The organism is Kocuria rosea subsp. polaris (genome assembly GCF_001483755.1).
In the GTDB taxonomy this organism is placed as follows: domain Bacteria; phylum Actinomycetota; class Actinomycetes; order Actinomycetales; family Micrococcaceae; genus Kocuria; species Kocuria cellulosilytica.
The window spans coordinates 113,304-228,646 of sequence record NZ_LQBK01000033.1 but is presented as its reverse complement, the minus strand read 5'-3'; the positions used below and the strand labels follow the sequence as shown (position 1 = coordinate 228,646).

100 protein-coding genes, 1 tRNA gene and 1 other RNA gene (2 of these 102 cut by a window edge) are annotated in these 115,343 nt (G+C 70.2%); 71 read left to right on the top strand and 31 right to left on the bottom strand.

Annotated features, from left to right (window positions below):
• Nucleotides 1-822: the 3' portion of a sensor histidine kinase gene (locus AVL61_RS13220; RefSeq protein ID WP_058874779.1), read on the top strand. 732 nt of this gene lie to the left of the window's left edge; only the last 822 of its 1,554 coding nucleotides appear in the window; its start codon lies off the left edge, out of view; it ends in the stop codon at nucleotides 820-822.
• A 67-nt stretch (nucleotides 823-889) separates the two neighbouring features.
• On the opposite strand, the gene AVL61_RS13215 is transcribed toward AVL61_RS13220, so the two are convergent.
• On the bottom strand, nucleotides 890-1,138 hold the full coding sequence (locus AVL61_RS13215; RefSeq protein ID WP_017833636.1) for a WhiB family transcriptional regulator: 249 nt from the start codon (nucleotides 1,136-1,138) through the stop codon (nucleotides 890-892).
• A gap of 318 nt (nucleotides 1,139-1,456) precedes the next feature.
• Here AVL61_RS13215 and AVL61_RS13210 point away from each other — a divergent pair, with 318 nt between their 5' ends.
• From AVL61_RS13210 to AVL61_RS13185, 6 genes are all read left to right on the top strand, one after another.
• Nucleotides 1,457-1,855 (top strand): hypothetical protein, encoded by a 399-nt coding sequence (locus AVL61_RS13210; RefSeq protein ID WP_058874778.1) that lies wholly within the window; start codon nucleotides 1,457-1,459, stop codon nucleotides 1,853-1,855.
• 147 nt (nucleotides 1,856-2,002) lie between these two features.
• Nucleotides 2,003-3,181 carry a glycosyltransferase family 4 protein gene (locus tag AVL61_RS13205; RefSeq protein ID WP_058874777.1) on the top strand — a complete coding sequence of 393 codons (1,179 nt, stop codon included), beginning with the start codon at nucleotides 2,003-2,005 and terminating at the stop codon, nucleotides 3,179-3,181.
• 105 nt (nucleotides 3,182-3,286) lie between these two features.
• The gene (gene glf / locus AVL61_RS13200; RefSeq protein WP_058874776.1) at nucleotides 3,287-4,474 is read left to right on the top strand and encodes a UDP-galactopyranose mutase; all 1,188 of its coding nucleotides are present in this window, start codon (nucleotides 3,287-3,289) and stop codon (nucleotides 4,472-4,474) included.
• Complete coding sequence (locus AVL61_RS13195; protein WP_058874775.1) at nucleotides 4,471-6,474, top strand: glycosyltransferase; 2,004 nt, start codon at nucleotides 4,471-4,473, stop codon at nucleotides 6,472-6,474. Before glf ends, AVL61_RS13195 begins: the two co-directional genes overlap by 4 nt.
• Nucleotides 6,474-7,334: an ABC transporter permease gene (locus AVL61_RS13190; RefSeq protein ID WP_058874774.1), complete on the top strand. Its 861-nt coding sequence runs from the start codon at nucleotides 6,474-6,476 to the stop codon at nucleotides 7,332-7,334. Before AVL61_RS13195 ends, AVL61_RS13190 begins: the two co-directional genes overlap by 1 nt.
• Before the next feature lie 2 nt (nucleotides 7,335-7,336).
• Nucleotides 7,337-8,098, top strand: a complete 762-nt coding sequence (locus tag AVL61_RS13185) for an ABC transporter ATP-binding protein (protein WP_058874773.1) — start codon at nucleotides 7,337-7,339, stop codon at nucleotides 8,096-8,098.
• 203 nt (nucleotides 8,099-8,301) lie between these two features.
• Here AVL61_RS13185 and AVL61_RS13180 read toward each other — a convergent pair whose 3' ends face one another.
• On the bottom strand, nucleotides 8,302-10,374 hold the full coding sequence (locus AVL61_RS13180; RefSeq protein ID WP_058874772.1) for a DUF6541 family protein: 2,073 nt from the start codon (nucleotides 10,372-10,374) through the stop codon (nucleotides 8,302-8,304).
• Between the two features lie 144 nt (nucleotides 10,375-10,518).
• On the opposite strand from AVL61_RS13180, the gene AVL61_RS13175 reads away from it, so the two are divergent.
• On the top strand, nucleotides 10,519-11,184 hold the full coding sequence (locus tag AVL61_RS13175; protein WP_231738411.1) for a glycosyltransferase family 2 protein: 666 nt from the start codon (nucleotides 10,519-10,521) through the stop codon (nucleotides 11,182-11,184).
• Nucleotides 11,185-11,234: 50 nt separating this feature from the next.
• On the top strand, nucleotides 11,235-11,651 hold the full coding sequence (locus AVL61_RS13170) for a DUF2304 domain-containing protein (RefSeq protein ID WP_058874770.1): 417 nt from the start codon (nucleotides 11,235-11,237) through the stop codon (nucleotides 11,649-11,651).
• A gap of 16 nt (nucleotides 11,652-11,667) precedes the next feature.
• Here the strand turns inward: AVL61_RS13170 and AVL61_RS13165 are convergent, their stop codons facing one another.
• Nucleotides 11,668-12,615 carry a glycerophosphodiester phosphodiesterase family protein gene (locus AVL61_RS13165; RefSeq protein ID WP_082697149.1) on the bottom strand — a complete coding sequence of 316 codons (948 nt, stop codon included), beginning with the start codon at nucleotides 12,613-12,615 and terminating at the stop codon, nucleotides 11,668-11,670.
• Nucleotides 12,616-12,991: 376 nt separating this feature from the next.
• Here AVL61_RS13165 and AVL61_RS13160 point away from each other — a divergent pair, with 376 nt between their 5' ends.
• The 7 genes from AVL61_RS13160 to AVL61_RS13130 all read left to right on the top strand — a co-directional run bounded on the left by AVL61_RS13160 (nucleotide 12,992) and on the right by AVL61_RS13130 (nucleotide 17,719).
• Nucleotides 12,992-14,254, top strand: coding sequence for a TadA family conjugal transfer-associated ATPase (locus AVL61_RS13160; protein ID WP_058874769.1), 1,263 nt, complete (start codon nucleotides 12,992-12,994; stop codon nucleotides 14,252-14,254).
• The gene (locus AVL61_RS13155) at nucleotides 14,251-15,108 is read left to right on the top strand and encodes a type II secretion system F family protein (protein WP_058874768.1); all 858 of its coding nucleotides are present in this window, start codon (nucleotides 14,251-14,253) and stop codon (nucleotides 15,106-15,108) included. Before AVL61_RS13160 ends, AVL61_RS13155 begins: the two co-directional genes overlap by 4 nt.
• On the top strand, nucleotides 15,105-16,049 hold the full coding sequence (locus tag AVL61_RS13150) for a type II secretion system F family protein (protein WP_058874767.1): 945 nt from the start codon (nucleotides 15,105-15,107) through the stop codon (nucleotides 16,047-16,049). Before AVL61_RS13155 ends, AVL61_RS13150 begins: the two co-directional genes overlap by 4 nt.
• A gap of 51 nt (nucleotides 16,050-16,100) precedes the next feature.
• Nucleotides 16,101-16,325, top strand: a complete 225-nt coding sequence (locus tag AVL61_RS13145; RefSeq protein ID WP_058874766.1) for a hypothetical protein — start codon at nucleotides 16,101-16,103, stop codon at nucleotides 16,323-16,325.
• A 2-nt stretch (nucleotides 16,326-16,327) separates the two neighbouring features.
• The gene (locus AVL61_RS13140; RefSeq protein WP_058874765.1) at nucleotides 16,328-16,735 is read left to right on the top strand and encodes a TadE family protein; all 408 of its coding nucleotides are present in this window, start codon (nucleotides 16,328-16,330) and stop codon (nucleotides 16,733-16,735) included.
• Nucleotides 16,736-16,868: 133 nt separating this feature from the next.
• Complete coding sequence (locus AVL61_RS13135; protein WP_058874764.1) at nucleotides 16,869-17,252, top strand: hypothetical protein; 384 nt, start codon at nucleotides 16,869-16,871, stop codon at nucleotides 17,250-17,252.
• Nucleotides 17,249-17,719, top strand: a complete 471-nt coding sequence (locus AVL61_RS13130; protein ID WP_058874763.1) for a pilus assembly protein TadG-related protein — start codon at nucleotides 17,249-17,251, stop codon at nucleotides 17,717-17,719. Before AVL61_RS13135 ends, AVL61_RS13130 begins: the two co-directional genes overlap by 4 nt.
• Nucleotides 17,720-17,827: 108 nt before the next feature.
• Here AVL61_RS13130 and AVL61_RS13125 read toward each other — a convergent pair whose 3' ends face one another.
• On the bottom strand, nucleotides 17,828-18,991 hold the full coding sequence (locus tag AVL61_RS13125) for a glucose-1-phosphate adenylyltransferase family protein (RefSeq protein ID WP_058874762.1): 1,164 nt from the start codon (nucleotides 18,989-18,991) through the stop codon (nucleotides 17,828-17,830).
• 88 nt (nucleotides 18,992-19,079) lie between these two features.
• Between AVL61_RS13125 and prfB the strand changes: the two genes are divergently transcribed.
• Nucleotides 19,080-20,201 (top strand): peptide chain release factor 2, encoded by a 1,122-nt coding sequence (gene prfB / locus AVL61_RS13120; RefSeq protein WP_058874761.1) that lies wholly within the window; start codon nucleotides 19,080-19,082, stop codon nucleotides 20,199-20,201.
• Between the two features lie 55 nt (nucleotides 20,202-20,256).
• Here the strand turns inward: prfB and AVL61_RS13115 are convergent, their stop codons facing one another.
• Nucleotides 20,257-21,492 (bottom strand): polysaccharide pyruvyl transferase family protein, encoded by a 1,236-nt coding sequence (locus tag AVL61_RS13115; protein WP_058874760.1) that lies wholly within the window; start codon nucleotides 21,490-21,492, stop codon nucleotides 20,257-20,259.
• A 181-nt stretch (nucleotides 21,493-21,673) separates the two neighbouring features.
• On the opposite strand from AVL61_RS13115, the gene smpB reads away from it, so the two are divergent.
• From smpB to AVL61_RS17980, 7 genes are all read left to right on the top strand, one after another.
• Nucleotides 21,674-22,150 (top strand): SsrA-binding protein SmpB, encoded by a 477-nt coding sequence (gene smpB, locus AVL61_RS13110; protein ID WP_058874759.1) that lies wholly within the window; start codon nucleotides 21,674-21,676, stop codon nucleotides 22,148-22,150.
• Between the two features lie 86 nt (nucleotides 22,151-22,236).
• Nucleotides 22,237-22,618: a transfer-messenger RNA gene (gene ssrA, locus AVL61_RS17550) on the top strand.
• A 117-nt stretch (nucleotides 22,619-22,735) separates the two neighbouring features.
• A complete protein-coding gene (locus tag AVL61_RS13105) occupies nucleotides 22,736-24,232 on the top strand; it encodes a tyrosine-type recombinase/integrase (protein ID WP_157571431.1) in 1,497 nt (498 codons plus the stop codon).
• Entirely contained in the window at nucleotides 24,229-25,908 is a 1,680-nt protein-coding gene (locus tag AVL61_RS13100; protein WP_157571430.1) for a hypothetical protein, read from the top strand. Before AVL61_RS13105 ends, AVL61_RS13100 begins: the two co-directional genes overlap by 4 nt.
• A gap of 202 nt (nucleotides 25,909-26,110) precedes the next feature.
• Nucleotides 26,111-27,952, top strand: a complete 1,842-nt coding sequence (locus AVL61_RS17985; RefSeq protein WP_157571429.1) for a hypothetical protein — start codon at nucleotides 26,111-26,113, stop codon at nucleotides 27,950-27,952.
• The gene (locus AVL61_RS13090) at nucleotides 27,952-28,389 is read left to right on the top strand and encodes a hypothetical protein (protein ID WP_157571428.1); all 438 of its coding nucleotides are present in this window, start codon (nucleotides 27,952-27,954) and stop codon (nucleotides 28,387-28,389) included. The genes AVL61_RS17985 and AVL61_RS13090 overlap by 1 nt, the downstream gene beginning before the upstream one ends.
• Before the next feature lie 152 nt (nucleotides 28,390-28,541).
• Nucleotides 28,542-28,847, top strand: a complete 306-nt coding sequence (locus AVL61_RS17980) for a hypothetical protein (protein ID WP_157571427.1) — start codon at nucleotides 28,542-28,544, stop codon at nucleotides 28,845-28,847.
• 51 nt (nucleotides 28,848-28,898) lie between these two features.
• Here the strand turns inward: AVL61_RS17980 and AVL61_RS13085 are convergent, their stop codons facing one another.
• The 8 genes from AVL61_RS13085 to AVL61_RS13055 form a co-directional block, all read right to left on the bottom strand.
• On the bottom strand, nucleotides 28,899-32,012 hold the full coding sequence (locus tag AVL61_RS13085; RefSeq protein WP_058874754.1) for a type I restriction endonuclease subunit R: 3,114 nt from the start codon (nucleotides 32,010-32,012) through the stop codon (nucleotides 28,899-28,901).
• A complete protein-coding gene (locus AVL61_RS17975) occupies nucleotides 31,999-33,360 on the bottom strand; it encodes a restriction endonuclease subunit S (RefSeq protein ID WP_157571426.1) in 1,362 nt (453 codons plus the stop codon). The genes AVL61_RS13085 and AVL61_RS17975 overlap by 14 nt, the downstream gene beginning before the upstream one ends.
• A complete protein-coding gene (locus AVL61_RS13080; RefSeq protein WP_058874753.1) occupies nucleotides 33,357-35,315 on the bottom strand; it encodes a type I restriction-modification system subunit M in 1,959 nt (652 codons plus the stop codon). Before AVL61_RS13080 ends, AVL61_RS17975 begins: the two co-directional genes overlap by 4 nt.
• Nucleotides 35,316-36,084: 769 nt before the next feature.
• Nucleotides 36,085-36,330: a hypothetical protein gene (locus AVL61_RS13075; protein ID WP_058874752.1), complete on the bottom strand. Its 246-nt coding sequence runs from the start codon at nucleotides 36,328-36,330 to the stop codon at nucleotides 36,085-36,087.
• A gap of 779 nt (nucleotides 36,331-37,109) precedes the next feature.
• Nucleotides 37,110-37,679, bottom strand: coding sequence for a hypothetical protein (locus AVL61_RS13070; RefSeq protein WP_058874751.1), 570 nt, complete (start codon nucleotides 37,677-37,679; stop codon nucleotides 37,110-37,112).
• A 16-nt stretch (nucleotides 37,680-37,695) separates the two neighbouring features.
• Nucleotides 37,696-38,154 carry a hypothetical protein gene (locus AVL61_RS13065; protein ID WP_058874750.1) on the bottom strand — a complete coding sequence of 153 codons (459 nt, stop codon included), beginning with the start codon at nucleotides 38,152-38,154 and terminating at the stop codon, nucleotides 37,696-37,698.
• An 88-nt stretch (nucleotides 38,155-38,242) separates the two neighbouring features.
• Nucleotides 38,243-40,357, bottom strand: coding sequence for a GmrSD restriction endonuclease domain-containing protein (locus AVL61_RS13060; RefSeq protein ID WP_058874749.1), 2,115 nt, complete (start codon nucleotides 40,355-40,357; stop codon nucleotides 38,243-38,245).
• The gene (locus tag AVL61_RS13055) at nucleotides 40,354-41,871 is read right to left on the bottom strand and encodes a DUF262 domain-containing protein (RefSeq protein WP_082697148.1); all 1,518 of its coding nucleotides are present in this window, start codon (nucleotides 41,869-41,871) and stop codon (nucleotides 40,354-40,356) included. Before AVL61_RS13055 ends, AVL61_RS13060 begins: the two co-directional genes overlap by 4 nt.
• Nucleotides 41,872-42,246: 375 nt before the next feature.
• Between AVL61_RS13055 and AVL61_RS13045 the strand changes: the two genes are divergently transcribed.
• Complete coding sequence (locus AVL61_RS13045) at nucleotides 42,247-42,789, top strand: hypothetical protein (protein WP_058874746.1); 543 nt, start codon at nucleotides 42,247-42,249, stop codon at nucleotides 42,787-42,789.
• 171 nt (nucleotides 42,790-42,960) lie between these two features.
• Nucleotides 42,961-43,461, top strand: a complete 501-nt coding sequence (locus AVL61_RS13040; RefSeq protein ID WP_058874745.1) for a hypothetical protein — start codon at nucleotides 42,961-42,963, stop codon at nucleotides 43,459-43,461.
• A 662-nt stretch (nucleotides 43,462-44,123) separates the two neighbouring features.
• Here AVL61_RS13040 and AVL61_RS13035 read toward each other — a convergent pair.
• Nucleotides 44,124-45,638 (bottom strand): toll/interleukin-1 receptor domain-containing protein, encoded by a 1,515-nt coding sequence (locus AVL61_RS13035; protein ID WP_082697147.1) that lies wholly within the window; start codon nucleotides 45,636-45,638, stop codon nucleotides 44,124-44,126.
• Between the two features lie 629 nt (nucleotides 45,639-46,267).
• Between AVL61_RS13035 and AVL61_RS17965 the strand changes: the two genes are divergently transcribed.
• Nucleotides 46,268-47,527, top strand: coding sequence for a hypothetical protein (locus AVL61_RS17965; protein WP_197412709.1), 1,260 nt, complete (start codon nucleotides 46,268-46,270; stop codon nucleotides 47,525-47,527).
• A gap of 322 nt (nucleotides 47,528-47,849) precedes the next feature.
• Here the strand turns inward: AVL61_RS17965 and AVL61_RS17960 are convergent, their stop codons facing one another.
• Nucleotides 47,850-48,653: a hypothetical protein gene (locus AVL61_RS17960; RefSeq protein ID WP_157571423.1), complete on the bottom strand. Its 804-nt coding sequence runs from the start codon at nucleotides 48,651-48,653 to the stop codon at nucleotides 47,850-47,852.
• Between the two features lie 373 nt (nucleotides 48,654-49,026).
• On the opposite strand from AVL61_RS17960, the gene AVL61_RS17955 reads away from it, so the two are divergent.
• Entirely contained in the window at nucleotides 49,027-50,004 is a 978-nt protein-coding gene (locus AVL61_RS17955) for a GIY-YIG nuclease family protein (RefSeq protein WP_157571422.1), read from the top strand.
• Between the two features lie 398 nt (nucleotides 50,005-50,402).
• Complete coding sequence (locus AVL61_RS13025; protein ID WP_157571421.1) at nucleotides 50,403-51,260, top strand: DUF4190 domain-containing protein; 858 nt, start codon at nucleotides 50,403-50,405, stop codon at nucleotides 51,258-51,260.
• A gap of 118 nt (nucleotides 51,261-51,378) precedes the next feature.
• Here AVL61_RS13025 and hisN read toward each other — a convergent pair whose 3' ends face one another.
• The 4 genes from hisN to AVL61_RS13005 form a co-directional block, all read right to left on the bottom strand.
• Nucleotides 51,379-52,176: a histidinol-phosphatase gene (hisN, locus tag AVL61_RS13020; RefSeq protein WP_058874741.1), complete on the bottom strand. Its 798-nt coding sequence runs from the start codon at nucleotides 52,174-52,176 to the stop codon at nucleotides 51,379-51,381.
• Between the two features lie 68 nt (nucleotides 52,177-52,244).
• Nucleotides 52,245-53,354 carry a ribosome small subunit-dependent GTPase A gene (gene rsgA, locus AVL61_RS13015; protein ID WP_058874740.1) on the bottom strand — a complete coding sequence of 370 codons (1,110 nt, stop codon included), beginning with the start codon at nucleotides 53,352-53,354 and terminating at the stop codon, nucleotides 52,245-52,247.
• Entirely contained in the window at nucleotides 53,344-54,726 is a 1,383-nt protein-coding gene (gene aroA / locus AVL61_RS13010) for a 3-phosphoshikimate 1-carboxyvinyltransferase (protein ID WP_082697146.1), read from the bottom strand. Before aroA ends, rsgA begins: the two co-directional genes overlap by 11 nt.
• An 18-nt stretch (nucleotides 54,727-54,744) precedes the next feature.
• Nucleotides 54,745-55,284 (bottom strand): DoxX family membrane protein, encoded by a 540-nt coding sequence (locus AVL61_RS13005; RefSeq protein ID WP_058874738.1) that lies wholly within the window; start codon nucleotides 55,282-55,284, stop codon nucleotides 54,745-54,747.
• Between the two features lie 311 nt (nucleotides 55,285-55,595).
• On the opposite strand from AVL61_RS13005, the gene AVL61_RS13000 reads away from it, so the two are divergent.
• A complete protein-coding gene (locus AVL61_RS13000; RefSeq protein WP_058874737.1) occupies nucleotides 55,596-56,264 on the top strand; it encodes a sigma-70 family RNA polymerase sigma factor in 669 nt (222 codons plus the stop codon).
• Nucleotides 56,265-56,266: 2 nt separating this feature from the next.
• Entirely contained in the window at nucleotides 56,267-56,533 is a 267-nt protein-coding gene (gene rsrA, locus AVL61_RS12995; RefSeq protein WP_058874736.1) for a mycothiol system anti-sigma-R factor, read from the top strand.
• 95 nt (nucleotides 56,534-56,628) lie between these two features.
• Here the strand turns inward: rsrA and AVL61_RS18740 are convergent, their stop codons facing one another.
• The 3 genes from AVL61_RS18740 to AVL61_RS12985 form a co-directional block, all read right to left on the bottom strand.
• Complete coding sequence (locus AVL61_RS18740; protein ID WP_095343185.1) at nucleotides 56,629-56,703, bottom strand: 50S ribosomal protein bL37; 75 nt, start codon at nucleotides 56,701-56,703, stop codon at nucleotides 56,629-56,631.
• A 136-nt stretch (nucleotides 56,704-56,839) separates the two neighbouring features.
• Nucleotides 56,840-57,439 carry a GDSL-type esterase/lipase family protein gene (locus tag AVL61_RS12990; protein WP_058874735.1) on the bottom strand — a complete coding sequence of 200 codons (600 nt, stop codon included), beginning with the start codon at nucleotides 57,437-57,439 and terminating at the stop codon, nucleotides 56,840-56,842.
• A gap of 133 nt (nucleotides 57,440-57,572) precedes the next feature.
• Nucleotides 57,573-61,484: a multifunctional oxoglutarate decarboxylase/oxoglutarate dehydrogenase thiamine pyrophosphate-binding subunit/dihydrolipoyllysine-residue succinyltransferase subunit gene (locus AVL61_RS12985; protein ID WP_058874734.1), complete on the bottom strand. Its 3,912-nt coding sequence runs from the start codon at nucleotides 61,482-61,484 to the stop codon at nucleotides 57,573-57,575.
• 270 nt (nucleotides 61,485-61,754) lie between these two features.
• Between AVL61_RS12985 and guaB1 the strand changes: the two genes are divergently transcribed.
• The 3 genes from guaB1 (at nucleotide 61,755) to AVL61_RS12970 (ending at nucleotide 65,845) form a co-directional block, all read left to right on the top strand.
• Complete coding sequence (gene guaB1 / locus AVL61_RS12980; RefSeq protein ID WP_058874733.1) at nucleotides 61,755-63,212, top strand: GMP reductase; 1,458 nt, start codon at nucleotides 61,755-61,757, stop codon at nucleotides 63,210-63,212.
• A gap of 192 nt (nucleotides 63,213-63,404) precedes the next feature.
• Nucleotides 63,405-64,766, top strand: a complete 1,362-nt coding sequence (locus AVL61_RS12975; protein ID WP_058874732.1) for a hemolysin family protein — start codon at nucleotides 63,405-63,407, stop codon at nucleotides 64,764-64,766.
• Complete coding sequence (locus tag AVL61_RS12970; protein WP_058874731.1) at nucleotides 64,763-65,845, top strand: hemolysin family protein; 1,083 nt, start codon at nucleotides 64,763-64,765, stop codon at nucleotides 65,843-65,845. The genes AVL61_RS12975 and AVL61_RS12970 overlap by 4 nt, the downstream gene beginning before the upstream one ends.
• A gap of 70 nt (nucleotides 65,846-65,915) precedes the next feature.
• Here the strand turns inward: AVL61_RS12970 and AVL61_RS12965 are convergent, their stop codons facing one another.
• Nucleotides 65,916-66,872 carry a diacylglycerol kinase family protein gene (locus AVL61_RS12965; RefSeq protein ID WP_058874730.1) on the bottom strand — a complete coding sequence of 319 codons (957 nt, stop codon included), beginning with the start codon at nucleotides 66,870-66,872 and terminating at the stop codon, nucleotides 65,916-65,918.
• Nucleotides 66,865-67,296 (bottom strand): Fur family transcriptional regulator, encoded by a 432-nt coding sequence (locus AVL61_RS12960; protein ID WP_058874729.1) that lies wholly within the window; start codon nucleotides 67,294-67,296, stop codon nucleotides 66,865-66,867. The genes AVL61_RS12965 and AVL61_RS12960 overlap by 8 nt, the downstream gene beginning before the upstream one ends.
• 112 nt (nucleotides 67,297-67,408) lie before the next feature.
• On the opposite strand from AVL61_RS12960, the gene AVL61_RS12955 reads away from it, so the two are divergent.
• Both AVL61_RS12955 and AVL61_RS12950 read left to right on the top strand, forming a co-directional pair.
• Nucleotides 67,409-68,071: an MBL fold metallo-hydrolase gene (locus AVL61_RS12955; protein ID WP_058874728.1), complete on the top strand. Its 663-nt coding sequence runs from the start codon at nucleotides 67,409-67,411 to the stop codon at nucleotides 68,069-68,071.
• A 64-nt stretch (nucleotides 68,072-68,135) separates the two neighbouring features.
• Complete coding sequence (locus AVL61_RS12950; RefSeq protein WP_058874727.1) at nucleotides 68,136-68,564, top strand: HIT family protein; 429 nt, start codon at nucleotides 68,136-68,138, stop codon at nucleotides 68,562-68,564.
• Between the two features lie 45 nt (nucleotides 68,565-68,609).
• Here the strand turns inward: AVL61_RS12950 and hrpA are convergent, their stop codons facing one another.
• On the bottom strand, nucleotides 68,610-72,641 hold the full coding sequence (hrpA, locus tag AVL61_RS12945) for an ATP-dependent RNA helicase HrpA (RefSeq protein WP_058874726.1): 4,032 nt from the start codon (nucleotides 72,639-72,641) through the stop codon (nucleotides 68,610-68,612).
• 174 nt (nucleotides 72,642-72,815) lie between these two features.
• On the opposite strand from hrpA, the gene AVL61_RS12940 reads away from it, so the two are divergent.
• From AVL61_RS12940 to AVL61_RS12920, 5 genes are all read left to right on the top strand, one after another.
• Nucleotides 72,816-73,823, top strand: coding sequence for an ABC transporter substrate-binding protein (locus AVL61_RS12940; RefSeq protein ID WP_058874725.1), 1,008 nt, complete (start codon nucleotides 72,816-72,818; stop codon nucleotides 73,821-73,823).
• A gap of 150 nt (nucleotides 73,824-73,973) precedes the next feature.
• Nucleotides 73,974-74,912: an ABC transporter permease gene (locus AVL61_RS12935; protein WP_058874724.1), complete on the top strand. Its 939-nt coding sequence runs from the start codon at nucleotides 73,974-73,976 to the stop codon at nucleotides 74,910-74,912.
• Nucleotides 74,913-74,915: 3 nt separating this feature from the next.
• Nucleotides 74,916-75,743 carry an ABC transporter ATP-binding protein gene (locus tag AVL61_RS12930; protein WP_058874723.1) on the top strand — a complete coding sequence of 276 codons (828 nt, stop codon included), beginning with the start codon at nucleotides 74,916-74,918 and terminating at the stop codon, nucleotides 75,741-75,743.
• A gap of 130 nt (nucleotides 75,744-75,873) precedes the next feature.
• Complete coding sequence (locus AVL61_RS12925) at nucleotides 75,874-76,248, top strand: hypothetical protein (RefSeq protein WP_058874722.1); 375 nt, start codon at nucleotides 75,874-75,876, stop codon at nucleotides 76,246-76,248.
• A gap of 42 nt (nucleotides 76,249-76,290) precedes the next feature.
• A complete protein-coding gene (locus AVL61_RS12920) occupies nucleotides 76,291-77,652 on the top strand; it encodes an APC family permease (RefSeq protein WP_058874721.1) in 1,362 nt (453 codons plus the stop codon).
• A 178-nt stretch (nucleotides 77,653-77,830) separates the two neighbouring features.
• Here the strand turns inward: AVL61_RS12920 and AVL61_RS12915 are convergent.
• Nucleotides 77,831-77,903, bottom strand: a tRNA-Arg gene (locus tag AVL61_RS12915).
• Between the two features lie 106 nt (nucleotides 77,904-78,009).
• Here AVL61_RS12915 and argS point away from each other — a divergent pair.
• From argS to AVL61_RS18695, 9 genes are all read left to right on the top strand, one after another.
• On the top strand, nucleotides 78,010-79,680 hold the full coding sequence (argS, locus tag AVL61_RS12910; protein WP_058874720.1) for an arginine--tRNA ligase: 1,671 nt from the start codon (nucleotides 78,010-78,012) through the stop codon (nucleotides 79,678-79,680).
• Between the two features lie 4 nt (nucleotides 79,681-79,684).
• Complete coding sequence (lysA, locus tag AVL61_RS12905) at nucleotides 79,685-81,133, top strand: diaminopimelate decarboxylase (RefSeq protein WP_058874719.1); 1,449 nt, start codon at nucleotides 79,685-79,687, stop codon at nucleotides 81,131-81,133.
• On the top strand, nucleotides 81,134-82,456 hold the full coding sequence (locus AVL61_RS12900) for a homoserine dehydrogenase (RefSeq protein WP_058874718.1): 1,323 nt from the start codon (nucleotides 81,134-81,136) through the stop codon (nucleotides 82,454-82,456).
• Nucleotides 82,457-82,594: 138 nt separating this feature from the next.
• On the top strand, nucleotides 82,595-83,704 hold the full coding sequence (gene thrC, locus AVL61_RS12895; protein WP_058874717.1) for a threonine synthase: 1,110 nt from the start codon (nucleotides 82,595-82,597) through the stop codon (nucleotides 83,702-83,704).
• A 6-nt stretch (nucleotides 83,705-83,710) separates the two neighbouring features.
• The gene (thrB, locus tag AVL61_RS12890; RefSeq protein ID WP_058874716.1) at nucleotides 83,711-84,667 is read left to right on the top strand and encodes a homoserine kinase; all 957 of its coding nucleotides are present in this window, start codon (nucleotides 83,711-83,713) and stop codon (nucleotides 84,665-84,667) included.
• 326 nt (nucleotides 84,668-84,993) lie between these two features.
• Nucleotides 84,994-87,240 carry a transcription termination factor Rho gene (gene rho / locus AVL61_RS12885; protein WP_058874715.1) on the top strand — a complete coding sequence of 749 codons (2,247 nt, stop codon included), beginning with the start codon at nucleotides 84,994-84,996 and terminating at the stop codon, nucleotides 87,238-87,240.
• A 150-nt stretch (nucleotides 87,241-87,390) separates the two neighbouring features.
• Nucleotides 87,391-88,473 (top strand): peptide chain release factor 1, encoded by a 1,083-nt coding sequence (prfA, locus tag AVL61_RS12880; RefSeq protein ID WP_058874714.1) that lies wholly within the window; start codon nucleotides 87,391-87,393, stop codon nucleotides 88,471-88,473.
• 12 nt (nucleotides 88,474-88,485) lie between these two features.
• Entirely contained in the window at nucleotides 88,486-89,379 is an 894-nt protein-coding gene (gene prmC / locus AVL61_RS12875; RefSeq protein ID WP_058874713.1) for a peptide chain release factor N(5)-glutamine methyltransferase, read from the top strand.
• Nucleotides 89,376-90,428: an L-threonylcarbamoyladenylate synthase gene (locus tag AVL61_RS18695; RefSeq protein WP_331457124.1), complete on the top strand. Its 1,053-nt coding sequence runs from the start codon at nucleotides 89,376-89,378 to the stop codon at nucleotides 90,426-90,428. Before prmC ends, AVL61_RS18695 begins: the two co-directional genes overlap by 4 nt.
• A 30-nt stretch (nucleotides 90,429-90,458) precedes the next feature.
• Here AVL61_RS18695 and AVL61_RS12865 read toward each other — a convergent pair whose 3' ends face one another.
• Nucleotides 90,459-91,430 (bottom strand): NAD-dependent epimerase/dehydratase family protein, encoded by a 972-nt coding sequence (locus AVL61_RS12865; protein WP_058874712.1) that lies wholly within the window; start codon nucleotides 91,428-91,430, stop codon nucleotides 90,459-90,461.
• 208 nt (nucleotides 91,431-91,638) lie between these two features.
• On the opposite strand from AVL61_RS12865, the gene AVL61_RS12860 reads away from it, so the two are divergent.
• From AVL61_RS12860 to murA, 15 genes are all read left to right on the top strand, one after another.
• Nucleotides 91,639-92,556, top strand: a complete 918-nt coding sequence (locus AVL61_RS12860) for a glycosyltransferase (protein WP_058874711.1) — start codon at nucleotides 91,639-91,641, stop codon at nucleotides 92,554-92,556.
• Nucleotides 92,557-92,560: 4 nt separating this feature from the next.
• Nucleotides 92,561-93,400 (top strand): glycosyltransferase, encoded by an 840-nt coding sequence (locus tag AVL61_RS12855; RefSeq protein ID WP_082697144.1) that lies wholly within the window; start codon nucleotides 92,561-92,563, stop codon nucleotides 93,398-93,400.
• A gap of 68 nt (nucleotides 93,401-93,468) precedes the next feature.
• Entirely contained in the window at nucleotides 93,469-95,397 is a 1,929-nt protein-coding gene (locus AVL61_RS12850; RefSeq protein WP_058874710.1) for a polysaccharide biosynthesis protein, read from the top strand.
• Nucleotides 95,394-96,512: an MraY family glycosyltransferase gene (locus AVL61_RS12845; RefSeq protein ID WP_082697143.1), complete on the top strand. Its 1,119-nt coding sequence runs from the start codon at nucleotides 95,394-95,396 to the stop codon at nucleotides 96,510-96,512. The genes AVL61_RS12850 and AVL61_RS12845 overlap by 4 nt, the downstream gene beginning before the upstream one ends.
• A complete protein-coding gene (locus AVL61_RS12840) occupies nucleotides 96,509-96,907 on the top strand; it encodes a hypothetical protein (protein ID WP_058874709.1) in 399 nt (132 codons plus the stop codon). Before AVL61_RS12845 ends, AVL61_RS12840 begins: the two co-directional genes overlap by 4 nt.
• On the top strand, nucleotides 96,894-97,271 hold the full coding sequence (locus tag AVL61_RS12835) for an AtpZ/AtpI family protein (protein ID WP_058874708.1): 378 nt from the start codon (nucleotides 96,894-96,896) through the stop codon (nucleotides 97,269-97,271). The genes AVL61_RS12840 and AVL61_RS12835 overlap by 14 nt, the downstream gene beginning before the upstream one ends.
• 33 nt (nucleotides 97,272-97,304) lie before the next feature.
• Nucleotides 97,305-98,099: a F0F1 ATP synthase subunit A gene (gene atpB, locus AVL61_RS12830; RefSeq protein WP_058874707.1), complete on the top strand. Its 795-nt coding sequence runs from the start codon at nucleotides 97,305-97,307 to the stop codon at nucleotides 98,097-98,099.
• Nucleotides 98,100-98,216: 117 nt separating this feature from the next.
• Nucleotides 98,217-98,420 (top strand): ATP synthase F0 subunit C, encoded by a 204-nt coding sequence (gene atpE, locus AVL61_RS12825; RefSeq protein WP_017833261.1) that lies wholly within the window; start codon nucleotides 98,217-98,219, stop codon nucleotides 98,418-98,420.
• 47 nt (nucleotides 98,421-98,467) lie between these two features.
• Nucleotides 98,468-99,019, top strand: a complete 552-nt coding sequence (locus AVL61_RS12820; RefSeq protein ID WP_058874706.1) for a F0F1 ATP synthase subunit B — start codon at nucleotides 98,468-98,470, stop codon at nucleotides 99,017-99,019.
• Nucleotides 99,019-99,831 (top strand): F0F1 ATP synthase subunit delta, encoded by an 813-nt coding sequence (locus AVL61_RS12815; protein WP_058874705.1) that lies wholly within the window; start codon nucleotides 99,019-99,021, stop codon nucleotides 99,829-99,831. Before AVL61_RS12820 ends, AVL61_RS12815 begins: the two co-directional genes overlap by 1 nt.
• Before the next feature lie 136 nt (nucleotides 99,832-99,967).
• Nucleotides 99,968-101,593, top strand: coding sequence for a F0F1 ATP synthase subunit alpha (gene atpA, locus AVL61_RS12810; protein ID WP_058874704.1), 1,626 nt, complete (start codon nucleotides 99,968-99,970; stop codon nucleotides 101,591-101,593).
• A gap of 60 nt (nucleotides 101,594-101,653) precedes the next feature.
• Nucleotides 101,654-102,565: a F0F1 ATP synthase subunit gamma gene (locus tag AVL61_RS12805; protein WP_058874703.1), complete on the top strand. Its 912-nt coding sequence runs from the start codon at nucleotides 101,654-101,656 to the stop codon at nucleotides 102,563-102,565.
• Nucleotides 102,566-102,620: 55 nt separating this feature from the next.
• Complete coding sequence (atpD, locus tag AVL61_RS12800) at nucleotides 102,621-104,087, top strand: F0F1 ATP synthase subunit beta (RefSeq protein WP_058874702.1); 1,467 nt, start codon at nucleotides 102,621-102,623, stop codon at nucleotides 104,085-104,087.
• Between the two features lie 2 nt (nucleotides 104,088-104,089).
• Entirely contained in the window at nucleotides 104,090-104,365 is a 276-nt protein-coding gene (locus AVL61_RS12795) for a F0F1 ATP synthase subunit epsilon (protein ID WP_058874701.1), read from the top strand.
• A 123-nt stretch (nucleotides 104,366-104,488) separates the two neighbouring features.
• The gene (gene murA / locus AVL61_RS12790; protein WP_058874700.1) at nucleotides 104,489-105,766 is read left to right on the top strand and encodes a UDP-N-acetylglucosamine 1-carboxyvinyltransferase; all 1,278 of its coding nucleotides are present in this window, start codon (nucleotides 104,489-104,491) and stop codon (nucleotides 105,764-105,766) included.
• Nucleotides 105,767-105,842: 76 nt separating this feature from the next.
• Here the strand turns inward: murA and AVL61_RS12785 are convergent, their stop codons facing one another.
• Nucleotides 105,843-106,046 (bottom strand): cold-shock protein, encoded by a 204-nt coding sequence (locus AVL61_RS12785; RefSeq protein ID WP_017833253.1) that lies wholly within the window; start codon nucleotides 106,044-106,046, stop codon nucleotides 105,843-105,845.
• 280 nt (nucleotides 106,047-106,326) lie between these two features.
• Nucleotides 106,327-107,022, bottom strand: a complete 696-nt coding sequence (gene nucS / locus AVL61_RS12780) for an endonuclease NucS (RefSeq protein WP_058874699.1) — start codon at nucleotides 107,020-107,022, stop codon at nucleotides 106,327-106,329.
• Between the two features lie 73 nt (nucleotides 107,023-107,095).
• Here nucS and AVL61_RS12775 point away from each other — a divergent pair, with 73 nt between their 5' ends.
• From AVL61_RS12775 to AVL61_RS12750, 6 genes are all read left to right on the top strand, one after another.
• A complete protein-coding gene (locus AVL61_RS12775) occupies nucleotides 107,096-107,437 on the top strand; it encodes a hypothetical protein (RefSeq protein WP_058874698.1) in 342 nt (113 codons plus the stop codon).
• Between the two features lie 363 nt (nucleotides 107,438-107,800).
• Nucleotides 107,801-108,760 carry a tetratricopeptide repeat protein gene (locus tag AVL61_RS12770; RefSeq protein WP_058874697.1) on the top strand — a complete coding sequence of 320 codons (960 nt, stop codon included), beginning with the start codon at nucleotides 107,801-107,803 and terminating at the stop codon, nucleotides 108,758-108,760.
• A 170-nt stretch (nucleotides 108,761-108,930) separates the two neighbouring features.
• On the top strand, nucleotides 108,931-109,782 hold the full coding sequence (locus AVL61_RS12765; protein WP_058874696.1) for an ABC transporter ATP-binding protein: 852 nt from the start codon (nucleotides 108,931-108,933) through the stop codon (nucleotides 109,780-109,782).
• The gene (locus tag AVL61_RS12760) at nucleotides 109,764-111,419 is read left to right on the top strand and encodes a hypothetical protein (protein ID WP_231738410.1); all 1,656 of its coding nucleotides are present in this window, start codon (nucleotides 109,764-109,766) and stop codon (nucleotides 111,417-111,419) included. The genes AVL61_RS12765 and AVL61_RS12760 overlap by 19 nt, the downstream gene beginning before the upstream one ends.
• Nucleotides 111,420-111,484: 65 nt before the next feature.
• Complete coding sequence (locus AVL61_RS12755) at nucleotides 111,485-111,820, top strand: DUF3039 domain-containing protein (protein WP_157571420.1); 336 nt, start codon at nucleotides 111,485-111,487, stop codon at nucleotides 111,818-111,820.
• A 122-nt stretch (nucleotides 111,821-111,942) separates the two neighbouring features.
• Entirely contained in the window at nucleotides 111,943-113,742 is a 1,800-nt protein-coding gene (locus AVL61_RS12750; protein ID WP_058874694.1) for a DEAD/DEAH box helicase, read from the top strand.
• Nucleotides 113,743-113,784: 42 nt separating this feature from the next.
• Here the strand turns inward: AVL61_RS12750 and AVL61_RS12745 are convergent, their stop codons facing one another.
• Both AVL61_RS12745 and AVL61_RS12740 read right to left on the bottom strand, forming a co-directional pair.
• Nucleotides 113,785-114,396, bottom strand: a complete 612-nt coding sequence (locus AVL61_RS12745; protein WP_058874693.1) for an isochorismatase family protein — start codon at nucleotides 114,394-114,396, stop codon at nucleotides 113,785-113,787.
• 95 nt (nucleotides 114,397-114,491) lie between these two features.
• Nucleotides 114,492-115,343, bottom strand: the 3' portion of a protein-coding gene (locus tag AVL61_RS12740; protein WP_408669423.1) for a nicotinate phosphoribosyltransferase. 498 nt of this gene lie beyond the right edge of the window; only the last 852 of its 1,350 coding nucleotides appear in the window; the start codon falls outside the window, past its right edge — the gene reads right to left on this strand; it ends in the stop codon at nucleotides 114,492-114,494.

The window sequence follows — 115,343 nt, the reverse complement described above, 5'->3', positions numbered from 1 at the left end:
CTGGCCCCCGTGCTCAGCGGACGGACGGCGTGGCGCACCGAGGTGGAGGGCGCCCGCGTGAGCGTGAACTTCCGCTCCGTCCCGCTGCGGGACCGCTCCGGCCGGCTCGGGGCGGTGCTGCTCTGCCGGGACGTCACCGAGCTGCGCCGCCGGGACCTGGAGCTCGTGTCGAAGGACGCGACCGTCCGGGAGATCCACCACCGCGTCAAGAACAACCTGCAGACGGTCTCCGCGCTGCTGCGGCTGCAGGCCCGGCGGATGACGACGGACGAGGCGCGGCACGGGCTCGAACAGGCCATGCGCCGCGTCGCGACCATCGCGATGGTGCACGAGACGCTCTCGCAGGGGTTCACGCAGAACGTGGACTTCGACGAGCTCGTCGCCCGGCAGTTCCGGCTCGCCGCGGAGGTGGCGTCCCCCGAGCAGACGGTGCACACCCGGATGATCGGAGAGTTCGGCGAGCTGCCGACCCGCCTGGCCACCCCGCTGGCGCTCGTGATCAACGAGCTCGTCACCAACGCCGTGGAGCACGGTCTCGCCGACCGGACCGGCACGGTGACCCTGGAGGTGTGCCGCGTGCAGGACGAGGACGGCGCCGGTCAGCTGCTGGAGGTCGTGGTGAGCGACGACGGCGCCGGGATGGGCGGCGTCGTCATCGAGGAGTCCGGGGCCGGCGCCCTCCGCAGGGCGGGCAGCGGCGAGGGACTGGGGATGCAGATCGTGCGCACCCTAGTGGCGGGCGAGCTGGGGGGCTGGATCCGCTGGGTCCCCCGGCAGGGCGGGGGCACCGAGGTCACGGTGTGCGCCCGGCTCGACGACTAGGCAGGTCCGGGAAGCGGCGAGGACCGGGACCCCGCGGGGTTCCCGGTCCTCGGTGCGGACGGAGCGCTCAGGAGGCGCGGCGGGCGCGCGCGGCGCGGCGCTTGAGGGCGCGGCGCTCGTCCTCGCTCATCCCGCCCCAGACGCCGGCGTCCTGGCCGGACTCGAGGGCCCACTGGAGACACGTGTCCATCACCGGGCAGCTGCGGCACACGGCCTTGGCCTCCTCGATCTGGAGGAGAGCAGGTCCGGTGTTGCCCACGGGGAAGAACAGCTCGGGATCCTTCTCCAGGCATGCTGCGCGGCTACGCCAATCCATGGTCAGCGATCGCTCCTTTCAAGGGCGGGTCCCGTCGGCGCAGGGCAGAACGATCCTGCGGCAGCGGCGTCCGGGACAAGAGAAAAGGCCCATTCGCACGGGCCTTGTGAAGAACTGACGTCCACTTTCCCACGCCGGAGGGGTGCGGACAAGGGTTTGCGGGCCGCGTCACACGTCGTTCGGTGAGTCGTTGCTCACAGCGCGCCCCGCACGGACGGCCCCGGGGCCCGGCCGGCGCCCCGCCCCGGCGGCCGGCGGACTAGGGTGGCGGGGGAGCGCCGCCGCCCGCGCCCGCCGCACCGCCGGAAGGAGAACCCCATGCCCGCCCCCTCCCAGGCGGCCCGGCCGCCCGCGGTCGCCGTCCTGACCGGCGTGGTCCTGCTCGAGGCCCTGGTCCTCGCGGGGGCCGGGCTGCGCCTCGTCTGGACGCTCCTGTTCGGGGACCCCCTCACCACGGGCGGGACGGTGTTCCTCACGGCGGTGTTCCTCGGGGGCGCCTTCTGGCTGCTGCGCGTCGGCCGGGGCCTCTGGCGCGGCTTCCGGTGGCCCCGCGCAGCAGCGCTCGTGGTCCAGCTCTTCCTCCTGGTGCTCGCCTACCCCCTGCTCCGGTCGGGGCAGTGGGGACCCGGGCTCGCGACGGCCGCCCCGGCCGTCGTCGTGCTCGTCCTGCTCTTCCGCCCGGACGTGCTCGCGTGGACGAGCCGCACCGTCCGGTAGCGGGCCCGCCGGATCCGTCCGCCGCCGCCCGGTGGCGCGCCCGGCCGGGACCGCCGGCCGGGACCAGTACAGTTGAACCGCCCGCGCCCGTCGACGTCGTGCCCGGCCCCGTCCCCTCCCGTCGAGCAGCTCCGAACAGGTGGTCCCGTGACTCCCCGTCGCATCGTCATCGTCAGCCGCATCTTCGCCCCCGAGCCCGCCGCCGCGTCCTTCCGGCTGCGGGCCCTGGCCCGAGGGCTGACCGAGGCCGGCGCCCAGGTCACGGTCCTCACCACGCGCCCGCCCGCCGGGTCCGTGATCGAGCCGGAGCCCTACCCGGTGCGCCGGTGGCCCGTGCTGCGCGACCGGTTCGACTACGTGCGCGGCATCGTCCAGTACCTCAGCTTCGACGTCCCCGTCCTCTTCCGGCTGCTCGCCACCCGCGCCGACCTCGTGGTCAGCGAGCCGCCGCCCACCACGGGCATGGCCGTGCTCGTGTCCTCGTTCCTGCGGGGCCGGCCCTACGTCTGGTACGCCCCCGACATCTGGACCACCGCCGCCGAGAAGATGGACGTCGCCGCCCCGGTGAAGCGAGCCATGCGCGTCATGGAGACCCTCGCGGCGCGCCGGGCCGCCGGCGTGCTCACCGTCTCCGAGGCCATGGGCCGTGAGCTGCAGTCCGTCACCGGCGTGGCCTGGGAGAAGGTGCTCGTGGCGGAGAACGGCATCGACACCGACGTCTTCCGCCCCGACGGGCCCGTGGCCGAGCCCGGCGCGCCCTACTTCGTCTACGCCGGGTCGATGTCCGAGTGGCAGGGCGCCGACGTGTTCGTCCGCGCCATGCCGCGGGTCCTCGAGGCCCACCCCGGCGCCCGGCTGCGCTTCTTCGGGCGCGGCTCCGACATCGACCGGGTGCAGGAGATCGCCGAGCGGCTCGCGCCGGGGAGCGTGCTCTTCGAGGGGCTGCGCCCCGCGGCCGAGACCGCGCAGTGGACGCGGGGCGCCGTCGCCGCCCTGGGCGCGGTGCTCCCGGGCATCGGCTACGACTTCACCAAGCCCACCAAGATCTACGCCGCCGCGGCGTGCGGGACGCCGGTCGTCTACGCGGGCGCGGGGGTCGCCGCCGAGCTCGTCGAGGACAACGGTCTGGGCGCGGCCGTCGACCACGACGCCGACGCGGTGGCCGAGGCCATGATCGCCGCCCTCGACCGCCGGCTCGACCCGGAGCGGGCCGAGGAGAACGACCGGGAGCGCCGCCGGCGCGCCGCGTGGGCGGCCGAGAACGCGTCCCTGGCGGCCTCCGGCCGCGTCGCCGCCGAGTGGCTGCTCCGGGGCTTCCCGGACTGATCAGGTACTTTGGTACGCAGCGCACGCCCGGCGCGCTCGTGCCGCCCCCCCCACCGGCCGGACGCCGTCCGGGCCCACCAGGACACCAACCTCAGGAGTTTGCCCGTGAACGCAGATCTCGTCGTCGTAGGCTCCGGCCTGTTCGGCCTGACCGTGGCCGAGAGGGCCGCCAACGAGCTGGGCCTCGACGTGGCCATCATCGACCGGCGGTCCCACATCGGGGGCAACGCCTACACGGAGAACGAGCCGCAGACCGGGATCGAGGTGCACCGCTACGGCGCCCACCTGTTCCACACCTCCAACGAGCGGGTCTGGGACTACGTGAACCGGTTCACCGACTTCACGGACTACGTGCACCGCGTGTACACGAGGCACCACGACGAGGTCTTCCCGATGCCGATCAACCTCGGCACCATCAACCAGTTCTTCCGCGCGGCGTACTCGCCCGCCGAGGCGCGGGCGCTGATCCAGGAGCAGGCGGGGGAGCTCGCCGGGACGGACCCGCAGAACCTCAACGACAAGGGCATCCAGCTCATCGGCCGGCCGCTCTACGAGGCGTTCATCAAGCACTACACGGGCAAGCAGTGGCAGACGGACCCCAAGGACCTGCCGGCCTCGATCATCAACCGGCTCCCCGTCCGCTACACCTACGACAACCGGTACTTCAACGACAAGTACGAGGGCCTGCCCGTGGACGGCTACACGGCGTGGCTCGAGCGCATGGCGGACCACCCCAGGATCGACGTCCGGCTGGACACCGACTTCTTCGACGACGGCCACGACTACTCCCGGTCCGCCGTCTCCGGGCAGGTCCCGGTCGTCTACACCGGGCCCGTGGACCGCTACTTCGACTACGCCGAGGGCGACCTCTCGTGGCGGACCATCGACCTCGAGCAGGAGGTCCTGCCGATCGAGGACTTCCAGGGCGCCCCGGTGATCAACTACCCGGATCCCGACGTCGCCTTCACCCGGATCCTGGAGTTCCGCCACTTCTACCCGCAGCGCGACTACACCACGGACGCCACGGTGATCATGCGCGAGTTCTCCCGGTTCGCGGAGAAGGGCGACGAGCCGTACTACCCGGTCAACACCGCGGTGGACCGCGAGAAGCTGCTGAAGTACCGCGATCTCGCCCGCGGCGAGGACAACGTCCTCTTCGGCGGCCGTCTCGGCACCTACAAGTACCTGGACATGCACATGGCCATCGGGGCCGCGCTGTCCATGGTCGACAACAAGCTCAAGCCCCACTTCACCGGCGGGGCCACCATCGAGAGCGGGGGAGTGGACGCGTGACCGCGACGACCCAGGACATCGACCGGACCGACACCGGGGGCACCGCCCACCGGGTGCTGCAGGAGCTCGTCTTCCCGACGGGCGAGCGCTTCTCCACCCAGCCGCTCTACCTGGACTCCCGGGCCGACACGGGCACCGCCGTCCAGCAGGAGGACACGAAGGAGCAGCGGCCCCAGATCGTGGTCAACGTGGCCTCCGACGCCGCCGCCGGCAACGGCGTGGCGATCCTCGGGCGCTCGTCCGTGCGCGTGCCGGCCCGCACCACGGTGTCCTTCGCCACCTACTTCAACGCGTTCCCGGCCAGCTACTGGCGGCACAACACCCACCTGCGGGAGGTCGTGCTGCGGGTGCGCACCACCGGGCGCGGCACGGTGAACGTGCACAGCTCCAACGCGCGCGGCGAGTCCGTGCCCGTGTCGGTGCACGAGGTCTCCGGCGCCGACCGGCTGACCGAGGTCGTGCTGCCCCTCAAGGCCTTCGCCGACGGCGGGTGGTACTGGTTCGACGCCGCCGCGGGGGACCAGGAGCTCGAGGTTCAGGGCGCGCAGTGGCTGGGCGACGGCACGGGCACCGCGGAGGGCTCCGTGACCCTCCAGATCACCACCATGAACAAGCCCTCCTACTGCCTCACCAACGCCCGTCTGCTCGACGAGCAGCGGGACAGCCTGCCACAGGTCGCCCAGGTCGTGATCGTGGACCAGGGCAACCAGAAGGTCGTCGACGAGCCCGGCTTCGACGAGGTCCGGGCGCGCTTCGGCGACCGCCTGCGGGTCATCGACCAGGGCAACCTGGGCGGCGCCGGCGGCTTCGCCCGCGGCATGTACGAGGCCGTGCGCGCCGACAGCACCTACGTGCTGCTCATGGACGACGACGTCGAGATCGAGCCGGAGGCCGTGCGCCGGATCAGCGTGTTCGCCGACTTCTGCAAGCGGCCCACCCTGGTCGGCGGGCACATGATCGACCTGCTCAACCCGACGAAGATCCACAACTTCGGCGAGGCCATGGACCCGTACAGCTTCCAGTACGGCCCCGCGGGGGAGGGCGTGGAGATCGGCCACGACTTCCGGCACAGCAACCTGCGGAGCACGGCCTGGATGCACCGCCGCATCGAGGTGGACTACAACGCCTGGTGGATGTGCTTGATCCCCACCCAGGTGGTGCGCGAGATCGGCCTGGCGCTGCCCGTCTTCATCAAGTGGGACGACGTCGAGTACGGCATCCGCGCCAAGGCGGCCGGCTACCGGACCGTGTCCCTGCCCGGCGTGGCCGTGTGGCACCTGGCCTGGGCGGACAAGGACGACACCATCAGCTGGCAGGCGTACTTTCACAAGCGCAACCAGCTCGTGGCCGCGCTGCTGCACTCCCCGTTCGACCGCGGCGGCGAGGTGCTCGGCCGCAACGGGATCAAGGACCTGCGGCACCTGCTGTCGATGCAGTACTTCGCGGAGGAGGCCCGGGTCCTGGCCCTGCGGGACGTCCTGGACGGGCCCGAGACCCTGCACGAGCTGCTGCCCCAGCGCATCCGCGACGTGCGCCGGATGATGACCCAGCACTCGGACGCCGTCTACCAGCCGGACCTCGACGCGTACCCGGCCGTGGCCTCGGCCAAGCCGCTGCGCACGCGGCGGCTCTCCGCCCCGCACGGGCTGAAGGTCCTCACCTCGGCGACGACGGCCGTGGTGCGCCACCTCGCCGTGCGCCCGCAGGAGCAGGCCGAGGAGCACCCGCAGGTGCACCTGCCCTACCAGGACGCACGGTGGTGGCGGCTCGCCCGCTACGACAGCGCCCTGGTCTCCGCCTCGGACGGCACCGGCTACACCTGGTACAAGCGCTCGCCCCGCGAGGCCCGCGCCCTGATGGCGGAGTCGCTGCGGCTGCACGCCCAGCTGGCCCTGCGCTGGCCGGAGCTCTCCCGCCGCTACCGCGCCGCCCTGCAGGAGGTCACCTCCATGGAGGCCTGGGAGGCGACCTTCCGCGAGCACTCGGAGATCGGCGCCTGATGCCGGCGGCCACGGTCGTCCGGCGGCCGTCCCCCGGGACGGGGCTGCCGGCGGTGTTCCGGCAGCGCTACCTGCTGAAGCTGCTGGTCGACAAGGAGCTGCAGATCCGCTACCGGGGCACCGTCCTCGGCCTGCTGTGGTCCTACGTCAAGCCGGGGATCCAGTTCGTGGTCTTCTACGTGGCCCTGGGCATCTTCCTGGGCCTGGAGCGGGGGATGGAGAACTACGCCGTGTACCTGTTTTCCGGGATCATCCTGATCAACTTCTTCTCGGAGTCCTTCGGCAACGCGGCGCGCTCGATCGTGGCCAACGCGAGCCTCATCAAGAAGATCTACCTGCCCCGGCAGATGTTCCCGGTCGCGTCCGTGTGGGTCGCCGCGGTGCACCTGATGCCCCAGCTGGTGGTCATGCTCGTCGCGGCCCTGATCGTCGGCTGGTCGCCCACGTGGATCTCCCTGCTGGCCGTGCCCGCGGCGCTGCTGATCGTGGGCCTGCTGGGGGCCGGGCTGGGCATGCTCTTCGGCGCGGCCAACGTGTTCTTCCGCGACGCCGAGAACTTCGTGGACCTGATCGTCATGGTCAGCACGTGGTCCGCCCCGGTGCTCTACGCCTGGACGATGGTCCGCGACGTGCTGGGCCCGGTGTGGTTCGCCGGGTTCATGCTCAACCCGCTGACCGTGGCCGTGGAGCTCTCGCACGCGGCGTTCTGGCTGCCGACCACCACCCCCGGCGCCCACGAGGTGCCGCCCCACCTGTTCTCCCTCTGGACGCCGGTGGCCCTGCTCGTGGTCACGGTGATCATGGTCCTGGGCGACCTGATGTTCCGCCGCCTCGAGGGCCGATTCGCGCAGGAGCTGTGACGATGAGCACCGATCCCACCGCGCCCGCGCCCGCCGTGGTCGCCCGGCACCTGGCCAAGGAGTTCTCCCTGCGCCACGCCCGCTCCCTCAAGGAGACGGTGATGTGGCTCGCACGGGGACGGCGCCAGGACATCTCCAACCGGTTCCGCGCCCTGGAGGACCTCAGCCTCAGCATCCGGCCGGGGGAGAGCGTGGCGCTCGTGGGGCTCAACGGCTCCGGGAAGTCCACGTTCCTCAAGCTGGTCTCCGGCGTGATGAGCCCCGACGGGGGATCGCTGGAGGTCAACGGGCGGGTGGCCGGGCTGATCGAGGTCGGCGCCGGCTTCCACCCCGACCTCACCGGCCGCGACAACGTCTACCTCAACGGCGCGATCCTCGGCATGAGCAAGGAGGACATCGACCGGAAGTTCGACCGGATCGTGGCGTTCTCCGAGATCGAGCAGTTCATCGACACCGAGGTGAAGTTCTACTCCTCCGGCATGTACCTGCGCCTGGCCTTCGCCGTGGCGGTGTTCACCGACCCGGACATCTTCATCATCGACGAGATCCTCTCCGTGGGGGACGAGCCCTTCCAGCGCAAGAGCCTGGGCCGGGTCAAGGAGCTCTCGGCGGAGGGCAAGACGCTGCTGGTCGTCAGCCACGACTTCGACGTGGTCCGCAAGGTCTGCGACCGCGGGGTGTGGATCGAGCACGGCCGGGTGCGCAGCGACGGGCCCATCGACGAGGTGATCGAGCAGTTCCGCGCCGCGGAGAACGCCGGCTGACGCCTCCCGCCCGCACGGACGACGGGCCGCCCCGCTCCTGCCGGAGCCGGGCGGCCCGTCGTCGTCCGTCACCGGAGCGGAGCCCGCGGCGGAATCGGCGCCCGCCGCGGGTGCGGTGCCTGCCGCGGAAGCAGTGCCCGCCGCGGGACCGGTGCCCGCCGCGGGAGCGGGGCGCGCCGGCAGACCGGGGACCGCGCGGGCGTTCAGGGGCCGTCGCAGCCGACGACCTCGTAGAGCGCCGCCTCGCCCTCCTGCCCGACCAGCGCGAGACCGGGCGCGGCCTGCGGGTCGACGGCGTTGATGCCCGAGTAGTCGCGGGCCTGCCGGGCCTCCGGGATGATGAACTGCGTGCCGAAGTCGAGGACCCACTGCACGTCCAGCTCCTCCGCGGCCGCGCAGGCCGGGCTGCCCGGGACGGCGCCCCCGATCCCCGACGCGATCGCGTGCAGGTCCGGGTCCAGCGCCCGCAGCTCGGTGCCGGGCTGCTCGACGTGGTACTGCGTCACGGACCGGTCCGCGACCGCGTAGGCCAGGGAGCCGCCGTTCCACGGGTTCACGGCGATGACGTCCCCCGGCTCGGTGAGCTCGTCCAGCTCCTGCAGCAGCTCGTACTCGTCCCGGTCCACGATGCTCTCCGGGCCCTCCCACGCGTAGTACTGCTTGCCCCACCGGGTCGCCTGGGTGAGGGAATCGACCTGGGAGTACGGCACCGCGAGAGCCAGCAGCACGAGCGCCGCGACGGGAAGGGCGGCGCGGCCGGCCCGGGGCCGGCCGGTGAACGAGGCCAGGGCCCGGAGCCCGGCGGCCAGGCCCTCGGCCACGTGGGCGGTGCCGAGGGCGATGAGCGGCACGGCCGTCAGCGGGAGCGTGGCGGCGAGCCGGTACGAGTCGGTGTACCACCCGCCCACGAGCCACTGCCGGGCCGGGCTCTCCTCGCCGGCGGCGGCCACGGCGTAGAGGTAGACGAGGACCAGGTGGGCGAGCACCAGCCAGCGCAGCCTCCGCCGGGCGACGGCCGCGTAGATCCCCGCGCCGGTGAGCAGCACGAGCACCCAGGGCACGTCCTCCCGGCCGTTGGCGCCGAAGAGCAGGGCCTCGCCGACGGCCCGGGCCAGGGTGGTGGACGGCTCCCACACGAACGACGTGGTCAGCACGTTCCACAGCAGCAGCCACGCGGCGACCGCGAGCGCGGCGACCACCACGAGCACGAGCGCGGGACCGCGGCGCCGGGCGCCGGCGGCGGCCCGCAGGCCGAGCCACCACGCCGTGGCCGCCACGGGCACCGCGACCACGAGCAGGGCCAGGAACGCGTTGGGCTGGGAGACGAAGAGCGCGCCCAGGGTGACCACGAGGCTCGCGGCCAGGCGCACCCGGCCGGCCGCGTCCGGGGTGGCCTCCGTCCGGTCCGCGGTCACCCCGGGGCCGAGCAGCCGCACGAGCAGGCCGAGGGACACGGGGGCGATGGCCAGGGCGAGGATGTTGGGGAAGAGCGGTCCCCAGGCCATCAGGCCCAGCGGGAAGACGCTGAAGCCGGCGGCGGCCGTGCCGGCGAGGACGGCCGCCACCGCCGACGGGCCGACGAGGCAGCGGGCCAGGAAGATGCACGAGGCCGGCCAGACGAGACCCGCCACCGCGAGCAGGGTCAGGTTGTGGGCCACGAGGACGCTGTCGCCGGTGAGGGGCACCACGAGGGACGCCAGCTGGTGCCACGCCGCGGGGTACAGGGCGATCGCGCTGTCCGGGCTCACCATCCGGTTCAGCGTCAGGGTCGAGCCGCTGCCGGTCTCCACGACGTAGCGGATGGCGTTGAGGTGGAAGATGTTGTCCCAGCGCTGGGCCATCGCCTCCGGGACGCCGATCACGGACGTCAGCCGGCGCAGCAGCAGGACCGCACCGACCGCCAGCCCGGCGGCCGCGCCGGCCGGGAACAGCCAGCGGCGCCCGCCGTCGTCGTGCGAGACCCGGCCGCCCGGCTCCGTGCCGGCGGCGTGCGAGGCGGGCACGTGCCCGCCCCGGGGGACCAGCCGCCCCACCAGCCAGGCCAGCGCCGCCAGCACCAGGGCGGCCAGCACCTGGGACAGGGCCCCGTAGGGGACGCCCACCAGGTCCAGGACCACGCCCGTGAGCCCGACGACGGCGACGCTGAACGCCGGTGCCGTCAGCAGGATCCTGCCCCCGCGCTGCCCGAAGGCCCACAGCAGGGCGAGCCCGGGCAGCCACAGGAACGCCAGCAGGACCAGGAACGCCGGCAGGTAGGGTCCCCAGTCCGTCAGCACGTCGGTCCTGCGGGGCTCGGCCTGGCAGCGGGCACGGTCTTGTCCTCACGACGGGGGGGAAAGGGTCGGGACGATCATAGCGGCCGGCCCCGGCCCGCCTCCGCCCTGACCGGCGCGTCCGGCCCGCTGTGCGAGAATGTCCGGGTGAGTCGTTCGTGGATCGTCATGCCCGTGTACAACGAGGCGGCCGTCGTGGGAGAGGTGCTGAAGGAGCTCCGCAGGACCTTCCCGCACGTCGTCTGCGTCGACGACGGATCCTCCGACGACTCCGCCCGGATCTGCGCCGAGGCCGGCGCCGTCGTCGTCCAGCACCCCATCAACCTGGGGCAGGGCGCGGCGCTGCAGACCGGGTTCGAGTACGCCCTGCAGGACCCCGGGATGGACTGCGTGGTCACGTTCGACTCCGACGGCCAGCACCGCGTGGTCGACGCGTGGGACATGGTCGAGCGGATCCGCTCGGGCGAGGCCGAGGTGGTGCTCGGCTCCCGCTTCCTCGACCGGCGCACCCGGATCTCCCCGCTCAAGCGGGTCGTGCTGCGCACCGCGGCGTTCTTCTCGAAGCTGTCCACGGGCATGGACCTCTCCGACGCCCACAACGGACTGCGCGCCATCGACCGGGGCACCCTGTCCCGGATCCGGCTGACCCAGAACCGGATGGCGCACGCCTCCGAGATCGTCAACCAGCTCGCCGACATCCGGCCCGCCTGGGTCGAGCACCCCGTCGAGATCATCTACACGGACTACTCGAAGTCCAAGGGGCAGTCGCTGCTCAACGGCGTGAACATCCTCGCCGAGCTGTTCGTCAAGTAGCCCGCACCCGTCCGCCACCAGTTCGCACGATCGAAGGGAAGAGCCGTCCGATGATCTATGCCGTCCAGATCCTGCTGGTCCTGGCCGTGGGCTACGGCGCGCTCGCCCTGATCCGCGGCGGGGCCAACGCCAAGCACCAGGCGATCCGCCGGGTGGTGGGTCTCGCCTTCTTCGTCTTCGCGGCGCTGTCCATCTTCTTCCCCGACCTGCTGACGGGCGTCGCCCAGTTCTTCGGGATCGGGCGCGGCACGGACCTCGTCCTGTACGGCTTCGTGGTGATCTTCATGATCACCCAGGCCACCTCCGCGCTGCGCAACCGGCAGCAGGAGGTCAACGTGACCCGGCTGGCCCGGCACATCGCCGTGACCGAGGCCGAGCGGCCGTGGGCGCCGGCCCCGGAGCACGCCCAGCGCGCCTCGGTGCGGACCTTCGCGGAGACCTCCCCGGCGGAGCGTCCCGCCGGCTGAGCGCTCCCGGCGCGGCTCAGGACTCCCGGAGCACCCGGGACAGCAGGTCCGGCCGGTCCGTCATCACGCCGTCCACGCCCCACGCCAGCAGCCGGCGCATGTCGTCCTCCCGGTCGATCGTCCACACGTCCACGCGCAGACCCGCCTGCTGGGCGGCCCGCAGCAGCCCGGGCGTCAGCACGCGCAGGCCCAGCAGCGTGTCGGGCGGCTGCAGGCCCTGGAACGGGAGGGCGGGAAGCCCGTGCCGGCCCAGCAGGCACAGCAGCCGGAAGACCGCGAACTCCGTGACGGCGGCCGCCGTGGGGACCGCCCCGCCCGAGACCTGCCGGAAGCGGCGGATCGAGGCCGTGCGGTTCGTCGCGACGAGCGTGCGCCCCTGGGCGCCCGCCGCCCGGATGGTCCGCCAGACGATCTCCTCGGCGCCGGGACGGTTGCCCTTGAGCTCGATCGCCACCCGGTGCTCGGGGAACTCCTCGTAGACCTCCGCGAGCGTGGGCACGTGCACCCCGCGCCCCCACCACGGGAAGGTCGTGCCGTCGGGGGTGAACTCGTGCCCGGCGTCCAGGCGCCGCAGCTGCGCGGTGGACAGCAGCGCGACGGCACCGGTCCCGTCCGTCGTGCGGTCCACCGTGAGGTCGTGCATCAGCACGGCCGTGCCGTCGGCGGAGGCCTGCACGTCGAGCTCCAGCACCACGTCCCCGAGGGCCGCGGCCGCCCGGAACGCCTCGAGGGTGTTCTCCGGTGCCACCTCGGCGCCGCCCCGGTGGGCGAAGGCGGTCGGCCAGTCCCGGGGCGCGGGAGCCGCCGGACCCGGGGACGGGGCCGCCAGGTGCCGGCCCAGGGCCGCGCCGACCCCGCTGGTGAGCAGGTTGCCGGTGAACGGGACGGCCGCGCGCAGCAGCGCCCGCGCCCGGACGGCGACGTCGGGGCGGGTGCCGTCCTGCTGGGGGGTCAGATGGGTCACGGCGGTCCTCGCGATCGGCGGCGGTGCCCGCGGCACGGGCCCCGCCGGGGCAGCGGACACCGGGGGCGGAGGCGTCCTCGCCCGCCCACACTACGGCCCGCGGTCACCCCGTGCACGCCGCCACCACGGGTGCCCCGGCACGAGCGACCCGGACGCGCGAGCGCGGTGCCGCGCGGCAGATTTCATGCACGTGCATCCTGTGACGGACCGTGTGTTTCCGGACGGGAACAACGTCGCAGGTCAGCGGAGGCTGTCCACAGGCCACCGGAACGGGGTTGTGGGGACGACGGCGGCCCGGCCTATGTTCCTGTGCATGCGCTCCGTGGGGGAGCGCGGCCGGCGCGGATCCCGCGGCGGGCGACGTGCAGGGGGACCGATGACGGCACTGCTCTCCGAGGACGCGCTCGGGCTGGTCGAGGCCGAGGTGCGCGAGCTCATCCGGCGCCGGGGTCTGGACCCGGTGCTGGAGCTGGAGCGGACCCGGGAGCTGGTGGACGCCGCGGTGCGGGACTACGACCAGCGGTCGGCACGCGGGGTGCTGCCGGCCCTGGCCGACCTGGACGCCGCGCGCCGGGTGCTGCTGGATCTGGTGGCCGGGTTCGGCCCGCTGCAGCCGCTGCTCGACGACCCGCGGATCGAGGAGATCTGGATCAACGGCCCCGCGGAGGTCTACGCGGCCCGCGGCGGGGAGTCCGAGCTGACGAGCCTGGTGCTGACCGAGGCGCAGATCCGCAGTCTCGTGGAGCGCATGCTCAAGTCCTCCGGCCGCCGCCTGGACCTGTCCTCCCCGTTCGTGGACGCCGCACTGCCGGACGGGTCCCGGCTGCACGTGGTCATCCCCGACGTGACGCGCCGGCACTGGGCCGTGAACATCAGGAAGTTCGTGGCGCGGGCACGGCGGCTGGACGACCTCGTGGAGCTGGGCTCGCTGCCGCCGCGCGCGGCGCGGTTCCTCGACGCGGCCGTGGCCAGCGGGCTCAACATCCTGGTCTCGGGCGCCACGCAGGCCGGCAAGACCACGCTGCTCAACTGCCTGTGCGCCTCGATCGGACCGCGGGAGCGGGTGGTGACGGTCGAGGAGATCTTCGAGCTGCAGGTCCCGCTGCGCGACGTCGTGGGCATGCAGTGCCGCCAGCCCAACCTGGAGGGCACGGGCGAGATCCCGCTGCGCCGGCTCGTGAAGGAGGCGCTGCGGATGCGCCCGGACCGGCTCGTGGTCGGCGAGGTGCGCGAGGCCGAGAGCCTGGACATGCTCATCGCGCTCAACAGCGGTCTGCCGGGGATGTGCAGCCTGCACGCGAACTCGGCCCGGGACGCCGTGACGAAGATCTGCACCCTGCCGCTGCTGGCGGGGGAGAACATCAGCACCGGCTTCGTGGTGCCCACGGTGGCCTCGTGCTTCGACCTCGTGGTGCACTGCCACCGCGACCGGCACGGCCGGCGCCGGGTGAGCGAGATCCTCGCGATCGGCAACCGGGTCGAGAACGGTGTGATCGAGACCTACCCCGTCTTCGCCGAGGCCGACGGCGCCCTGCTGGCGGTGGCCGCCGAGGCGCCCGCCGCGTGGAAGTTCGAGCGGGCCGGGCACCGGGTGAGCGAGCTGCTGGCGGACGACGGCCCGGACGGGGCGGCGCGGTGAGCGCGGCGCTGGGAGTGCTGCTGGGGGCGGGCGTCTTCCTGCTCTGGTGGTCCTGCTGGGCCGAGGACGCGCCGCGCCCGGCCCGTGCGCGCCGCCCCGGCCGGACGCAGGAGCTGCTGCTGCGCGCGGACCTGGCCCGGGTCGGCCCGGCGGTTCTGCTGGCCGCCTGCGCCGCGGCTGGGACGCTGGGCGGCCTGCTCGTCGCCGCGGTCACCGGCGCGGCCGTCCTCGGCCTGTGCGCCGCCCTCCTGGGGGCCTGGCTCCCCGTGGCGGTGGTCCAGCACCGGGCCCGGAGCCGTGCGGCCGCCCTGCGGGAGGTGTGGCCCGACGTCGTCGACCACCTGCGCTCGGCGATCCGGGCGGGGATGTCCCTGCCCGAGGCACTGATCCAGCTGCAGTACCGCGGGCCGGAGCCGGTGCGCCCGGCCTTCGCCCGGTTCGCCGCCGACTACCGCGCGTCCGGCCAGCTGCAGGGTGCGCTCACCCTGCTCAAGGACCGGCTGGCCGACCCGGTGGCCGACAACATCGTCGAGGCCCTGCGGGTGACCCGGGAGGTCGGCGGGACCGACCTCGGCCGCCTCCTCGGGACGCTGTCGGAGTTCCTCCGGGAGAACGCCCGCACCCGCGGCGAGCTGGAGGCCCGCCAGTCCTGGACGGTCAACGCCGCCCGCCTCGCGGTGGCCGCGCCGTGGATCGTCCTGGCGCTGATGGCCACCCAGCCGGCCGCCATCCGGGCCTACGACACCCCGGCCGGCGCCCTCGTGCTGCTCAGCGGGCTGGTCGTGTCCGTGACCGCCTATCGCCTCATGCTGCGGATCGGGGCCCTGCCCGAGCCCGCCCGGGTGCTGCGGTGAGTGTCTCCCCCGCCCTGCTGGTGCTCCTCGGCCTGGTGCACGCCGCCGGCCTGTGGCTGGTGCTCACCGGGGCCCGGGTGACCGGCGGGCCGTCCTTCGCGACCCGCATCTCCCCGCAGCTGCGCTCGGTGGAGGTCGAGTCGGCGCTGCTCGCCCGCCCCGGGGACCGCGCGGTCCGGGCCCCGGGCCGGGCCGCGGCGGGACTGGATCCGCTCGTGCGGGCTCTGGCCCGGCGCGTGTTCCGGCACGCCGGCCCGTCGGCGGCCCTGGAGAGCCGGCTGGTGCGTGCGGGGTCCACCACCACGGTGGCGGACTTCCGCGCCGAGCAGCTCCTGTTCGCGACCGGGGGCCTGCTGGTCGGCGTCCTGCTCGGCGTGGCCGGTGCGGCCCGCTGGGGCACGGGCCCCGGCGGGGTGCTGCTGGCCGTCGGGGCCGCGGCGGCCGCCGGCCACCTGCTGCGCGGACACCTGCTGAGCCGGCGGATCCGCGTCCGTGAGACCCGGATGCTGGCCGAGTTCCCCGCCGTGGCCGAGCTGATGGCGCTGTCGGTGGGGGCGGGGGAGAGCGCCGTGGGTTCGCTGGAGCGGGTGTGCCGGGTGGCCGAGGGGGAGCTCACCGCCGAGTTCCGCGCGGTGCTCGCGCAGACCCGGTCCGGCGCCGGGCTCGTGCACGCCCTCCAGGACTTCTCCGCACGCACCCCGGTGGCACCGATCGGGCGGTTCGTGGACGGCATCGTCGTGGCCATCGAGCGCGGCACGCCCCTGGCGGACGTGCTGCGCGCCCAGGCCCAGGACGTGCGGGACAACGACAAGCGGGAACTGATGGAGGCGGCCGGGCGCAAGGAGATCGCCATGATGGTCCCCCTGGTGTTCTTCGTGCTCCCGCTGACGGTCGTCTTCGCCGTGTATCCCGGTCTCGCCGTTCTCGAGCTCGGCTTCTGAGCTCTCAGCCGGGCGGCCGGAGAGCGGCCGCCCCCCAGGAAAGGACACCCCATGACCCACCTCCACCGGCTCGCCGCCCTGCTCGGCGTCCTCGCCCCGGCACTGTCCGCGCTGCGCGAGCGGCTCTCCGCCGACGACCCGGACCGCGGCGACGTCCCCGGCTGGGTGATGCTGACCCTCATGTCGGCGGTGCTCGTGGCGGGCCTGCTGCTCGTGGCGCAGCCGGCCCTGGAGGGACTCTTCCAGGACGCGATGGCCCGCGTGAGCCAGAACTGAGCATGGGCGGGATCCGTGCCCGGGCGGACACCGGGCCCCCGGAGACGGACCGGGGCAGCGCGGTGGTCGAGTACGTGATGGTGGCCGGCCTCGTCGCGATGATCTTCGCGGCCACGCTGCAGCTCGCGCTGGCCCTGCACGTGCGCAACACGCTGGTCGACGCCGCCGCGGCCGGCGCCCGGTACGGCACCCTGGCCGACCGCTCGCCCGAGGACGGGGTCGAGCGGACCCGCCGGATCGTCTCCGGCGCCCTGGGTCCCCGGTACGCCCAGGACGTCGCGGCCGCCCCCGTGACGACCGGCGAGCTGCGGACCCTGGAGATCACGGTGGTCTCCCCGCTGCCGGTGATCGCGCTGTTCGGCCCGCCCGACTCCCTGGAGGTGCGCGGCCATGCCGTCCTCGGGGACTGAGGCGGTCGGGAGGACCGCGGCCGCCGGGACTGCTGCGGCGCCCGCGACGGGACGGACCACGGCGCCGGCCCGTGCGCCCGGCGCGGCGGACGGGGCGGGGAGCCCCGGGGGGAGCGACGAGGGCAGCGCAGTCGTGGAGTTCGTCGCGCTGGGCACGCTGCTGCTCGTGCCCGTGATCTACTTCGTGCTCGCCGTGGCCCAGGTCCAGGCCGGGGCCTTCGCGGTCGTGGCCGCCGCGCAGCAGGCCTCCCAGGTGCTGGCCCGGGCCGAGCCCGGGGAGCTCTCGGACGCCGGGCTGACGGCGGCGGCGCAGCTGGCGGCCACGGACCAGGGCTTCGCGCCCGAGCGGCTGGGGATCCGGCTCGAGTGCTCCGACGGCGCCTGCGGGACGCCGGGGGCGGTGGCCACCGTGCACGCCACCCTGGAGGTCCCGCTGCCGCTCGTGCCCGGGTTCACGGACCTGGACGTCGCCGTGCTGACGTCCTCGGCCACCGTCGTGCTGGGGCGCTACGGATGAGCGGGCGGGCGGCGCACCCGGGCGGGAACCGGGACGACGAGGACGACGGCCAGGTCACGATCCTGGTCATCGGCTTCGCGGTCGTGCTGCTCCTGCTGACGGTCGTGGTCATGGGCGTCACCGCGGTCTACGTGGGGGAACGCAAGCTCCAGGTGCTGGCCGACAACGCCGCGCTCGCCGCGGCCGACACGTTCGTGGCCCTGCGCCCGGGGGAGGGCGGGGCCCCGCCGGCGACGGTCCTGGACGACGACGCCGTGGCGGGGGCCGCGGCGGCCTACCTGGACACGGTCCGGGCCGGTGCGGACACCCCGGGCCTGGTCCTGGCCGCACCCACCGGGAGCCCCGACGGGCGGACCGCGGAGGTGTCGCTGTCCGCCGTCGTGCACCCGCCGGTCGTCAACCTGCTGGTGCCCGACGGCATCCCGATCACCGCCACGAGCGAGGCCCGCGCCCAGCTGGGGCGGTAGCAGCGTCCCCCGGCGCCGAACTCACCGGTTCCGCCCGAGAGGCCCGCAGGAACGGCCAGGTCTCGGGCGGAACCGGTGCGTTCGGCGGCACGGGGGCGGGTGGGCGGGTCAGTAGCCGGCCGGGAGCACGGCGGAGCGGTCGAACTCCTCCGTGCCGCGCACCGTCCCGTCCTCGCCGATCAGCGTCACGCCCTTCTCGGAACCGCGGCGGCCGGCGCCGGAGATGTCGGCGCCCACGTCGGCCACCACGTTCTCGAGGGTCACCCCGGCACCCACCCGGACGCCGTCCAGCAGCACCGAGCCGCGCACCGTGGCCCCCTCCTCGACGACGACGCCGGGCCCGAGCACCGAGCGCTCCACGGCGCCGCGCACGATCGCGCCCGCGGCGACCATGGACCGGCGCAGCTCGGCGCTGCCGGCGATCCGGGCGGGTACCCGCTGCGGCTGGGCCGAGAGGATCGGCCAGCCGGGGTCGTCGAGGGTGACGCCCTCGCCGTCGAGCATCTGCAGGTGGGCCGTCCAGTAGGACTGCAGGGTGCCCAGGTCCATCCAGTACCCCTCCAGACGGTGCTCGACCACCGTGCGGTGCGCCACGAACCACGGGACCAGGTCGTTGCCGTAGTCCTCGAGCCGGCCCTCCTGCTCGTGCAGGACGTCCAGGGCCTCCAGCAGCTTCTGCGCGTCGTACAGGAACATCTCGCCGGCGACCAGCCGCCCGCGGGGCGTCTCGGGCTTGTAGTCGAAGCCGGTGACGCGCCCGTCGTCGTCGGTCTGCACCACGCCGTAGCGGGAGGGGTCCTCGTCGACGAGCGTGGTGACCACGGTGAGATCGGCGTCCCGCGCGAGGTGGGTGTCGATCACGTCGAGGAAGTTCAGCGTGTAGAGGTGGTCGGCGCTGAGCACGAGGACCAGGTCCGGGGCGAAGTCGCGGATCAGGTCCTTCTGCCGGTAGAGGGAGTCCGCGTTGCCCTCGGCGAAGCCCTCGCCCTCGGTCCCCTCGTACGGGGGCAGGACCTGGAGGCCGCCGTGGGTCCGGTCCAGGTCCCAGGGGCGCCCGTTGGCCAGGTGGACGTTGAGGCTGTGCGGGAGGAACTGCTCGACGACCCAGACGTCCGAGACGTGGGAGTGCACGAGGTTGGACAGGGCCACGTCGATGAGCCGGTAGGTGCCCGCCACGGGCAGGGCGGGCTTGACCTTCTTCTCCGTCAGGGCGCCGAGGCGGGAACCCTTGCCCCCGGCGAGGATCAGGGCCAGTGTGCGGGGGATGCGCATCGTGCGTCCTTCCTCTCGGCACCATCCTGCCAGAGCGGGGCCGGGCGGGGCCGGGACGATTTGCCCCCATGCGATAATCTTGGCTTCCATGGCCTCCCTTGACTTCCCGGCAGAGATCTCCGCCCTTCGTTCCACGTTCGCGTCCATCGAGGCCGTGAGCGACGTCGACGCCATCAAGCGGGACATCGCCGAGCTCTCGCAGCAGGCGACCGCCCCGGACCTCTGGGACGACCCGGCCTCGGCGCAGAAGATCACCTCCAAGCTCTCGCACAAGCAGTCCGACCTCGAACGGCTCGAGAAGCTCGGCGGCCGGATCGACGACATCGAGGTCATGGTGCAGCTGGCCGCCGAGGAGGACGACGCCGAGACCCTGGAGCTCGCCGTCGAGGAGCTCGCCGCGGTCAAGAAGGCGCTCTCCCGGCTGGAGGTCCAGACGCTGCTCTCGGGCGAGTACGACGAGCGCGAGGCCGTGGTGACCATCCGCTCCGGCGCCGGCGGCGTGGACGCCGCCGACTTCGCCGAGATGCTCATGCGCATGTACCTGCGCTGGGCCGAGCGCCACGGCTATCCGACCACCGTCCTCGACACCTCCTACGCGGAGGAGGCGGGCCTGAAGTCCGCGACCTTCGAGGTCAAGGCGCCCTACGCCTTCGGCACGCTGTCCGTGGAGGCCGGCACCCACCGGCTCGTGCGCATCTCCCCGTTCGACAACCAGGGGCGGCGCCAGACCTCGTTCGCGGCCGTGGAGGTCATCCCGCTCATCGAGCAGGACGACTCGATCGAGATCCCGGAGGCGGAGATCAAGGTGGACGTCTTCCGCTCCTCGGGCCCCGGCGGGCAGTCCGTGAACACCACGGACTCCGCGGTGCGGATGACGCACATCCCCACGGGCATCGTGGTGTCCATGCAGAACGAGAAGTCCCAGATCCAGAACCGCGCCGCCGCGCTGCGCGTGCTCAAGTCCCGGTTGCTCCTGCAGCGCCAGGAGGAGGAGAGCGCCAAGAAGAAGGAGCTTGCCGGGGACGTCAAGGCCTCCTGGGGCGACCAGATGCGCTCCTACGTCCTGAACCCGTACCAGATGGTCAAGGACCTGCGGACCAACCACGAGGAGGGCAACCCCTCCGCGATCTTCGACGGCGCGATCGACGGCTTCGTCGACGCCGGCATCCGCTGGCGCGCCGACCAGCGCCACGCCCCGGCCGACGCCTGAGCTCCCGCGGGATCCCCGCCAGGGCCCCGGCCGACGACCGGCCGGGGCCCGGTGCTCAGCGGCGCAGGAAGCGCGCGACCGTCCGTCCCGGCAGGGTGCGGGCCTCGGGCTCGGCCGGGCCGGGCGCGGCGGGATCGACGGCCGGGTACAGCTCCTCCGCCTCGCGCAGCTTCGTCCGGTGCAGCCGTGCGGCCGTGGCCGGGAAGGCGGCGGACCGGGCGGGTGCGGCCGGTTCCGTGCTGCCGGTCGGCGTGAGGGACCAGCCGGTGCCGGCCTCGAGCAGGGACTGGTGCTTGATGCGGTAGTAGTCCGGGCTGACCTCCAGCGCGGTGCCCTCCGCGCCGCACGCGGCCGCGAGCAGGTGGAAGTGGAACCGGGAGGTGAGCCAGGTCTGGCCCGGGCGGGCCGGGAAGCCCTCCTGCCACACCCGGGTGAAGGGCACGAAGTTCTCCTCCGGGACGAGATCGGCGAGCCGGTCGAAGGCCGCGCGGTCGGCGCCGGGGATCGCCTCGAGGTAGCGCACGGGCCGCCCGGCCAGCGCCGGGCCCGTCAGGGCGGCCCGCACGGCGGCGACGGCGTCCTCGAGGACCCCGGGCTCGGACATGTCGCTCTGCAGGCACACCCACACGTCGCCGTCGGCCGCTCCCTCGGCCGGAGCGCCGGTGAAGCCCGCGAGGCCCGGGAGCCCGAGGAAGGCGTCGTCGGGGGCGCGGTCGGCCCGGGCGAGCTGGGCGCTGGGCGCGTCGCGGACCGTGGCGTGCTCGAAGGCCCCCAGCGCGGTGCGCAGCCCCTCGGCGTCGGCGGCGGGGGACAGGCCGAGGCCGGTGGCGACGAGGCGCGCACCGGACACCTCGCGCAGCCGCAGGGCCGCGCGCAGCAGGCGCGCGTGGTGCGGCCAGATGGAGTTCAGGTAGCCGCCCCCGATGAAGTGGACCGAGCCGGCCCGGCGGGCGCCGAGCAGGCCGAGGTCGTAGCGGGGGGAGCCCAGGTGCGTCACCACCCGGTCCACGTGGGCGTCGGCCGCGGCAGGGTCCATCCCCGCCGTCTCGACGGCGAGCCGCCACAGGGTGTCGGTGGTCCGCAGCCGCGGGTGCAGGTCCGCGAACAGGTGGGACGCCAGCCCCGGGTTCGGGCAGTCGAGCCACACCTCGGCGTCGGGCCGGGCGCGGGCGAGGAAGCGCAGCCACGACGCGGCGATGAACTCGTCGCCGAAGTTCGGGTGGCCGCTCGTGCCGACGAGGTACAGGACCTCCCGGACGGGCGGGGGCTCGGTGGGGACTGGATCCAGCATCCGCTCAGCTTAGCGGGTGCCGCGACGGTGACCTGGGGCGACGCCCGGGCACCGGACCCGGCTCCCGGCGCGGCCGGCGACCGTCCGTTCCGCGCCGGCGCCGTGGCGTAGGATGGAGGCCCTGCCGCGTGCCCCGGTGCGCGGCCGTTCCCCGCCCGCACCGTCCCCAGGGAGGAGGCCCATGGCCAAGAAGGACTCCGGTCGCCAGGTCGTCGCCAACAACAAGAAGGCCCGGCACGACTACCACATCCTCGACACCTACGAGGCGGGCCTCTCGCTCATGGGCACCGAGGTGAAGTCCCTGCGCATGGGGCGCGCCTCGCTCGTGGACGGGTTCTGCCAGTTCACCGACGGGGAGCTGTGGCTCGAGGGCGTCCACATCCCCGAGTACCTGCAGGGCTCGTGGACCAACCACTCCGCCCGCCGCCGCCGCAAGCTGCTCCTGCACCGCACCGAGATGGACAAGATCCAGCAGAAGACCCGGGAGGCCGGCTTCACGATCGTCCCGCTCTCCCTGTACTTCGTGGACGGGAAGCGGGCCAAGGTCGAGATCGCGGTGGCCAAGGGCAAGCGGGAGTACGACAAGCGCCAGGCGCTGCGGGAGCAGCAGGACAACCGCGAGGCGCAGCGCGCCATGCGCTACAAGAACCTGGGCTGAGGCGCCCGGGCATCCCTTGCGGCCGGCATGTACCGCGCGGTAGACTGGGTTGTCCCGCTGCGGCGGGATGCTTGACAAACGAATACGGGGATGATCGGTTTCGACGATGTGAGTTGAGACAGGGGAAGCGGGTCGAGGACGCAGAGTTATCTCGTAAACGCTCTCTGTAAAACAATAGTTGCCAATTCCAAGAGCAACGCCACGCAGTCCACTTTCGCGCTCGCTGCGTAAGTAGACTCACCAGTGGCTGTCAGCCCGGGTTCGCCTTCGACCCGGGGCCTGGCATCAGCTAGAAGGCCACTGCTCCAGCCGTTCGTCGCGGGCGTCTGGAGAACACTTTCGCGACTGAGTCCGTCGGCCACGTGTCTGCACGAGGGCCGGGACTGAGAAGACGCCAAGCAGACTGCACCCGGAGAAGCCCTGACAATGCTGCATCGGACGGGGGTTCAATTCCCCCCATCTCCACCTCTGAAGTTCAAAAAGTGTCTTCTCAGTCAGAAGCCTTTTTCAACGACAGGCAACGCACTACTGTCCTCCACATGAGGTCGCTGTTCCTTTCGCGGACAGGCCTCGTGTGGGGGACAGTTGCGTATCTGCACCATTAACCGATCCCGGTTGCTCGACGGGCCGCCCCTGCTGTTGCCCAACGGCCGGACCTTCGACCCCTCCATCGCCCTGGAGGTCCTCGACCGGCACGGCCTGCCCGACGGCTACCCCTTCGTCCTCGACGACGACGGGACAGCGGACGGATGCCGCTATCTGAACCGGTACCTACTCGAGGCCTGGCAACAACGCGGTCTGACTCTCGACACCATGCGCAAGACCCACATCCGCTTTCTGACCCGCTTCCTGCGTTTCATACGAGTCCGGCACGCCCAAGTGGAAGCCGCCGCTCAAGAGCAGGACCTCAACATATGGCTCGCCGATCACGGCGAACCAACCCTGGACCTCACCGACGTCACCCGCGATGACCTGTTCGAGTACCGAAAGCACCGCCAGAACTTTGGGATCAAGGGTTCAACTCTCAATAACGAACTCTCCGCTCTCAGCGGCTTCTATCGCTACGCGCTCGACCGTGGCTGGATCACAACGGACCCCGTCCCTCGCTGGGGCACCAAGAAGCGCAACACGCTCATCACCCGATCTCGAGAGCAGCGCGTCGAGAAGTTTCTTACGTTGCCCCAGGCAAAGCACTTCCTCGAAGTCGGCCTCCGCGGTGACGGAGCCGATCAGCACAGGCCTGCCTACCCAGAACGCGACTACGGTTACGGCCTGCTCTTGCTGACCACCGGAATGAGACGCGAAGAAGCCGGCCACCTCCTCGACTGCGAAGTGCAGCCTTTGGAAGAGATGCCACCCTCCGGTGTGGACTCCTTCCGCCGCACCGGCAAGTACCAGGTCATCCGAGACGTCTACATCACCACCGAATTCGTCAACGGCCTCCATCTCTATCGCACCGCAGAACGCCCCACCATCATCGCCGCCGCCCAGCCCAGCCTCCGTGAGAAGCGCCGGGCGGGCCAGCTACTCGTCGTCGACCGCATCGGACACCGCAAGGGGCAACCCACGATTGTCATCCGCGGAACAACCATCCCAGCCGTCGAATTCAGCATCGAAAACCGCCGACGAGCCGTGCGCATCGCCGACGACGGCACCATAGAACCTCTGGCGCTTTTCCTCAGCCGTCGAGGTCTCCCGCCGCACATCGACTACTGGGACCACCTGTTCACCGACGCCCGCCAACGCGTCCACGATCACGGCTCGGCGCTCCGCCCACCGGCCCACGTGCACGTCACACCCCACACCATGCGCCACACCTTCGCGGTGCACTGCCTCTCAGAACTGATGCGCTCTGCCCAAGGCCGCGCCCTCGACCCCTATGCCCTGGTCAAGAATCCGGTCGAGACCGTCCGCCAGCTCCTCGGGCACGCCTCCATCGAAACCACCCAGAAGTACATCTACGCCGCAGAGATTTGGCAAGAAGAAGCCCCCAGCGCTCTGCGCCGCGTCGCCGAAGCAGTCACCAGCGGACTTGCTAAACCCGAAGATCTACAAAGTCCAAGTGGTGGGGTCACGTCGTGAAAGAGGAACCCCCTCGAACAGGGACCGCCGACGGAACCCCGCAGGTCGACACGACGACGAGAAAAGTGGCCTATCCAAGAGATGGGCGGGATCATTTCCACTACATCCACCCCATGACTTTTCCCACACCAGTCCTCGCCGCGCACCTCGCGGACAAGTGGGTCGAAGTCAGCCGCGAAGTGCCCGGCAGCTCATCCGAGCTTGCGACGGGAGTGCGGCTGTTCCTGCGGCACCTCGGGCAACGGTTGCACCAGGCGGAATGCTTGGCGGGGTTCGGGCTCTACGACATTCGGCGGCGTCACTTGGACTCTTGGGAACAAGAGCTGAGAGACCGACGCCAACGCAGCCATACCGACACTCCGTATCGCTATGCCGTCCATTTCTTCGCTCTTCTCGACCGCATTGAGTGCGACGTTCCGGGCTTATTGCACCCCGAAGTCGTGCGGCGCATTGAGCAAGGCACGCGACTTACTCACCTCAGGAACCCAGGGCTCCCTGCCTACGGCTCTCGCGAAGTGAGGCGCATGCGCTTTCGCGCCCATCACGTCATATACCAGGCCATCCAAAACGAAAGCCCACAGGGCGCTGATAGACAGACACTCGTCGCCCTGAGCCTCCTGCTGTCGTTGGCCACCGGAGAACCCATCGAAGTCCTGCGGCAATTGACCATCGGTAAGGTCCTCGCCACTGCCTCCTCGGGTCACGACGAGGCCACTCGAGACATGACCCATTCGCAACGACTCAGCTATCTAGCACAGCAGGATGCCGTTGACGCCTATGCCCTCACCTACACCAAGGAGCGCGCCGGTGGCGAAACCCACGGAAACGTCTATACCCGGCGCGACCGAGACGCCCACAGGGCGCTGACCGCCCTCCTGCGCCTCACCGCGACTATCCGGTCCCGTGCGGATACCGACACCCTCTGGATCTGCATTCGGGCAGACGGGACTGTCCAGGAGCCGCCCTGGTCGCAGACCGTGTGGTCGTTACGACGATGGACCAAAGACCACGGTATTGGCGTTGCGGAACCGGTGATTTGGAACCGGTTCCGCAAGGTCGTGGTAGCCGAGGAAGCGCTGGAACAGGGCGGCAGTTACCTTCGCCGCACAGTTCGCCACAGTCCAGATGTCTTCATCAGGCACTACACCACCTCAGCCGTACTCCGGAAGAAAGCCGGCCGCCTATTGATGGACGCCATCAGCGAGTACTTCACCACAGCAGTGGCCGGTCCGCTGGTCGTCACCCCCGAAGCGCAGAATCTCCTGGCTGCAGGTCAACAGACCTCAACACTGCCGGGCGACCTGGGAGCCAAGCTTCTCAACGGCGACCTTGACGGTCCCCACACCGCCTGCCGCGACCCCCTCGACAGTCCATACCAGGAAGCGGGAGAGATCTGCCGGCTGTCCACCACCGGTACATGCTTTGGATGCCCCAACGCACTGATTACCCAAGACCACCTGCCCGCGGCCCTGCTCATCGCCGAGATCGCCGACCCAGCACGGTCCGCAGACCCCCGAGCATGGTTGGAACGCTGGAAACACATTCACGAAGTCCTGACCCAAATCGTCCTCCCTGCGTTCTCGGCCGACGCCATCGAGGCCGCCCGCACCAAAGTTGGCACCGTTCCATTGAATATCGGCACAGCAAACGACATGAGAGGCCCTGGTGATGAGTGAACAATCATGTGCATCTGGAGCAAGGCGGTGGCTCCTCAACCCTGAGGAGCCCGTTTTCGACGGTCTTGTGGAAGGCCCTCGATACGGAGACGACCTTTGGGATCTCCAACCAATTATTTTCAGGGAAAGTGCCAAAGGAAGACGCCTCGACCTACGGACAATACCTGCTGAATACCGAGAGAGCGTTCGAAATGTCCTCGCTGTGATGGCCAACCCAAATCATCCAGCAGTTGTAGAAGTGGGGGCCAGCTACCGCGGGAAACCCGCGGTTCCCACGGGTGTCATCACGGCATTTTATGGACTGCGGACGATCGCCAACTGGGGACATGAACAAGGACTCAGAGACTTCCCGGACTGGACCCAGTGGGACGCCGATATGTTCCTGGGGGCATTACGAACTGGCCGACATAGACCCAACGCCGGAGCGCTGGCGCCCGAGGCCATTCGACGCTACGTCGACCAGCTGAAGGACATTAGAGCATCGTCCCCGGCGCTCCCCGGAGGCGGGCTTGCGTTTCAGCCCTGGGGTTCGCTGAGTTCGGTCACGGTGGCAGAGGTTCAAAGGCAATCCGAGAACAGTACGACACCTTTGGCATGGGAGACCTGGGCGCCAGTTGTCTCGGCCGCATGGACGGTGGTGAATCGATTCTCGCCTGACATTCTCTTGGCTAACGAAACCATGCGTTCTTTGCCGGCAGCTCCGCGTGGCCCAGGCGGGTCCTATGCCTGGCGCGTCGTGCAACGGTGGGCCGAAAGCGGAGGGGTGGTTCCACTTCATACTGGATCTGGTCGAACAACAGCCAACCGCGGCGCAGTGAACATACGCCTTGTTGCGCGCATGCTGCGTATCAACGACTCGATTTTTAACAAGTCAAACCACAATTTTCGACCAGAAGCCATCGAAATGTTTGACGAAATGGCACTGGATTCAGAACGAAGTGCCCTCGGAGGACTTGTCCAACCAACCGTGCCAGTCATTCATAGCGACGGCACAACGACACCCTGGATATCAGAAATTGGACTGGGTGAGGCGGAATACTTGACGGGCGTCCTTCGCGGCTCCTGCTACGTAATGTTGGCCGCACTCACAGGGATGCGGGACAGCGAGATTCAATCCTTGACCCGCGATACAGCGACGACCCTTGATGGATTGCCCGCGCTAGCTGGCCGCCAGTACAAGGGAGTACCCGAGGCGGAAGGGCAAGAACGAGGATGGTGGGCGCCCGAGCCGATTTTTCGAACTATCGAAGTGGTGAGTGCGCTCTCACTGCATCCGACGCACCTATTCGCCCGCAGCGCCGTCGATGTCGGCGCCTACGATGCCACACGCGACATCCGACGCCTCATCGCCTTTGTCAATGGCAATCCGCGAACCCGGCTGGGACGCGGCCAGGGATTAGGGCTGGATCCCGTTTACGTCGACGTCCGTACATCAACCAACGGACTCACGCTAAGACGGTCATTCAGCGTCTACACGGCCACCAAGCCCGGAGCCGAACTTGGTCTGGGCATCCAATTAGGCCATCTGGGTGCTCGCACCACTACAGGCTATCTCTCCGATGGTGCTCAGCAACTTACCAAAACGATGGACGATGACCGACGATCCGCGCTACGCGGATACGCAGCCGCCATCATTTCGGGAAGTGAAACCGGTGCAGGCCCCGCTAGAAAAAAGGTGCAAGAAATGCGTGCTCAAATCATCACTGATCCTCGTCGCGCCGAGTACATCACCAACAAGCTCGCCGAACGACTCCACTTGGGCATCACCAACGATTGCATGTTCAACGCGTCGACCGCCGCCTGTGGCTCAAATGGGCCATTTCTCGGCGACCACATCTGTTCCGGGAGTGATTGTGCCAACTCCCTCTACACAACCAAGCACCGTAAGGTGCTCGAATCGCACATTGAGCGAATCGATAAGTTCCTCGACGGAGGCAAGGGGCACCAACAGTTCATTGAACATCTGCGCAAGGACCGAGCCCGTATCGTAGCGCTCCTCCGTGAAATGACACGGGAGCAGGAACTGCACGAGGAAGAATCGTGATGAGCGCGCTACGCCGGAAGCAGGTCACCCCCGAGGTGTTCCGCCGGATTGCCGACGCCATCGATGCCATGGCCGTGGACGACGCGGCCAAGCGAACCAAACGCGAGATCGAGCGTCGGTCGGGGCTAAGCCACGACGCCGTCGACCGAGCGTTCAAGCAGGACGAGGAAGCAGAAACCGAGTGGCATATCACTAGGCGTTTCCACGACCTTCGGGAGGGCCGGGGTACCGGGATGAGCCCGGACCGACGCCGCAAGGTGGAGACCAAGCAGGCTCTGGCCGATGCGAAGGAAAAACTGAAGGCCGAAGAACGGCAGAACGAACGCTACATGATGGCGCTGTTCGCCATGCACCTCAATGCAACCGAGCAGGACAGGGCCCAAGAAGGTGACGTGATCCCCATGGGGCGTAATCGACGACCCAATCGCTGGACGTAGCAGCCCGCCATACCCCGTGGGGTCGATGAAGCCAACCGTGTACGAACGGACAGATTCCGGCAAGCGCATGGAACCGATCGAGCGGTGCGTTCAATGAGCCGCCGGTCGAACGCCAGCCAGGGCCAAGGTGGGAAGCACTTAGGATCAACTCCGTGAGCAAGCAAAAGAAAAGCCTCATCGCAGTCCAGGTGACCACGTTCGTCGTAGTCAAGGACGGCTACGCGCTTCAAAGGGCTGCTCGAGCCAGAGCCATCGCCAGAGCGCATGCGTGCGACACCGGGGTCCTGGAAGAAGAACTCAAAACGATCGCTAGCGGTCCAGCAGGGGCTCTCATGGTCGGGTTGGACCCGGTGCCTTTCATCGAGTCCCTGCCGGGCGTGAAAGCAGATGGCCCGAGTGTCTACGCCTTCGACCAATTGAACACAGACGACCAAGCTCCTCCCGAGGCTAAGCCCTGACGGATGGCAATGCGCCAACATACGTGCGCTACCCCCGCGCTGTCGTGTGGATTACACCTCTACGTCCGTCGTCTCTAGCGCACGGTCACGCAGTCGCTGATGTAGCCCGCCCTTGAGGAGGATGTCGAGGAGGCGTCCGTCGTCGGACAGTTCCAGTAGCACATTGGTAGCCTTCTGGTGGCCTTCGCCGGCCGTGTAGATGATGCCCTCGATCTCTTCCCGTAGTGACGGGGAGGTAGCGAAGTCGACAGGACCATTGGCCATGGCTTCGTGCTGGAGCTGCTCGCTTTCTTCGGCGTGGCGGAAGACGGACTGGACGGCGTTGAGCTGGTCGGCGTCGGTGATGCCGGTGCCTTCGAAAAGCTTGTTGATGTGCTCAATGAGCTGCTCGAAGGTGCCCTTCTCTCTCTCCCGAACCTGCCCGGAGCCGGCCTCAGTCATGGGCTTGAGGCCTTCGCCCTGGCCATCTTGGAGGGTCAAATCGGCGGCTTGCTGTTTTTTGAGCTTGTAGTGAGTCAGGACCACATCTGACAGATCCAGGGCGGTGGAGTCAGTGTCGGGGTCAGCCAGCAGCCGGGCAAGCAGCTTGAGGTAGATGGCCAGCTTTTCCACCCTCGTGTCGCCGTAGTCGATGATCTGGGAGAAGAAGTCATAGGCCTTGGTGAAGGCTCCGACAGTGGAGCGAAACTCTTCAAGGGTGGCAACCTCCAGCTCGTCGGTCTTCAGGCGGGCTTGGCGCATGCGGTCGTGGAAGACATCCGCGCCGGGTTTGAGGTAGGAGTAGAGCTCGTTGTGGGCGGCCTTGGCACCCTTATGCCGCAGGTGCTGGGTGACCCAACGGGTGGCCACCGCATCGATGTAGTTGTCGTCGTAGATACCGACGGCGTCGAGCTTAGCGATCATGTCGTGGACGATGTCGGGGTCGGACTCGCCTTGAAGCTCGGCGTCCTCGTAGTAGTCCTGGAAGGCATTGAGAATGAGCTGGGGGTCGTTGACGAAGTCCAGGACGTAGGTCTGCTCCTTGCCCGGGATCACCCGGTTGAGCCGCGACAGTGTCTGGACGGCGGCGATGCCGGAGAGCTTCTTGTCCACGTACATGCCCACCAGCAGGGGCTGGTCGAAGCCGGTCTGGAACTTGTTGGCCACCAGCATGATCTGGAACTCGTCCGTGCCGAACGCGGTTGTCAGGCCCCGTCCCTTCAGACCAGGGTTCATGGTGATCTCGGTGAACGAGTCCGGTCCCGACTCCCGGTCCTCGACTTCCCCGGAGAAGGCGACCAAGGCAGCCAGTTGGGGGGTGTAGTCCTTCTCGTCCAGGTAGCGGTCGATGGCCAGCTTGTAGCGCACGGCTTCCTTGCGGGAGCCGGTGACGACCATGGCCTTGGCTCGGCCGGCCAGGTGGTGGGCGACGTTGTCGCGGAAGTGCTCCACGATCACCGCGACCTTCTGCTCGATGTTGTAGGGGTGCAGCTTCACCCACTGCAGCATCTGCTTGGCCCCCTTGTCCCGGTCCACCTCGAGCTCCCCAGGGTGGGTGCGGGCGTTGGCGATGCGGGCGGCCATTTGGTAAGTGGTGTAGTTCTTCAGCACGTCCAGGATGAAGCCCTCCTGGATGGCCTGCTTCATCGAGTACAGGTCGAAGACCTGCTTCACCCCGTACTCGTCGTCCCGGCCGAACAGCTCAATGGTCTTGGCCTTCGGGGTAGCGGTGAACGCAAAGAACGACAGGGTCTTCGACGCCCCGGCGCGGGTGGCCATCTCGGCGGTCAGCACGTCCTCCGCGCTGATATCTTCGCCGTCCTCCAGCGCGTCGGCAGTGAGGACTTTCTTCAGGGACTTGGCGGCGTCGCCGGCCTGGGAGGAGTGGGCCTCGTCGGCGACGATCGCGTACGTCTTGCCCTTCAGCCCCTGGTTCTCCTGAATCACGGTGAGAGCGTGGGGGAAGGTCTGTAGGGTGACCCCGATGATTCTCTTACCTGCAATCAAAGCATCGGCCAGCTGCTTGGACTTCGAGCCCTCCGAGCCGGAGGTGATAGGGGCGAACACGCCTTTGACAGTCTCTAACTGCTCCACGGCCTTCTGCAGCTGTCCGTCTAGCACGGTGCGATCGCTGATGACGATCACCCCGTCGAAGACCTTGGACCCGTCCTCCCGGTGCAGGGAGGACATCCGGTGGGCGGTCCAGGCGATCGAGTCAGTCTTGCCGGACCCGGCGGAGTGCTGGATCAGGTAGTTGTGCCCCGGTCCTTCCACCCGGGCCGTCTCCGCTAGCTTCGTGACCACCCGCCACTGGTGATAGCGCGGAAAGCGCGCCGCTGCCGCCCAGGACTTCTTATCGGTGATCGCATCCATGCGTTCCTCGAAGCGGTAGTGCACGAACTTCGACAGGATCGTCAACCACGCATTGCGATCCAACACTTCTTTCCAGAAGTAAGAGGTGGGGCTGGATCCATCCACGGGTGCGTTGCCGGCGCCATTGTTGTGGCCAGAGTTGAAGGGCAAAAAGCGGGTGGCCGCGCCCTCCAGCTTGGTAGTCATGTGGACCTCCTCATTAGAGACCACGAAATGCACCAGGGCTCCCCGCCCGAAGGTCAGCAGGGGCTCACCGGCAGGGGAGCGGTCGTGTCGGTACTGTGCCAGGGCGTTCTCGATGGATTGGGTAAGATCCGTCTTCAGCTCCGCGGTGGCCACCGGAATCCCGTTGACGAAAAACACCAGATCCAACGACTTCCTGCTGCCTAAGGAGTAATGGACCTGGCGCATCACCCGCACCCGGTTCCGCCCGTACCGTTCCACGGTGACCGGGTTCAGACCGTCGGCCGGCTGAGGCTGCAACATCCGGAACGGCGCCGCTCCCGTGACGGAGAAGCCCTTCTTCAGCAGATTCAAGGTCCCGCCAGCGTTGTAAGGATCGGTGGCTGCGACTTTCACTATCCGATCCAGGATCCGCACTCGAGCCTTCGACTGCAGCGCCGGAGAATCGTCAGGCTTAACTACCTTAGCTAGCTCCTCCGGGGCGGTCTCCTCCAGCCACGCCATGATGTCCCCTGGGAACAGTGCTCGTTCCACGTCATAACCGGTGTCCGTGGGGGAGTAGAGCCAACCGTGGGAAGCCAGGTGCTCGCACAGTTCTGACTCGAACTCCACCTCGTTATGCAACGCCATGCGACTCGAGCACCTTTTCTGTTGATTTCTGCCAGTTCCTGACGTCTATCTTGCCCGTCACTGCTGCCGAGATCAGCGCAGCGCGCCGCTCCTTTGACAATGCAATGGATTTCTGAGCATCCGAAATAGCAGCGTTCACTTCTTTGGTCTCATGATTGAGGCGTTCGACAATGGCTTGTTGTTCAGCTTTAGGGGGCCGCAGGAAAGGAATATTGCTGAAATCTGAGTATCGGATCGTATTCCTAAGTCCGGCGTAATATCCCTTGTATGACTTGTATTGATCAAATGCCAAATAGTGGTACGCCACAAACTCGGGCAAAAATCCATCTCGAACTTCAGTGACTGTGTAAGCGCCAGTCACCATGCCCGGTTCAGGAGCTCTGCCCACAGTGCGTGGAGTCTCTTCGACATCGAATAGACAGAAGATGATGTCGTCACGATTAACAGCCTGATAAGTTGTAAAATCAGATGGCATCTTGCCGACAATGTTTTCGAGATCTCGAGGAATGACGCCGTTGAGCGTGAGGGAAAGAAGTAGGTGGTCGCTCCAGCGATTCCCTACAATTTGTTTCTTTTTTCGTACCGCCGCCTTCATTCGGGTCACTGTCCAATGCGCAGGTATTTTTCCCAGTAGCTGATATCCACTGTGAGCCATCGGAACGTCATGGTAGGTGCCTGTGGTTACAGTCGTCAGGATACTGGCCGCTCGCCGCTCGTTAATTAGATCAATGAGTTCCTCTTGGTCAGCAATAAAATTATCAATTTTCGCTACTTCTCTATCAAGGAAAACGACGATTCCCTCTTGATCGCTTGGGGGTGGAATAGCAACGGATAAATTCCCGAGGACAGTGCCTGTAAGATTGGCTAAGCCCGTCGTTGTGGTGGATTGTAGGTTAATCTGCTGTCGCACTTCCCTTGATCGCATGACGTACCAAAAGAATTTTGGGTGGCATTGACTGGTCACTCGAAGTCTTTGCATGAAATTCGAATATGCCGCACCCATTTCTTCGATTTCCGGTGTAACCAGAGAAGTTTTCCCAATGTGATCAGCGCTTCCACTGGATTTAGTCACTACAAGGTCGTCTGCTAATAAGTGGAATCGAGATTTTTCAACCGGCGACAAGGATCGAATTGCAGGTTCCGACACCTTCCAATGTCCGTCAACTGTCTGATCAGTAGAACGCAGAACATAGGTGTCGTTGACACCGGAAGGATCCTCACCCCAAACTCCACCGTTATTTCTGGTGAGCTGTCGTTTAAGGGGGCTGATGACCCAGCTGGCCGGAATTTCGTCGAGCCAGTTCACCCCAGTGGGTACGTACTGAGGGTACGGATGGGTTTCGCTCATGCCTTGACCTCATCTAAACGGGCGCGGATGCGACCTAGAACCGCGTCAAGATCACCATCGATTTCCTCTAGGGGACGGGGCGGTACGTATTGGTAGAAGTAGCGCGTGAAGGGCATCTCGCAGCCTTCCTTTGTCTTAGCCTCGTCGATCCATGCGTCGGGTACGAATGGTGTGACCTCCCGATTAAAGTACTCGTGTATGTCTTCGTCCCAGGGCACATTTTCGGTATCGCGTAGCTCAGGATCCGGTTCGACTCTCCCCTTAGTGGTGGTGCAGGGATCTGCAGTGTCGTCGCGTTCCGACAGCCCGACAATCAGTGTTTTGAACTGGGTGGGACTCAATAACAAGCCGACAGCCGCAAGCGCCTTACGGACCATTCCGTTAAATCGATCGCGGTTAGTCACTACCTCCTTATCGAGTGTTTCTAAGGCTTCACGCAGCTGGCGGACCTTATTTTCGTCCAACTGTTGCAATGGTTTCAACGACAGGGCGGCGGTGACACGTTCTTCTGTGGCAATGAAGTTGAGCTTCAATGGTCGCTCGACCGTGATAGTGCGGTACAAAAAGTCAGTGATGTTGAAAATCTTGGAGTGCTCGTTTTCCTCGAAGGACCCGTAAAGCCTTACGATGCGGGCGATGTCCTCAGGGTTGAGTTCGTTCCGTTTGGAACCCAGTCCCTTGCGCATCTTTCCAAAAAATTTCGACCCGTCGATCAGCTGCACCTTGCCAGCCCGCTCCGGGGCTTTCTGCTTGGAGAGGACCCAGACGTACGTGGCGATACCGGTGTTGTAGAACATGTCGTTCGGCAGGGCGATGATCGCTTCGAGGTAGTCCCGTTCCAGGATCCACTTGCGGATGTTTGACTCCCCGGATCCGGCCCCGCCTGTGAACAGCGGGGAGCCGTTGAGGACGATGGCTCCACGGCCACCGGTTGAGTCCTCCTTATGGGGGCGCATCTTGGAGATTAGGTGCAACAGGAAAAGCATGGAGCCGTCTGAGACCCGGGGCAGTCCAGGGCCGAAGCGCCCAGCGTATCCTCGGAGTTCGTGCTCCTCGCGCACCTCCTTCTCCTGTTTTTTCCAATCCACACCGAACGGGGGATTGGAGAGGCAGTAGTTAAAGGTCAGTCCAGGGTGTCCATCGCCGGTGAGCGTGTCGCCTAGAACGATGGCGTCCACGGACTGGCCCTTGATCACCATGTCGGCCTTGCAAATGGCGTAGGACTGCGGATTGACTTCTTGCCCCGCCAGGGTCAGCTGTGCTCTTGGATTCATCTCGCGCAAATGATCCTCGGCGACGGAGAGCATGCCGCCTGTACCGGCTGTTGGGTCATAGACGGAACGCACGATGTGCTGGTCCCGGAGTTCGGTGGTGTCCCCGGCGAAAAGTACATCCACCATGAGCTCAATGACCTCGCGCGGAGTGAAATGCTCACCAGCGGTTTCGTTGGAGGCTTCGGCGAACTTGCGGATGAGCTCTTCGAAGATGTGCCCCATCTTCTCGTTAGACACTTGATTGGGGTGCAGGTCTACCTCAGCGAAACGCTGCAGTACCAGGAACAGCAGGTTGGCTTGCTCGAGCTCTTCAATGCGGTCCTGGATTTTGTACTTCTCGAAGATGTCGCGCACATTGGGGGAGAAGGCGTTGATGTAGGCGGTGAGGTTCGCTCCAACGTTCTCCGGATCGCCCATGAGTGACTCCAGGTCGAAGCGGCTGGTGTTGAAGAACGAGTACTGGTGCCCCGTCTTCTGTCGTAGCAGCACCGGGCGTACGGGCAGTCCTTTCTGCTGAGCGTCAGACACGACCTCGAGCACGGCTGGCTTGGTGTCGGCCAGCACGCTGTCCAGGCGCCGCAGGACGGTGAAGGGAAGGATGAAGTCGCCGTACTGATGAGCCTTGAAGTTGCCTCGCAGCAGGTCGGCGATGCTCCAGATGAACGATGCGTAGTTGACCAATCGGTGTCCTTCTTGCTGTTGGGGGCGTGCCGCGACGAGAGCAACATCCACGGGGTCTCTTTGTTGCACGATACCTGTAGCCGCTACACCAAGCTTTCGACATGCTGATCACAAAGAGCGGCGCAGAACCAGGAGGAAGGTTGCTGGTTGAGTGTTCTACTCGCAGAGAATGCAAGGAGCAAGCTGTGCCCTCACCGCGGGACAAGCCGTTGCAGCCTCCTATGGGCGAGTTTCGTCTTTATGCCTAGGTAGTACTCCGTAAGCCCCTTCTTCGGAATGACGAGTGGCATAACGTAATGGCGTGCGAAGGATGAATGTCACGGTGTGGCGCACACTGGCACGACACCAGTGTCTGGCCGATTCACTGGACGCGACTGACCTGGCGTCGTGGACTCCGCGGGTCCTGGTGAACCTGGACCGACTGGTGGCCGGGATGCAGGGGTGACTACATGTGCAGAGTCTCGCCCGGTGGCGACGTCTGGTCGAGGCGGGGACGTCGAGGGAATCCGCGCCGTACTCGTCTCGGTTGAGGTGGGTGGGATTGAGCTGTCGGAGGTCTCTCCGACGGGCGGCGTCCTTACTTAGGCCAATTAACTGGCAGCATTGGCGGCGATGTGCCGGCCTTGATGGTGGTATCCGGTCTACTCGTTGGCCAGGCGTCGTAACAGCCGTTCGTATCGCTCGAGTGTCCTCGCGACGAGCTGTTGCACGCGGGCCTCGCCCGGGTCCTGTTGTTGTTCTCGGTCGTCGCCGGAGGGCTGCTCGGTGCTCACCGTTGGGCCCCGAATCGGATAGTGGCTGCGGCGAGCACGCCCTCGCGGTCATGCAGATGATTCACGGGCTCGTCCTGATCCTCGAAATAGGCCGACGGGGTGCACAACCACATGATCACCTCGTCCGCCGCCACCTGGTACCCCCGAATCGCGTCCAGCAGGGCGGTGACCACCGGCAGCACCCAACCGGTGCCGGCATCGAACTGGAAGGCGGGGACGGCGGTAGGTGCCACCGTGGTCATGGCCGAGGAGGCGACCCGCGCGGATGAGTTCGGCCTCCGTCTGCGTGGCGTTGACATATGTGTACTCGGACTCGACGCGACGCCACCAATTCCGCTCAGCCTCAACCACCCGCACGTACTTGGAACTCATTACCGCGCAGCCCGCAGTTTCCGTGTCAGGCACGTGCCACCTCTAACGCCGCCAGCACCGCGTCGGTTCGGCCGCGCCGGACCAGGTCGATGGGTCGAGCGCCGTCCAGGACGTCGTTGGAACCGTGCATCCACTTATCCGCCCTGTCATTCGGCCATATCTCGCGGGCGCGTGCCAGCACCATTTGCACTCGCTCCTGCTTGGCGGCCTCGGTATCCAAGGAACTAGTGTGACCGGTAGCCCTGGCAGCCGCTACGGTCCTCTGCCCCCGAGACGAGGTGGGCGTAAGTCTCCAAACCGTATCAGTGAGGCGCGCGCCACGGTGATGCGGTGGTAATTGGGAGCAGCTGCCGCATTCCCGGGTATTGGGAGCACCGTCCTGTACATCCCATGCTCGTCGCCTCAGGTGCCGACGCGCGCCTCGACGCGCTCCTCTAATCTCAACTGAAAGGACCAATCCGAGGGTGTCAGGATGGTCGCGGACACCCCGAAAGGGAGCTGGGTGGTAACAGGCGGCGAACGACTGCACGGTACGAGTCTGGGACCTCACCACCGGCCAGGGAAGCAAAGTGCTATACGACCACACCGGCCCGGTTGTTCCGGTGGCGCTGCACTAACGCATGACACAAGCATGAGGACCCTCAGCGATTCAGCTTCGTTCGCGGCTGAGGATGTGCTGGAGCCCGTTGGACAGCTCGAGCAGCATGCGTTCCTCCTGAGAGCTGTACGGCACCTCCCGTTGGAGCGCCTCGACTCGAATGACCCCGAGCGGATCCATGCCCTGGCGTCCGCACCGTTTCTCCTGAACACCGGAATCCGATCGCGCGCCTCCCCCCTCGAAAGCCGTAGAACCAGCGACGACCTCAGGGCTCGAAGAATCGTCGGAGCACAGATCCCCCGCAATAATGCGCCGGGCCAGAACGGCATTGACGTCGGCGAGCAACTGGGCATCGCCGAACCGGAACTCGTGCTGCCTGACCAGGTGCACGAGGATGAGCATCTTGATCTGCAACTGGTGGCATTCCCGGGCATCGAGGGTTTGGTCGATCGCTGTGGCCAGTGACTCCCACTGCCCGGACCGCCTTTCGGCACGCCTCCTCAACATGTGAGTGCGCCAGAAGAAGTAGGCGGCCACCAACAGCGCGAGCGAGGTCCCCGCCCACGCCAGGGCATTGAGGTACTCCAGCCACCAAGGCAGCTCAACGACGGGAGGATCCATCCGGGCCTTCATCGAGTCATCCCCTCCCGCAGCGTTCACAGGCCGGAGACGTCGGAAGCTGGCGGTCTCCCTGCCCGTGGAGATCGTCGAGCACGGCCGTCAGCCATGCCCGCTCATCCTTCGGCAGGCCCTCGGCCGTGGCGAGGTGACTCAACGAACGCCAGCCCAGTTCCTGCCTGGCCACCGATGGGGCCGTGACCGCCTCAAGTGCGGACGACACACGCTTATTCCAGAGAGACAACCGGTAGAAGCGGTAGACGAAGAAGGCCGCGACGGCCGAGGACAGCGCGGTGAGGAAGGACAGGATGCGCGGGTGTTCGGCCAAGCGATCAACCCCTTCCCAGAACCCGTCCAGGGCCACGACCACCCAGGGCACGCCGGCCACATACAGCAAGATCAGGAGAACGATCAGCAAAAGTGGCACGAGCAACCCCTTGCTGGCCAGAAGGGGGTGTGGCTGGGCAGGTGTGGCCATCGTTGGGTACTCCGTTCATGCAGGTATCCACCGCAGCGGTCTCTCTGCAAGTTGCAGACAGCCGATGCCGATGGTTGTGGTCACTGTCTCATGTGTGACCACCCGGCCGAGACTCGATTGCGCTTCTAAGCACTCTCACCATCGCGTCTCCATGGGCGTGAATTTGGTTGTGGTTCCACTCCGGTTCCCTGAGCGCCAGCTCAGCCATGAGCTGGAACTTCAGACTCTGTCCCGTGGAAGCGAACTCCTCTGCCTTGGCTTTGGGCATGAGGTTGTTGCGGCGCGAGTTTTCCGAACGGGACATGATGCATAGATTCCCGAAATGGTTGCTGAGCGCGGTCGGGAGTGGCAGATGCCCTTGTTCCGCGGCCGGCATCGCCGGGTAGAAGTGCTCCACGGACGTTCGGTAGCGGAAGCGGAACTGAGGAGCCGCCTTTCGCAATGCAGAAGCAGGCTTTGCGTGGAGCAGTCTTTCCGCCTCGCCTGGGCCGGTGATCGACACCAGCCGCCACAGCTCGTAGTCGAGCACGTTGAACAGGAAGTTCGGGACCTGCGTGCCCTGGTGTAGGTTTTTTGTGAGGCCCAGGGCTCGCAGACGATCACGCGCTGAGGACTCCAGGTGCCGTGCGAACGCCTCGCCATCAATGCCTGAGGGCTTGTCGTGCTGATGTAACCACGCAAGAATCTGAAAGAGGAAGTGCTTGGATGCTCGCCGGGTGTCCGTGACCTGGAACATCGCCTGCAGCATGAGCACCCGGCGCTGGATCGAGCTCTGACCGATCTCGTCATCCGACTGGTCATCGTCCACGCTAAAAGTGGACCGGGTGCTGAGCTGCTGTTTCGTCTTCGCTGACGAGTACTTGAACGCCCGGTGGAGGACCCAATTCTCCTCGTGGTCCCCGGCAGCGGTTGTTTGGGTGCGGATGACGTACGTATCCATCAGGTAGCGGGTCTTCAGCAACAGCAGAGCGAACTCTCGCACCCACGATTCGTCGATGGGTTTCGCGCGCTCGAATTCTGCCAGGAGGTATTTGTCCTCGAGGCGTACCCGACCGGTAGCCCCGTCCTCGTCGTCCGCCCAGGAGAACGTCTCTCCCTGGTGGAACTTCAATACATGGAGCAGCAGGTTCGGAAAATCGATGATGGCACCGTAGGCGCTCGGCTCGTTCTCCGCGTCGTCATCGGTGCTCCGGTCCGCTGCGTTAGCACGTTTCGTGAGCACGTCGGAGAGGGCGACCCGTTCAGGCTCGCCCCAGTGGGCGGGATTGCCTTCCACGGCCCCGTCCGACCGGACCTGCTGGCGACTTTCCCGGAGCGTGGCGAAGAGCTGGCTCCCGCTCTGGGGGAGGAACCGGTCCCACTCGTCTCCGAAAATCCGATTCCTCTCCAAGGATCCGGACAAGGCTTTCGTGGAGAACTGAGTTTGTATGTGCCGGTCAAGCACGGCGCAGGCGTCCCACACCTGGGAGAAGATCGCTCGTTCCGTGGCGTCGTGAAGCTCTGAGATCAAGCGGGACTTCAGGATTTCGTGCTTTTCGAGCTGCTCACCTCGGGTGTTCATCACCTCGAAGTAGTGGTTCAAATCCGTGCCCTGAGGGAGTTCGGTGGGCAAGATCTTCACGTGATCGAGCAGGTACTCGAGATCCTCCGCGGAGAATCCTGCCTCGGGCGTGGAAGCGGTCTGTTCGCTGGAGCGGGCGTTCCCCCGGCTGGCGGCCGTCGCCACGAGTTCGGCGGCGTGCCGGATGCCGTCAGTCGACAGCCGGTCGATGGCCCCAGCGCCGTCGCGGGCCAATCGCTGCAGGTCGTCCCGGGCCCCAGTGCGGCCTTCGAAGGTGAGTCTGCCCAGGAGCGTGCCCGACCGGTCTGTCCGGTCTTTCCAAACGATTCCCGGCGCCACGGCGAGGATGATGAATAACGTAGTCAGCCGCTGCTGCCCGTCGACGACCTCGTGGACTACGCCATCGTCGGATCGCATGGTGTTCACCACCAACGAGCCGATGTAGTAGTCGCGTCTCTCGCCGGCAGTGTCACGTGCCAGGCTGTTGCGTCGAGCGTCGCGAATATCGGCCAGAAGCGTGTGAATCTCGGCTGCCGTCCAAGCGTAGGCGCGCTGGTACAGAGGAACCCGGTAGGGATGACCCGCGAAGATGTCTCGTACCCGAAGCGGGCGGAGCTGATCTGCGTTCTCGGTAACTATCACGACTCCGACTCCTCGCCAGCCGACTGACCGCTCACGGACGGGTACAGGCCGTTCAGAGTGGCGGGCACTTCGGCAGACTCTGTGAGCCGCGGTGAAGGCCGCGACAGGATGACGTCGGGGTTCTGCGCCAGCGCCATTTCAGCGAATAGGTTTTCGTCCGCTCCCGGCACCCGATCATGGCCGAAGCGGGCATGCAGGTTCACCGAGCTGACCTGCACACGTCGCAGATGCACGCGAAGGAGGTAGGCGTGCTGGGCGAGGACGAAAGCCGCCGGTCGTACCTCATGCCAACCGAACCGGTCGAGGTAGGCAATCAGGAGACAGTCGAACAGTTCGCGTACGTAACGGTAGCCGGTGCCTGTCGGCTGGATGTCGAGGATCCCTAGTATCTGGTCGAGTCGTGAGTCGCGTAGCGCCCTGGACTCCGGGGATGGCTCCTCCTGTGACCACTGAACGCCGGCTCGTCGTGCCTCGCGGACGTAGTGGTGCACCATCCGGAAAAAGATCTCACCGTCAATGATGGGGTGGGTGATCTGGAAGGGGAACTCCAGCTCTTCCACAACACCATGGCGCAAAAGGGTCCTGTTCTCTTGTTGGAAACGGTCGGTGGTTGCCTTGGCCAGCAACACTAGGTGAGCCCACCGGAATCGGCCGTTGCCTGCGCTTCCCTCTCTGACGCCTTTGAACAGGTCGACATGATCGGAAGTGAAACCCTTGCGGGGCATCGAGCGATTGGCTGACCACTGCTTGATGGGGAATAGGACCCCGGCAATGACGTGATTGATCTCCTCGGGTGGGACGGCTTCCCAGCCACGAACGGTGGCCAGCATGGAGTCGCGGGAGGGATCGGTCCGGCTGAGTTCTCGTAAGTGGTACGCCTTGAGGAGGTCGGTGGGAAAAAGCGCACGACCACGGGTGTTTTGAGAGTCGAACATTTGGAAGGCCGAGTCCAGATCGCGTACCACGAGGACCACGACCGAACACGCCCTGAGGAAGAACTCGGTGAACAGCCTCAACTCATCCGCGCTCCACCGGGAGATGAGCTGCTGTAGGTATGAATAGTTTTCACGGAGATTCTGTTCGCTACGTCCGTCCCTGCGCACGGGGATGATGATGTGCTCGATACCGTGGCGCAGCTCCTTTACGAGATTCGCGTCGATTTCCTCCGAGCGGGTGTTCAGCGCGTGGATGATTAGCGCGAAGCTCAGGTAGCGCTGTTGGCCGTCCACGATGTCCAGAGGTGGATCCGCAACGAGGCTCGATGCATCGTCTGGGCTTTCCGGGGCCGAGGGATTGAGAATGAATGTCCCGATCCGGTAGTGACCGGCTGTGCGGAAACGACAGATGTCGCTGACGAGCTGGGCCACGTTCTTAACGGTCCAGGTATATGGGCGCTGGTATGGGGGGATATTGAGCCTCATCTTGCTGAGAACGTCTTTCACGGACCTGACTTCGGCCGCGAGTTGCCGAGTGGCTGTCAGCGCGTCGATCGATGAGACTCCACTTGTACCCATTTGGCCATGCTTTCACAGCAGCGGGCGGAAACAGTGCATCGATAGGCGGCAGCAGCGGCCTCACGCGGTGAGGGCCACGGCAAAGTTCATCATGGACTTGTGCTCGATAGGGATGATGGCGCTAAAGGGTCACCAGGGGATGTGATCATAGATGATCTTTGCCCCGCAGCGGTGTCCGGCTCGAACTGCGCTTCGTGGAGCGCGACGGGGAGATTATCTGGTCCGACGAGGAGTGACCGCTGCCGGTCGGCGCGTCCCGGTATGGGACGGATCCCGGGGCGCGTGGTCGTCGCGCGACATCTACACCGTAGACCTCTGGGCCCGGAGTAGCCTCCTGAGCACACCGTGGTTTATGAGCTCTGCGGAGGGACAGTCATGGCAGAGACGAGTACCGGTCAGCAGGTCACGAGCAAGGAGAAGTTCCGCTTCACGGGGTGGAAGCTCAGCGTCATAGCCGCGCTGATCATCATCGCCGGCATCGTGCTTGTGGAGCGCATTTGGGAAGCCGCGTCGCGGATGGGTCTGCTCAGCGCAGAAGCCAGCGGCGACGACTTCAGCCGCGCTCAGACCAATCTGCTGCTCGTCGCACTGCTTCTCGTGGGAACCTCGTTGCTGGTCGCCGGCACCGTCTTGCTGTTCGCGGAGACCAAGAGAGTGAAGACAACGACGGCCACCGCACCGGCAGCGCCGACCGACAACATCAACAGCACAGGGGTTGTCAGCGCAGGTGCTGCAGCGGTCAAGCTCGGTTCGATGATCGCCGAAGGCATGAGCAGCCTCAAGGGCGGATCGGTGACCATCTTCGGTGGGGTCGCCCTCTTCATAGTTGCCGCCTGGATCGCCACGGCCGGGATGCCGGACGGCGCCGACGAGGCCACTCAGGACGACGCTCCAGCAGCCAGCGCCGAGTTGCGTTAGGACACTGCGCCCGGCGCTGCTCCCTGCCGACTGGCCGTGTCATGAGCCCAGGACCACACCTGCTGCCCAGGCGCCTGCTGTGCGCTAGCGCCTGGTAGGCCGTGTCTTCGAAGCTATCCGGTAGCGCGAGGATAGGATGGCGCTCCCCGCCCCGACCGCTCAGGAGCCCACATGCGCCGCTCTCGAACTCTGCTCGCCGTCGTCCCCGCCGCTGCACTGGCTTTGACCGGGTGCGGTATCGGCAGCAACTTCGCCGACGACCTTGAAGGGCAGTGGAGCTGCCAGGGCGCAGGCGGTGGCGGCCTGCGGACCAACTTGTTCGACTCCGAGCTGGACACGCACAACTCCTCCTTCGACATCGGTTTCGAGCGGATTGGCAAGAGCTTCCGGTACACGCTGGTCGACGAGGCCGGCTACATGGGGGAGGCGACCTACACCGGGTACATCGGCTACACGGACGAGGGCGAGTTTTACATCAACGACAACACCATGGGCAATGACTACGTCCTGAACCTCCCGGACAGCCTCTCCGACATCGAAGGAGACTCCCAGGCGATCCAGTGGAAGAGCAACGGATTCCAAGTGGTGCTGGAGCACCCCGGCGAGAACGAGGTCGTGCTCCGCTCCGACGCCCCTGAAGGCGCGATGCGCTGCCTCAAGGAGAGTGCCTGAGTCGGCCGATGACGAAGTCCCGGAGTCCGCCTGAGTCGACGGCGGCTCCGGGGCTTCTACGTGCCCGGGGGAAGGACAGGACACCTTGGCCTGGGCGTAGACGAGATCGCTGCGCATGATCACGTCCCAGTTGCCGCGATCGCTGATCGGGTAGGCGACCCTGATGCGCCCGTCGGCGTCCAGCCACTTCAGCTGGCCGTCCTCATTGGCGTCGATCCGGTAGCCCGACTGCCGGGCCACCCACACCGCCTCTTTGATCGCCTTGGTGCGATTGATCCGCGACATGAACAGTTGACGACGGAGGCGGCCGCCACAGCGATCGCCAGCAGGAAGAACTTCCCGCCGGCACCGGCCGGCACCTCGGGGGCCGTGTTGAGGAACGTCGCGCCCAGCGGGCCGGCACCCAGGAACACCAGCGGATGGTTCCAGATCCGCGAGGCGGGGTGCGCGGGGCCCGGGCGACGTCGGCGAAGGTCCGATGGTGGCCGGAGCCGGGCAGTTGGAAGACACTCTGGGCCGAGCGGGAAGCTCCAGAAGCCCCAACTTACTGGGTGTCTGGGAGCCGGCAGACGCACCGGACCCCAGCGTTGGCCATCACCGTCTGCTACGTCCGGAAACTGCCCCGGAAGGAGCGGGGTTACCATACTGAAACGCTAATTTGCTCACCAGCGACTGTCATTGATTTGCTGGAACGGTGCAGCGTATTCCGTGATAGCTGTGGTAGCTCGGTCCGCGTTTCCCCCGAACAAGCCGGCCGAAAGGGGCCCCCACGTGGCGCCGCGCGACCGCACTTCGTCGGCCAACTCCTCCACCGGATTGATCCGACGATCGCGTGACCGCCAGGTAGAACGTCCAAACCATTGAGAACGACTGGGCCAAGCTCGCTCTGCTGATGTCCGCCGCTGGATGGCCTGATCCTGGGACAAGACTCCGAGGAAGATTTCAGCAGTGTCGAACTCCTGGTCGTAGAGTTCGTCATCGGGGAACTGCTCATTAAATGCAGGACGCAGCAGGTGGTGAAGCCAGTCGGCGACCGGAGTATGGAGATTCGCTTTCCTCCTGTTGACAAGGTGACCAAGGCAGGTCGCCATGTCCTCATTGTCAGTCACGCTCCGAGCGAGCAACTGCGGGAGTCGATCGGATGAATGGTTCTCAAAAGGTGCGTAATAGGTGATTGCGTCGATCAGGGGGAGCTGCTCCCGGTGCAGGTTCATAATGGTGGTATCCAACACCAAGGCTCTTACGTTGTCCCATCTCTTCTGACCCACAGCGGCCAACGTAGCTGTGAACATCGCGCAGAGCGCAGGGATGTGACGAAGTCCGAGCAACATCCCATTGCCACCGTTTCTGATGTCGGCGGCCTCGCTGGCAAGACCGCGAACCGCGGAGATCCACGGGGCAAATGTTTCCGGGTTGCTCCACCGCGCCGCTACTTGAATGGACCAGCACAACGGTTTCACCAATTCCCAGTAGGAGTTGGCGAGAGCCGCGGCGTGGAGAATGCGTTCCTCCTGAGAGCCTACCAACGTCTGGATGGGGAACTGGTTCTCATCTCGCATGGCCATCCGAATACGGCTGAGCTCTTCGGAGATGAGGTCATCCAGCTCGATCCGCCGCGTAGGATCCGTGACCATGTCTTTTGTAAGTTGGCGCATCAGGACGGGGCGACGGGATACATCTGCTTCCGAGACGGCACTGCGAAGCGTGGCTGCATCCGGAGCGGGGCCGCCCATGATTTTGTTGATCGTCAATGCGAGTTTTAGGCCCTCCTCGTTGACCACATCACCAAACAGGTTGGCGTACTGGAGGTCACTGAGGGTGCGGCTGGCTCCGAGGTCCCAGTCGGGCAAGGAGATGTCGTCCAGACGTACTGGAATCAGCCAGGACTTGCCGGGAGGTCTCGACCTGTACTCCTCGATGGCGAGAACCAGTTCCTCGTTCATGTACGACTTCTCCCTGTCCAGCGACTGTTTGGAGAAGCATGCGAGGAATACGAGCGAGTTGGACCGGATGGCATCACGGATGCTTTGCTTCCACGATACTCCTGGCTCTAACTCGTTCTTGTCCCTCCAATAAGGAATGTCAGCCGCATTCAAAAGCTTGCAGAGTTGATCAATCTTTTTTGCGTCTTCTTTCACGTAGGAAATGAAGACATGCTTTCCGCTGTCTAGAGTCATGTTGGGATCCTATCGGCCCACACGGACAGCTGGGGGAGGCGCGCAGGTTCAAATTTGCCTCGGTGAGAGGAGCTCGCCGCTTGAATGTCGAAAAGCCTTGAACTGGGTTTGCTTGGACTCTCCGATCCTCAAGGTCTCATGAAGGTGGATACCGTGGACGTTGCCGTGGGGTGTAAGCGCTCCAAATTGGGGATGTGAGGCATTCATGGCCGAGTGCAGATAGATCTGGCCGCCCTGACCCCGGCCCCGCTGGGTCGCCTCGCCCGTAGAACTGCTGCGGTCGTGGGCGTCAGCCGCTGTCGGCGGGGTTTGTCCACTTTCTTTACATCCAGGTGGTTAATGTGCCCGGGTCAGGCCGCAAGAATCCGCCGGGGTGGTCGCCCCACGTTGTACCCGGCCGAGGTGACATCGCACAGCCGAGAGTCCCCATCCAAGCCAGCCATCGGCCCATGGTGTGCAGGTGCGGCTCGTGCCCCAAGGCCAGTAGGCGTTGGGGGATGCGTCTCACCGACGACTTCCGCTCCCGCCGCAGGGACTCAATGAACCCCGCGACCGCCGTAGGGGTGCGGGCGCGTCGTTTGTGGGGCGCAGGAGCAGTCGACCAGCCGACTTCGCCATAGGGGAGGTAGTTGACCCCAGACCGCTACCGCGTGCTTCAAGGCCGGGAACTCGGTTGCCATGTGGGATTCCGGAGCCCCTTCATCGAGGTGGCGGAGGACCATGCGAAGCCGGCCAGTTGGGGTCAAAAATGCATGACGGTGGGTTATGGATGGGCTCTCTCGGACGAACGGTGCAAGAACTTCCATTCTGTGGCAAGGAGCCCGTGCCTCATCTCGCTGGCGCGCACGCCCATGAATCTGGTACCCCACAACAACCAATCCATTCCGATGCTGCGGGATCAAGGAAATTTAGGGGCATCACGGAGCTGTTGGACCAACCGGCAGCTATGCCGCGAGTTGGCAACCTGGGATTTCGAGGCGCAAGCCAGGGACAACCTAGCGGTATGGTTGACAAACAATGTGAATAATAGCGCAGGAAGGCCAGGCGTGATGAGTGATTTATTTGGAGACTATGATGTATTTTTTCCCAAAGGATTTCGTTCGCGAAAATGTGTTTTCGCAAATTCAGTCGACGTATGCCTGATTCCAGGCACTGAGGACCGCTTCAAAGAAGCAGTATACTTTGCAAGTCAAATGGAGTCGGGCTACCATGATCCACAAAAATTCCGCTATTCTCTGGGCGCTTTCCTTGCTGCATATGGGTCGATCTCAGAACTCCTAACTAAGGAACTTGAGCGCAAGAAGCGGTGGGGCGATTGGAAAAAGCACTTGGAGGCTATTCCGGATGTATTGAAGATCAATGAGTATGGGCCCGCTCTAACGCGTGCTCGCAACATAAACATTCATCAGAAGTCTGTCTTTGACGGAAGCACTTGCCACATTGGCCTATATCGTGGCAGGCAGCATAAGCTTGGCATTACGTCAAACATTGATTGGGATATCCCAAGCGCTGATCTAATCGATACGCTATGGGACTCGGAGTTTGGTGAAATGATGCTGGACAAGGAGCATGCCGCCATCGGTGAACAGTACGGGGTTCGACGAACCTATCATCTTAGTAAGATCTCGGACCAACTTCCTGCCTCCGACAAAGGTCTAGACGTTTTACAGATTGTCCGCCGAGCACTCCTGAGAACGCACGACATTCTTGGACTTACCCACACTATTGACGGAGAGGTGGTGGGCTTGCTAAGTGGTGAACAGATCGTAAATGATTTCACTTATATGCAAGTGACTATCCTGTTGGAAAGCGACGTTTATCCACACTTGCCTCAAGTTTGGAACTGGCCGGATTTGGGGGAAGAGTTAAAGCCAGTGGCCAATTTCTAGTGGCCCGCCTTTGGATTCGTTGGGCAGTCCGTTCATTTGGAGATTTCGGCGCTGGTTTTGGTCCAGGCGAAGGCATGGCAGCGGTCGTTCCATCCGGTAACGAAGGTACGAATCTTGGCATTGAAGCGGGCGACTGACGTGACATCCGTTTGATGTAAGGTGTGCTGTTCGTCAATCTCGAACTACACCTCGACCAAGTTCAACAATAACGGGCAGGTCGGGGATAAGTGCGCCTGAGTTCGCAAGTTCTCGGCCATCCATGCCTGTATTTCGGTGGTCTTGTGGACGGCGTGGTTGTCCATCACCAGGTACATTCAGCCCATTACTGCAGTTGGTCTAGGAGTCGTCGTGCGCCGACTTTGCCAGCATCTCGCATGGTATGAGCCATGGGAACCGCAGCGCCCCATGAAATGGTGATCCGAGACGTTTCTGTCCCGTCAGGGTTGACCGTGCGGCAGTGTGATGCTTCCTCCAAGGCTTGCAGGTAGGGACTCATTTGAACAAGTGTGCCGAATTCATCAAACGCGTTGACCATGCGCACGAGCCCATCTTCAAGAAGCGGATAGTTAAGCGCCGTATTCCCAGTGGGCCACGTGTCGACGCCGGGATCCCAGGACGCGTGTCCCGCCCACTTGTTTCGAATGTGGCGGACATACAGTAAAGATTTTACCTTGTCGGGGTTCGTGAAATCCATGATGTGCTTGATGAGCTCGACGGTCGTTTCGGTATCGGTGTCGCTGGAGTCGGCCGGTAAGTTTTCAAGATTGCGCTGAAGTGCTCGGAGCGTGTGTATTAGAGACCGGGTCCGGCCGGTTGCCTCATCAATGGTCGTCGCAATCGCGATGACGGCATCCCTGATTACAGCGTTTCGCATCGAATTCAAGGCTAAGGAGAGGGGGCCTTTTACGCTTCGACTCATTTGGCCGAGCTCGGTATCCAGTTCCTTGGCGAAGTAGTAGCGATAGACCGCATCCAGGATTAGGGCATGCGCCTCCTCGGTCCTTTTCTCGGGCGGCAGGGCATGGGCCGCCTGGTCTAGAGGCGTGTTCTGCATCGGCTTACTATCTTCCGAGATAACCGGCAGTGCTGACGAGTCAAACTCGGAGGCGAACGGAGGGAAAGTCATGCCTCAAGCCTAAGTCCCGGTCTCAAGACTTCAACTTGGATTAGCTGCGGAGATGATAGCTGAGGCGGCCCTGTTGGCCGCTCCCGTCGCGAGCAGGAGCACCAGGGCTCGGAGTCCACGCCGCACAGTCCAAGAAGAATGCCCCGATCTCGGCCGGCAAGTAGATAATCAGGATTGGGAGGGCGATGATGATGGCAGCGATCTACCTGGCTCTGGTGCTGGTCTGTTGATGGCGAGTTGTGCACGGAAGTGCGAACTATGTGATGCCTCCGTTGCGTGCCCCAAACGGCTCGCCTAGGGGCTACTATGAGTAGCCCGTTCGCAAATGCACATACCAACTGCAACGTTGGCGGACCGCCTTGGAGGCCCGTACTTGCAATTACCACTGCAGTTCACCAGCTACGACCCAACCACTGGTGTATCTCTAGCCGAGTTGATCCCATCTCACCAGAATCGGCGTGGCATCTACGTGCTGCACCGCGACGATGGCTGGGAGTACGTAGGCAAGGCAACCGACGTGACAAGCCGTTACAGCGAACATCACGAGATGTGGGGGGATGGCCTCATCAGCATCGACTTCTCTCCAGTGCCCGAGAGTGTGGACGATAAGGGACTGCTTGCGCTTGAAAGCCAGACGCGTGATTGGCGGCGGTCCATGGGCAAAAAGCTTTGGAACGATCAGGACAATCGGGAGACACTGGCCCACCCGCTTCCACCTATAGCAGATGCGGATATAGCCGACGCGCTGTGGCGGGCGATGCACGGTAGTCCGGATGAAGTGTCACAGATGCCCTTCCGAACTGCCGTACTTAGCGGAAAGGTGCCCGCGGCGCGGACTCGGTCCCTGTTGGCGGATCGTCACAGGGGCATCGTTCTCGACGTGCTGGCCCACATCGTGCGCTATGCGCTTCCGAACCCGGCTGTCACCCTCGGGCATCGCTGGAAGGTATCGTCGCCCCAGTCTCACGGGAAGGATGAACCGCGCGATCTGAGGCGTCTGGCGACCATAGCCGTTCAGAACGTGACGTTCGTGCATGTCAGACGGCACGGGAGTGGGCAGTTAGACGTGCGGATCCACTTGTATCCGGAGCACATAGTGAGTCCTCGATACGGGTTCGGACCCGAAGACTACGGGCATATGCTCAGCCACTCTCCGATCCAGCGGGCCGACATGGATCCTGAACTGCTCATCGAGGCGCTGGCTACTGACCGGGTCTTCCGCGCCGCGGCTTTCAGCACGGCCCATCGACTGATGCGTAGAGGTCGACCGACCTATAACTACAGACACGACCCTGCACTGGCCGACGCTGTGTTCGGGCGCATCACCGAGCTCGGCCTGGACGTTCCGTAACCCGTCGAATCGCGCCGGAGGATGGGGTTGCCAGGCTCGACTCGCCAGCGCAGGTATGTCTCGTGTCTTCGGTCCCAGCCAGGGCAAACCGGAAGACACTTCCTGCTGGGCGCGATCCTCAGGGAGCCGCCTACTACCGGCATTCGGAAGACGGAAGACACCCCAATCTCAGAGTTACCTCCACGAGATCCCTGACCGGGGAGCGCCGCGAGGCGCTCCCCGGTTTTTTCGTGCCCGCTCCGCCCGGCCCGGGGGCCCTCCGGCGCCCCGTGCGGGCCTCGTCCGCGACCGGGGCGCACCGTGCCCCGTCCGGTCCGGGACCGGTGGGCCCACAGGACCTCACGGCGGACCGTGTGACAAGCTGGTGCCGTACCGACGACGACCGAAAGGGCAACGCCATGAGCCACAACGACAACACGCCAGACCAGAGCGGCACGGGTGCCGGCGGGTCGTCGAGCTCGGGCCGCCAGGACGTGCCCGAGTACGGCCAGCGCGTGGAGGGAGCCCCCTCCGGTCCCTCCTACGACCCGCCGCGCTACGGCCAGGAAGCACCCGGCGACCAGTACTCTGCACCCCAGTACGGCCAGGGGCAGCAGGGCCAGTACGGCCAGGGTCAGTACGGACAGGACCAGTACAACCAAGGACAGTACCGACAGGACCAGTACAACCAAGGACAGTACCGACAGGACCAGTACAACCAAGGACAGTACGGACAGGACCAGTACGGCCAGGGCTCCTACAACCAGGGCCAGTACGGGCAGGGCCAGTACGGGCAGGACTCCTACAACCAGGGCCAGTACAACCAGGGCTCCTACAACCCGGATCAGTACGGCCAGGGCCAGTACAACCAGGGCCAGCAGGGCTACCAGGGCCAGTACGACATGGGCCAGTACGGGGCGGCGTCCAAGCCCGCGGGCACGGGCCTGGGCATCGCCGCCCTGGTGCTGGGCATCGTGGCGCTGCTGACGTGCTGGTTCGTGCTCGGCATCGTCCCGGGTCTCGTCGGACTGGTGCTGGGCATCGTGGCGCTGCGCAAGCTGGGCAGGATGCCCGGCACGTCCAAGGCGCTGCCGATCATCGGCATCGTGCTCAGCGTCCTGGGGATCCTCGCGAGCATCTTCTTCCTCGTGGTCTACGGGGCGTTTATCGACTCGATCCTCAACGGCGAGTGCGCCCAGTATCTCCAGGCCAACGACCAGGCCGGCTTCCAGCGCTGCCTCGAGCAGGAGTGGGGCGTCAGCACCATGGACCAGTGATCGTCCGGTGACCCGTCCCGCTCGAGCGGGCAGGGCGCACGGAGGGGCCCGCACCGACCGGTGCGGGCCCCTCGCCGTCGCCGGGGCGCTCCGTGCCCGGCGAGCCGGACGCGGTGCGTCAGGAACCGGTGGCGAGCATCCCCAGGACCTCGTCGTGGAGCAGCCCGTTGGTGGCCAGCGCGTTGCCGCCGAAGGGGCCGGGCTCGCCCTCGAGGGACGTGAAGCGTCCGCCGGCCTCCTCGACCACGGGCACCAGCGCGGCCATGTCGTGCAGAGAGAGCTCGGGCTCGCAGGCGATGTCCACGGCGCCCTCCGCGAGGAGGCAGTAGGACCAGAAGTCGCCGTAGGCCCTGGTCCGCCAGACCTCGTCGGTGAGCTCGAGGAAGCGGTCGCGCACCCCGCGGTCCCGCCACCCGGTGAGCGAGGAGTAGGACAGCGAGGCGTCGGAGAGCCGCCCGACCTGGGAGACGCGGATGCGCTGGGCGTTGGCCAGGGACTTGCCGGTGAAGGCACCGGTGCCGGACGCCGCCCACCAGCGGCGGCCGAGCGCCGGTGCGGAGACCACGCCGACCACCGGCCGGCCCTCGTCGACGAGGGCGATCAGGGTGGCCCACACCGGCACGCCGCGCACGAAGTTCTTGGTGCCGTCGATGGGGTCCACGACCCACTGCCGGGCGCCGCTGCCGGTGGCGCCGTACTCCTCGCCGATCACGGCGTCCCGGTTGCGCGTGCGCCCCAGCTGGGCGCGGATGAGCTGCTCGGCCTCGCGGTCGGCGTCGGTGACGGGGGTGAGGTCGGGCTTGGTCTCCACCACGAGGTCCTGGGCCTTGAACCGGCGCATGGTCAGGCGGTCCACGGCGTCGGCCAGGATGTGGGCGAGGCGGAGGTCGTCGGTGTAGTTGCTGGGGCTGCGCATTGGACCAACCTACCCCGAACCCGTCCCGGGCCTGGTCGGACAGGGGCGGAGCTGGGCGGTCCGGCCGGTCACTGGACGCCGAGCTCCTTGTCCTCGCGGGACTCCCCGGGGCGCTCCCCGGCGCCGAGCAGGCGGCGCAGCGAGACCAGCCGGGACTCGCCCGCGTCCCCGGCACGGCCCTGCGCCACCCAGGCGTCGAGGGCGCAGCCGGGGGAGGTGTCCGTGTGCCGGCAGCCCTTGGGGCACTCGGCGATCGCCTCGGCGAGCTCGTCGAAGGACTCCACGATCCGGTCGTGGTCCACGTGCGCGAGGCCGAACGAGCGGATGCCCGGGGTGTCGATGATCCAGGACCCGGGGGAGGCGTCCTCGACCTTCAGGGCCAGGGCCGACGACGACGTGTGCCGGCCCCGCCCGGTCACGGCGTTCACCCCGCCGGTGGCCCGGTCGGCGCCCGTGAGGGCGTTCACGAGGGTCGACTTGCCCACGCCGGAGTGCCCGAGCAGCACCGAGACGCGGCCGTCGAGCCGTTCGCGCAGGGCCTCCACGAGCGCGGGGTCGAGGGGCAGCGTGGTCCCGTCGTCGTCCGCCGGGACGTCCCGGGCGGGGCCCGAGACGAGCACGGGCAGCTCGAGCGCCGTGTAGTGGGAGATCAGCTCGGCAGGGTCCCGCAGGTCGGTCTTGGTGATGCACAGCAGCGGCTCGATGCCGGCGTCGTAGGCGGCCACCAGGGAGCGGTCGATGAAACCGGTGCGGGGCTCGGGGTTGGCGGCGGCCACCACGACCACGAGCTGGTCGGCGTTGGCGACGACGACCCGCTCGACCGGGTCGGTGTCGTCCGCGCTGCGCCGCAGCACGGTGGAGCGCTCCTCGATCCGCACGAGGCGGGCCAGGGTGTCCGGGGCCCCGCTGACGTCCCCCACGAGGCCCACGAGGTCGCCGGCGACCACCGGCCGGCGGCGCAGCTCCTTGGCGCGCACCGCCACGACCAGCCGCTCCCGGGGCGTGTCCTCCTCGAGGATCGCGGTGTACCGGCCGCGGTCCACGGTGACGATCCGTCCCGTGACCGCGTCCTCGTGGGCCGGCCGCTCCTTGGTGCGCGGCCGGGAGCCGGACTTGCTGGGCCGCACGCGCACGTCCGACTCGTCCCAGTCGCGCCGGACGGAGTCCCTACGCGCCACGGTCCGTGCCCGTGAGCTCCGCCCACAGCCGGGGGAACTCGGGCAGGGTCTTGGCGGTGGTCGCGATGTTCTCGACCACGACGTCCGGGACCACGAGGCCGATCACGGCGCCGGCGGTGGCCATGCGGTGGTCCTCGTAGCTCCGGAAGGTCCCCCCGTGCAGGGGCGCGGGCCGGATCAGCAGCCCGTCCGCGGTCTCCTCGGCGTCGCCGCCGAGCCGGTTGATCTCGGTGACGAGCGCCGCGAGCCGGTCGGTCTCGTGGCCGCGCAGGTGCGCGATGCCGCGCAGCCGCGACGGCGTGCCGGCGACCGCGCACACGGCCGCGACGGTGGGTGCGAGCTCCCCGGCCTCGCCGAGGTCGAGGTCGACCCCGGTCACCGCGGCCGGTCCCGTGACGGTGAAGGTCCCGTCCGCGAGCTCCACCGACGCGCCGAACGCCGGGAGGATGTGCTTCCAGTGGTCGCCGCCCTGGGTGGTGCGGGCGGGCCACCGGGGCACCGAGACCCGTCCGCCGGTCACCACGGCGGCCGCCAGGAAGGGACCCGCGTTGGAGAGGTCCTGCTCGATGGTGACGTCGAAGGCCCGCACCGGTCCCGGCGCCACCCGCCACTCGTCGGGGACCGAGTCGTCCACGGAGACGCCCAGGCCGCGCAGCACCTCCACGGTCATCTCGACGTGCGGCATCGAGGGCACGCCGCGGCCGGAGCCGTCGGCGCTGCGGTGGCGCAGCACGAGCCCGTCGTCGAAGCGCGCTCCCGCGAGCAGCAGGGCGGAGACGAACTGGCTCGAGCCGGTGGCATCGATCTCCAGCTCCCCGCCGCGCGCACTACCGGTGCCGTGCACGGTGAAGGGCAGCCGGCCCCGGCCGTCGTCCTCGACGCGCAGGCCGAGGCCGCGCAGGGCGTCGATCACCGGCCCCATGGGGCGCACCCGGGCGCCGGGGTCGCCGTCGAACGTGACCGGGCGCCGTGCGAGGGCGGCGAGGGGCGGGACGAAGCGCATCACGGTCCCGGCCAGGCCGCAGTCGACCACGACCGGCTCCGTGGCGTCCCACGCGGCGGGCTCGACGAGCAGGTCGGGGCCGAAGCCGCCGTCCCCCGGCACCTCCTCGACGTCGGCGCCCAGGGCGCGCAGGGCGTCGACCATGAGCCGGGAGTCCCGGGAGTGCAGGGGCGCGCGCAGCCGGCACGGCCCGTCCGCGAGGGCGGCGAGCAGCAGGTACCGGTTGGTGAGGGACTTCGAGCCCGGGACCGTCAGCTCGGCGACGACGGGGCGGGCGCCGACGTGCGGAGCCGGCCACAGCTCGTGCTGCGGGACCGGCTCCGCCGCGCCGGGACGGGCCACTGGGGTGGAGGACTCCGACGGCTTCACGGCGGGGGGAACCGTGGCCTAGCCCTGCTTGACGGCGTGCTGGAGGGCCTTCTCGGCCTTGGCGACCTGCTTCTGGGTGTCCTTGCCCAGCTTGGAGGCGTTCTTGCGGACGTCCCCGGCGAGGTGCTCGGCGCGCCAGAGCAGGGACGGGTTGCCCTCGGTGTCCACGGCGGCGAGCATGACGGCGCCCACCAGGGAGGAGTTCTTGAAGGCGGTGGAGCGGCGGGCGGCCTTCTGCTCCGCCGTGCCGGCCTCGGCGGCGCGGTAGTCGGCGTAGGCGTTGAGCGCGGTCGTGGTGACGAGCACGCCGGCCGAGAGGCGGGGCAGCTTGCCCAGCCCGAAGAGCACGGCGGCACCGACCTGGGCCGCGGCCAGGCCCTGGGCCACCACGGCGTGGTTCTGCAGCGCGGGACCGGCCTGCGGGAAGGCCTTGGTGGCGGCGGAGATCGCCGGGGCGAGGTGCTGGGCGGCCTGGGAAGAGCTGCGGAAGCTCTCCACCCCGTTGGCGACGTAACCGGTGGCCAGCAGCGGGCGGGCGATGCGACGGACGATGCTCATGGGTTCCTCCTCGGCGGCGGACGGTACCGCGGGGCTGTGTCGGGCGGGTCTGGTGCGGCGCACGGCGCCGCTCGTCCCATCCTAGCCACGGGGACCGCGCACGGGGCGAGCGCGCGGCCACGGCGCCGGGGAATACGCGCGGCGGTGTCCCCCGTTGTGCAGGACAGCGATCGGCCCGGAAGGGGCCGGACACCATCGACGTCCAGCGAGCGGACCCGCACGGCCGGGGGAGAGGAGCAGCCATCACCGCCCCCACGAGCGTTCTCGAGCCGGCCCCGGCCCGCGCGCACCGCCCCGTAGACTGGTCCGTGATGAACGAGCAGAACCAGCAGGGGGCCGCCCCGCAGCGCGCCGAGCCGCCCGTCGACGTCGAGACCGAGAGTCCCGAGGCCCGGAAGGCGCGCTTCGAGCAGGACGCCATGGAGTACGTGGACCAGCTCTACGCCGCCGCCCTGCGCATGGCTCGCAACCCGGCCGACGCGGAGGACCTCGTCCAGGAGGCCTACACGAAGGCCTTCTCGGCGTTCCACCAGTACAAGCCCGGCACGAACCTCAAGGCGTGGCTGTACCGCATCCTCACGAACACGTACATCAACCTCTACCGCAAGCGGCAGCGCGAACCGCTGCAGGCCAACACCGACACCGTCGAGGACTGGCAGCTGCACCGCGCCGAGTCCCACACGTCCTCGGGGCTGCGCTCCGCGGAGGTCGAGGCGCTGGACCACCTGCCGGACAGCGACGTCAAGCGCGCCCTGCAGGAGCTGCCCGAGGAGTTCCGGCTCGCGGTGTACTTCTCCGACGTGGAGGGCTTCGCGTACAAGGAGATCTCCGAGATCATGGACACGCCGATCGGGACGGTGATGTCCCGCCTGCACCGCGGGCGGAAGCTGCTGCGCGAGAAGCTCGCCGACTACGCCGCGGAGCGCGGCTTCGACACGTCCAGGGTGACCGGCGACCAGAAGAAGGAAAAGGACAAGTAGACATGGCCGACTGCGAGAGCCTCGGAGGCTGCACGGACGAGAGGATCCGCCTGATCTACGAGTACCTGGACGGGGTGCTCCCGGCGGAGGACCTCGACGACATCCACGGGCACCTCCTCGAGTGCCGGGAGTGCGCCCGCGAGTACGACCTGGAGTGCGTGATCCGCTCCGTGGTCCGGCGCTCCTGCGCGGAGACCGCGCCGGCGGACCTGCGGGTCTCCATCCTCGCTCGGCTGCACGGCCAGCGCCAGGACCCTCCCGCCGCCTGAGCCCGGCGCCCCGCCCCGGGCACACGGAAGGGCCCCGGACCGCATCAGCAGTCCGGGGCCCTTCCGTCACGGCGTCGCCGGGGTCCGGGAGGACCTCAGGCGTTGGGGCGCTTGCCGTGGTTGGCGCCGCCCTTGCGGCGGTCCTTGCGCTTGCGTCCGCGCTTGCTCATGCGAGCCTCCTGTCTGTCCGCGGTCGTCCGCGGCGGATCGTGGGTGTCGGCGTCCGTTCCCGCGTGGTCGGGTGATGTCGGCGGCGGCCGGACGGGGCACTGCCCGCCATTCTCTCACACGGGGGACGGGCGGGGCTCACTGGGGCTCGGGCAGGTCCAGCCAGTCGTACCAGCCGCGGTGCAGCACGAGCCAGGCCATCAGGCCGTAGCCGGCCTGGCCGGGGTGGCCGTGGTTGGCCGCGAGGTCCTTGCGCCACTGCTCGTGGTGCTGCAGCGGGTTGAACGTGTCCACGTAGACGTGGTTGCGCCGGGTCGTCACGTCCGCGTAGGCGGCCGAGAGGTCCGCGATCCGGCGGTTGCGCTCGGTGTCCATCGTGGGCGGGGGGCCGACGACGAGGACCCGCACGTTGTGCTGGGAGGCGGTGTCGATGATGTTCGCCATGTTCAGCCGGGACCGTGCGCTCGTGATGGACAGGTCGATGTCCAGCGTGGAGGGCGCGATGACCAGGCGGTTGTCGTGGCCCGGGGAGAAGCGGCGGGCCGCCTCCTCGAACCAGCGCTCGTTCAGCGACTCGCTGCCCTCGCCGGGCGCCGCGAGGTTGTAGGCGGACACCGGGGCCACGTGGTGCGGTGTCCGGGCCATGACCCGCCCGAACCAGCCCAGGCCCCGGGGGTCGCCCTCGCCGGCCAGCAGCTCGTCACCGACTGCGACAATTCTGATCCTTCGTTGCTCCACGTCGTTCTTTCTGGTCGGGGGTGCGGGATGTCGGGGGGACGAGCGGCGCCGGCCCGTGGGCACGGGCCGGCGCCGGACTCGCTGGGGACGTGCGGGAGGGCAGGGGCACGGGCCCCCGCCCTCCGGGACCGTCTCAGTCGCGCTCGAAGGCCGTCTGCACCAGGGTCTCGAGCTCCGCCGCGTGGCGCTTGGCCGAGCCGTTGGCCGGGGACGCGGACGCGGGACGGGAGGCCAGCCGGACCGGCCGGTCGAGCTGCGGCACCAGGTTGACGGCCATGAACGGCCAGGCGCCCTGATTGGCGGGCTCGTCCTGGGCCCAGGTGAGCCGGGCCTCCGGGTACTTGCCGAGCTCCTCACGGATCTCCGCGAGGGGCAGCGGGTACAGCTGCTCCACGCGCACGATCGCCGTGCTCCGGTCCTGGCGCTCCTCGCGGGCCGAGACGAGGTCGTAGTAGAGCCGGCCGGAGACCAGCACCACGTCCGTGACCTCGGAGGCCTCCAGCCCCGCCTGGTCGCCGATCACCGGGCGGAACGCCCCGGACGTGAACTCGTCGATCGGGGAGGCCGCCGCCTTGAGGCGCAGCAGCTGCTTCGGCGTGGCCACCACCAGCGGCTTGCGCGGGCGGCTGTAGGCCTGCCGGCGCAGCAGGTGGAAGTGGTTCGCCGGCGTCGAGGGGTTGGCCACGACCATGTTCTTCTCGGCGCACAGCGTCAGGAAGCGCTCGATGCGGGCGGAGGAGTGGTCCGGGCCCTGCCCCTCGAACCCGTGCGGCAGGAGCATGACCAGCGAGGAGCGCTGGCCCCACTTCTGCTCGGCGGAGGAGACGAACTCGTCCAGGATGATCTGGGCGCCGTTGACGAAGTCGCCGAACTGGGCCTCCCAGACGGTCAGGGCCTCGGGGCGCTCCACGGAGTAGCCGTACTCGAAGCCCAGCACCCCGTACTCGGACAGCAGCGAGTTGTAGATCGCCAGCTGCGCCTGGTTCCCGGAGAGGTGGTTGAGCGGGGTCCACTCCGCACCCGTGCCGGCGTCGTAGAACACGGCGTGGCGCTGGGTGAAGGTGCCGCGCCGGACGTCCTGGCCGGACATCCGGACCGGGATGCCCTCCATCATCAGGGACCCGAAGGCCATCAGCTCGCCCATGCCCCAGTCCACGCCGCCCTCGCGGGTCATCGCCTCGCGGCGCTCGAGCAGCTTGCGCAGCTTCTTGTGCACGGTGAAGTCCTCGGGGACCTCCAGGTGCACCGCGCCGATCCGCTCGGCGGCCTCGCCGGAGATCGCCGTGGTGCGCGGGATGGACACCCCGGAGTCGGCCTGCTGGGCGGAGGGCCGCTCGATGTTCGAGATCGCGGCGGAGTCCCCGGTGACCAGCGGGATGGAGGAGGTCTGCGCCTCGTGGGTCTCGGCGAAGACCCGCTCCAGCCGCTCCTGGTAGTCCTTCAGCGCCCGGTCGGCCTCCTCCTGGGTGATGTCGCCGCGGCCCACGAGGTTCTCGGTGTAGATCTTGCGGGTCGAGCGCTTCTCCTCGATGAGGTTGTACATCAGCGGCTGCGTCATCGAGGGGTCGTCGCCCTCGTTGTGGCCGCGGCGCCGGTAGCACACGAGGTCGATGATGACGTCCTTGTGGAAGGCCTGCCGGTACGCGAACGCCATCTGGCCCACGTGCGTGACGGCCTCGGGGTCGTCGGCGTTGACGTGGAAGATCGGCGCCTGCAGGCCCTTGGCGATGTCCGTGGCGTACGTGGTGGACCGGGCCGCGGCGGGCGCGGTGGTGAAGCCCACCTGGTTGTTCACCACGACGTGGACGGTGCCGCCCACCGTGTAGCCGGGCAGCAGGGCCATCTGCAGGACCTCCGCGACCACGCCCTGGCCCGCGAAGGCGGCGTCGCCGTGCACCTGGATGGGCAGCACGGGGTAGGTGCCGTCGCCCTCGGGGCCGGCCCCGAGGACGTCGGTCTTGGCCCGGGCGATGCCCTCGACGACCGGGTCGGCCGCCTCGAGGTGGGACGGGTTGGCGGCCAGGTAGACCTGGGTCTCGTTGCCGTTGTCGGAGGTGAAGGAGCCCTCGGTGCCGAGGTGGTACTTCACGTCGCCGGAGCCCTCGGTGGTGCGCGGGTCCTGGCTGCCCTCGAACTCGCGGAAGACCTGGGCGTAGGACTTGCCGGCGATGTTGGTGAGCACGTTGAGCCGGCCGCGGTGGGCCATGGCGATGCCCACGCCGGCGAGCCCGGCGTCGGCGGCGTCGGAGATGATCTCGTCCAGCAGCGGGATCAGGGACTCGCCGCCCTCGAGGGAGAACCGCTTCTGGCCCACGTACTTGGTCTGCAGGAACGTCTCGAAGGCCTCGGCGGCGTTGAGCCGGCCGAGGATGCGGAACTGCTCCTCGCGGCTGGGCTTCTGGTAGCCGTGCTCGAGCTGGTCCTGGAACCACTCGCGCTCCTCCGGCTCCTGGAGGTGCATGTACTCCACGCCGACGGTGCGGCAGTAGGCGTCCCGCAGCCGGCCGAGGATGGTGCGCAGGCTCAGCACGTCCGCGCCGCCGAAGCCCCCGGTGGGCCACTCCCGCTCCAGGTCCCACAGGGACAGCCCGTACGTGCGGATGTCGAGGTCCGGGTGCTTGCGCATCACGTACTCGAGCGGGTTGGTGTCCGCCATGAGGTGCCCGCGGACCCGGTAGGCGTGGATCAGCTGCTGGATCCGGGCGACCTTGTTGACCTGGATCTCGGGGTTGACCTGGTTGTCCACGGCCCAGCGCACGGGCTCGTAGGGGATCCGCAGGGCCTCGAAGATCTCGTCGTAGAAGTCCTCCCCGCCCAGCAGGTAGGACTCGATCAGGCGCAGGAACTCGCCGGAGCCCGCGCCCTGGATGACGCGGTGGTCGTAGGTCGAGGTCAGCGTGATGATCTTCGAGACCGCGTGCCGCGCGATCGTCTTGGGGGAGGAGCCCCGGTACTCGGCGGGGTGGTCGAGCGCGCCCACGCCGACGATGCACGCCTGCCCCTTGGACAGGCGGGGCACCGAGTGCACCGTGCCGATGCCGCCCGGGTTGGTCAGGGACACCGTGGTGCCCTGGTAGTCCTCCATGGTCAGCTCGTTGGCGCGCGCGCGGCGGACGACGTCCTCGTACGCGTTCCAGAACTGCATGAAGGACATGTCCTCGGCGCCCTTGATGTTCGGCACCACGAGGTTGCGGGAGCCGTCCTTGTTCGGGATGTCGATGGCGATGCCGAAGTTGACGTGGGCGGGGTGCACCGCGACGGGCTTGCCGTCCTGCTCGTCGTAGACGACGTTCTGGGACGGGTAGTTGGCCAGGGCCTTGATCACCGCGTAGCCGATCAGGTGCGTGAAGGACACCTTGCCGCCACGGTTGCGGGCGAGGTGGCTGTTGATGACGATGCGGTTGTCGATCAGCAGCTTCGCCGGGACGGCGCGGACCGTGGTGGCGGTGGGCACGGTGAGGGACGCGTCCATGTTGGCGGCCACGGCCTTCGCGGGCCCGCGCAGCTTGACGACCTTGTCCTCGGCCGGCGCGTCGTGGTTGGGGGCCGTGGCGCGGGCGCGGGCGGGCTGGGCCGGGATGGGCCGCTTCGCCTCCGTGGTATCGGCCTCGCCCTGGTCGGTCTCGGGCCGGCCCTCGGCCTTGGCACCGGACTTGCGGGGGGCGGGCGCCGCGGCGGGCTTCGCGGCCGGCTTCGTCGCCGGCGCGGAGGCGGCCCGGTCAGCGGTCCCGGACTCGGCCCTGGGGGCCTGGGGGGCGGCGGGGGCCTTGGAGGCGGTGCCCTCCGGGGCCTTCTCCTTCGGGGAGGACGCAGGGGCCTTCTCCTTGGAGGAGGACGCCGGGGCCTTCTCCTCGGGGGAGGACGCCGGGGCCTTGCTCTGCTGCTCCGCGGGGGTGCCGTTGTCCGCGCTCATCGACTCGAAGATGGGCCACCACTTCTCGTCCACCGAGTTCTTGTCCGTCCGGTACTTCTCGAACAGTTCGTCGACGAGCCACTCGTTACCTGCGAATTCTTCAGGGATGGGGTGCTGTGGCTGATGTGGCACGGGGAATACGCCTCTTCCATGGTTGATCGCGTGGAGGCCGTCTGCCCGGTCTCCACAGTGTCGGTCCCAGCAGCGTCCGGACCCGCCGCCGGTGTTCGTCGCCGGCCGTCTCCCGCGACAGCCGCCGGCGTCCGCCTCCGGACCGGCCGGACGGTCGTCGACCGGGCGCGGCCGTACCTCCGGCGAGTCTAGTGATCCGCGCGGCGGCATGGCTAGTCCGCGGCCCCGCCCCGGGGCGCGTGTCGCGGGGCCCCGGCTAGACTGGCGCGCGTGCGCTTTCTCAACACCCCCACCTCCGACCTGACCTACAGCGACGTCTTCCTCGTCCCCTCGAGCTCCCGGGTCACCTCCCGCTTCGACGTCGACCTCACCCCGCGTGACGGCACGGGCGCCACCGTGCCGCTCGTGGCCGCGAACATGACGGCGGTCACCGGCCGCCGGATGGTCGAGACGCTCGCCCGGCGCGGCGGACTGGGCATCCTGCCGCAGGACATCCCGCTCGACGTCATCGCCGACGTCACGTCCTGGGTCAAGGACCGCTCGCCGCGCTTCGAGACGCCCGTGGTCCTCGGCGCCGAGGACACGGTCCACGACGCCCTGGGCATCATGCACAAGCGACCCCACGGCGCCGTGGTGGTGTGCGGGCCGGACCGGGCCTACCGCGGGGTGGTGCTCGCGGCCGACTGCACCGAGGTGGACCGCTTCACCCAGCTCGGCTCGATCATGCGCACCGACGCCCCGGTGTTCTCCCTGGCGGACGTCCGGGCCGGCTCCGGCGACGACGTCCTCGCCGCCGCCTACGACCGGCTGACCCAGACCCGCGCCCACGTGGCGCCCGTGCTGGACGGGGACACGGTCGTGGGCGTGCTGACCCGCAAGGGCACGGTGCGCTCCACCATCTACACCCCCGCGCTGGACGGCGCCGGGCGGCTCCGGGTGGGCGCCGCCGTGGGCATCAACGGGGACGTGCGGGGCAAGGCCAGGGCCCTGCTCGACGCCGGGGTGGACGTCCTCGTCGTCGACACCGCCCACGGCCACCAGCGCAAGATGGTGGAGGCCCTCGAGCAGGTGCGCGCCGCGGCTCCCGACGTGCCCGTCGTGGCGGGCAACGTGGTCACCGCGGACGGCGTCCAGGACCTCGTCGACGCCGGCGCGGACATCGTGAAGGTGGGCGTGGGCCCCGGCGCGATGTGCACCACCCGGATGATGACCGCCGTGGGGCGGCCGCAGTTCTCCGCCGTGCTGGAGTGCGCCGAGGCCGCGGCGGGACTGGGCCGGCACGTCTGGGCGGACGGCGGGGTCAAGCACCCCCGGGACGTCGCCCTGGCGCTCGCGGCCGGCGCCAGCCAGGTGATGGTGGGCTCCTGGTTCGCCGGCACCCACGAGGGGCCCGGCGAGCTCAACGTGGACGCGGACGGGCGCATGTACAAGGAGAGCTTCGGCATGGCCTCGACCCGCGCCGTGCGCGAGCGCACCCGGGGCGAGGGCGCCTTCGCCCGCGCCCGCAAGGGCCTGTTCGAGGAGGGCATCTCGAGCTCCAAGATGTACCTCGACCCCGAGCGCCCCGGCGTGGAGGACCTCGTGGACCAGATCACCGCCGGCGTGCGCAGCTCCATGACCTACGCGGGGGCCACGACCCTCGAGCAGTTCGCCTCCCGGGCCGTGGTCGGCATCCAGTCCGCCTCCGGCTACGAGGAGGGCAGGGCGCGCGCCGTCAGCTGGTCCTGAGCCGCGCGCCGGGCGGGCCCCGCTCCGGTACTCTGGAGCTCTCATGGACTCGTTCAGTAGTTGCCGGCCCGGCCGCGGCGTCCCCCGCCGCGGCCCCCGCGCCGGCTCACCCACCGTCCCCCGCCCCGCCCCCGCCCCCGGCCGCACGGCCCCGGCCCCCGCCCGGCGGGCCGCCACGGGAGGCCGCTCCTGATGGAATGGCTGCTCCTGGCGGCGGGCCTGCTCCTGATCCTCGGCACGGGCTTCTTCGTGGCCGTCGAGTTCTCCCTCGTGGCCCTCGACCAGACCACGGTGCGCCGTGCGGTCGCCGAGGGCGACCGGGCCGCGGAACCGCTGCTCAAGTGCCTCAAGTCCCTGTCCACGCAGCTCTCCAGCTGCCAGCTCGGGATCACCCTGACCACCCTGCTCACCGGCTACACCCTGGACCTCGCGCTCCAGTCCTTCCTGCGGGAGCCGATCGCCGAGCTCACCGGCCTGTCCGTGGCGGCCGCCGGGGGAGCGACCCTGGCGCTGTCGATGCTCATCTCGACGCTGCTGTCCATGCTGCTGGGCGAGCTCGTGCCCAAGAACTGGGCGATCGCGGAGGCGTTCCGGGTGGGCCGGCTGGTCGCCCGCCCCCAGCTGGTGTTCACGGCGGTGTTCAAGCCGTTCGTCGTCACGCTCAACGGCGTGGCCAACCGTGTCCTGCACCTGTTCGGGATGGAGGCCAAGGAGGAGCTCTCGGGCGCACGCTCCCCGGAGGAGCTGTCCTCGATGGTCCGCCGCTCCGCGAAGATGGGCACCCTGGACGCCGGCACCGCCGCGTTCGTCGCCAAGACCCTCACGTTCGCGGAGCGCACGGCCGCTGACGTCATGACGCCCCGGATTCGCGTGCAGATGCTCGACTCCCACGAGTCCGTGGCGGACGTCGTGGCCGTGGCCTCGCGCACCGGCCACTCCCGCTTCCCCGTGATGGACGACTCCCCGGACGACGTCCGCGGCGTGGTGCACATCAAGAAGGCCGTGGCCGTGCCGTCGGAGCGCCGCGCCGCCCTGGAGTGCGGGGCGATCATGGAGGACGTCCTGCGCGTGCCCGAGACCGTCCACCTGGACTCGCTGCTCGTGCAGCTGCGCTCCGGCGGGCTCCAGATGGCCGTGGTCGTCGACGAGTGGGGCGGCACCGCCGGCGTCGTCACCCTCGAGGACCTCGTGGAGGAGGTGGTCGGGGAGGTCTCCGACGAGCACGACCGGCTCAGCCTCGGGGCCCTGCAGTCCGCGACGGGCGAGTGGTACTTCCCGGGGCTGATGCGCCCCGACGAGGTCTCCGAGCAGATCACCGAGCTCGACATCGAGGACGGGCCCGCCTACGAGACCATGGGCGGTTTCATGATGGACCGGCTCGGGCAGGTCCCGAGGACCGGGGACGTGGTCCCCGTCCAGGGCGGCGTGCTCGAGGTCGCCCGGATGGAGGGACGCCGTGTGGACCGCATCCGCTTCGTCCCGTCCCCGGAAGAGCACGAGGACGCCGCCGCGGGCGCCCGCGAGGACAGCGCACGGGAGGAGGACGCACGATGAGCGACTGGGCAGGCCTGGCATGGCTCGTGGTGCTCCTGGCGGGCAACGCCTTCTTCGTGGGCGGCGAGTTCGCCGTCATGTCCGCGCGGCGCAGCCAGATCGAGCCGCTGGCCGAGGACGGCAACAAGCGGGCCCGGACCGCGCTGTACGCGATGGAGCACGTGTCCCTGATGCTGGCCTGCTGCCAGCTGGGCATCACCGTGTGCTCCCTGCTGATCCTCAACATCTCCGAGCCGGCGCTGCACCACATCGTCTCCGGCCCGCTGGAGCACCTGGGCGTGCCGGCCGAGGTCGCCGACGTCAGCGGGTTCCTCACAGCCCTGCTCGTGGTGACCTTCCTGCACGTGGTGTTCGGGGAGATGGTGCCGAAGAACATGTCGGTGTCCGCCGCCGACCGGGCGGTGCTGCTGCTCGCGCCGCCGCTCGTGTTCGTCTCCCGGGTGGTGAAGCCGGTCATCGCCACGCTGAACTGGTCGGCGAACCACGTGCTGAAGCTGATGGGCATCGAGCCGAAGGACGAGGTCTCCTCGACCTTCACCCTGGACGAGCTCCAGTCCATCGTGGCGGAGTCCACGAAGGAGGGCACCGTGGCGGACCAGACGGGCCTGCTGTCCGGCGCGCTCGAGTTCTCGTCCAAGCGCACCGCCGACGTCATGGTGCCCCTGCACGAGCTCGTGACGCTGCCCGAGGACGCCTCCGCGGCGGAGGTCGAGAAGGCGGTGGCCCGCACGGGCTTCTCGCGCTTCGCCCTCACCGAGGACGACGGCGAGCTCAACGGCTATCTGCACATCAAGGACGTCCTGTCCATCCCGGAGAGCCGCTACAACGAGCCGGTGCCGGTGACCCGGGTCCGCTCCCTGGCGAACCTGCGCCCCGGCATCGAGATCGACGACGCGCTGGCGGCCATGCAGCGCACGGGCTCGCACCTGGCGCGCGTGGTCGACCCGGGCGGGCAGACCCTGGGCGTGCTCTTCCTCGAGGACGTCATCGAGGAGCTGGTCGGCGAGATCCGCGACACCACCCAGGACCGGCGGCAGCGCCGCGGGGACCGGGTGGACACCTCGGAGCCGCCGCGCTGAGCGGCGGACCGGCACCGGCCCGGTGCGCGGACTGCCGGCCGTGCGCCCGCGGGGCCGGTGCGGGGCGGGCTCAGGCCAGGACGCGGACGGCGGCGGGGAGGACGTCCACGCGCACCGGGAGGGGTCCCAGGCGCTCCCCGTCGGCGTAGACGGTGACGTCCGCGGCGTCCACGGACACGGAGCGGACCCGCTCGATCCGCACGCTCGGCAGCGTCACGTGCCGGCCCGAGAACAGTCGCGGGAACAGGAAGAGGAAGCGGGCCCGGCCCAGGGGCGCCACGGTGAACAGCTCCAGCAGACCGTCGTCCGCCCGGGCCGCGGGCACGATCGTCAGCCCGCCGCCGATCGACGAGGTGTTGGCGACGTTCAGCAGGACCCCCTCCCGGCGCTCCGTGCGGCGCTCGCCGCCGGCGTCCTCGATCTCGAGCCGGTAGCGGACGGTGCGCAGCCGCACGATCTCCACCAGGACGGCCAGCAGGTACTTGGTGGAGCCGCTCAGGCGCAGCCACCGGTTGGCGCGCTCGTTGACCACGGCGTCGAAGCCGGCGCACAGGGCGGTGGCGAAGACGGCCGTGCGCCCGTCCGGGAAGCGCACCCGGCCGACGTCGAGGCGGCGCGGCCCGGGATCGTCGAGCCGGCGCAGGATCCGGCCCGCGGCGGCCACCGGGTCCCGCAGCGGGACGCCGAAGTGGCGGGCCAGGTCGTTGCCGGTCCCGCACGGCACCACGCCCAGCGGGATCTCGACGCCCTGCGCGGCGAGCTCCACGAGCACCCCGAGACCGGCCTGGACCATCCCGTCCCCGCCCACGACCACGAGCGCCCGGGTCGAGAGGGCCCGCACCCGCAGGTGCTCGCGGACCAATGCCAGCAGGGCGTCGAGGTCCCCCGCGGAGAGCACCACGGTCTCGTCGCCGCCGGTGCGCAGCAGCTCGGCGGCCCGGTGCGCCTCCGCCAGGGCGCGGCCGCGGCCGGCGCGCGGGTTGACCGCGAGGACGAAGACGCCGCGGGACGGGCCCGGCTCAGCCATCGGCCCGTCGCGCTCCGCAGGCGGCGCACAGGCCGGTGATCTCCACCGTGTGGTCCACCTCCGTGAAGCCGTGGGCGGCGGCGGTGCGCCCGGCCCACTCCTCGACGGCCGGCGCCTCGAGCTCCACGGCGGCGCCGCAGCGGCGGCACACCAGATGGTGGTGGTGGTGCTCGGCCGCGCAGCGCCGGTAGATGGCCTCGCCGTCGTCGCTGCGCAGCACGTCCAGCTCCCCGAGCTCGGACATCGACTGCAGGATCCGGTAGGTGGTGGCCAGGGAGACGGAGTCGCCGCGCTCCCGCAGCAGGGCGTGCAGGTCCTGCGTGGAGATGAAGTCCTCCCGGGACGCGAGGGCCTGGGCGACGGCACGGCGCTGCCGGGTGTTGCGGACCTCCCCGGCGCCGCCCCCGCTGGTTCTCACGCTCACGCCTCGTCCTCTCGTCGCCGGTGCCCGGGCAGGCCACCAGCTTAACAAGGACCGCCCGACACGTCCTCCGCCGTCCTGGGGGCCGGGACGGGGCCGGGGATAGGGTGGGCCCATGGAGCTGATCAAGTACACCCACTCGTGCGTGCGGCTCGAGAAGGAGGGCCGGGTCCTGGTCATCGACCCGGGCACGTTCTCCGGGCCGGACGAGCTGACGGAGGCCCTCGACGGGGCGGACGTCCTGCTGATCACGCACGTGCACCCCGACCACCTCGACCCGGAGCCCGTGCACGCGCACCTGCGGGCGCACCCGGAGGTCGAGGTGCACGCCCCGGCTCCGGTGGCCGCGGGACTGCGGGAGGCCCTGGGGGAGGGCCACGCGATCCACGACGCCGAGCCCGAGACCGTGCTGGAGGTCGCCGGCTTCACCGTGCGGACGTTCGGCGGCCAGCACGCGCTGATCCACCCGCTGATCCGCACCGTGGACAACATCGGCTACCTGGTCGACGACACCGTCTACCACCCCGGCGACTCGCTCGTGGTCCCGCACGGGCTCTCCGCCCCCGTGCTGCTGGCCCCGATCCACGCGCCCTGGAACAAGCTCGCGGAGGTCGTCGACTTCGTGGTGGCCGTGCGCCCCGAGCGGGTGCACCAGATCCACGACGGACTGCTCTCCGACAACGGCTTCGGCGTGATCGAGGGGCAGCTGCGCACGTTCGCCGCGAAGTACGGGGCCGAGTACCGCCACCTGGCCACCGGCGAGCGCGTGCGCCTGTAGCCGCGGGGCCGCCGCCCCCGGAGTCCGCGGACCGACCCGATCCGACCACCGAGAGGAACCACCTGTGAGCACCGTCTTCACGAAGATCATCGAGGGGGAGATCCCCGGCCGCTTCGTCTGGCAGGACGAGCGCTGCGTCGGCTTCCTGTCGATCGACCCCCTCTCGCAGGGCCACACCCTCGTGGTCCCGCGCGAGGAGCACGACCACTGGATCGACCTGCCCGAGGACCTCGCGGCGCACCTGATGGTGGTCTCCCAGCGGATCGGGCAGGCCATCGACGCCGTGTGGCGGCCGGCGCGGGTGGGTCAGATGATCCAGGGCTTCGAGGTCCCGCACACCCACGTGCACGTGTGGCCGGCGAACTCGGTGGAGCAGTTCCAGTTCGCCAACGTGCTCCGCGACCCGGACCCCGCGTGGATGGACGAGGCCGCCGAGCGGCTCCGGGCCGCCCTGGTCGAGGCCGGGCACGGGTCCTCCGTCCCGCAGGCGTGACCGCAGGACGCCGACCGGGGCAGGCGCGCACGGACCGCCGGCGGGTCAGGCCCGGGCGGCCTCGAGGGCGTCCTTGAGGGCCTTGCGGATCCGCTTCTCCGAGACGGTGTGGGCGGTCCCCAGCTCCTGGGCGAACAGCGAGACCCGCAGCTCCTCGATCATCCAGGCCACCCGGCGCAGCTCGGCCGGGACCGGGGCGTGCGGCGGCAGCGAGTCCAGCGCGGCGTCGTAGTCGTCCTCGAGCTTCTGCACGGCCAGCATCCCCACCGTGTCCCGCTGGAGGTGCCCGGCGAGCTTCTCGAGCCGCACCTCCATCGCCCGCACGTAGCGCGGCAGGTGCTGGAGCTGGTCGTAGCCGGTGGCCGCGACGAAGCCCGGGTGCACGAGGTGCTCCAGCTGGGCCTTGACGTCGTTGAGCGAGTTCACCGCGGCGAGCGAGGAGGACCGCTTCAGCTGCTTGCGGATCCGGGCCGCCCCGGAGAGCACCTGCTCCACGAGCGCGGTGACCTGGAAGACGGTGTCGATGAGCTCCGCCCGGACGTGCTCGTGCAGGGCGTCGAACGCGGCACGGGTGAACGGGGGCTCGGGCGGGGTGAGCTTGTCGATCGCGGCGACCGTGCAGTCCGCGATGAGCTCGGCGACCGACCCGTGCGGGTTCTGGGTGAAGACTAGCTTCTCCCGGTTGTTGAGGTGCTCCAGCACGTACCGCTCGGGGGAGGGGATGCGCAGCTGCAGCAGGGTGATCACCCCGCGGCGCTGCGCGGCCCGCTGCTCGGCGGCCGAGGGCAGGATGCGCACGGCCACCGTGGTCTCCCGGCCCGCCGCCCGCTCCGCCGAGCCCCGGGGGCGCTCGGGGACCAGCGCGGGCCACCCGGTGATCCGCTGGCCGGCCACCGTGGTCTCGACGCTGCGGGGCAGGTCCTCCTCCGGCCACCCCGTCAGGCCCGAGCGCTCGAGCGCCGGCGCCGCGGGGGCCGCCGGCGGCCGGGGCGCCGGGGTGCGCGGGTCCTTCCGGGCGGGTCCGCCGGCCGGGGGCCCGGAGGGGGTGCCGGGCACGGCGCCGAGGGACTCGGCCAGGGCGGCGCGGATCTCGTCGTGCAGCTGCGCCCGGAGCGCCTCGAGGTCCTCGCCCTCGCCCAGCACCCGGTTGCGGCGGTCCCGCACCTCGAAGCGCATCCGCAGGTGGGCCGGGACCGCGTCCCGGTTCCACGACCCCGGCGGCACCACGTGGCCCCGCAGCCGGCGCAGGACCAGCTCCAGGGACGGCTCGAGGGCGTCGACGGCCGGGTCGAAGTCGGCCTCGAGCATCGCCACCGCCTGGCGGGCGACGTCGGGGGCCGGCACGAAGTTGCGCCGCACGGCCTTCGGCAGGGACTTGATGAGCGCGGTGACGAGCTCGGTGCGCAGGCCGGGGATCTGCCACCGGAACTGCTCGGGGTCGATCTGGTGGAGGAACAGGACGGGCACCCGCACGGTCACGCCGTCGGCCTGGTCGGCGCCCGGGGCGAACTCGTAGGCGAGGTCGAGCACCAGCTCCCCGTCGCGGGTGCGCCGGACCCACTGGCGCGGGTACCGGGACTCGTCGTAGCCGCCGGCCTCCTCGTCGATCAGGTCCTCGGGGTCCAGGTCCAGGAGGTGCTCGTCCTGCTGCCGGGCCTTCTTCCACCACGCGTCGAAGTGCCGCGCGGAGACCACGGACGCCGGGATCCGGGCGTCGTAGAACTCGAACAGGGCCTCGTCGTCGACCCGCAGGTCCTTGCGGCGCAGCCGGTTCTCGAGCTCCTCGACCTCGGCCAGGCGCTTGCGGTTGCGCGCGAAGAACCGGTGCCGGGTCTGCCAGTCGCCCTCCACGAGGGCGTGGCGGACGAACAGCTCCCGCGCGAGGGCGGGGTCCACCCGCCAGAAGTTGATCCGGCGCTGCGCCACGACGGGCACGCCGTAGAGGGTGACCTTCTCGTAGGCCATCACGGAGCCCTGCGCCCGGGACCAGTGCGGCTCCGAGACGCTGCGCTTGACCAGGTGCGGGGCCAGCTCCTCGGCCCACAGCGGGTCGATCGCGGCGTTGACGCGGGCCCACAGCCGGGAGGTCTCCACGAGCTCCGCGGACATGATCCAGTCCGGGGACCTCTTGAACAGGTTCGAGCCCGGGAACACGGCGAAGCGTGAGCCGCGCGCCCCCTGGTACTCGCGCTTGCGCTCGTCCTTGAGCCCGATGTGGCTCAGCAGCCCGGCCAGCAGCGAGACGTGGATCTCCCGCTCCTTCCCGGAGGGGTCCACTTCGCGGCCCTTGCCGACCCGGATGCCGACCTGCTGGCCCATCTGGCGCAGCTGGGCGTAGAGGTCCTGCCACTCGCGGATCCGCAGGAAGTTCAGGTACTCCCGCTGGCACAGCTTCCGGAAGCGGGTGGAGGACAGCTCCTCCTGCTGCTCCTGGACGTAGCGCCACAGCAGCAGCCAGGACGTGAAGTCGGAGTTCTCGTCGAAGAACCGCTTGTGCAGCTCGTCGGCCTGCTGGCGCTTCTCGAGGGGCCGCTCCCGGGGGTCCTGCACGGTCATCGCCGCGGCCAGCACCATGACCTCCCGCGCGCAGCCCCGCCGGTCGGCCTCCACGATCATCCGGCCCAGCCGCGGGTCCACGGGCAGCTGCGCCAGCTGCCGGCCCACCGGGGTCAGCGGGCCGCGGCCGTCGTCGTCCCGGCGTCCGCGCGGGGACGCCCCCCGGGGCTCCTCGAGGGCGCCGAGCTCCCGGAGCAGGGCCACGCCGTCCTTGACGGCCCGGGACTCGGGCGGCTCCACGAACGGGAAGCGCTCGATGTCACCGGGCTCCTTGACGACCCCCACCGAGGTCATCTGCAGGATCACGGCGGCCAGCGAGGTGCGCAGGATCTCGGGGTCGGTGAACTCCGGGCGGGAGAGGTAGTCCTCCTCCGAGTAGAGCCGGATGCAGATGCCGTCGGAGACGCGCCCGCAGCGGCCCGCGCGCTGGTTCGCCGAGGCCTGGGAGATGCGCTCGATCGGGAGCCGCTGCACCTTGGTCCGTGCCGAGTAGCGCGAGATGCGGGCCGTGCCGGGATCGATCACGTACTTGATGCCCGGGACGGTCAGGGACGTCTCGGCCACGTTGGTGGCCAGGACGATCCGGCGACGGCCCGACGGCGCGAACACCCGGTGCTGCTCCGCCATGGACAGCCGGCCGAACAGGGGCAGGATCTCGGTGTCGGCCAGGGCCCGGACCCGCTTCAGGGTGGCCTGCAGCGCCTCCTGGGCGTCGCGGATCTCCCGCTCCCCGGCGAAGAAGACGAGGATGTCCCCGGGCGGCTCGGCGGAGAGCTCCACGACGGCGTCGCACACGGCGTCGATCGGGTCCCGGTCCTCGTCCTCCAGCCCGTCGCCGGCGTCCTCGGCGTCCTGGCCGCCGTCCCCCGACCGGGACTGGGCGAGCGGGCGCCAGCGGACCTCCACCGGGTAGGTGCGGCCCGAGACCTCGATGACCGGCGCCGGCGCCGGCTCGGCGCCCTCGGCCGGCTCCGGCGCGAAGTGCCGGGCGAAGCGCTCCGGGTCGATCGTGGCCGAGGTGATGATCACCTTGAGGTCCGGCCGGCGGGGCAGGATCCGCCGGAGGTAGCCCAGCAGGAAGTCGATGTTCAGAGAGCGCTCGTGGGCCTCGTCGATGATGATCGCCGAGTACTTCTGCAGCAGCCGGTCGTGCTGGATCTCGGCGAGCAGGATGCCGTCGGTCATCAGCTTGATCCGCGAGTCGGCGCCCACCTCGGAGGTGAAGCGCACCTGGTAGCCGACCGTGCCGCCGATCTTCTCGCCCAGCTCCGAGGCGATGCGCTCGGCGACCGAGCGCGCGGCGATCCGCCGCGGCTGGGTGTGCCCGATCAGGCCGCGCTCGCCGAGGCCGAGCTCGAGGCACATCTTGGGGATCTGGGTCGTCTTGCCGGAACCGGTCTCGCCCGCGATCACCACCACCTGGTGCGCGGAGATCGCGTCCATGATGTCCTCCCGGCGCGCGGAGACCGGGAGGTGCTCGGGGTAGACGACGGCGGGGGGGCTGCTCAGGGATGCTGACATGACCCCCCGATCCTACCGGGGACACGGCCCGCGGAGGGCCCGGCCCCGGTGGACGAACGGGCATCTCCGACACGCCGTCGGCGCCGTTCTGTCACCACTTGTGAGCTGCCTCTCATTTTGTGAACTAACGGCAGGTAATATCGCTGACACCACTCGTTCTCGAAAGGATCCACCATGAAGCGACTGTTCCCGATGACGGCGGCCCTCGCCTCCACCGCCCTGCTGCTCACGGCCTGCGGCGGCTCCGAGACCGGGACCGCCGGCGGCGGAGGAGGCACCGGCGAGGCCGTCGAGGAGGCCACCGTCGGGATCAGCCAGTTCGTGGAGCACCCCTCGCTCGACGCCGCGCGGGAGGGCTTCGTCGCCGCGCTCGAGGAGGGCGGCTACACGGAGGGGGACAACCTCACCCTCGACCTCCAGAACGCCTCCGGCGACCAGGGCACCTCCACCAGCATCGCCTCCAACATGGCGTCCTCGGACGCGGACCTCGTCCTGGCCATCGCGACGCCCTCCGCCCAGGGCGTGGCCCAGGCGGTCACCGACCGCCCGGTGCTCTTCACGGCCGTCACCGACCCGGTCGAGGCCGGTCTGGTCGACTCGCTCGAGAACCCCGGCGGCAACGTCACGGGCACCACCGACATGAACCCGGTCGCCGAGCAGATCGCGCTGATCAAGCAGCTCGACCCGGACGCGAAGTCCGTCGGGATCATCTACAGCTCGGGCGAGACCAACTCCCAGGTCCAGGTGGACATGGCCAAGGAGGCCGCCGCCGACGAGGGGCTGGAGGTCGTCGAGAAGGCCGTCACCAACACCTCCGAGGTGGCCCAGGCCGCCGAGTCCTTCGACACGGACGCGATCTACGTGCCCACCGACAACAAGGTGGTCTCCGGCCTCGAGGCCGTGATCGCCGCCGCCGAGTCCAAGCAGATCCCCCTGATCGCGGGCGAGGGCGACTCCGTGGAGCGCGGCGCCCTCATCACCCAGGGCATCGACTACGAGCAGCTCGGCCGGCAGACCGGGGAGATGGCCGTGCGCATCCTCGCCGAGGGCGCGGACCCCGCGTCCATGCCCGTCGAGTCCCAGGAGGAGACCGAGCTGATCATCAACCTCAGGGCCGCCGAGCGGATGGGCGTCGAGGTCCCCCAGGAGCTGCGCGACTCCGCCGACCAGGTCATCGAGTAGTCTCCGGGCGGGCCGGGACGGCGCCGGCGCCCGGTGACCCCGGGCGCCGGCCCGCCCGGCCCCCTGCACGCCCCACCCCGACGGGGGGCGCGCCCGCCCGATCGGCGGACGGACCCCGTCCCACCTCCAACCAGAACGGATCCAGCAGAAGTGATAGCCGGTATCGAACTCGGACTGCTCTACGCGGTCATGGCGCTGGGCGTCTACCTCACGTTCCGGGTGCTCGACTTCCCCGACCTGACGGTCGACCAGTCCTTCACCACGGGCGCCGCCACCACGGCGATGATCATCCTGGGCGGCGGCAGCCCCTGGCTCGCCACCGCCGCCGGCTTCGTGACCGGCGCGCTCGCCGGGCTCATCACGGGCCTGCTCCACACCAAGGCCCACATCAACGGGCTGCTCGCGGGCATTCTCACCATGACCGCGCTCTACTCCATCAACCTGCGCGTCATGGACGGGCGGGCGAACCTGTCCCTGCTGCGCGAGGACACGATCTTCACCCCGCTCGCCGAGCTGGGCGTGCAGGGCACGTGGATCGGCATCGCCCTGTTCCTGCTCGGCGTCGCCGTGGTCAAGGTCCTCCTCGACTGGTTCCTCTACACGGACGCCGGGCTCGCGATGCAGGCCACCGGCGACAACCCGGAGATGATCCGCTCCTTCGGCGTGAACACGGACCACCAGAAGATGCTGGGCCTGTGCCTGTCCAACGGGCTCGTGGGCCTCGCCGGGTCCCTCGTGGCCCAGTACCAGGGCTTCGCCGACATCGGCATGGGCATCGGCCTGATCGTGGTCGGGCTCGCCTCGGTGATCCTCGGCCAGGGGCTCTTCGGCTCCCGCACGGTCGTGGTCGCGACCCTGGCCGTCGTCCTCGGCTCGGTCGTCTACCGGCTGGTCATCACCGTGGCCCTGCAGGCGGGCCTCAACCCGTCCGACATGAAGCTGATCTCCGCGGTCCTCGTGGTGGCCGCGCTCGTGGTGCCGCAGCTGCAGTTCTTCCGGCGCCGCAGGGAACGGCACCAGGCGAGCGAGGCGGCCCGCCTCGTCGACGACCTCACCGACACCCCCGCGACCACGAAGGCAGGTGCCTGAGCCGTGCTCACCATCGACAACGTCCACAAGACGTTCTTCGCCGGGACCGTCAACGAGCGGCGCGCCCTGGCCGGCGTCTCGCTGACCCTGGAGGAGGGCGACTTCCTCACCGTGATCGGCTCCAACGGCGCCGGCAAGTCCACGATCCTCAACGCCATCTCCGGGACGCTGATCCCGGACACGGGCACCGTGCGGGTCGACGACACCGACGTCACCCGGCTGCCCGAGCACAAGCGCGCACGGTACCTGTCCCGCGTGTTCCAGGACCCCATGAAGGGCTCCTCGCCCACCATGACGGTCGAGCAGAACATGGCGATCGCGCTCCAGCGGGGGAAGTCCCGCGGCCTCGCCCCGGGGCTGACGAACGCACGCCGCCGGCTCTTCCGCGAGAAGCTGGCCAGCCTCGAGCTGGGCCTGGAGAACCGGTTGGGCGCCAAGGTGGGCCTGCTCTCCGGCGGCCAGCGGCAGGCCCTGTCCCTGCTCATGGCGACGTTCTCGGAGCCCCGCATCCTGCTCCTGGACGAGCACACGGCGGCCCTCGACCCGCAGCGCGCGGACCTCGTGTCCCGGCTCACCGCGGACATCGTGGCCGAGCAGAACCTCACCACGGTGATGGTCACGCACAACATGGACCAGGCCCTGCGCCTGGGCAACCGGCTCATCATGATGCACGAGGGCCGGATCCTCTTCGAGCTCGACGCCGAGCAGAAGCAGACTATGACCGTGCCCGGACTGCTCGAGCAGTTCCGCCGGCTGCAGCCGGGATCGGGGCAGGAGGCGTTCGACGACGCTACGCTGTTCGAGAGCGTCAAGACCGAGGACGGTTCCTGACCGGCCGCCGCAGCCCGACGACGGTCCCGGACCGGCACGGACGGCGACGGGGCGGGCCGGCTGCGGCCCGCCCCGTCCCGCACGTCCGGGCCGTCCGCCCGGCCCCGTCCAGCACCAGGAGAGCACCACCGTGAGCCAGACCCCCGATCCGCGCCACCCCCGCCGCCGGCGCACCGGGGGGTGGCTGCTGGCCGTGGGCGTGCTGGCCCTGTTCCTCTCGACCTTCACCGTGCCGGAGGCCATCCACCTGATCGCGCGCGTCTCCGCGGGAGAGGCCGAGAGCCTGAGCGGGCGCGGGGTGGTGGTCACCGTCGTGGGCGCCGTGACCCTGCTCGGCGGCGGCGCCCTGGCGATCGCCGGGTTCAACTGGCGCCGCTCGGCGGGGGAGGGGCCCAGCGCGGAGGACCGGATGCTCGACGAGCAGTACGGGGACGGTCCGGTGCTCCCCTTCGACCCGGAGCGCTTCCGCCGCCCGGGACCGGGAGACCCCGGCGCCCCCGAATGACGCGCCGTCGCCGAGGACGGCCGATCGGCCTAGACTCGACGCATGCACAATCAGCCTACTGATGGTCCGGGGCTCAAGAAGCACGTCACCGGGCCGCTCCTGTTCCTGTTCATCCTCGGCGACGTCCTCGGCGCCGGGGTCTACGCCCTCGTGGGCATCATCGCCGGCGAGGTGGGCGGCGTCACCTGGGCCCCGATGCTCGTGGCCCTGCTGCTCGCCCTGCTCACGGCCGCGTCCTACGCCGAGCTCGTCACCAAGTACCCCCGGGCGGGCGGCGCGGCGGTCTTCGCCCACCGCGCCTTCCGCGTCCCGGTCGTGTCCTACCTCGTCGGCTTCTGCATGCTCACCGCCGGTGTGGTGAGCGCGTCCGCCCTGGCCCTGGCGTTCAGCGGGGACTACCTCGCAGTGTTCGTGGACGTGCCCCCCGCTGCCGGGGCCATCGTGTTCCTGATCGCCATCGCCCTGCTCAACGCGCGCGGGATCAAGGAGTCGCTGCGCGCCAACGTCGTCATGACGGCGCTCGAGGTCTCCGGACTGGTGCTGGTCGTCGTGGCCGTCGCGGTCATGCTCGGCGGCGGGGGCGGCGACGTCGGGCGCGCCGTGCGGTTCGGCGAGGAGGTCGACCCGCTGCTGGGCGTGCTGGGCGCCGCCCTGCTCGCGTACTACTCCTTCGTGGGCTTCGAGACCTCGGCCAACATCGCCGAGGAGGTCCGTGACGTGACCCGGGTCTACCCCCGGGCCCTGTTCGGTTCCCTGCTGGCGGCCGGGGCGATGTACGTGCTCGTCGGCACGGCGGCCTCGGTGGCCCTACCGGCCGACCGGCTGGCGGCCTCGAGCGCCCCGCTGCTGGACGTCGTGACGGCCACCGGGGTCCCGGTGCCGGGCTGGCTGTTCAGCCTGCTCGCCCTCGTCGCGGTCGCCAACGGCGCACTGCTGACCATGATCATGGCCAGCCGCCTCACCTACGGCATGGCGGTGCAGGGGCTCTTCCCCGCCGTGCTGGGCCGGGTGCTCCCGCGGCGCGGCACCCCGTGGGTCGCCATCGTCGCGACGACCCTTGCCGCGCTGGCCCTGACGCTCACCGGCGGGGTGGCCGTCCTGGCGGAGACGGTGGTGCTGCTGCTGCTCGTCGTCTTCATCAGCACGAACGTCGCCGTTCTCGTGCTGCGCCGGGAGCCGGTGGAGCACCGGCACTTCCACGCCTGGACGCCCCTGCCGGTGCTCGCCGTCCTGTCGTGCCTGGTCCTGCTGACGCAGCTGGAGGCCGGGGTGTGGGCCCGCGGCGGGATCGTCCTCGCCGTCGGCGTGCTGCTCCACGTCGTCGCCCGGGTCCGCGGCGGACGTCCCGTCCGGTACCGGACGGTGGAGGAACCAGTGGCCGAGCGTCCCGCGGGGCGCCGCTGAACGCCCCGTGCCCGGTGCCGCCGGGACCGTCGCAGAGCATGCGGTCCACGGCGTCCCGGTCCCGGTCTCGGGTCGCGGGATCTCGGCCGCCTCCGCCGGGGCCCGTGGGGCGGGCCGCCCGGACCCCGGGCACGACGAAGGCCCCGGACCGCTCGGTCCGGGGCCTTCGTCCCATGGGTGCCCGCGGTAGGATTCGAACCTACGGCCTTCTGCTCCGGAGGCAGACGCTCTATCCCCTGAGCTACGCGGGCCTTTCACCGCCTCAGCGATGAACCTCGACGATACTAGCAGGTTTCCGGGGGTGCTCGTCGACCACCCCGGCACGGGCGCTCCACGGCGCCCGGTTACACTGGTCCGGTGACTCCAGAACAACTTTCTCTCGCCGTATCCGCATGCCTTCAGGACGCCGTGGCCCAGGGCGAGCTCGCCCTCGCCGACGGCGCCCGGCTGCCGGAGGTGCGGATCGAGCGACCGAAGAACCGGGAGCACGGGGACTGGGCGACCAACGTGGCCATGCAGCTCGCGAAGAAGGTGGGGCAGGCGCCCCGGGACGTCGCCGCCGTGGTCAGGGACCGGCTGCAGGACACCGCGGGCGTGGCCGCCGTCGACGTGGCCGGCCCGGGCTTCCTCAACATCACCCTGGACGCCGCCGCCGCCGGGGAGATCGCCCGGACCGTCGTGGAGCAGGGCGAGGCCTTCGGCCGGGCACGGTCGATGGCCGGGACGGCGGTCAACCTCGAGTTCGTCTCCGCGAACCCCACCGGCCCCGTCCACCTGGGCGGCACCCGCTGGGCCGCCGTCGGCGACTCCCTGGCCCGAGTGCTCGAGGCGCAGGGCGCGGACGTGGTCCGCGAGTACTACTTCAACGACGCCGGCGCGCAGATCGACCGCTTCGCCCGTTCCCTGCTGGCCCGCGCCCAGGGCGAGCCCGCCCCCGAGGACGGCTACGGCGGGGAGTACATCACCGACATCGCCGGACGGATCGTCGCCGAGAACCCGGGCGTCCTCGACTCCGGGGACCCGCAGGAGGCGTTCCGCGCCGCGGGCGTCGAGCTGATGTTCGCCGAGATCAAGTCCTCGCTGCACGACTTCGGCGTGGACTTCGACGTGTACTTCCACGAGCAGTCCCTGTTCGACAACGGCGCCGTGGAGACGCTCCTCGAGCAGCTCAAGACCTCCGGCGCCCTCTACTTCGCCGACGGCGCGTGGTGGCTGCGCTCGAGCGCCTACGGGGACGACAAGGACCGCGTGGTCGTGAAGTCCGACGGCCAGGCCGCCTACATCGCCGGGGACATCGCCTACTTCAAGGACAAGCGGGACCGCGGGGCGGACCTGTGCATCTACATGCTCGGCGCCGACCACCACGGCTACGTGGCCCGGCTCAAGGCCGCCGCCGCGGCCCTGGGGGACTCCCCGGACAGGGTCGAGGTGCTCATCGGCCAGATGGTGAACCTCGTCAAGGACGGTGTCCCTGTGCGGATGTCCAAGCGCGCCGGGAACGTGGTGACCATGGAGGACCTGGTCGAGGCCGTCGGCGTGGACGCCGCCCGGTACTCCCTGACCCGCTTCTCCGTGGACTCGAACATCGACATCGACCTGGGCCTGCTGACCCGCCGGTCCAACGAGAACCCGGTCTTCTACGTCCAGTACGCCCACGCCCGCACCTGCGCCGTGGGGCGCAACGCCGCGGCGGCGGGCGTCGCCCGCACGGACGGGCGGGGCGAGGCCGTGTTCGACGCGGCGCTGCTCGACCACCCGCTGGAGGGGGAGCTGCTGGCCGCCCTGGGCCAGTACCCGTCGGTGCTCGCCCAGGCCGCCGAGTTCCGCGAGCCGCACCGCGTGGCCCGCCACCTCGAGGTGCTGGCCGGGACCTACCACCGCTGGTACGACGCCTGCCGCGTGGCGCCGCAGGGCGAGGACGAGATCACCGACCTGCACCGCACCCGCCTGTGGCTCAACGACGCCGCACGCCAGGTCCTGGCCAACGGCCTGGGCGTGCTCGGCGTGTCCGCACCGGAGAGGATGTGATCGCATGACCGTCGACCGGACCACCCGCACCGGGGGCTCCGCCCTGGCCCCGGCCTGGCTCACCGTGCCCGAGGACCTCGACGCGCTCGACCCCGTGATCTGGCCCGAGGCGTTCCGCCGCGGGGCGGACGGCGTCCTGGCCGTCTCGGGGATCCCCGTGACCGAGCTCGCCGAGCGCTACGGCACCCCCTCGTACGTCTACTCCGAGGACACCTTCCGGGCCCGCGCCCGCGAGTTCCGCTCCGCCTTCACCGAGGCGTTCGCGCGGATCGGCGCCGAGGTCTCCGTCTACTACGCCGGCAAGTCCTTCCTGACCACCGAGGTGGTGCGCTGGCTGCGCGAGGAGGGCCTCAACGTGGACACCGCCTCGGGCGGGGAGCTGGCCGTCGCCCTGCGCGGCGGCATGGAGCCCGCCCGGATCGCCCTGCACGGCAACAACAAGTCCGCCGCCGAGATCACCCGCGCCCTGGACCACGGCCTCGGCCGGATCGTCGTGGACTCCCTCGCCGAGATCGAGCTCGTCGCCCACCTGGCGCGCACCCTCGGCGTCGTCGCCCCCGTGCTGATCCGCGTCACCCCCGGCGTGCACGCCTCCACGCACGAGTTCATCGCCACCGCCCACGAGGACCAGAAGTTCGGCCTGTCCCTGGCCGCGCCCGCGGGCGGCGGGGACAGCCCCGCGATGCAGGCCGTCGCGGCGTGCGTCCTGGAGCCGGAGCTGGACCTGCGCGGCATCCACTGCCACATCGGCTCCCAGATCTTCGACGCCGACGGCTTCGGGATGGCCGCCGAGCGGGTGCTCGCCTTCATGGCCGACGCCGACGAGCGCTTCGGCCTGACCCTGCCGGAGCTCGACCTCGGCGGCGGCTACGGCATCGCCTACACCGAGGCCGACACCCCGCGCCCGGCCCGCGAGATCGCCGAGGCCCTCGCGGACCGGGTGGCCACCACGGCCCGGTCCCTGCGCATGGCCGTCCCGCACCTGTCCATCGAGCCCGGCCGCGCGATCTCCGGGCCCGCCGCGTGCACCCTCTACACCGTGGGCACCCTCAAGACCGTCACGGCGGAGTCCGGTGCACCGCGCCGGTACGTCTCCGTGGACGGCGGGATGAGCGACAACGCCCGGCCCGTGCTCTACGGGGCCGACTACACCGCCGTGCTCGCGAACCGCCGCGCCGAGGGGGACCCGGTGCTCTCCCGGGTGGTGGGCAAGCACTGCGAGTCCGGCGACATCGTGGTCCGGGACGTCTACCTGCCGGCGGACCTCGCCCCCGGGGACGTCCTGGCGGTGCCGGCCACCGGTGCCTACTGCTGGGCCCTGTCCAGCAACTACAACTGGATCGCCCGCCCGCCGGTCGTCGCCGTGCGCGCCGCCGGGGACGTGCCGGAGGCACGGCTCATCGTGCGGGGCGAGACCGAAGAAGACCTGTTCGCCCGCGACCTGGGAGCCTGATTGACCGCTTCGACCCCTGAGACCACCCGCCCGCCCTCGACCGTGAAGGTCGCCCTGCTCGGTGCCGGCAACGTCGGCGCCGAGGTGGCGCGGACCCTGCTCGACCACGGACCCGAGTTCGCCGCCCGCGTGGGCGCGTCCGTCGAGCTCGTCGGCATCGCCGTGCGGGACCGCACCGCCCGGCGGACCGTCGAGCTGCCCGAGGACCTGCTCACGACCGACGCCGAGACCCTCATCGACGCCGCGGACGTGGTCATCGAACTCACCGGGGGCATCGAACCCGCCCGCAGCCGCATCCTGCGGGCCCTGCACGCGGGCAAGCCGGTGATCTCGGGGAACAAGGCGCTCATCGCCCGGCACGGCCGCCAGCTCCAGGACGCGGCCGACGCCGCCGGCGTGCCCCTGTCCTACGAGGCCGCCGTGGCCGGTGCGATCCCGATCGTGCGGCCCATGCAGGACTCCCTCGCGGGGGACCGGGTGGACCGTGTGCTGGGCATCATGAACGGCACCACGAACTACATCCTCGACCAGATGGACACCACGGGTGCGGCGTTCGACGACGCCCTCGCCGAGGCGCAGCGCCTCGGCTACGCGGAGGCGGACCCCACGGCCGACGTGGAGGGCCACGACGCCGCGGCGAAGGCCGCCATCCTCGCGTCCCTCGCCTTCCACTCGACCTTCACCATCGACGACGTGTACTGCCGCGGCATCACCGGGGTCACCGCCGCCGACGTCGCCGCCGCCCGCGAGGCCGGCTACGTCATCAAGCTCCTGGCGGTCTGCGAGCGCTGCGCGGACGGCGTGAACCTGCGGGTCACCCCCACCATGATCCCGCGGGAGCACCCGCTGGCCGGCGTGCACGGGGCCTACAACGCCGTGTTCGTCGAGGCCGCGAACGCCGGGTCCCTCATGTTCTACGGTGCGGGCGCCGGCGGTGCCGCCACCGCCTCGGCCGTGCTGGGCGACTTCGTCTCGGCCGCGCGCCGGCTCGTGCTCGGCGGCCCCGCGCAGGGCGCGGACCCCCACGCGCAGCTGCCCGCCGCGCCGATGGACGACGTCCGCACGAGCTTCTCGATCACCCTGACGGTCCAGGACCGGCTCGGCGTCCTGGCGCGGATCGCCCAGGTCTTCGCGGACCACGGCGTGTCGATCTTCACGATGCAGCAGAAGGACCACCCGCACGGCGACCCGCAGCTGTCGGAGATCCGGCTGGTGACCCACCGGGGCGCCAACAAGGACCTCGTGGCGACCGTGGACGCCCTGCGCGAGCTGCCCTTCGTCGAGGAGATCGCCGGCGTGATCCGCGTGGAGCACGCCGACTGAGACCACCCCGGCGGTGCCGCCCGCGACCGGGCGGCACCGCCTCCGGAGACGGCGCCGCTCCCGCGAACGGCACGGCCGCCGCCCCGCACCGCACGAGCCCCCCGCGCACCACCGAGTCCACAGGAAGAGATCCAGCACATGGCACACGTCTGGCAGGGCGTCATCAACGAGTACCGGGACCGGCTGCCGGTCTCCGGGTCCACCGAGGTCATCACGATGGGGGAGGGAGGCACGCCGCTGATCCGGGCGCGCGCCCTGTCGGAGCTCACCGGCAACACCGTCTGGCTGAAGTTCGAGGGCATGAACCCCACCGGCTCGTTCAAGGACCGGGGCATGACCATGGCCATCACGAAGGCCAAGGAGGAGGGCGCCGAGGCCGTCGTGTGCGCCTCGACGGGCAACACCTCCGCCTCCGCCGCGGCGTACGCCAAGCAGGCCGGGCTCACGTGCGCGGTGCTCGTGCCCGAGGGCCGGATCGCCATGGGCAAGCTCTCCCAGGCCGTGGCGCACGGCGCGGACATCATCCAGGTGGACGGCAACTTCGACAACTGCCTCGAGGTGGCCCGCAAGCTCTCCGAGTCCTACCCCGTGTTCCTCGTGAACTCGGTGAACCCGTACCGGATCGAGGGCCAGAAGACCGGGGCGTTCGAGGTCGTCGACACCCTCGGCGACGCGCCGGACCTGCACATCCTGCCGGTCGGCAACGCCGGCAACATCACCGCGTACTGGAAGGGCTACCAGGAGTACGCCCAGCCGTACGACTCGCCGACGGCGGGCGAGCTGCCCGCGGTCTCGACGAAGCTGCCCGTGATGTGGGGCTTCCAGGCCGAGGGGGCCGCACCGCTGGTCCTCGGCCACCCCGTGACGGAGCCCGAGACGATCGCGACCGCCATCCGGATCGGCAACCCCGCGTCCTGGGACTCCGCGATCGCGGCCCGCGACGAGTCCGGCGGGCTCATCGGCTCGGTCTCCGACGACGAGATCCTGGCCGCCCACCGGTGGCTCTCGGCCCGGGAGGGCGTGTTCGTCGAACCCGGGTCCGCCGCGGGCGTCGCCGGCCTGCTCCAGAAGCACGCCGCGGGGGAGGCCCCCACGGGGAGGACGATCGTCATCACCGTGACCGGCCACGGGCTCAAGGACCCGCAGTGGGCGATCAAGGCCGCCGAGAAGGAGGACCCCGCGCTGGTCGAGCCCCAGCGCGTGCCCTTCGACGTCGTGGCCGTCGCGGCCGCCCTGGGCCTGGAGTAGTCCCGGATGTTCGAGATCGGCCAGCGGGTCACGGTGAGCGTGCCCGGCTCCACCGGCAACGTGGGCCCCGGCTACGACAGCCTGGGGCTGGCGCTGGGCCACTACGACGACCTCGCCGTGACCGTGACCGGGGGCGGGCTGGAGTTCGAGCTCCACGGCGAGGGCTCCTCGTCCGTGCCCCGGTCCGCGGAGCACCTGGTGGTCCGCGCCATGCGGGCCGCCTTCCGGGCCGCGGGCGTCGAGGAGCTGCCGGGCCTGCGGCTCGAGGCGACCAACCGGATCCCGCACGGCCGCGGCATGGGCTCGAGCGCCTCCGCCGTGGTGGCGGGCGTGCTCGCGGCGAACGCGCTGCTGCCGGCGGACCGCGTCCTCGACGGCAACCGCCTGCTCCAGGTCGCGGCCGCCATGGAGGGCCACCCCGACAACGTGGCCCCGTCCCTCTACGGGGGCCTCGTGATCTCCTGGACCGACGCGGACGGCTACCGCAGCGCCCCCGTGACCGTCCACGAGGACGTGGTCCCGGTGGTCGCGATCCCCGACTTCGAGGTGCCCACCCGGCTGGCCCGGTCCCTGCTGCCCGCGACCGTCCCGCACCACGACGCCGCGGTCAACGCCGGGCGGACGGCCCTGCTCGTCGAGGCCCTGACGCGTCGCCCCGAGCTGCTGCTGCCCGCCACGGAGGACCGGCTGCACCAGCCGTACCGGGCCTCGGCCATGCCGCCGAGCGCCCGGCTGATGACCGCGCTGCGGGAGCGCGGGCTCCCGGCCATGATCTCCGGGGCCGGACCGACGGTCCTGGTCCTGGCCGCGGACCGGAACGAGGCGCAGCAGACGGAACGGGCCCTCGAGGAGCTGGTGGGGCACAATGCCGACACCGGTTCCGTCTCCTGGCGTGTCCTCCGTCTGCGGGTCGACGGCCAGGGTGCTAAGCTGGAGAGGCACCCGCAGCAGATCCAGGGGTAGGAGACCGCGCCCGGCGCGGTGAGGACAGCGGGCATCATGAGGGGCAGCGCCCCGGTCCGGTGCCCGGCGGTCCTCGGCTCCACCACCTCAGATCCTCCGGTGATCCCCCGCCGGCACCGGCTTCTTCGATGCCGTCGGCGCACCGGTCCGCACCGACACGGGCCGGAGCGCACCACGATCCTGCGGGCAACACCTTGTTCGCCCAGGCTGCCGCGCCCTGAAGTGCGCCCCGCCGCAGGCGGCCCGCCGTCGCGGCCCGCCGGGAACCATCCACGGTCCTGGACTCTGAGATCCATGGGCCCCCCACCGAGGGAGAAGGACACTTCGTGACCGAGACCACCGACCTTTCCACGGGTACGGAAGAGACCACCACCACCGATCCCCGGAACGCGGGCCTGTCCGCGCTCAAGCTGGCGCAGCTCCAGGCGCTCGCCTCCCAGCTCGGGATCACCGGCGCCCGCCGGATGCGCAAGAGCCTGCTGGTCGACGCGATCGCCGCCCACCAGCGCGGCGGGGCCGTGGCCGACCGGGACAAGGCCGTCGAGGAGAAGATCGCGCAGACGGTCGAGAAGACCGCCGACGGCAGCGCCGACCAGGGTGCCGCCCCGGCCGCCGAGCGGACCGGCGCGGACGCCGCCCAGGGCACCGAGAGCGCCGAGCCGCAGCGGCGCACGCGCTCCCGCCGGGCCACGAGCACCGGCGTGGTGCCGGCCGTCGAGCAGCAGGGCACCGGGCAGCAGGGCACCGAGCAGCAGAGCACCGGGCAGCAGGCGACCGGGCAGCAGGCGACCGAGCCGGGAACCACCGAGCCGCAGCAGGCCGAGCGCTCCGCCCAGGACGCGTCCGGCTCCGAGGGCGAGGGTGGCCGCGGCCGCAACCGCAGCCGTCGCAACCGCAACCGCGACGACAGCGGCCAGAACGCCGGCGGCCAGAACGGCGGCGGCCAGGACGCCGGACAGAGGTCCGAGGAGCCGCGCTCCGCCGAGGTCCGTGACGACGACCAGCCCAAGCAGGACCGTGGCCGCAACCAGAACCGCGGTCAGGACAACCGCGGTCAGGACAACCGCGGTCAGGACAAGGGCGGCCAGGACAAGGGCGGCCAGGACAAGGGCGACGGCCGCGGCAAGCGGGACAACCGCTCCGAGGGCGGGAAGTCCCAGGACGGCAAGGGTCAGGACAACCGCGGCCAGGACAACCGCCAGGACAACCGCCAGGACAACCGCCAGGACAACCGCCAGGACAACCGGGGCCAGGACGGTGACGGCGGCAGCCGCCGCAGCCGCCGCAACCGCAACCGCAACGACCGCGACCGGGACCGCAGCGACCGCAACGACCGGGCCGAGCGCAACGAGCGCCGCAACCGCCGCGGGCGCAACGCCGGTCCCGAGGTCGACGACACGGAGTTCACCGAGGACGACGTCCTGCTGCCCGTCGCGGGCATCCTGGACGTCCTCGACAACTACGCGTTCGTGCGCACCTCCGGCTACCTGCCGGGCCCGAACGACGTCTACGTCAGCCTCGCCCAGGTCAAGAAGCACAACCTGCGCAAGGGCGACGCCGTGGTGGGCGCCATCCGCGCCCCCCGCGAGGGCGAGCAGCAGAACAACACGCGGCAGAAGTTCAACGCGCTGGTCCAGCTGACCACGGTCAACGGCAAGAAGACCGAGGAGAACAAGGACCGCGTGGACTTCGGGAAGCTGATCCCGCTGTACCCGCAGGAGCGGCTGCGCCTCGAGACGGAGCCCAAGAAGATCGGGCCCCGCGTCGTCGACCTCGTCGCGCCCATCGGCAAGGGCCAGCGCGGGCTGATCGTCTCCCCGCCGAAGGCCGGCAAGACGCTGATGCTGCAGGCGATCGCCAACGCGATCACCACGAACAACCCCGAGGTCCACCTCATGATGGTGCTCGTCGACGAGCGCCCCGAGGAGGTCACGGACATGCAGCGCACGGTCAAGGGCGAGGTCATCGCCTCGACCTTCGACCGCCCGGCGGACGACCACACCACGGTCGCCGAGCTCGCGATCGAGCGGGCCAAGCGGCTCGTGGAGATGGGCATGGACGTGGTGGTCCTCCTGGACTCCATGACCCGCCTGGGCCGTGCCTACAACCTCTCGGCCCCCGCGTCCGGGCGCATCCTCTCGGGCGGCGTGGACTCCGCGGCGCTGTACCCGCCGAAGAAGTTCTTCGGCGCGGCCCGCAACATCGAGAACGGCGGCTCGCTCACCATCCTCGCGACCGCCCTCGTGGAGACGGGCTCCAAGATGGACGAGGTCATCTTCGAGGAGTTCAAGGGCACCGGCAACATGGAGCTGCGCCTGTCCCGCTCGCTCGCGGACAAGCGGATCTACCCGGCCGTGGACGTCAACTCCTCGGGCACCCGCCGCGAGGAGAACCTCCTGTCCCCGGACGAGATCAAGATCATGTGGAAGCTGCGCCGGGTCCTCTCCGGGCTCGACCAGCAGCAGGCCCTCGAGCTGCTCACGAACAAGCTGCGGGACACCCAGTCCAACACCGAGTTCCTGCTCCAGGTGCAGAAGACCACGCTGTCGGCCCGCGTCGAGAGCGACCGCTAGCACGCCCGCAGCCGCCGCGGCCCGGTCCGGATCCCGGACCGGGCCGCGGCGGCGTCGTCGTGCCCGGGCCCCGCCCGCGCGCGACCCGACCGCCGCCGTCACCGCGGCCCGACGAAGCCGCCCGTTGCACGCCCGATGAAGGAGCGTCCCATGCCGGACCCGATCCAGTCCCTGCTCGACGAGCACGCCGAGCTGCAGCGGCAGCTCGCCGACCCCGCGGTGCACGCGGAGCAGGGCAAGGCCCGCCGCCTGGGGCGCCGCTACGCCGAGCTCAACGGCATCGTCGAGGCCCACCGCCGGGTCGGGCGCCTCGAGGAGGACCTGGGCGCGGCCCGGGAGCTCGCCGCCGAGGAGCCCGAGTTCGCCGAGGAGATCCCGGCGCTCGAGGAGCAACTGGCGGCGGCCCGCGAGAAGCTGCGCCGGCTGCTCGTCCCGCGGGACCCCGACGACGGGCGCAACGTGATCCTGGAGGTCAAGGCGGGCGAGGGCGGCGACGAGTCCGCGCTCTTCGCCGGGGACCTGCTGCGGATGTACCTCAAGTACGCGGAGGCCCGCGGCTGGAAGACCGAGTTCATCTCGACCACCGACTCCGACCTGGGCGGCTACAAGGACGTGCAGGTCGCCATCAAGTCGAGCGCCACGGACCCGGCCGAGGGCGTGTGGGCGCGGCTGAAGTACGAGGGCGGGGTGCACCGCGTGCAGCGCGTGCCCGTCACGGAGTCGCAGGGCCGGATCCACACCTCCGCCGCGGCGGTGCTGGTCTTCCCGGAGGTCGACGAGCCCGAGGAGGTCGAGATCAGCCAGAACGACCTGAAGATCGACGTCTACCGCTCCTCGGGGCCCGGCGGCCAGTCCGTGAACACCACCGACTCCGCGGTGCGCATCACGCACCTGCCCACGGGCATCGTGGTGGCCATGCAGAACGAGAAGTCGCAGCTGCAGAACCGCGAGGCCGCGATGCGGGTGCTGCGCGCCCGGATCCTCGCCCACCAGCAGGAGCAGATCGACGCGGACAACGCCGCGCAGCGCCGCTCCCAGGTCCGCACCATGGACCGCTCCGAGCGGATCCGCACCTACAACTTCCCGGAGAACCGGATCAACGACCACCGCACCGGGTACAAGGCGTACAACCTCGACCACGTCATGGCGGGGGACCTCGAACCGGTGGTGCGCTCGGCGATCGAGATGGACGAGCAGGCCCGGCTCGAGGCCATCGGCCAGCAGGACGGCTGAGCGGGGCCCGGGATGACGAGGTCGCTGGGCCAGGCGGTGCGCTGGGCGGAGCAGGTGCTCGCCGAGGCGGGGATCGACTCCGCGCGCACCGACGCGCTGCTGCTCGCGGGGCACCTCACGGGCCTGTCCCGGGGGGAGGTCGAGGCGCGGGCCGTCATCGGCGGGGACGAGCCCGAGGGCTACGCGGAGCTGGTGGCCGAGCGCGCCCGCCGGATCCCGCTGCAGCACCTCACGGGCGTGGCGCACTTCCGCTACCTGACCCTGGCCGTGGGGCCCGGGGTGTTCGTGCCGCGGCCCGAGACGGAGACCGTGGTGCAGGCCGTGGTCGACGAGCTGCGCGACCAGCTCGCCGCGGGCGTGCACCGGCCGCACGTGGTGGACCTGGGCACCGGCTCCGGGGCCATCGCGGCCTCGGTGGCGCACGAGGTGCCGCAGGCGCGCGTGCACGCCGTGGAGCTCTCCGGGGCCGCCCACGCGTGGGCGGCGGAGAACCTGCGCGGGACCCGCGCGGAGCTGGTCCGCGGCGATCTGCGCACCGCGTTCCCGGAGCTCGAGGGCCGCTGCGACGTGGTCGTCTCGAACCCGCCGTACATCCCCGCGGACGCGGTCCCGCGCGAGCCCGAGGCCCGGGAGCACGACCCGGACCTCGCCCTGTACGGGGGCGGCGAGGACGGGCTCGAGCTCCCGCGGGCGGCCCTCGCCTCGGCCGTGCGGCTGCTGCGCCCCGGCGGGTTCTTCGTGATGGAGCACGCCGAGGTGCAGGCCGGGGCCGTGGCATACGCGTTCCGCGCCGCCGGGCTCGAGGACGTCGTGGGCCACCAGGACCTGACGGGCCGGGACCGGGCCACGGCCGGGCGGACGCCCCGCGGCGCCCGCACCACCGGGATGGGAGAATGGACGCCGTGAACTCCACCGTCTACGACTGCACCAGCATCGCCCAGCGCACCGCCGGGCTCAAGCACGCCGCGCGCGCCCTCGCGGCCGACGCGTGCGTGGTCCTGCCCACCGACACCGTCTACGGGATCGGGGCCAACGCGTTCTCCGCCCGCGGGGTCGCGACCCTGCTCGCGGCCAAGGGCCGGTCCCGGGCGATGCCCCCGCCCGTGCTCATCGCCCACGCCGGGGTGCTCGACGGTCTGGCGGACGAGGTCTCCGAGGACGCCCGCGCGCTCGCCCGCGCCTTCTGGCCCGGCGGTCTGACCCTCATCTTCCACTCCCACCCGTCGCTGGGCTGGGACCTGGGGGAGACCCACGGCACCGTGGCCCTGCGGGTCCCCGACGACGAGCTCGCCCAGGCGCTGCTCATCGAGAGCGGCCCGCTGGCCGTCTCCTCGGCCAACCGCACCGGCCACCCCGCCGCGTCGACGGCGCAGGCCGCGGCGGACATGCTCGGGGACTCGGTGGAGCTCTACCTGGACGGCGGCCCGCGGCCCGTCGGGGGCCCCGCGGGCGCGGACCCGGTGTCCTCCACGATCGTGGACTGCACGGGGGAGACTCCGCTGCTGGTGCGGCACGGCACCGTGAGCCTCGCCCGGCTGCGCTCCGTCGTGCCCTCGGTGGTGCCGGCGGACGGCGACGAGGAGCTGGACGGCCCCTCCACAGCCGACACCGCTCCCGCGGACGCTGCTTCCGCGGACCCCGCCGCGGCCCGGGGGTCGCACGCGGTGAGCGAGCCCGACCCGGAGGCCGGCCCGCCCGCCGCGGGGCCGGCGGCGCCGCAGGACACGGACGCCGCCGCACGGGCGGACCAGCAGCCCCCGGCACCCGGCCCGGCGCGGGCCGCCGCCGCCCAGGGCCTGGCCGCCGCGCTCGTGGCGCGCTCCGCGGCGGGCGCCCGCCCGGCCGTGGACCAGGACCGCAGGCGCGTCGCGCGCCCAGGGACCCCGGGGGAGCCGCGGCCCCTGCCGGTCGACGAGGCCGCCCGGCTCGTGGCGCGCGGTCGCGGCGGGGCCTGAGGCCGTCCCCGGGGACGGCCCGGCCGGTGCTCAGCCCCGGCCGGCGGCGAGGTGCGCCTGGCGCAGCACCTCGCTGATCCGCGGCTCCGGGACCGCGCCGTGCTCCTCGGCCCAGCCGCGCACCTGGCGCTGGCCGAACCACGTCACCTCGAGCCGGCGGAAGACGCCGTGCCAGCGGTGGCCGGCCAGGGCGGAGACCGCGAACCCGGCGTCCACCACGAGCCGGCTCAGCAGCACGGGGAGGTGCCGCGGCTCCCGCCGTCCGGCGTCCCGCAGGATGGAGGCCGTGGTGGCGCCCTCCCACGGCTGCAGCACGACCGGCGGCAGCTCCTCGCGGTGGCGTCCGACCCGGGAGACGAACTCCGCCAGGGCGTGCACGGAGGTCACCGGGGTGTGCGCGGTGCCGTCGCCGGCCACCGAGCTCAGCGGCGAGGACGCGAAGCGGGCCAGCCGCGCCGTGGTGCGCCGTCCGGAGCCCTGCACGGAGGTCGCGCGCAGCACCGTGACGGCCGGGGCCCCGTCCTCGCCCGCCCAGTCGCGGCGCAGCTTCAGGAGCGCGCTCTCGCCGAGGGCCTTGGAGAAGGAGTAGGGGGAGAAGGGCCGGACCGTGGGGGTCTCGTCGAGGACGTCGACGTCGCCCTGGACGGCCGCGGAGCTGATGTGCACGATCCGGCGCACGCTCGTGCGGCGCGCTGCGAGGGCCACGAGCACCGGCAGCAGCGCGTTCGCCCCGACGAGGGACTCCTCGTGCGTCTGGTCCGGGGCCGCCAGGCCCGCCGCGTTGACGACCACGTGGGCGCCGGCGAAGGACTCGGCGAGGTAGTCGATGACGGACTCCAGCCGGCCGGCCTGCTGGAGCAGGTGGTGGACCGTGCGCGCCCCGGACCCCAGCCGCGGCGCGGAGACCGGGACCACCGTCTGGCCGTCCGCCTGCAGCCGGGCCACGGTCGCGGAACCCACGAACCCCGTCGCTCCCAGGACTGCCCACGTCGTCGATGTCACGGTGCTTCCTCTCCGCCGGCCGCTGCCGGTCGCCGTCGTCCGGATCCTTGCGCTCATCGTACAGACCGGCCCGCGCGGGGGCGGGGCGACGCGGCCCGCCGGCCCGGCCGCCCGGCGGCCGCTTGCTAGACTCGGGACGTCCCGGCGGCCACCCCGCGCCGGACCCCCGCACCCGTCCCCGCACCCGTCACCGCACTGGAGGAGCCGCATGCCGTCCGACCCCACGCCCACCCCCACGGTGGCGGTGGCCTGCGTGACCCAGGACCGGCACGAGGACGTCCTCGCGCTCGTCGCCGCGCTGCGGGAGCAGACGGTGCCGGTCGCGTCCCTGTGCCTGGTCGACGCGGGGCGCGAGCCGCTGCCGCGGCAGGCGCTGGAGCAGGCGGTCGACGGCCGGTTCGAGCTGCGGCTCGTGCGCTCCCTCGCCAACCTGGGCGGGGCCGGCGGGTTCTCCCTGGCGATCCTGACAGCGCTCGCCACCGGCGCGGACCGGGTCTGGCTCATGGACGACGACGCCCGCCCGGAGGGCCCCGACTGCCTCGAGGTCCTCCTGCACGAGGCCGCCCGGCGGGACCTGTCGGTCGTCTCCCCGCTCGTCGTGGCGCCCCAGGACCACGGCGCGCTGGCCTTCTCCCACCGCCTCGAGGGACGGATCACGCACTCCCGCGCGGACCTGGAGCCGCTCGGCTTCCTGCCCGGCCACGCCACCTTCTTCAACGGCGCCCTCATGGCCGAGCACGTCTTCTTCACGGTCGGGCTCCCGGACCTCAAGCTCTTCCTGCGCGGCGACGAGGTCGACTTCCTCGTGCGGCTGCGCCGCTCCGGGCTGCCCTTCGGCACCACCACGCGCACCGCCGTGGCCCATCCTCCCGGCTGGGACGAGGAGCACGTCGTGGTCCCCGGCCGGCTCAAGGTCGTGGTGCCCACCACCGCGTTCAAGCGCGAGCACTTCTTCCGCAACCGGGGCTGGACCACGTGGCGGTACAAGCGGGTCGTCCAGCTCGGCGCCGACCTCGTCGGCTACCCCCTCTACTACCTGCGCCGGCGGGACGCGGCCGGTCTCGCGTCCTGGGCGGGCCGCTACGTGGGCGGGATGCGCGGCCGCGGCTTCGGCGGGCCGCGGTGACGCCGTGAGCGGCTCCCCGGGCCTCGAGTTCTCGGTGCTCATGCCCGTCTACCGCGCCGACACCGCGGAGCGGGTGCGCCGTGCGGCCGAGTCGGCCACCGTCGAGCAGCGGCGCCGGCCCGCCGAGCTCGTCGTCGTGCGCGACGGCCCCGTCCCCGCGCCGCTCGAGGCCGAGCTGGACCGCCTCGCGCGCGAGCTGCCCGTGCCGGTCGTGCGGGTCGACCTCGAGCACAACCAGGGGCTCGCCGCGGCGCTCAACGCCGGGCTGGACCGGTGCCGGCACGACGTGGTGGCCCGGGCCGACGCCGACGACGTCTCCTATCCCCGCCGCTTCGCCGTGCAGCTGCCCGTCATCGAGGCCGGGGCCGACCTGGTGGGCTCCTCGATGCACGAGATCGGCGACGACGAGCGGACCCCGATCGCCCTGCGCCGCGCCCCGGTGGGGGAGCGGGACATCCGCTCCGTCTCGCGGCGCCGCAACCCCGTGAGCCATCCGACCGTGGTCTTCCGGCGCTCGGCCGTGCGGGCGGCCGGCGGCTACGTGCACGTGCCCCTCGCCGAGGACTACTGGCTGTGGGTGCGGATGCTGCGCGCCGGCGCCGACGTGCGCAACGTGCCCGAGCCGCTGGTCGGCTACCGGGTCTCCGCGGGCTCCTACGAGCGGCGCGGCGGGTGGCGCGTGCTCCGCGCGGAGCTCGCCCTCCAGGCCCGGCTGCGCGGGATCGGCCACGTGGGGTTCCTACAATGGGTGCGCAACGTGGTGGTGCGCGGCGGCTACCGGTTCGTCCCCACCCGGCTCCGGGAGCTCGCCTACCGGGCCATGGTCGGCGCACCCCGCCGCTGACCGTCCCGCACCGGACCCCAGCCCGCCGGCCCCCGGCTCCGGCACCGACCACGAAAGGAACGTCCGCGATGAGTGGTGAGCCCGAGCGCCCCGCCGGCACGGCGGTGCCCCCCGGGGACGCCGGCAGGGGGGCGCCGCCCCGCGCCTCCCCGCCGGACCGGCCCGTGGCGTGGCTGTGGATCCAGATGCTGCTGGACTCCGTCGCCTGGGTCGTGGCCCTCGTGCTGGCCCTGGTGCTGCGCTACGAGATGGACCTCCAGTTCATCAGCGCCCCCGGGCTGCTGCTGGTGTCCCTGGTGGCCGTGGCCGCCCAGCTCGTCGTCGGCTTCTCCTTCGCCCTGTACAAGGGGCGGTACTCCTTCGGCAGCTTCGACGAGGCCAAGCTCCTGGTCGTGGTCACCCTCATCGTCACGGCCGTGCTCCAGGTCCTGCTCCTGCTGGTGGGCACGAGCATCGGCATCCCGCGCTCCACCGCCCTGATCGCGTTCCCGTTCGCGTGCCTGTTCATGGCGGCCTTCCGCTACCTCAAGCGGATGTACCAGGAGGCCTCCGCCCGCCCGGGCGCGTCCGCCCAGCACGTGGTGGTCTACGGCGCCGGCTACCTCGGGACGTTCCTCATCCAGCGCATGATGCAGGACCCGCACTCGGAGTTCCTGCCCGTGGCCCTGCTCGACGACGACCCCGCCAAGAAGCACCTGCGGATCTCGTCCGTGCCCGTGCTCGGCACCCTGCACGACGTCCGCGACGTCATGGCCCGCACCCGCGCCTCCGTGCTCATCGTGGCGATGTCCAGCCCGGAGCCCCGCATCATGCACCGGGTCGCGGACGCCGTGGCCGGCACCGGGATCCGGGTCATGACGATGCCCCCGCTCGGCGCGGTGCTCACCGCCGAGCACCGCGCCACGGACTTCCGGGACATCAGCATGGAGGACCTGATCGGGCGCCGCCCCGTGGACATCGACGTCGAGGAGATCGCCGGCTACGTCAAGGGCCGCCGCGTCCTGGTCACGGGCGCGGGCGGCTCCATCGGCTCCGAGCTGTGCCGCCAGCTCGTGGGCTTCGAGCCCGCCGAGCTGATCATGGTGGACCGCGACGAGTCCGCCCTGCAGAGCACCCAGATCTCCATCACGGGCCGCGGCCTGCTCGACGGCCGCGACACCGTCCTCGCCGACATCCGCGACCCCGAGTCCGTCGGCACGATCTTCCGCGACCGCCTGCCCCAGGTGGTCTTCCACGCCGCCGCGCTCAAGCACGTCTCCCTGCTCGAGCAGTACCCCGACGAGGCGTGGAAGACCAACGTCATCGGCACCCTCAACGTGCTGCAGGCCGCCGAGGGCGCGGGCGTCGAGGTCTTCGTCAACATCTCGACCGACAAGGCCGCCAACCCCACCACGGCGCTGGGCCACTCCAAGCGCGTCGCGGAGAAGCTCACCGCCTGGATGGCCGACCGCACCGGGCACCGGTACGCCTCGGTGCGCTTCGGCAACGTCTTCGGCTCCCGCGGCTCGATGCTGCCCCTGTTCACCGAGCAGATCCGGCAGGGCGGCCCCATCACGGTGACGCACGCCGAGGCCACCCGCTACTTCATGACGATCCCCGAGGCCTGCCAGCTCGTGATCCAGGCGGGGGCGATCGCCCGCGGCGGCGAGGTGCTGATCCTCGACATGGGGGAGCCCGTGCGGATCATGGACATCGCCGAGCGGCTGCGCGTGATGAGCGGGCGCGAGGACGTCGAGATCGAGGTCACGGGGCTGCGCCCGGGGGAGAAGCTGCACGAGGACCTCATCGGCCTCGGCGAGAAGGACGAGCGGCCCTTCCACCCCAAGATCTCCCACGCGCGCGCCGACCGCCTCGACCCCGCCCAGCTGGACCGGCACACGTGGAAGGTGCGCGGCGGCATGGTCTACACGGGCACGATCCCCGTCGTGCGGCCGTCCACGCAGCCGCCTCCCACGTCGGTCCAGCGCCCGCGCAGCTCCTCGGGACGGGCGTCGTGAGCGCGGCCACGGTCCCGGCCGCGCTGCTCCCGACCGGCCTCGACCTCACCGACCCCGGAGCCGCCCCCGACCCGGAGGAGCTGCGCCGGCTCGGGGAGCTCGTCCTCACGGTCGGCGCCCCGGCCCTCGTGCTCAGCCTCCTGCTGCCGCTGGCGGCCAAGCCCCTGCTCGCCCGGTGGGGCGTGCTCGACGTCCCCAACGAGCGCTCCTCCCACCAGCGCACGGTCGTCCGGGGCATGGGCCTGGCCGTGGCCGTGGCCGTGCTCCTCGCCTACGGCTCCGCGCTGCTCACCGGGGCCATCGAGGTCGACCGCTCCGTGGCGCTCGTGGTCCTGGCCGTCGCCGCGCTGTTCGCGGCGCTGGGCTGGGCCGAGGACTACCGCGGCGTGTCCGTGCGGGTGCGCCTGGCCGTCCAGCTGGGCATCGGCCTGGCCGCCACGTCCGTCCTCGTCGCGGTCCTGGGCACCTCCGCGTGGTGGCTGCCCGTGGGCACCCTCGCGATCACCGCCTACGTGAACATGGCCAACTTCATGGACGGGATCAACGGCATCTCGGGGCTGCACGGCCTGGCCGCCGGGCTGCTCTACGCCTGGGCCGGGGCGTCCAACGACCTGCCGTGGATGGTCGCCGCCGGCCTGGCCGTGGCGGGCGGCTTCGCCGGGTTCCTGCCCTGGAACCTCGGCCGCGGCACCGTGTTCCTCGGGGACGTCGGCTCCTACCTGCTGGGCGGGTCGCTGGCCGGCATCGCGGTCGCGGCGTTCCTCTCGGGCGTCTACGTCGAGTACCTCCTGCCCCCGCTCGCGGTCTACGTGGCCGACACCGCCGTGACGCTGCTCCGCCGGGTCCGCGCGGGGGAGGCCTGGTACCGGCCGCACCGCCAGCACGTCTACCAGCGGCTCACCGACGTGGGACTGTCCCACACGGGCTCCGCGCTCGTCGTCACGGCCGCGACCGTCCTCGTGAGCGTCGCCTCGGTCCTGGGCCTGCGCACGGGGCCGGCCGCCACGGCCCTGGCCGGCGCGTTCGTGCTCGCGGTGCTCGCGCTCTACCTCGTGCTGCCCGCGCTGCTCGGGCGCCGGGCGGCGTCCCGGTCCCGGGTGGGGACCCGCCCGTGAGCGCGGCCGCCCTCAGCGCCCTGCTCGGCGCCGGATTGGTCGCCGCGAGCCACCTGATCACCCTGCTCGTGGCGCGGGCCACCGCGGGGGCGGACGGGCCGGTCGCCGCCCCCGCGCTCGCCGCGACCTACGTGCTCAAGGTGCTGCTGCTCGGCTGGGTGCTGCTCACCGTGCCGGCGCCGCCGTGGCTGGTGCCCGGCTGGACCGCGGCGGGCGTGCTGGGCGCGCTCGTCGTCTCCCTGGTCCTCGCGGCCCGGGCGGGTGCCCGCGGCACCCGCGCCGCCCTGGGACCGCTGCTCGAGGCCCGGCGGGCGGCCGAGTCCGCGCGCCCGGAGACGCCCGGCGCACCCGGGCGCACCGACGACAGGAAGCAGGACGACCATGAGCACGGATGACCGCGACGACGCCCGGCGCCCGGACGGCTCACCGCCGCCCGGGACGCCGGACGGAGCGCCCCCCGACCCTCCCGGACTGCGCACCGCGGGGGAGCTGGTGGAGGGCGGAGGACTCTCCGGAGGCCTCACGACACTGCTCTACGTGGTGATCGGGATGGGGTTCTGGAGTTTGGTAGGGTGGGGTGCGGATCGCGTGCTGGGAACCCGGTGGATCGTGGTCCTGGGAGCGTGCATCGGCGCCGCCTCCGGGATCTACGTCGTGTACCTCCACATGCAGGAGGGACTCCGTCGGAGTCCGACCTCCGACGGTGCAGATCCTCACAACCCGCACCAGTCCGGCCCGGACTCGGCGCCCCGACCGTGACCACCGGCCAGAGCACTGCAGAAAGGACCCGCATTGAACGCCGCCCTCATCAGGCTCCCCGCCACCGGAGGATTCACCGCCCCGACCGTCGACGAGATGCACCTGCCGCCGTTCTTCGAGCTGGGCACCTTCGAGTTCGGCAAGCAGATGCTGCTGATCCTCCTGTCGGTCGTCCTGATCGCCGGCTTCTTCATGTGGGCCATCCGCCGCAACGCCCTCGTCCCCTCGAAGTCGCAGTACCTCGCGGAGAGCGGCTACGGGTTCGTGCGCAACCACCTCGGCCGGGACATCATCGGTGAGAAGGAGTTCCGTCCCTACATCCCGCTGCTGTTCACCTTCTTCTTCTTCATCCTGGTGAACAACCTCTTCGGCTCCATCCCGGTGCTCCAGCTGCCGACCCTCTCCCACGCGGGCTCCGCCTACGTCCTGGCCGGCATCGCCTACGTCACCTGGGTCTTCATGGGCATCAAGCGGCACGGGTTCGGCGGCTTCATGGGCAAGATGACGATGCCGCCGGACGTCCCGAAGCTGCTCTACATCTTCCTCATCCCGATCGAGTTCCTCTCGAACCTGATCATCCGCCCGGTCACGCACGCCCTGCGTGTGTTCGCCACGATGTTCGCCGGTCACCTGGCGCTCATGGTCGCGGCTTCCATGACTGGATACCTGCTCTCGCAGGCCAGCGCCATCAGCGTGGTCGCCCTCGGGTCCACCGTGCTCGGCGTGTTCATCTACTTCCTGGAGATCCTGATCCAGGTCCTCCAGGCCTACATCTTCACCCTCCTCTTCGCCGTCTACGTCCAGGGCGCCCTGCAAGAGGGCCACTGACACCGGCGGAGCACTGCTCCGGCCCCGGCCGGACCCCCTCGGTCCAACCCCGAAATGTTCAGAGCCGACACGGCTACGACGCCCGGCCCCCGGGCACCTAGAAAGGAAATACCCCTCATGACTGGTTCGCTCAGTGCTATCGGTTACGGTCTGGCTGCCATCGGCGGCGGCATCGGCGTTGGTCTGATCTTCGCCGCGTACATGCAGTCCGTCGCCCGCCAGCCGGAGTCGCAGCGCGTGCTCCAGCCGATGCTGTTCTTCGGCTTCGCCGTGGTCGAGGCGCTCGCGATTCTGGGCTTCGTGCTCGCGTTCATCGCCTGAGTGGCGCAACCCGTACAAGTCCTTCCTAGAGAACAGGAATCGCGCACATGACCATGTTGCTGGCAGCCGAGGAAGGGGCGAACCCCCTCTTCCCCAATGTCTGGGAGATGCTGATCACCGGCATCGGGTTCCTGATCCTGCTCTTCCTCGTCGTCAAGTTCGTCGTGCCGGCGTTCGAGCGGGTCTACCGTGAGCGCACCGAGGCCATCGAGGGCGGCCTGGCCAAGGCCAAGGCCGCCCAGGCCGAGGCCGCCGCCGCCCGCGACGAGTACAACCAGCAGCTCGAGAGCGCTCGCCTGGAGGCCCAGAAGATCCGCGAGGAGGCCCGCCTCGAGGGCGAGAAGATCCTCGCGGACTTCAAGGACCGGGCGAACGCTGAGTCGGCGCGGATCACCGAGAACGCCCACCGCACCATCGAGGCGGAGCGCTCGGCGGCCGTGGTCTCCCTGCGCAACGAGGTGGGCACCCTGGCCACCACGCTCGCGGCGAAGATCGTGGGCGAGTCGCTCGACGACGACGCCCGGGCCAACCGGGTGGTCGACCGCTTCCTCGCCGACCTGGAGCAGGAGCAGGAACGGAATGCAGGTGCGGCGCGGTAATGGCAGACGCAGCGAACGAATTCACCCAGCAGAACGCTCGGGAGGTCGAGCGCTGGGCCGGCTCCGCCGACCCCGCGCTCGCCCGTGAGCTGTTCGGCGTGCTCGCGGTCCTCGACGAGAACGGCGCCCTGCGCCGTGCGCTGGCGGACCCCTCCTACGAGGGGCCGGCGCGCGAGCAGGTCGTGCGCCGGCTCTTCGCCGAGAAGGTCTCCCCGGACGCCGTGGAGATCGTGGCGCACCTCGCCGGTCGCCGCTGGAGCGCCGACCGCGAGTTCACCGACGCCCTCGAGCACGCCGGGGTGGCCCTCACCGCGGCGTCCGCCGCGAACCGCGGCGGGCTTGAGGGCCTCGAGCAGGTCGTGGATCAGCTGATCGCGTTCAAGGGGGTGCTGGACGGCTCGCACGAGCTGCAGCGCGCCCTGGCCGACCCGCGTGCCGACGTGGAGGCGAAGACGCGGCTGGCCCGGCGGCTGACCCCGGGCGCCTCGGACGAGGCGCTGCTGCTCGTGGAGCAGGCCGTGCTCTCGCCGCGCGGCGCCATCGTCGGGCGTCTCGTCGAGCGCTTCGCGGAGGAGGTGGCCGCCCGCCGCCAGCGGTGGATCGCGCACGTGAGCACGTCGCGGCCGCTGACCGAGGAGCAGCGCGGCCGGCTGCAGCAGCAGCTGAACGCGGTGTACGGCAGGGACCTCAAGCTCACCGTGGACGTCGACCCGGCGCTGATCGGAGGGCTCAAGGTGCAGGTGGGCGAGGAGGTCATCGACGGTTCCGTCGCCGCCCGACTCGACGAGCTGCGCCAGCGGATCGGGGCCTGACCCGCTTCGGGGCCGGCCACGACGCCGCCCCGGACGGGCGCCCCGGCCGGTGGACCGGCGCAGCGTTCCGCCACAGATTTGGACTCACGGTCACCGCTGAGGCAGTGATCACGAACTAGGAGAGCAGGGACAGGACATGTCCGAAGTCACCATCAATGCCGACGACGTCCGTAGCGCGCTGAGCGAATTCGCCGCGTCCTACGAGCCCGGCACCGCAGAACGAACCGAGGTCGGCCGCGTCAGCAGCGCCTCCGACGGCATCGCGCGCGTCGAGGGCCTGCCCTCGGTCATGGCCAACGAGCTGCTGCGCTTCGAGAACGGCGTGCTCGGTCTCGCCCAGAACCTCGACGTCCGCGACATCGGCGTCGTGATCCTCGGCGACTTCCGCGGCATCGAGGAGGGCCAGGAGGTCCAGCGCACCGGGGAGGTCCTCTCCGTGCCGGTGGGCGACGCCTTCCTCGGCCGCGTCGTCGACCCGCTGGGCGCGCCCCTCGACGACCTCGGCCCGATCGAGGCCGAGGGCCGCCGCGCCCTGGAGCTCCAGGCCCCGGGCGTGACCATGCGCAAGTCGGTGCACGAGCCCCTGCAGACCGGCATCAAGGCCATCGACGCGATGATCCCGATCGGCCGCGGCCAGCGCCAGCTGCTCATCGGCGACCGCCAGACCGGCAAGACGGCGATCGCCGTCGACGCCATCCTCAACCAGCGCGCGAACTGGGAGTCCGGCGACGTCAACAAGCAGGTGCGCTGCATCTACGTGGCGGTCGGCCAGAAGGCCTCGACCATCGCCGGCGTGCGCCAGACCCTCGAGGACAACGGCGCCCTGGAGTACACGACGATCGTCGCGGCTCCGGCCTCCGACGCCGCGGGCATCAAGTACCTCGCCCCCTACTCCGGCTCGGCCATCGGCCAGCACTGGATGTACGGCGGCAAGCACGTCCTCATCGTCTTCGACGACCTGTCCAAGCAGGCCGAGGCCTACCGTGCGGTCTCGCTGCTGCTGCGCCGCCCGCCGGGGCGCGAGGCCTACCCCGGCGACGTCTTCTACCTGCACTCCCGCCTCCTGGAGCGCTGCGCGAAGCTCTCCGACGAGCTGGGCGCCGGGTCGATGACCGGTCTGCCGATGATCGAGACGAAGGCCAACGACGTCTCGGCCTTCATCCCCACCAACGTCATCTCCATCACCGACGGCCAGATCTTCCTGCAGTCGGACCTGTTCAACGCCAACCAGCGCCCGGCCGTGGACGTGGGCATCTCGGTGTCCCGCGTCGGCGGCGCCGCCCAGGTCAAGGCCATGAAGAAGGTCTCCGGCACGCTGAAGCTCGAGCTGGCGTCCTACCGCTCGATGCAGGCCTTCGCGATGTTCGCCTCCGACCTGGACCCGGCGTCCCGTCAGCAGCTGACCCGCGGCGCCCGGCTGATGGAGCTGCTGAAGCAGAAGCAGTACACCCCGTACCCGGTCGAGGACCAGGTCGTGTCGATCTGGGCCGGCACCAACGGCCACCTGGACGAGGTGGAGGTCGCCGACGTGCTCGACTTCGAGCAGGCCCTGCTCGAGCACGTGCGCCGCACCACGAACGTGATGGACTCCATCGTCGGCACCGGCAAGCTCGAGGACGACGCCGTCGCCGCCCTGGAGACCGCCGTCGCCGAGGTCAAGCGGGACTTCCGGGGCACCAAGCACGGGATCGAGCCGGGCCACGAGGAGCACGAGCCCCTCGAGGCGTCCGAGGTCGAGCAGGAACGGATCGTCAGGAAGTAACCGGTCGGTCCGGTGCGCGGCCTCGGCCGCGCACCGGGCACGGTGACGAAAGGAAGTCACATGGGAGCGCAGATTCGGGTCTACCGGAACAAGATCGCGTCGACCAAGTCCATGAAGAAGATCTTCAAGGCCATGGAGATGATCGCGACCTCGCGCATCAACAAGTCCCGACAGGGTCTGCAGGCGGCGCGTCCGTACGCGAACGCGCTGACCCGGGCGGTCTCACAGGTCGCCACCCAGCACAACGTCTCCCATGTCCTGACCACGCGGGCCGACGAGGTGCGCCGGTCGGCCGTGGTGATCATGACCTCGGACCGCGGTCTGGCCGGGTCCTACTCGTCCAACGTGCTCAAGGAGGCCGAGGGCCTGCTCGAGCTGCTGCACGGGGAGGGCAAGGAGACCAAGGTGTACCTGATCGGCCGCAAGGCCCAGGCGTACTTCGACTTCCGCAGCCGCCCGTACGAGCGGAACTGGACCGGGGACACGGACAACGCCCAGCCGGACCGGGCGCGCGAGCTGCGCAAGGTGCTGATCGAGGACCTGGAGACCCCGTACGAGAGCGGCGGCGTCGACGAGATCCACCTCGTCTACACGACGTTCAAGTCGATGGTCGTCCAGGAGCCCCGGGTGCTGCGGCTGCTGCCGCTGGAGGTCGTGGACGCCAACGCGCTGACCGACGAGGTCGCCCAGGAGTTCGACGAGCTGGAGGAGCCGGACAGCACCTTCGAGTTCGAGCCGAACCCCGAGGAGTTCCTCGACGCGGTCCTGCCGCGCTACATCGACGCCCGGCTGTTCGCGAGCCTGGCCCACGCCGCCACGAGCGAGCTCGCGGCCCGGCAGAAGGCCATGAAGGCGGCCGGCGACAACGCCGACGAGCTCATCAAGAAGTACACGCGCCTGATGAACAACGCCCGCCAGGCCGAGATCACCACCGAGCTCACCGAGATCGTGAGCGGCGCCGAGGCCCTCTGACGGGCCGTCCCGGCGATCCAGCAACTGACCACCACGAACAAGTGAAGTGAGAGAAATGACTGCCACCATCAGCGAACAGGCCGGGCAGCCGGTCTCGGGCGGCGCCACGGGCCGCATCGCCCGGGTCATCGGGCCGGTCGTCGACGTCCAGTTCCCCGAGCACGCGGTGCCCGGGATCTACAACGCCCTGACCGCCCGGTACGAGCTCAACGGCGAGATGCGGACGATCACGTTCGAGACGGCCCAGCACCTGGGCGACAACATGATCCGCGCGATCTCCCTGCAGCAGACCGACGGCCTGGTGCGCGGCACCGAGGTCAAGGACTCCGGCGGGCCGATCTCCGTGCCCGTGGGCGACGTGGTCAAGGGGCACATCTTCAACGTGCTCGGCGAGGCCCTCGACGTGGAGACCTCCGCCCTGGAGATCACCGAGCGCTGGCCGATCCACCGCAAGGCGCCGTCCTTCGCGGAGCTCGAGGGCTCCACGGAGATGATGGAGACCGGCATCAAGTCGATCGACCTGCTGACCCCCTACATCAAGGGCGGCAAGATCGGCCTGTTCGGCGGCGCGGGCGTGGGCAAGACCGTGCTCATCCAGGAGATGATCACGCGTGTGGCCCGCAACTTCGGCGGCACCTCGGTCTTCGCCGGCGTGGGCGAGCGCACCCGTGAGGGCAACGACCTCTGGGTCGAGATGGAGGAGGCGGGCGTCCTCAAGGACACCGCCCTCGTGTTCGGCCAGATGGACGAGCCGCCCGGAACGCGTCTGCGCGTGGCCCTGACGGGTCTCACGATGGCGGAGTACTTCCGCGACGTGCAGAACCAGGACGTGCTGCTGTTCATCGACAACATCTTCCGCTTCACCCAGGCCGGCTCCGAGGTGTCGACCCTGCTGGGCCGCATCCCCTCCGCCGTGGGCTACCAGCCGACGCTGGCGGACGAGATGGGCGTGCTGCAGGAGCGGATCACCTCGACCCGCGGCCACTCGATCACCTCGATGCAGGCGATCTACGTGCCCGCCGACGACTACACCGACCCGGCCCCGGCCACGACGTTCGCCCACCTGGACGCGACCACGGAGCTCTCCCGCGACATCGCCTCCCGTGGCCTGTACCCGGCGATCGACCCGCTGACCTCGACCTCGCGCATCCTCGACCCGCAGATCGTGGGCCAGGAGCACTACGACGTCGCGATCCGGGTCCGGTCGATCCTGCAGGAGAACAAGGAGCTGCAGGACATCATCGCGATCCTCGGCGTCGAGGAGCTCTCCGAGGAGCAGAAGGTGGTCGTCTCGCGCGCCCGCCGGATCGAGCAGTTCCTCTCCCAGAACACCTACACCGCCAAGCAGTTCACCGGTGTCGAGGGCTCCACGGTCCCGCTCGCGGAGACCATCGAGGCGTTCGGGAAGATCACCGAGGGCGAGTTCGACCACGTGCCGGAGCAGGCGTTCTACAACGTCGGCGGCCTGGAGGACGTCATGCAGAAGTGGGACGAGATCAAGTCCCGGACCGGCGGCAAGTAGTCATGGCCGAGATGATCGTCGAAATCGTCTCCCTCGAGGAGTCCGTGTGGACCGGGACGGCCCGGATGGTCCGGGTCCGCACGTCCGAGGGCGACATCGGTATCCTGCCCGGCCACGAGGCCGTGGCCGGCATCCTCAAGCCCGGTGACTTCGCGGTCGACCCCGCGGACGGCGCCCGGGTCGAGGGCACGATCGACGCCGGTTTCGTCTTCGTGGACCACGACCGGGTGACGATCGTGGCGGACAACGTGGAGCTGTCCGGCGCCGCGGCCGCCTGATCCCGCCCGTCCGCGCGGGGCCCGGCCCCGCGCGCCGACCACGGCTGCGGCCTCCGCACCACCGGTGCGGAGGCCGTAGCCGTATCCGGGGCCCCGCCCCGGCGAGACCGCCCAGGAGAGTGGATGGAAGAGAAGATCGTCGTGCACGGACCCACCGCGGTCAACGGCACCCTGCGCGTCTCGGGGGCCAAGAACAGCGTGCTGAAGCTGATGGCGGCCGCGCTGCTGGCCGAGGGCGAGTCGACCATCACGAACGTCCCCGAGATCCACGACGTGACCATCATGGCGGAGCTGCTGCGCCGGCTCGGCTGCGCCGTGACCTACGACCGCGCCGAGCGGACGGTGCGGATCGACGTGCCGGCGGTGCTGCACCACCAGGCGGACTACGACCTGGTGCGGGCGATGCGCGCGTCGATCTCCGTGCTCGGCCCGCTGGTCGCCCGGTGCCACGTGGCCGAGGTCGCCCTGCCCGGCGGGGACGCCATCGGCTCCCGCGGACTGGACATGCACCGGGCGGGCCTCGAGGCCATGGGGGCGGTGCTGCAGATCGAGCGCGGCTACCTCGTGGCGTCCGTGCCCCGGAGCCTGCGCGGAACGCACTTCCGCCTCGACTACCCCTCGGTGGGCGCCACGGAGAACCTCATGATGGCCGGGACCCTGGCCGAGGGCACCACCGTCGTCGACAACGCGGCCCGCGAGCCGGAGATCGTGGACATCGGCCGGATGCTGCAGGCGATGGGCGCCCGGATCGAGGGGCTCGGCACGAGCACCGTCACGGTCACCGGGGTGGACTCCCTGCGCCCGGTCGAGCACCGGACGGTGCCGGACCGGATCGTGGCGGGCACGTGGGCGTTCGCCGCCGCCGTGACCGGGGGGACGGTGGAGATCGAGGGCGCCGAGCCGGACCACCTGACCGTGGTGCTGGACAAGCTGCGCTCCGCGGGCTGCCGCGTGGACACGGACGGGGGCCGCTTCGTGGTCGCCGGGCCGCCGCGCCCGCGCGCGATCAACGTGTCCACGCTGCCGTACCCGGGGTTCCCCACCGACCTGCAGCCGTTCGTGGTGGCCCTCAACGCGGTGGCCGAGGGCTCCGGCATGGTCACCGAGAACGTCTTCGAGGCCCGCTGGGGCTTCACGGCCGAGCTGGAGCGGCTGGGCGCCAGCGTGCGCCTGGACGGCCACCACGCCCTGGTGGCCGGGGTGTCCGTGCTCTCCGGCGCGCCGGTGGAGGCGATGGACATCCGGGCGGGCGCCGCCCTGGTGATCGCGGGGATGGCCGCGGTCGGGACCACGGACGTCAGCGGCGTCCAGCACGTGGACCGCGGCTACGAGCACTTCGTGGAGCAGCTCGGGGCGGCGGGGGCCGCCGTCGAACGGCACCTGGTGGGCACCGCGTACTGAGCGGGGCGGGCACGACGGAGCCCCGCTCCCGGGACGGGGGCGGGGCTCCGTGCTCAGCCGGTGCGCGGGAAGCGGATCAGATGAGCGTGACGCCGGTGGCCTGCGGGCCCTTCTGGCCCTGGCCGATCTCGAACTCGACGCGCTGGTTCTCCTCGAGGGTGCGGAAGCCGCCCGACTGGATCTCCGAGTAGTGGACGAAGACGTCCGAGTCGGAGTCGTCGGGGGTGATGAAGCCGAAGCCCTTTTCAGCGTTGAACCACTTGACGGTGCCCTGGGCCATGAAGATCTCTCCTTGCGAGATGGTGCGAAACGTGTGCACAGGTCGTGCACGGAAGGGCGGTAGGACGAGATGAGCCGAGGGCCGAGGGCTCCGCACCCGAGGGGCGGGGACCAGGGTCAGGGTCGAACATCACGCTCGCTTACCCGTTCTGCGAGCATGCAAAACATGGAACGAAGAACACGTTCAGCTTCACACACTCCCCGGGGGCGGTCAACGTTGTTCGCCTGCTGATCATCGCGTGTTGCGGGCCCTGTGCCCGGCGCGTGCGTCCGGGCCGGGCTCAGAAGAGGCGCGAGTCGCTGTCGTCGAGCCCGCGCATCTCGTCGTAGTCGAGGGTCAGGCACGCGATGCCCCGGTCCTCGGCGAGCACCCGGGCCTGGGGCCTGATGAGCTGGGCGGCGTACACCCCGCGCACGGGCGCCAGCAGGGGATCGCGGTTGAGGAGCTCGAGATACCGGGTGAGCTGCTCCACGCCGTCGATGTCCCCGCGGCGCTTGAGCTCGACCGCCACGGTGGCGCCGGCGGCGTCGCGGGCCAGGATGTCGACCGGGCCGATCGCGGTGGGGTACTCGCGCCGGACGAGCGTGTGCCCCGAGCCCAGCCGGTGGATCTGCTCGGCCAGCAGCCGCTGGAGGTCGGCCTCGACCCCGTCCTTCACGAGCCCGGGGTCGGTGCCCAGCTCGTGGGAGACGTCCTCGTGGATCGCGAACACCTGGATGACCAGGCGGTCGTCGCTCTTGGCGGCCTGGACGGTCCACGTCTGCAGCACGCCCTCGGCCGCGAGCTCCGCCTCGGGCTCGCCGACGTGCAGGCGCGCGGGCGGGCTCATCCAGTTCAGGGGCTTGTAGCTGCCGCCGTCCGAGTGCACGAGCACGGAGCCGTCGGCCTTCACGAGCAGAAGACGCCGGGCGGCGGGCAGGTGGGCGCGCAGACGCCCTTCGTAGTCGACGGAGCAATCGGCAATGACGAGACGCACGCGGACCAGCCTAGCGGTCCGCGCGGGACGGTCCGGACCGGGGCCGCGGCGGACCGTGTGAGAGGATGACGCCGTGCCACGCTCCAACCACTCCTCGCGCCGCCGCCGCGGCGGGCCGGGGCCCGGCCCGCGCGCCAGCAAGTGGCAGCGCGGCGCCGCGCAGGAGCCCTGGTCGGTCGAGCGGGTCCTGGAGCCGGCGCCCACGGTGGAGCGCTCGGCGGACGGGGACTGGATGGTCCGCCACGTCCGGCCCGCCAACGCGGTCAAGACCTACACCTGCCCCGGCTGCGGCCGGCCCGTCCCGCCGGGGACCGCGCACCTGGTCGTCTGGCAGCAGGACTCCCTGCTGGGCGCGCGCAGCGCCTTCGAGGACCGCCGCCACTGGCACGAGCGCTGCTGGCGCACCCGCCGCTGAACCCGCACCGGGCGCTGAGCCCCCGCCCGCCGCTGAACCCGCACCGGCCGCTGAGCCCCCGCCCGCCGCGACGCCGACCACCCGCGGCTGTCCCCGGAGGCCGTCACGCCGGCCCCCGCAGCGGGCCCGGCCGGCGTCACGCCGGGAGCGGACACAGCGCCGCCCCGGTGGCCGAGCAGCCCCGGCCGGGCCGATAATCGGGGAGGACCCGCGGCGCCCGCCGGGCGCCGTCCCGCGGTCGGCCCCGACCGCCCACCCAGACCGCCCACCCGGCCGGCCGGCGCGGACCGCCGGCCACCGGACCAGCGCCCCGACGGCCGAGCGGACCGCCGGGCCCGTCGTCGAGAACCCAGGAGACGCCCCGTGAACGAGTTCCAGCACCAGCAGCCCCGCAGCACCGCAGAGAGCTCCCCGCCGGCGCAGGAGACCGAGCTCCCCTCGTCGGTGCGCGGAGCGGTGGATCTGGGCGCCGCACCCGCCGCCGCGCCCGGTGCCCCGCCCGCGGACGGGGACCGGCCGGGCGGATACCGCCGGGAGGTGACGGCGGCCGACGTCCAGGAGGTCGCCCAGCTCTCCGCCCAGGTCCCCGTGGTCTTCGCCCTGTGGGCCCGCTTCAGCGAGCAGTCGGTGGCGTTCACCGACACCCTGGAGCAGGTCGTCGACCGCTACCGGGGCCGGATCCTGCTGGCCTCCGTGGACGCCGAGGCCGCCCCCGAGATCGCCCAGATGTTCCAGGCGCAGTCCGTGCCCACCGTGGTGGCGCTGCTCGGCGGCCGGCCCGTCCCGCTGTTCAACTCCACGGTCCCGCCCGAGCAGGTCGCCCAGTTCCTCGACGAGCTGCTCGCGCTCGCCGAGCAGAACGGGATCACGGGCACCGTGGAGCCCGTGCGCACCGACGAGCCGGAGCCTCTGCCCCCGCTGCACCAGGAGGCCGTGGACGCCCTCGAGGCGGGGGACGTCGACGCCGCCGAGGCGGCGTACCGGAAGGCGATCGCCGAGAACCCCGGGGACCGGGAGGCGAAGCTCGCCCTCGCCCAGGTGCACCTGCTCCAGCGCGTGCTGCCCCTCGACGCCGCGACGGTGCGGGCGGAGGCCGCCGCCGCCCCGGACGACGTGGCGGCCCAGCTGGCCGTCGCCGACCTCGACGTCTCGGGCGGCCACGTGGAGGACGCCTTCCGGCGGCTGCTGGCGCTGGTGCGGCGCACCGCGGGGGACGAGCGCGACACCGTCCGGCTGCGCCTGCTCGAGCTCTTCGACGTGGTCGGCGCCGAGGACCCGCGCGTGGTGACCGCCCGGGGCGCGCTGATGCGGGCCCTCTTCTGAGCCCTCGGCCCTCCGCGCCCCCGTCCGCCGGGACGGCCTGCTGAGGCCGCCCGGCGGGTCCGGGCGCGGTGCCGCCGCCCCTCGTCCACCGCGCGGCGGAGCACCCGCCCCGGCCGGGCTCCGCCGCGCGCCGGAGGCGTGCCGGGTCCCCGCCTGCCTACGCTGAACGCATGAGCCACCAGCACCTCCCGCAGACCGCCCCGGACCGGGCCGGCGCCCCGGCCGCGTCCGTGCCACCGTCCGGAGGGCCGCCGGCCCTGAGCGTGCGCGGCCTCGTGCGGGTCTTCGGCCGCCCGGGCACCCCCGAGGCCAAGGTCGCGGTGGACCGCGTGGACCTCGACGTCCCCCGCGGCTCCTTCTTCGGGCTCGTGGGGCGCAACGGCGCCGGCAAGACCACGATGCTGTCCATGGCGACCGGCCTCCTCCGCCCGACGGCGGGCACGGCCCGGGTGGCCGGTGTCGACGTCTGGGCCGAGCCCCGGCGGGCCAAGCAGCTCATGGGGGTGCTGCCGGACGGCCTGCACCTGTTCGACCGGCTCACGGGACGTCAGCTCGTCACCTACTCCGGTCTGCTGCGCGGCATGGACCGTGCGGTCGTGGCCGAGCGCACCGAGGACCTGCTGCGCGTCATGGACCTGGTCCCCGACGCCGGGACGCAGGTCCAGGACTACTCCGCCGGCATGACCAAGAAGATCGCGCTGGCCGGGGCCCTCATCCACGCCCCGAGCCTGCTGGTCCTCGACGAGCCGTTCGAGTCGGTCGACCCCGTCTCGGCCGCCAACATCCGCGAGATCCTGCACGGCTTCGTGGCCGCCGGCGGGACCGTGGTCGTCTCCAGCCACGTCATGGACCTCGTGCAGCGGATGTGCGACCACGTCGCCGTCATGGACGGCGGCCGGGTGCTGGCCGCCGGGACGGTCGACGAGGTCCGGGCCGGGGCCACGCTCGAGGACCGGTTCGTGGAGCTGGTCGGCGGGCGCCGGGAGACGGGGGAGGGGCTCTCGTGGCTGCGCCCGGAGTGAGCCCCGACCTCGCCCCGTCCCCGGGGGGCCTCGCCCCCGCCCGGGCGGGCACGGCCGTCCTGGCCGGCCGTCTCGTGGGCCTGAAGGCGAGGATCCTCGTCAACACCCTGACCCGCAGCACCTGGGTGCTCGTGGGGACCGTGCTCGGCGCGGCCTACTTCCTGTTCCTGCTGGGCCTCGCCGTGGTCGCGCTGTTCCTCCTCGGCCGCCAGGAGCTGTCCCTGGTGCGCACCGTGCTCGTGCTGGCCGGGACGGCGGCCGTGCTGGCCTGGTGGCTGCTGCCCGTCCTCGCCGCGCGCGCCGACGCCACGCTGGACCCCGCCCGCCTCGCCCTGTTCCCCCTCTCCGTGGGCCAGGTCCAGTGGGGCCAGGCGCTCGGCGCGCTCGTCGGCGTGCCGGGCGCGCTCACCACCGTGGCGCTCCTCGCGGCGGCGAGCGCCTGGCGCTCGTCCCCGGCCGCGCTGCTCGCGGCCCTCGTGTGCGTGCCCGCGGCGCTCGCCCTCCTGGTCGCGGGCTCCCGCTGCGTCACGGCCCTCGCCGTCGGTCTCGGCCGCCGGCGGCGGCTCACGGAGCTGGTCTCGCTGGCGGCGCTCGTGCTGCTGGTGCTGCTCGGCCCGATCCTCACGGGCCTGCTGAGCGGGCTCGAGCGGCTGTGGGACCGGCTGCCGCAGTACGCCGGCGTGCTGGCGTGGACCCCCGTCGGCGCCGTGTGGGCGGTGCCCGCGGACGTCGCCGCGGGCCGGTGGGGTCCGGCCGCCGCCCGGCTGGCCGTCACCGCGCTGACCACCGTCCTGCTCGTGCTGGTCTGGCGGACGGCCCAGGAGCGGGCGCTGACCAGCGCGGCCGGCGGGCGGGCCGCGGCCCCGCGCGAGGGGGCCGCGGGCGCGGGGCTGTTCGACCGGGTGCCCCGACGCCCGTGGGCGGCCGTCGCCGCGCGGTGCCTGGTCTACTGGGTCCGGGACCCCCGCTACGCCGCCGGGCTGCTGGTCATCCCCGCCCTCGCCGTGCTCCTGTGGTTCTCCCGGGACCCCGGTGGCGGCAGCGTCCTCCTCTACGGCCTGGGGCCGATGATCGCGGCGCTGCTCGCCTACCAGATCTCGGGCGACGTGTCCTACGACAACACCGCCCTGCACCTGCACGTCCTCTCGGGGGTGCGGGGCGTGCACGACCGCGCGGGCCGGGTGCTCGCGCTGCTCGTGATCGCCGTGCCGCTGACGGCCCTCGGGCTGCTGCTGCCGTTCGCGGTCGAGGGCCGCTGGCAGCTGCTGCCCGGGATCGCGGGCACCGCGCTGCTGGCGCTGCTGGGCGGGGCGGGCCTGTCCTCGGTGATGTCCGCCCGGTACACCTATCCGGTGGCCCCACCGGGAGCGTCGCCGCTGAAGACGCCGCAGGGCTTCACCGTCCTCAACGTCCTGGTGCAGTTCGTGGCGCTGGGGCTCGTCGTCGTGCTCATGCTGCCCGCCGCCGTCCTCCTGCTCGTGCAGCTGTTCACCGGCGACCCCGTCTGGGGCTGGGGCGCGCTGGCCGCCGGGGCGGTGCTCGGTCCGCTGCTGTGCTGGGGCGGGATCGTCCTCGGCGGGCGCTGGTACGACCGGCGGGCCCCCGAGCTGCTCCTGGAGGTCGCCCAGTTCCGCTGAGCCGGGCCGGTGCGGGAGCCCGCCGGGGCACGCGGGGCCGGCGGGAACGGGGTAAAGTGGCGCCCATGCATGTCTCAGCGGCGACCACCGGCACCCCGACGAACGGCCTGGACGACAGCCCCTACGGCACCGACCCGGCGCAGCCGGCCGGGGGCACCTCCACGATCGAGCGCGAGGAGACCCGGGAGCTCCAGGAGCCGGGCGACCACGAGCGCTTCGCGCACTACGTGCGCAAGGAGAAGATCATGGAGTCCGCCCTCTCGGGCGAGCCGGTGATCGCCCTGTGCGGCAAGGTCTGGGTCCCGGGCCGCGACCCGCAGCGGTTCCCCGTGTGCCCCACCTGCAAGGAGATCTACGACGGCCTGCGCCCCCCGAACGACCAGGGCGACGACCAGGGCTGAGCACCGCCCGTCGAGCAAGCGCCCGCCGCCGGCGGGCGCTTTTGCGTGGCCCGCCGCCGCGCCCCCTGCCAGCCACCGCGACCACGAGGCCGCGGGACCACGAGCGAAAGGACGTCGCCAGAGTGTCCCAGGACGACCAGCTGTCCTTGTTCGGCGCTGCCGCCGCCGACCTCCCCCCGGCCTACCCCGACCGCGCCGCGTGGGGCACCGCCCCCAAGCTGCGCGCCTGGCAGGCGGAGGCGCTGCGGCGCTACTTCGAGACCCAGCCCCGGGACTACATGGCCGTCGCGACCCCCGGCGCCGGCAAGACGACCTTCGCGCTGCGGGTGGCCAAGGAGCTCTTCGACCGCGGCACCGTCAACCGGATCACGGTGGTGACGCCCACGGACCACCTCAAGCGGCAGTGGGCGGACGCCGCGGCTCGCGTGGGCCTGGCCATCGACCCGAACTTCAAGAACGCGGACGGCTCCCACGGCCGGGACTACCTGGGCGCGGCCGTGACCTACTCGCAGGTGGCGATGAAGCCGCTCCTGCACCGGGCCCGCACGGAGGCCGGCCGGACGCTGGTGATCATGGACGAGATCCACCACGCCGGGGACTCCCTCACGTGGGGCGACGGGCTGCAGGAGGCCTTCGACCCCGCGGCCCGCCGGCTCGCCCTGACCGGCACCCCCTTCCGCTCGGACACCGCGCCGATCCCGTTCGTGCGCTACGTGGAGGACGGGGACGGCATCCGCCGCTCGAGCTCCGACTACACCTACGGCTACGGCGACGCCCTCAAGGACCACGTGGTCCGGCCCGTGATCTTCCTCGCCTACTCGGGGCAGATGCGCTGGCGCACGAGCGCGGGCGAGGAGATGGCCGCGGAGCTCGGCGAGGGCTTCACGAAGGACATCACCGCCCACGCCTGGCGCACGGCGCTGGACCCGAACGGGCAGTGGATCCCGTCGGTGCTCCAGGCCGCGGACCAGCGGCTCACGGAGGTGCGGCGCACCGTGCCCGACGCCGGGGCGATGGTCATCGCGACCGACCACCAGGACGCGAAGGCCTACGCGGCGCAGCTGCGCCGGATCACCGGGGAGAGCCCCACCGTGGTCCTCTCCGACGACAAGGGCGCCTCGGACCGGATCGACGAGTTCTCGGCCGGGGACAGCCGGTGGATGGTGGCCGTGCGCATGGTCTCCGAGGGCGTCGACGTCCCGCGGCTCGCCGTGGGGGTCTACGCGACGTCGACCTCCACGCCGCTGTTCTTCGCGCAGGCGGTCGGCCGCTTCGTGCGCGCCCGCAAGCGCGGGGAGACGGCCTCCGTCTTCCTGCCGTCCGTGCCGGCGCTGATGCAGCTCGCCAACGAGATGGAGGCCGAGCGGGACCACGCCCTGGACAAGCCCGCCGCGGAGGAGACCGGCCTGCCCGCGGACCCGCTCGAGGAGGGCTGGGACGACGATCTGCTCGAGGAGGCCAACCGCGAGGAGAAGGCCTCCGCGGCGCTCGCCCAGGGCCGCTTCGAGGCCATCGGCTCGGACGCGTCCTTCCACGGGGTGCTCTTCGACGGCGGCGCCTTCGGCGGCGGCGTGGCGGTGGGCTCGGAGGAGGAGGCGGACTTCCTCGGCATCCCGGGCCTGCTCGAGGCCGACCAGGTCTCGGCGCTGCTGCGGGAGCGGCAGTCCCAGCACGCCCGCCGGCGCCCGGGTGCCGCCCGGGCCCCGGAGCCGGCGGTGCCCGACCACCGGCGGCTCAAGGAGCTGCGCGCCACCCTGTCCAAGAACGTCTCGGCCTGGGCCTCGCGCACCGGCACCCCGCACGGCGTGGTGCACAACGAGCTGCGCCGCGTGTGCGGGGGCCCCGCGGTGGCGCAGGCCAACGAGGCGCAGCTGCAGGCGCGCGTCAAGAAGCTGCAGGACTGGTTCATCGGCCGCAAGTGAGCCGCGCCCGGCCGCGGCCCGCCCGGGCCGCGGCCGGGCCGGTCAGGACCGGACGACCTCGACCCCGGCCTCGGCCATCTGCCGCAGGGCGCGCTCGGTGCTCTCCTCGGCGACGCCCGCGGTGAGGTCCACCAGCACCCGGGTGTCGTAGCCGGCCTCGACGGCGTCCAGGGCGGTCGCCCGCACGCAGTGGTCGGTCGCAAGCCCCACGATGTCCACGGCCTCGACCTCGTGCTCCCGCAGCCAGTCGTCGAGACTCACGTCGGGCTCGTCGTCGACGTCCTCGTCGTCGCCCATCGGCACGTCCGCGTCCGGGGCCAGCAGGCCCTCGAACGCGGAGTAGGCGGCGGAGTGCTCGCCCTTGCGGAACCACGCCTGGATCCAGTCCGTGTCCAGGTCGGGGTGGACGTGGGCCCCGCGGGACTCGGCGACGCAGTGCACGGGCCAGGAGTCCACGTAGTCCGGCTCGTCGGAGAAGTGCGCCCCGGGGTCGACGTGCCAGTCCTGCGTGGCCGCCACGGCCGCGTAGTCGCCGTGGTGGTCCTCGAGGTGCTCCGACACGGCGGCCGCCACCGCCGCGCCCCCGGTGACGGCCAGCGACCCGCCCTCGCAGAAGTCGTTCTGCACGTCGACGACGATCAGTGCGGTCCTCATGGTGTTCCTCCCTCTGTTCGACGGTTCTCGCTCGATGGTTTCCGCTCGGTGGGTCTCGTTCGGTGGTCCTCGTCCCGGTGCGCCCGGACGGCGGCTCAGACCGGGGCGTCCGGGCCCAGCACGGTCGGGATGACGGGGTCGCCCTCGCTGAGCCGCCGGGCCGAGCGGGGCAGCTCCGCCACGGACGCCGCGTGCCGCTCGCGGGCCCGCCGGACCCCGGCGGGCCCGGTCCAGCCGTCCAGCAGCTCGCCGTCGCGGACGAAGTCCTCGAGCAGCGGCCGGTCGTCGCCGTCGTCGTCGGGCAGCCGCCCGATGCCGACCACCTCGTGGGTCGCCGTGCCCTGCTCGTCCCGGCGCCGCAGGGCGTGCTTGCGCCCGCCCACGGACACCTTGCCCTTGGCGGCCTTCGCCACGGGCCGCAGCTCTCCGGAGGAGTCCTCGCGGGCCACCAGCTTGTAGACCATGGACGACGTCGGCGCGCCCGAGCCGGTGACCACGCGGGTGCCCACGCCGAACGCGTCCACGGGCGCGGCGTTCAGGGCCGCGATCGCGTACTCGTCCAGGTCCGAGGTGACGGTGATGCGGGTGCCCGGGTTGCCGAGCTCGTCGAGGAGCCCCCGCACCCAGGCGGCCTGGGTCACGAGGTCGCCCGAGTCCAGGCGCACGCCGCCCAGCTCCGGGCCGGCGAGCTCCACGGCCTTCCGGACCGCGGACTCGACGTCGTAGGTGTCGACGAGCAGGGTGGTGTCCCGGCCCATGGACTGGAGCTGGGCGCGGAAGGCGTCCTCCTCCGAGTCGTGCAGGAGCGTGAACGAGTGGGCCGCGGTCCCGACGGTCCGGATCCCGTAGCGGTGCCCGGCCTCGAGGTTCGACGTCGAGTCGAACCCGCCGATGACCGCCGCCCGCGCGGCCGCGACCGCCGCCTCCTCGTGGGCGCGCCGGGAGCC

Coding starts and splice junctions, on each gene's coding strand:
- AVL61_RS13215 (WP_017833636.1), bottom strand. CDS start 1,138: ATGGATTGGCGTAGCCGCGCAGCATGCCTGGAGAAGGATCCCGAGCTG.
- AVL61_RS13210 (WP_058874778.1), top strand. CDS start 1,457: ATGCCCGCCCCCTCCCAGGCGGCCCGGCCGCCCGCGGTCGCCGTCCTG.
- AVL61_RS13190 (WP_058874774.1), top strand. CDS start 6,474: ATGCCGGCGGCCACGGTCGTCCGGCGGCCGTCCCCCGGGACGGGGCTG.
- AVL61_RS13185 (WP_058874773.1), top strand. CDS start 7,337: ATGAGCACCGATCCCACCGCGCCCGCGCCCGCCGTGGTCGCCCGGCAC.
- AVL61_RS13170 (WP_058874770.1), top strand. CDS start 11,235: ATGATCTATGCCGTCCAGATCCTGCTGGTCCTGGCCGTGGGCTACGGC.
- AVL61_RS13160 (WP_058874769.1), top strand. CDS start 12,992: ATGACGGCACTGCTCTCCGAGGACGCGCTCGGGCTGGTCGAGGCCGAG.
- AVL61_RS13145 (WP_058874766.1), top strand. CDS start 16,101: ATGACCCACCTCCACCGGCTCGCCGCCCTGCTCGGCGTCCTCGCCCCG.
- AVL61_RS13140 (WP_058874765.1), top strand. CDS start 16,328: ATGGGCGGGATCCGTGCCCGGGCGGACACCGGGCCCCCGGAGACGGAC.
- AVL61_RS13130 (WP_058874763.1), top strand. CDS start 17,249: ATGAGCGGGCGGGCGGCGCACCCGGGCGGGAACCGGGACGACGAGGAC.
- AVL61_RS13125 (WP_058874762.1), bottom strand. CDS start 18,991: ATGCGCATCCCCCGCACACTGGCCCTGATCCTCGCCGGGGGCAAGGGT.
- prfB (WP_058874761.1), top strand. CDS start 19,080: ATGGCCTCCCTTGACTTCCCGGCAGAGATCTCCGCCCTTCGTTCCACG.
- AVL61_RS13115 (WP_058874760.1), bottom strand. CDS start 21,492: ATGCTGGATCCAGTCCCCACCGAGCCCCCGCCCGTCCGGGAGGTCCTG.
- smpB (WP_058874759.1), top strand. CDS start 21,674: ATGGCCAAGAAGGACTCCGGTCGCCAGGTCGTCGCCAACAACAAGAAG.
- AVL61_RS13090 (WP_157571428.1), top strand. CDS start 27,952: ATGAGCGCGCTACGCCGGAAGCAGGTCACCCCCGAGGTGTTCCGCCGG.
- AVL61_RS13085 (WP_058874754.1), bottom strand. CDS start 32,012: ATGGCGTTGCATAACGAGGTGGAGTTCGAGTCAGAACTGTGCGAGCAC.
- AVL61_RS17975 (WP_157571426.1), bottom strand. CDS start 33,360: ATGAGCGAAACCCATCCGTACCCTCAGTACGTACCCACTGGGGTGAAC.
- AVL61_RS13075 (WP_058874752.1), bottom strand. CDS start 36,330: ATGACCACGGTGGCACCTACCGCCGTCCCCGCCTTCCAGTTCGATGCC.
- AVL61_RS13070 (WP_058874751.1), bottom strand. CDS start 37,679: ATGGATCCTCCCGTCGTTGAGCTGCCTTGGTGGCTGGAGTACCTCAAT.
- AVL61_RS13065 (WP_058874750.1), bottom strand. CDS start 38,154: ATGGCCACACCTGCCCAGCCACACCCCCTTCTGGCCAGCAAGGGGTTG.
- AVL61_RS13055 (WP_082697148.1), bottom strand. CDS start 41,871: ATGGGTACAAGTGGAGTCTCATCGATCGACGCGCTGACAGCCACTCGG.
- AVL61_RS13045 (WP_058874746.1), top strand. CDS start 42,247: ATGGCAGAGACGAGTACCGGTCAGCAGGTCACGAGCAAGGAGAAGTTC.
- AVL61_RS13040 (WP_058874745.1), top strand. CDS start 42,961: ATGCGCCGCTCTCGAACTCTGCTCGCCGTCGTCCCCGCCGCTGCACTG.
- AVL61_RS13035 (WP_082697147.1), bottom strand. CDS start 45,638: ATGACTCTAGACAGCGGAAAGCATGTCTTCATTTCCTACGTGAAAGAA.
- AVL61_RS17960 (WP_157571423.1), bottom strand. CDS start 48,653: ATGACTTTCCCTCCGTTCGCCTCCGAGTTTGACTCGTCAGCACTGCCG.
- AVL61_RS13025 (WP_157571421.1), top strand. CDS start 50,403: ATGAGCCACAACGACAACACGCCAGACCAGAGCGGCACGGGTGCCGGC.
- hisN (WP_058874741.1), bottom strand. CDS start 52,176: ATGCGCAGCCCCAGCAACTACACCGACGACCTCCGCCTCGCCCACATC.
- AVL61_RS13005 (WP_058874738.1), bottom strand. CDS start 55,284: ATGAGCATCGTCCGTCGCATCGCCCGCCCGCTGCTGGCCACCGGTTAC.
- AVL61_RS13000 (WP_058874737.1), top strand. CDS start 55,596: ATGAACGAGCAGAACCAGCAGGGGGCCGCCCCGCAGCGCGCCGAGCCG.
- rsrA (WP_058874736.1), top strand. CDS start 56,267: ATGGCCGACTGCGAGAGCCTCGGAGGCTGCACGGACGAGAGGATCCGC.
- AVL61_RS12975 (WP_058874732.1), top strand. CDS start 63,405: ATGGAATGGCTGCTCCTGGCGGCGGGCCTGCTCCTGATCCTCGGCACG.
- AVL61_RS12970 (WP_058874731.1), top strand. CDS start 64,763: ATGAGCGACTGGGCAGGCCTGGCATGGCTCGTGGTGCTCCTGGCGGGC.
- AVL61_RS12965 (WP_058874730.1), bottom strand. CDS start 66,872: ATGGCTGAGCCGGGCCCGTCCCGCGGCGTCTTCGTCCTCGCGGTCAAC.
- AVL61_RS12955 (WP_058874728.1), top strand. CDS start 67,409: ATGGAGCTGATCAAGTACACCCACTCGTGCGTGCGGCTCGAGAAGGAG.
- hrpA (WP_058874726.1), bottom strand. CDS start 72,641: ATGTCAGCATCCCTGAGCAGCCCCCCCGCCGTCGTCTACCCCGAGCAC.
- AVL61_RS12940 (WP_058874725.1), top strand. CDS start 72,816: ATGAAGCGACTGTTCCCGATGACGGCGGCCCTCGCCTCCACCGCCCTG.
- AVL61_RS12920 (WP_058874721.1), top strand. CDS start 76,291: ATGCACAATCAGCCTACTGATGGTCCGGGGCTCAAGAAGCACGTCACC.
- lysA (WP_058874719.1), top strand. CDS start 79,685: ATGACCGTCGACCGGACCACCCGCACCGGGGGCTCCGCCCTGGCCCCG.
- thrC (WP_058874717.1), top strand. CDS start 82,595: ATGGCACACGTCTGGCAGGGCGTCATCAACGAGTACCGGGACCGGCTG.
- thrB (WP_058874716.1), top strand. CDS start 83,711: ATGTTCGAGATCGGCCAGCGGGTCACGGTGAGCGTGCCCGGCTCCACC.
- prfA (WP_058874714.1), top strand. CDS start 87,391: ATGCCGGACCCGATCCAGTCCCTGCTCGACGAGCACGCCGAGCTGCAG.
- prmC (WP_058874713.1), top strand. CDS start 88,486: ATGACGAGGTCGCTGGGCCAGGCGGTGCGCTGGGCGGAGCAGGTGCTC.
- AVL61_RS12860 (WP_058874711.1), top strand. CDS start 91,639: ATGCCGTCCGACCCCACGCCCACCCCCACGGTGGCGGTGGCCTGCGTG.
- AVL61_RS12850 (WP_058874710.1), top strand. CDS start 93,469: ATGAGTGGTGAGCCCGAGCGCCCCGCCGGCACGGCGGTGCCCCCCGGG.
- AVL61_RS12835 (WP_058874708.1), top strand. CDS start 96,894: ATGAGCACGGATGACCGCGACGACGCCCGGCGCCCGGACGGCTCACCG.
- atpE (WP_017833261.1), top strand. CDS start 98,217: ATGACTGGTTCGCTCAGTGCTATCGGTTACGGTCTGGCTGCCATCGGC.
- AVL61_RS12820 (WP_058874706.1), top strand. CDS start 98,468: ATGACCATGTTGCTGGCAGCCGAGGAAGGGGCGAACCCCCTCTTCCCC.
- AVL61_RS12815 (WP_058874705.1), top strand. CDS start 99,019: ATGGCAGACGCAGCGAACGAATTCACCCAGCAGAACGCTCGGGAGGTC.
- atpA (WP_058874704.1), top strand. CDS start 99,968: ATGTCCGAAGTCACCATCAATGCCGACGACGTCCGTAGCGCGCTGAGC.
- AVL61_RS12805 (WP_058874703.1), top strand. CDS start 101,654: ATGGGAGCGCAGATTCGGGTCTACCGGAACAAGATCGCGTCGACCAAG.
- atpD (WP_058874702.1), top strand. CDS start 102,621: ATGACTGCCACCATCAGCGAACAGGCCGGGCAGCCGGTCTCGGGCGGC.
- AVL61_RS12795 (WP_058874701.1), top strand. CDS start 104,090: ATGGCCGAGATGATCGTCGAAATCGTCTCCCTCGAGGAGTCCGTGTGG.
- murA (WP_058874700.1), top strand. CDS start 104,489: ATGGAAGAGAAGATCGTCGTGCACGGACCCACCGCGGTCAACGGCACC.
- AVL61_RS12785 (WP_017833253.1), bottom strand. CDS start 106,046: ATGGCCCAGGGCACCGTCAAGTGGTTCAACGCTGAAAAGGGCTTCGGC.
- AVL61_RS12765 (WP_058874696.1), top strand. CDS start 108,931: ATGAGCCACCAGCACCTCCCGCAGACCGCCCCGGACCGGGCCGGCGCC.
- AVL61_RS12755 (WP_157571420.1), top strand. CDS start 111,485: ATGCATGTCTCAGCGGCGACCACCGGCACCCCGACGAACGGCCTGGAC.
- AVL61_RS12745 (WP_058874693.1), bottom strand. CDS start 114,396: ATGAGGACCGCACTGATCGTCGTCGACGTGCAGAACGACTTCTGCGAG.